Origin of the sequence: Shewanella sedimentimangrovi (genome assembly GCF_017354965.1) — a bacterium.
GTDB lineage: Bacteria > Pseudomonadota > Gammaproteobacteria > Enterobacterales > Shewanellaceae > Shewanella > Shewanella cyperi.
The window spans coordinates 4,135,169-4,242,357 of the sequence record NZ_CP071502.1 but is presented as its reverse complement, the minus strand read 5'-3'; the positions used below and the strand labels follow the sequence as shown (position 1 = coordinate 4,242,357).

General features: G+C 54.5%; 86 protein-coding genes, 1 tRNA gene, 3 rRNA genes and 4 pseudogenes (1 of these 94 cut by a window edge). 60 read left to right on the top strand and 34 right to left on the bottom strand.

The genetic code is table 11. From position 1 onward, the window contains the following. The first annotated feature begins 440 nt into the window (after window positions 1-440). From rpmH to mnmE, 5 genes are all read left to right on the top strand, one after another. Entirely contained in the window at window positions 441-578 is a 138-nt protein-coding gene (gene rpmH, locus JYB85_RS18930; protein WP_011758135.1) for a 50S ribosomal protein L34, read from the top strand. An 18-nt stretch (window positions 579-596) separates the two neighbouring features. Beyond that, a complete protein-coding gene (gene rnpA / locus JYB85_RS18925) occupies window positions 597-953 on the top strand; it encodes a ribonuclease P protein component (protein WP_207321445.1) in 357 nt (118 codons plus the stop codon). Beyond that, window positions 920-1,174, top strand: a complete 255-nt coding sequence (yidD, locus tag JYB85_RS18920) for a membrane protein insertion efficiency factor YidD (protein WP_207380528.1) — start codon at window positions 920-922, stop codon at window positions 1,172-1,174. Before rnpA ends, yidD begins: the two co-directional genes overlap by 34 nt. Before the next feature lie 3 nt (window positions 1,175-1,177). Beyond that, entirely contained in the window at window positions 1,178-2,803 is a 1,626-nt protein-coding gene (gene yidC, locus JYB85_RS18915) for a membrane protein insertase YidC (protein ID WP_207380527.1), read from the top strand. A 75-nt stretch (window positions 2,804-2,878) separates the two neighbouring features. Beyond that, entirely contained in the window at window positions 2,879-4,240 is a 1,362-nt protein-coding gene (gene mnmE, locus JYB85_RS18910; protein ID WP_207380526.1) for a tRNA uridine-5-carboxymethylaminomethyl(34) synthesis GTPase MnmE, read from the top strand. A 140-nt stretch (window positions 4,241-4,380) separates the two neighbouring features. Here mnmE and JYB85_RS18905 read toward each other — a convergent pair whose 3' ends face one another. The 3 genes from JYB85_RS18905 to JYB85_RS18895 all read right to left on the bottom strand — a co-directional run bounded on the left by JYB85_RS18905 (window position 4,381) and on the right by JYB85_RS18895 (window position 9,417). Next, window positions 4,381-5,352, bottom strand: coding sequence for an L-threonylcarbamoyladenylate synthase (locus JYB85_RS18905; RefSeq protein WP_207380525.1), 972 nt, complete (start codon window positions 5,350-5,352; stop codon window positions 4,381-4,383). An 88-nt stretch (window positions 5,353-5,440) separates the two neighbouring features. Continuing rightward, complete coding sequence (locus JYB85_RS18900; protein WP_207380524.1) at window positions 5,441-7,885, bottom strand: YbcC family protein; 2,445 nt, start codon at window positions 7,883-7,885, stop codon at window positions 5,441-5,443. After that, complete coding sequence (locus JYB85_RS18895) at window positions 7,882-9,417, bottom strand: NADH-quinone oxidoreductase subunit L (RefSeq protein ID WP_207380523.1); 1,536 nt, start codon at window positions 9,415-9,417, stop codon at window positions 7,882-7,884. The genes JYB85_RS18900 and JYB85_RS18895 overlap by 4 nt, the downstream gene beginning before the upstream one ends. 115 nt (window positions 9,418-9,532) lie before the next feature. On the opposite strand from JYB85_RS18895, the gene JYB85_RS18890 reads away from it, so the two are divergent. Then, window positions 9,533-10,435 (top strand): LysR family transcriptional regulator, encoded by a 903-nt coding sequence (locus tag JYB85_RS18890; RefSeq protein ID WP_207380522.1) that lies wholly within the window; start codon window positions 9,533-9,535, stop codon window positions 10,433-10,435. A gap of 108 nt (window positions 10,436-10,543) precedes the next feature. On the opposite strand, the gene JYB85_RS18885 is transcribed toward JYB85_RS18890, so the two are convergent. Beyond that, a complete protein-coding gene (locus JYB85_RS18885; protein ID WP_207380521.1) occupies window positions 10,544-11,389 on the bottom strand; it encodes an endonuclease/exonuclease/phosphatase family protein in 846 nt (281 codons plus the stop codon). Window positions 11,390-11,498: 109 nt separating this feature from the next. Here JYB85_RS18885 and mioC point away from each other — a divergent pair, with 109 nt between their 5' ends. The 18 genes from mioC (at window position 11,499) to JYB85_RS18795 (ending at window position 30,074) form a co-directional block, all read left to right on the top strand. Beyond that, window positions 11,499-11,939 carry an FMN-binding protein MioC gene (gene mioC, locus JYB85_RS18880; protein WP_207380520.1) on the top strand — a complete coding sequence of 147 codons (441 nt, stop codon included), beginning with the start codon at window positions 11,499-11,501 and terminating at the stop codon, window positions 11,937-11,939. Between the two features lie 441 nt (window positions 11,940-12,380). Further along, window positions 12,381-14,270 carry a tRNA uridine-5-carboxymethylaminomethyl(34) synthesis enzyme MnmG gene (mnmG, locus tag JYB85_RS18875; RefSeq protein ID WP_207325057.1) on the top strand — a complete coding sequence of 630 codons (1,890 nt, stop codon included), beginning with the start codon at window positions 12,381-12,383 and terminating at the stop codon, window positions 14,268-14,270. A gap of 100 nt (window positions 14,271-14,370) precedes the next feature. Further along, a complete protein-coding gene (gene rsmG, locus JYB85_RS18870) occupies window positions 14,371-14,991 on the top strand; it encodes a 16S rRNA (guanine(527)-N(7))-methyltransferase RsmG (protein WP_207325056.1) in 621 nt (206 codons plus the stop codon). Window positions 14,992-15,088: 97 nt separating this feature from the next. Continuing rightward, on the top strand, window positions 15,089-15,880 hold the full coding sequence (locus JYB85_RS18865; protein ID WP_207321434.1) for a ParA family protein: 792 nt from the start codon (window positions 15,089-15,091) through the stop codon (window positions 15,878-15,880). A 9-nt stretch (window positions 15,881-15,889) separates the two neighbouring features. After that, the gene (locus JYB85_RS18860) at window positions 15,890-16,765 is read left to right on the top strand and encodes a ParB/RepB/Spo0J family partition protein (RefSeq protein ID WP_207380519.1); all 876 of its coding nucleotides are present in this window, start codon (window positions 15,890-15,892) and stop codon (window positions 16,763-16,765) included. A gap of 224 nt (window positions 16,766-16,989) precedes the next feature. Then, a complete protein-coding gene (locus tag JYB85_RS18855) occupies window positions 16,990-17,373 on the top strand; it encodes an ATP synthase subunit I (protein ID WP_207321432.1) in 384 nt (127 codons plus the stop codon). A 12-nt stretch (window positions 17,374-17,385) separates the two neighbouring features. Beyond that, window positions 17,386-18,180 (top strand): F0F1 ATP synthase subunit A, encoded by a 795-nt coding sequence (atpB, locus tag JYB85_RS18850; RefSeq protein WP_207380518.1) that lies wholly within the window; start codon window positions 17,386-17,388, stop codon window positions 18,178-18,180. A 67-nt stretch (window positions 18,181-18,247) separates the two neighbouring features. Beyond that, entirely contained in the window at window positions 18,248-18,499 is a 252-nt protein-coding gene (gene atpE, locus JYB85_RS18845; RefSeq protein ID WP_011761755.1) for a F0F1 ATP synthase subunit C, read from the top strand. 38 nt (window positions 18,500-18,537) lie between these two features. Continuing rightward, window positions 18,538-19,008 carry a F0F1 ATP synthase subunit B gene (gene atpF, locus JYB85_RS18840; RefSeq protein ID WP_207380517.1) on the top strand — a complete coding sequence of 157 codons (471 nt, stop codon included), beginning with the start codon at window positions 18,538-18,540 and terminating at the stop codon, window positions 19,006-19,008. A 15-nt stretch (window positions 19,009-19,023) separates the two neighbouring features. Continuing rightward, window positions 19,024-19,557: a F0F1 ATP synthase subunit delta gene (atpH, locus tag JYB85_RS18835; protein ID WP_207380516.1), complete on the top strand. Its 534-nt coding sequence runs from the start codon at window positions 19,024-19,026 to the stop codon at window positions 19,555-19,557. Between the two features lie 14 nt (window positions 19,558-19,571). Next, on the top strand, window positions 19,572-21,113 hold the full coding sequence (atpA, locus tag JYB85_RS18830) for a F0F1 ATP synthase subunit alpha (protein ID WP_207380515.1): 1,542 nt from the start codon (window positions 19,572-19,574) through the stop codon (window positions 21,111-21,113). Window positions 21,114-21,163: 50 nt separating this feature from the next. After that, the gene (gene atpG / locus JYB85_RS18825) at window positions 21,164-22,024 is read left to right on the top strand and encodes a F0F1 ATP synthase subunit gamma (RefSeq protein ID WP_207380514.1); all 861 of its coding nucleotides are present in this window, start codon (window positions 21,164-21,166) and stop codon (window positions 22,022-22,024) included. A 37-nt stretch (window positions 22,025-22,061) separates the two neighbouring features. Next, window positions 22,062-23,450: a F0F1 ATP synthase subunit beta gene (gene atpD, locus JYB85_RS18820; protein ID WP_207380513.1), complete on the top strand. Its 1,389-nt coding sequence runs from the start codon at window positions 22,062-22,064 to the stop codon at window positions 23,448-23,450. Window positions 23,451-23,485: 35 nt separating this feature from the next. Then, complete coding sequence (locus JYB85_RS18815) at window positions 23,486-23,911, top strand: F0F1 ATP synthase subunit epsilon (protein ID WP_207321425.1); 426 nt, start codon at window positions 23,486-23,488, stop codon at window positions 23,909-23,911. 209 nt (window positions 23,912-24,120) lie between these two features. Further along, window positions 24,121-25,485: a bifunctional UDP-N-acetylglucosamine diphosphorylase/glucosamine-1-phosphate N-acetyltransferase GlmU gene (gene glmU / locus JYB85_RS18810; RefSeq protein WP_207380512.1), complete on the top strand. Its 1,365-nt coding sequence runs from the start codon at window positions 24,121-24,123 to the stop codon at window positions 25,483-25,485. A 153-nt stretch (window positions 25,486-25,638) separates the two neighbouring features. Then, window positions 25,639-26,403 carry a DeoR/GlpR family DNA-binding transcription regulator gene (locus JYB85_RS18805; RefSeq protein ID WP_207380511.1) on the top strand — a complete coding sequence of 255 codons (765 nt, stop codon included), beginning with the start codon at window positions 25,639-25,641 and terminating at the stop codon, window positions 26,401-26,403. 32 nt (window positions 26,404-26,435) lie between these two features. Further along, window positions 26,436-28,265, top strand: coding sequence for a glutamine--fructose-6-phosphate transaminase (isomerizing) (gene glmS, locus JYB85_RS18800; protein ID WP_207380510.1), 1,830 nt, complete (start codon window positions 26,436-26,438; stop codon window positions 28,263-28,265). A gap of 390 nt (window positions 28,266-28,655) precedes the next feature. After that, entirely contained in the window at window positions 28,656-30,074 is a 1,419-nt protein-coding gene (locus JYB85_RS18795; protein ID WP_228730166.1) for a DUF1996 domain-containing protein, read from the top strand. A 77-nt stretch (window positions 30,075-30,151) separates the two neighbouring features. On the opposite strand, the gene JYB85_RS18790 is transcribed toward JYB85_RS18795, so the two are convergent. The 3 genes from JYB85_RS18790 to JYB85_RS18780 form a co-directional block, all read right to left on the bottom strand. Then, window positions 30,152-30,349: a DUF2061 domain-containing protein gene (locus JYB85_RS18790; protein ID WP_207321419.1), complete on the bottom strand. Its 198-nt coding sequence runs from the start codon at window positions 30,347-30,349 to the stop codon at window positions 30,152-30,154. A gap of 157 nt (window positions 30,350-30,506) precedes the next feature. Further along, a complete protein-coding gene (locus tag JYB85_RS18785; RefSeq protein ID WP_207325051.1) occupies window positions 30,507-31,409 on the bottom strand; it encodes a 1,4-dihydroxy-2-naphthoyl-CoA synthase in 903 nt (300 codons plus the stop codon). 89 nt (window positions 31,410-31,498) lie between these two features. Then, on the bottom strand, window positions 31,499-31,849 hold the full coding sequence (locus JYB85_RS18780) for a hypothetical protein (protein ID WP_207380509.1): 351 nt from the start codon (window positions 31,847-31,849) through the stop codon (window positions 31,499-31,501). 89 nt (window positions 31,850-31,938) lie between these two features. Between JYB85_RS18780 and ccoG the strand changes: the two genes are divergently transcribed. From ccoG to JYB85_RS18750, 6 genes are all read left to right on the top strand, one after another. Beyond that, the gene (gene ccoG, locus JYB85_RS18775) at window positions 31,939-33,363 is read left to right on the top strand and encodes a cytochrome c oxidase accessory protein CcoG (protein WP_207380508.1); all 1,425 of its coding nucleotides are present in this window, start codon (window positions 31,939-31,941) and stop codon (window positions 33,361-33,363) included. Between the two features lie 489 nt (window positions 33,364-33,852). Next, a 16S ribosomal RNA gene (locus tag JYB85_RS18770) occupies window positions 33,853-35,395 on the top strand. Window positions 35,396-35,677: 282 nt separating this feature from the next. After that, a 23S ribosomal RNA gene (locus JYB85_RS18765) occupies window positions 35,678-38,570 on the top strand. A gap of 279 nt (window positions 38,571-38,849) precedes the next feature. Next, window positions 38,850-38,965 (top strand): 5S ribosomal RNA (gene rrf, locus JYB85_RS18760). The 16S, 23S and 5S rRNA genes sit together here with 1 tRNA gene alongside, the layout of an rRNA operon. Window positions 38,966-38,988: 23 nt before the next feature. Continuing rightward, window positions 38,989-39,065: transfer RNA gene (locus tag JYB85_RS18755), tRNA-Asp, on the top strand. A 234-nt stretch (window positions 39,066-39,299) separates the two neighbouring features. Beyond that, on the top strand, window positions 39,300-40,559 hold the full coding sequence (locus JYB85_RS18750; RefSeq protein ID WP_207380507.1) for a mechanosensitive ion channel family protein: 1,260 nt from the start codon (window positions 39,300-39,302) through the stop codon (window positions 40,557-40,559). 5 nt (window positions 40,560-40,564) lie between these two features. On the opposite strand, the gene JYB85_RS18745 is transcribed toward JYB85_RS18750, so the two are convergent. Further along, window positions 40,565-41,122, bottom strand: a complete 558-nt coding sequence (locus JYB85_RS18745; RefSeq protein WP_207380506.1) for a lysophospholipid acyltransferase family protein — start codon at window positions 41,120-41,122, stop codon at window positions 40,565-40,567. A gap of 78 nt (window positions 41,123-41,200) precedes the next feature. Between JYB85_RS18745 and JYB85_RS18740 the strand changes: the two genes are divergently transcribed. Then, window positions 41,201-41,623: a YybH family protein gene (locus JYB85_RS18740; RefSeq protein ID WP_207380505.1), complete on the top strand. Its 423-nt coding sequence runs from the start codon at window positions 41,201-41,203 to the stop codon at window positions 41,621-41,623. On the opposite strand, the gene JYB85_RS18735 is transcribed toward JYB85_RS18740, so the two are convergent. Both JYB85_RS18735 and JYB85_RS18730 read right to left on the bottom strand, forming a co-directional pair. Beyond that, the gene (locus JYB85_RS18735) at window positions 41,615-42,379 is read right to left on the bottom strand and encodes an NRDE family protein (protein WP_207380504.1); all 765 of its coding nucleotides are present in this window, start codon (window positions 42,377-42,379) and stop codon (window positions 41,615-41,617) included. The genes JYB85_RS18740 and JYB85_RS18735 overlap by 9 nt on opposite strands. 63 nt (window positions 42,380-42,442) lie before the next feature. Next, a complete protein-coding gene (locus JYB85_RS18730; RefSeq protein WP_207380503.1) occupies window positions 42,443-43,993 on the bottom strand; it encodes a metal transporter in 1,551 nt (516 codons plus the stop codon). Between the two features lie 213 nt (window positions 43,994-44,206). On the opposite strand from JYB85_RS18730, the gene JYB85_RS18725 reads away from it, so the two are divergent. Next, entirely contained in the window at window positions 44,207-44,803 is a 597-nt protein-coding gene (locus JYB85_RS18725; RefSeq protein WP_207380502.1) for a YhgN family NAAT transporter, read from the top strand. A 290-nt stretch (window positions 44,804-45,093) separates the two neighbouring features. Next, a complete protein-coding gene (locus JYB85_RS18720; RefSeq protein WP_228730164.1) occupies window positions 45,094-47,916 on the top strand; it encodes an immune inhibitor A domain-containing protein in 2,823 nt (940 codons plus the stop codon). 37 nt (window positions 47,917-47,953) lie between these two features. On the opposite strand, the gene JYB85_RS18715 is transcribed toward JYB85_RS18720, so the two are convergent. Then, a complete protein-coding gene (locus tag JYB85_RS18715; protein ID WP_207380501.1) occupies window positions 47,954-48,505 on the bottom strand; it encodes a chorismate--pyruvate lyase family protein in 552 nt (183 codons plus the stop codon). Window positions 48,506-48,644: 139 nt separating this feature from the next. Between JYB85_RS18715 and JYB85_RS18710 the strand changes: the two genes are divergently transcribed. Both JYB85_RS18710 and rlmF read left to right on the top strand, forming a co-directional pair. Further along, a complete protein-coding gene (locus JYB85_RS18710) occupies window positions 48,645-49,019 on the top strand; it encodes a flagellar basal body-associated protein FliL (RefSeq protein WP_267459523.1) in 375 nt (124 codons plus the stop codon). Window positions 49,020-49,042: 23 nt separating this feature from the next. After that, on the top strand, window positions 49,043-49,951 hold the full coding sequence (rlmF, locus tag JYB85_RS18705; RefSeq protein ID WP_207380499.1) for a 23S rRNA (adenine(1618)-N(6))-methyltransferase RlmF: 909 nt from the start codon (window positions 49,043-49,045) through the stop codon (window positions 49,949-49,951). Window positions 49,952-50,004: 53 nt separating this feature from the next. Here rlmF and JYB85_RS18700 read toward each other — a convergent pair whose 3' ends face one another. From JYB85_RS18700 to JYB85_RS18690, 3 genes are all read right to left on the bottom strand, one after another. After that, entirely contained in the window at window positions 50,005-50,898 is an 894-nt protein-coding gene (locus JYB85_RS18700; RefSeq protein ID WP_207380498.1) for a DUF2167 domain-containing protein, read from the bottom strand. Between the two features lie 147 nt (window positions 50,899-51,045). After that, window positions 51,046-52,203 carry an iron-containing alcohol dehydrogenase gene (locus JYB85_RS18695; protein ID WP_207380497.1) on the bottom strand — a complete coding sequence of 386 codons (1,158 nt, stop codon included), beginning with the start codon at window positions 52,201-52,203 and terminating at the stop codon, window positions 51,046-51,048. Between the two features lie 103 nt (window positions 52,204-52,306). After that, window positions 52,307-54,874, bottom strand: a complete 2,568-nt coding sequence (locus JYB85_RS18690) for a bifunctional diguanylate cyclase/phosphodiesterase (RefSeq protein ID WP_207380496.1) — start codon at window positions 54,872-54,874, stop codon at window positions 52,307-52,309. Between the two features lie 256 nt (window positions 54,875-55,130). On the opposite strand from JYB85_RS18690, the pseudogene JYB85_RS19090 reads away from it, so the two are divergent. From JYB85_RS19090 to JYB85_RS18650, 9 genes and pseudogenes are all read left to right on the top strand, one after another. Next, window positions 55,131-55,823: pseudogene (locus JYB85_RS19090) on the top strand (methyl-accepting chemotaxis protein); the annotation flags it as partial. Between the two features lie 33 nt (window positions 55,824-55,856). Next, the gene (locus JYB85_RS19085; protein ID WP_407695906.1) at window positions 55,857-56,222 is read left to right on the top strand and encodes a CZB domain-containing protein; all 366 of its coding nucleotides are present in this window, start codon (window positions 55,857-55,859) and stop codon (window positions 56,220-56,222) included. Between the two features lie 100 nt (window positions 56,223-56,322). Beyond that, a complete protein-coding gene (locus tag JYB85_RS18680) occupies window positions 56,323-57,063 on the top strand; it encodes a phosphatase PAP2 family protein (protein ID WP_207380494.1) in 741 nt (246 codons plus the stop codon). A 102-nt stretch (window positions 57,064-57,165) separates the two neighbouring features. Beyond that, window positions 57,166-57,807 carry a TetR/AcrR family transcriptional regulator gene (locus JYB85_RS18675; RefSeq protein WP_207380493.1) on the top strand — a complete coding sequence of 214 codons (642 nt, stop codon included), beginning with the start codon at window positions 57,166-57,168 and terminating at the stop codon, window positions 57,805-57,807. Further along, on the top strand, window positions 57,804-58,739 hold the full coding sequence (locus JYB85_RS18670; RefSeq protein WP_207380492.1) for an HlyD family secretion protein: 936 nt from the start codon (window positions 57,804-57,806) through the stop codon (window positions 58,737-58,739). The genes JYB85_RS18675 and JYB85_RS18670 overlap by 4 nt, the downstream gene beginning before the upstream one ends. After that, window positions 58,736-59,674: an ABC transporter ATP-binding protein gene (locus tag JYB85_RS18665; RefSeq protein WP_207380491.1), complete on the top strand. Its 939-nt coding sequence runs from the start codon at window positions 58,736-58,738 to the stop codon at window positions 59,672-59,674. Before JYB85_RS18670 ends, JYB85_RS18665 begins: the two co-directional genes overlap by 4 nt. Continuing rightward, window positions 59,667-60,788: an ABC transporter permease gene (locus JYB85_RS18660; protein WP_207380490.1), complete on the top strand. Its 1,122-nt coding sequence runs from the start codon at window positions 59,667-59,669 to the stop codon at window positions 60,786-60,788. Before JYB85_RS18665 ends, JYB85_RS18660 begins: the two co-directional genes overlap by 8 nt. 263 nt (window positions 60,789-61,051) lie before the next feature. Continuing rightward, window positions 61,052-61,348, top strand: a complete 297-nt coding sequence (locus JYB85_RS18655; RefSeq protein ID WP_207380489.1) for a hypothetical protein — start codon at window positions 61,052-61,054, stop codon at window positions 61,346-61,348. Between the two features lie 76 nt (window positions 61,349-61,424). Next, the gene (locus JYB85_RS18650) at window positions 61,425-61,868 is read left to right on the top strand and encodes a DUF6491 family protein (RefSeq protein WP_207380488.1); all 444 of its coding nucleotides are present in this window, start codon (window positions 61,425-61,427) and stop codon (window positions 61,866-61,868) included. 3 nt (window positions 61,869-61,871) lie between these two features. Here JYB85_RS18650 and JYB85_RS18645 read toward each other — a convergent pair whose 3' ends face one another. Genes JYB85_RS18645 through JYB85_RS18625 form a run of 5 tightly spaced genes read right to left on the bottom strand, consistent with a single transcriptional unit; the run spans window position 61,872 to window position 65,906 of the window. Further along, on the bottom strand, window positions 61,872-62,267 hold the full coding sequence (locus tag JYB85_RS18645; RefSeq protein ID WP_207380487.1) for a hypothetical protein: 396 nt from the start codon (window positions 62,265-62,267) through the stop codon (window positions 61,872-61,874). 22 nt (window positions 62,268-62,289) lie between these two features. Next, window positions 62,290-62,499, bottom strand: coding sequence for a hypothetical protein (locus JYB85_RS18640; protein WP_207380486.1), 210 nt, complete (start codon window positions 62,497-62,499; stop codon window positions 62,290-62,292). Between the two features lie 36 nt (window positions 62,500-62,535). Beyond that, complete coding sequence (locus JYB85_RS18635) at window positions 62,536-63,669, bottom strand: ABC transporter permease (RefSeq protein ID WP_207380485.1); 1,134 nt, start codon at window positions 63,667-63,669, stop codon at window positions 62,536-62,538. After that, window positions 63,666-64,400 (bottom strand): ABC transporter ATP-binding protein, encoded by a 735-nt coding sequence (locus JYB85_RS18630; RefSeq protein WP_207380484.1) that lies wholly within the window; start codon window positions 64,398-64,400, stop codon window positions 63,666-63,668. The genes JYB85_RS18635 and JYB85_RS18630 overlap by 4 nt, the downstream gene beginning before the upstream one ends. A 3-nt stretch (window positions 64,401-64,403) precedes the next feature. Further along, the gene (locus JYB85_RS18625; RefSeq protein WP_207380483.1) at window positions 64,404-65,906 is read right to left on the bottom strand and encodes an alpha/beta hydrolase; all 1,503 of its coding nucleotides are present in this window, start codon (window positions 65,904-65,906) and stop codon (window positions 64,404-64,406) included. Window positions 65,907-65,995: 89 nt separating this feature from the next. On the opposite strand from JYB85_RS18625, the gene JYB85_RS18620 reads away from it, so the two are divergent. The 5 genes from JYB85_RS18620 (at window position 65,996) to JYB85_RS18600 (ending at window position 70,847) form a co-directional block, all read left to right on the top strand. Next, complete coding sequence (locus tag JYB85_RS18620) at window positions 65,996-66,394, top strand: GntR family transcriptional regulator (protein ID WP_207380482.1); 399 nt, start codon at window positions 65,996-65,998, stop codon at window positions 66,392-66,394. Further along, window positions 66,381-67,226 (top strand): ABC transporter ATP-binding protein, encoded by an 846-nt coding sequence (locus tag JYB85_RS18615; RefSeq protein ID WP_407695905.1) that lies wholly within the window; start codon window positions 66,381-66,383, stop codon window positions 67,224-67,226. Before JYB85_RS18620 ends, JYB85_RS18615 begins: the two co-directional genes overlap by 14 nt. After that, window positions 67,223-68,485: a hypothetical protein gene (locus tag JYB85_RS18610; protein ID WP_207380480.1), complete on the top strand. Its 1,263-nt coding sequence runs from the start codon at window positions 67,223-67,225 to the stop codon at window positions 68,483-68,485. The genes JYB85_RS18615 and JYB85_RS18610 overlap by 4 nt, the downstream gene beginning before the upstream one ends. Window positions 68,486-68,576: 91 nt before the next feature. Next, window positions 68,577-70,370, top strand: a complete 1,794-nt coding sequence (locus tag JYB85_RS18605; protein WP_207380479.1) for an AMP-dependent synthetase/ligase — start codon at window positions 68,577-68,579, stop codon at window positions 70,368-70,370. 75 nt (window positions 70,371-70,445) lie between these two features. Next, entirely contained in the window at window positions 70,446-70,847 is a 402-nt protein-coding gene (locus tag JYB85_RS18600) for an acyl-CoA thioesterase (protein ID WP_207321386.1), read from the top strand. Between the two features lie 27 nt (window positions 70,848-70,874). Here the strand turns inward: JYB85_RS18600 and JYB85_RS18595 are convergent, their stop codons facing one another. Both JYB85_RS18595 and JYB85_RS18590 read right to left on the bottom strand, forming a co-directional pair. After that, window positions 70,875-71,630, bottom strand: a complete 756-nt coding sequence (locus tag JYB85_RS18595; protein ID WP_207325024.1) for a PilZ domain-containing protein — start codon at window positions 71,628-71,630, stop codon at window positions 70,875-70,877. A gap of 54 nt (window positions 71,631-71,684) precedes the next feature. Beyond that, entirely contained in the window at window positions 71,685-72,188 is a 504-nt protein-coding gene (locus JYB85_RS18590; protein ID WP_207380478.1) for a MarR family winged helix-turn-helix transcriptional regulator, read from the bottom strand. Window positions 72,189-72,296: 108 nt separating this feature from the next. Here JYB85_RS18590 and JYB85_RS18585 point away from each other — a divergent pair, with 108 nt between their 5' ends. The 3 genes from JYB85_RS18585 (at window position 72,297) to JYB85_RS18575 (ending at window position 86,387) form a co-directional block, all read left to right on the top strand. Next, window positions 72,297-73,223 (top strand): DMT family transporter, encoded by a 927-nt coding sequence (locus JYB85_RS18585; RefSeq protein WP_207380477.1) that lies wholly within the window; start codon window positions 72,297-72,299, stop codon window positions 73,221-73,223. Window positions 73,224-74,477: 1,254 nt separating this feature from the next. Next, window positions 74,478-84,878 carry a tandem-95 repeat protein gene (locus JYB85_RS18580; RefSeq protein WP_207380476.1) on the top strand — a complete coding sequence of 3,467 codons (10,401 nt, stop codon included), beginning with the start codon at window positions 74,478-74,480 and terminating at the stop codon, window positions 84,876-84,878. Between the two features lie 510 nt (window positions 84,879-85,388). Further along, window positions 85,389-86,387 (top strand): transposase, encoded by a 999-nt coding sequence (locus JYB85_RS18575; protein WP_207380475.1) that lies wholly within the window; start codon window positions 85,389-85,391, stop codon window positions 86,385-86,387. A 261-nt stretch (window positions 86,388-86,648) separates the two neighbouring features. On the opposite strand, the pseudogene JYB85_RS18570 reads toward JYB85_RS18575, so the two are convergent. Further along, window positions 86,649-86,747: pseudogene (locus JYB85_RS18570) on the bottom strand (class I SAM-dependent methyltransferase); the annotation flags it as partial. A 329-nt stretch (window positions 86,748-87,076) separates the two neighbouring features. On the opposite strand from JYB85_RS18570, the pseudogene JYB85_RS18565 reads away from it, so the two are divergent. Continuing rightward, window positions 87,077-87,238, top strand: a pseudogene (locus JYB85_RS18565) (alpha-amylase family glycosyl hydrolase); the annotation flags it as partial. Between the two features lie 35 nt (window positions 87,239-87,273). Here the strand turns inward: JYB85_RS18565 and JYB85_RS18560 are convergent. Further along, on the bottom strand, window positions 87,274-87,969 hold the full coding sequence (locus JYB85_RS18560) for a transposase (protein WP_207380474.1): 696 nt from the start codon (window positions 87,967-87,969) through the stop codon (window positions 87,274-87,276). A gap of 212 nt (window positions 87,970-88,181) precedes the next feature. Here JYB85_RS18560 and JYB85_RS18555 point away from each other — a divergent pair, with 212 nt between their 5' ends. After that, window positions 88,182-88,670, top strand: a complete 489-nt coding sequence (locus JYB85_RS18555; RefSeq protein ID WP_207380473.1) for a hypothetical protein — start codon at window positions 88,182-88,184, stop codon at window positions 88,668-88,670. Between the two features lie 202 nt (window positions 88,671-88,872). Here the strand turns inward: JYB85_RS18555 and JYB85_RS18550 are convergent. From JYB85_RS18550 to JYB85_RS18540, 3 genes and pseudogenes are all read right to left on the bottom strand, one after another. Continuing rightward, window positions 88,873-89,337, bottom strand: a pseudogene (locus JYB85_RS18550) (IS3 family transposase); the annotation flags it as partial. A 48-nt stretch (window positions 89,338-89,385) separates the two neighbouring features. Then, window positions 89,386-90,461, bottom strand: a protein-coding gene (locus tag JYB85_RS18545; protein ID WP_207379396.1) for an IS3 family transposase whose coding sequence is annotated in 2 segments (ribosomal slippage) — window positions 89,386-90,212 and window positions 90,212-90,461 — 1,077 coding nt in all. Because the reading frame shifts where the segments join, the coding sequence is not laid out codon by codon here. Window positions 90,462-90,638: 177 nt separating this feature from the next. After that, window positions 90,639-91,385 (bottom strand): class I SAM-dependent methyltransferase, encoded by a 747-nt coding sequence (locus JYB85_RS18540; protein ID WP_228730163.1) that lies wholly within the window; start codon window positions 91,383-91,385, stop codon window positions 90,639-90,641. A 134-nt stretch (window positions 91,386-91,519) separates the two neighbouring features. Here JYB85_RS18540 and JYB85_RS18535 point away from each other — a divergent pair, with 134 nt between their 5' ends. Next, complete coding sequence (locus JYB85_RS18535; RefSeq protein ID WP_207382141.1) at window positions 91,520-92,374, top strand: 23S rRNA (adenine(2030)-N(6))-methyltransferase RlmJ; 855 nt, start codon at window positions 91,520-91,522, stop codon at window positions 92,372-92,374. A 2-nt stretch (window positions 92,375-92,376) separates the two neighbouring features. Here the strand turns inward: JYB85_RS18535 and JYB85_RS18530 are convergent, their stop codons facing one another. The 6 genes from JYB85_RS18530 to JYB85_RS18505 all read right to left on the bottom strand — a co-directional run bounded on the left by JYB85_RS18530 (window position 92,377) and on the right by JYB85_RS18505 (window position 100,427). Continuing rightward, complete coding sequence (locus tag JYB85_RS18530) at window positions 92,377-93,024, bottom strand: lytic transglycosylase domain-containing protein (protein ID WP_228730276.1); 648 nt, start codon at window positions 93,022-93,024, stop codon at window positions 92,377-92,379. Between the two features lie 140 nt (window positions 93,025-93,164). Further along, window positions 93,165-93,734, bottom strand: coding sequence for a LemA family protein (locus tag JYB85_RS18525; RefSeq protein ID WP_207380471.1), 570 nt, complete (start codon window positions 93,732-93,734; stop codon window positions 93,165-93,167). Between the two features lie 540 nt (window positions 93,735-94,274). After that, window positions 94,275-97,436, bottom strand: coding sequence for an efflux RND transporter permease subunit (locus JYB85_RS18520; protein WP_207380470.1), 3,162 nt, complete (start codon window positions 97,434-97,436; stop codon window positions 94,275-94,277). A 15-nt stretch (window positions 97,437-97,451) separates the two neighbouring features. Next, window positions 97,452-98,600 (bottom strand): efflux RND transporter periplasmic adaptor subunit, encoded by a 1,149-nt coding sequence (locus JYB85_RS18515; RefSeq protein WP_207380469.1) that lies wholly within the window; start codon window positions 98,598-98,600, stop codon window positions 97,452-97,454. 221 nt (window positions 98,601-98,821) lie between these two features. Continuing rightward, complete coding sequence (locus JYB85_RS18510; protein WP_207380468.1) at window positions 98,822-99,511, bottom strand: DNA-3-methyladenine glycosylase I; 690 nt, start codon at window positions 99,509-99,511, stop codon at window positions 98,822-98,824. Between the two features lie 64 nt (window positions 99,512-99,575). Next, window positions 99,576-100,427 (bottom strand): NAD(P)H-binding protein, encoded by an 852-nt coding sequence (locus tag JYB85_RS18505; RefSeq protein WP_207380467.1) that lies wholly within the window; start codon window positions 100,425-100,427, stop codon window positions 99,576-99,578. Window positions 100,428-100,538: 111 nt separating this feature from the next. Here JYB85_RS18505 and JYB85_RS18500 point away from each other — a divergent pair, with 111 nt between their 5' ends. Beyond that, complete coding sequence (locus tag JYB85_RS18500; RefSeq protein WP_207321375.1) at window positions 100,539-101,456, top strand: LysR family transcriptional regulator; 918 nt, start codon at window positions 100,539-100,541, stop codon at window positions 101,454-101,456. Window positions 101,457-101,543: 87 nt separating this feature from the next. Beyond that, a complete protein-coding gene (locus tag JYB85_RS18495) occupies window positions 101,544-102,191 on the top strand; it encodes a glutathione S-transferase family protein (protein WP_207380466.1) in 648 nt (215 codons plus the stop codon). On the opposite strand, the gene JYB85_RS18490 is transcribed toward JYB85_RS18495, so the two are convergent. Both JYB85_RS18490 and prlC read right to left on the bottom strand, forming a co-directional pair. Beyond that, the gene (locus tag JYB85_RS18490; RefSeq protein ID WP_207380465.1) at window positions 102,192-102,722 is read right to left on the bottom strand and encodes a thioesterase family protein; all 531 of its coding nucleotides are present in this window, start codon (window positions 102,720-102,722) and stop codon (window positions 102,192-102,194) included. A 123-nt stretch (window positions 102,723-102,845) separates the two neighbouring features. After that, entirely contained in the window at window positions 102,846-104,882 is a 2,037-nt protein-coding gene (gene prlC, locus JYB85_RS18485) for an oligopeptidase A (RefSeq protein ID WP_207380464.1), read from the bottom strand. Window positions 104,883-105,122: 240 nt separating this feature from the next. Here prlC and JYB85_RS18480 point away from each other — a divergent pair, with 240 nt between their 5' ends. The 3 genes from JYB85_RS18480 to gorA all read left to right on the top strand — a co-directional run. Next, the gene (locus JYB85_RS18480; RefSeq protein ID WP_207380463.1) at window positions 105,123-105,809 is read left to right on the top strand and encodes a hypothetical protein; all 687 of its coding nucleotides are present in this window, start codon (window positions 105,123-105,125) and stop codon (window positions 105,807-105,809) included. 48 nt (window positions 105,810-105,857) lie between these two features. After that, window positions 105,858-106,322, top strand: coding sequence for a hypothetical protein (locus JYB85_RS18475; RefSeq protein ID WP_207380462.1), 465 nt, complete (start codon window positions 105,858-105,860; stop codon window positions 106,320-106,322). A 115-nt stretch (window positions 106,323-106,437) separates the two neighbouring features. After that, window positions 106,438-107,189, top strand: the 5' portion of a protein-coding gene (gene gorA / locus JYB85_RS18470; protein ID WP_207380461.1) for a glutathione-disulfide reductase. The gene runs 604 nt beyond the window's last position; the window shows 752 of its 1,356 coding nt (coding positions 1-752); the start codon lies at window positions 106,438-106,440; the stop codon falls past the right edge of the window.

Here is a 107,189-nt window from a genome sequence, read left to right as displayed (position 1 = left end):
TGTTATCCCCAAATAGATCGTCCAAAAGGACATGTATTCTATCGGGAGATCGCCCTGATCGCTATCCTTTAAATGGATTTATCCCCAGCGAGATCCCAAGACCTTAACCCAGGGGATCCGTCAAGATCGAAAAGGATCTTTTTTACGCCAATCCCGTGGAAATCTTGCTTTATAAAGCGATCCGGATTGATCTATAATGCGCGACCTTCGATCCGCTTGGCATTAACTGGATCCACCAGATATAGTGCCGATGCACAGACTTATCCACACTCTGTGGTGTTCTGAGCATAAGCAGTGGAAAGAAAACCGGGCTGAATTCCATTGTTGTAGGGCTTTGCTTCTTGACGGCAGACGCATCAGTGATTACAATTCGGCCTCTTTTTTGCCCTTGCCTCGATAACGAGACAAGGAATGTTCACTAACAAAGACGGATTGCCATCATGAGTAAACGTACTTTTCAACCTAGCAACCTGAAGCGCAAGCGTTCTCACGGCTTCCGCGCTCGTATGGCTACAGCAAACGGCCGTAAGGTACTGGCTCGTCGCCGTGCCAAAGGTCGCGCTCGTCTGTCTGCCTGATCCAGGGTCGACAACTAGGTGACTTGCTACACCTTTACGCGGGAGTTACGTTTGTTAACTCCCGCGCAATTTAAAGCTGTTTTTTCCAATCCCATCAAAGCGTCTTCAGCAGAAATTACCCTGCTTGCCATTCCCAATGGCACATCCCATCCCCGAATTGGACTGACCGTGGCCAAACGCTATGTAAAGCGCGCCCACGAACGCAATCGTATCAAACGTCTCATCAGAGAAAGCTTTCGTCTGAACCAGCATGAATTACCGCCGCTGGACATTGTCGTTTTGGTCAGAAATGGCGTGATGGAAATGGAAAATGCCGAACTCACGAGGCTGATAGAGAAGCTATGGCGCAAACTCAGTCGCCGTTACAATGGCTGACCATAGGCCTGGTCCGTGGTTATCAAATATTTATCAGCCCCTTGCTGGGCCCTAAGTGCCGCTTCCATCCCACCTGCTCCCACTATGCAATAGAAGCGATCCAGGTCCACGGAACGGTAAAAGGCTGTTGGTTTGCAGCCAAACGCATATTAAAATGTCACCCTTTACATCCCGGCGGGTCAGATCCCGTTCCCCCCAAAAAAGACAGGTGTAATAAATAGGCTATGGAATCTCAACGCAATATTTTGCTTGTAGGTCTGCTGTTTGTCAGCTTTTTGCTGTGGCAACAGTGGCAGGCTGACAAAGCCCCCAAACCGGTCACAACCGAAACAGTTGCGGCCTCAGTGCAGGAACAGTCAGTCAATACCGATGTTCCAACAGCCGACGCCGGTGTCCCCGCCGCAGTGGTCAACAACCAGACACTGATCAAGGTTAAGACCGATCAACTGGATGTGGCCATCAGCCCAATGGGTGGCGACATAGTGCATGCAGCCCTGATATCACACAAGTTGGAGCTGGATAAAGACGAGCCCTTTGTGTTGCTGGAGCAGCTGAAGGATTTCACCTATATCGCCCAGAGTGGTCTGATTGGTCGTGATGGTGTCGACAGTGCAGCCAAGGGCCGCGCCCAGTACAGCGCCTCTGCCAATGAATTTGTGCTGGCCGATGGTCAGGATACCCTGGAAGTGCCTCTGACCCTGACCAATGATCAGGGTGTAACGGTAACCAAGGTGTTTGTATTCCATCGTGGCAAGTTCGACATTGGTGTGGATTACCGCGTCAATAACCAATCTGCTGCGCCTTTGCAGTTACAGATGTACGGTCAGATTAAACAGACCATCAAGCCCACCGAAAGCAGCATGATGATGCCGACTTACCGTGGTGGCGCCTTCTCAACCGCCGATGTGCGTTATGAGAAGTACAATTTTGAAGACATGGCCAAGAAAGACCTGGACCAATCCACCCTGGGTGGTTGGGTTGCCATGCTGCAGCATTATTTCGTGTCTGCCTGGATCCCCAGCGCCAATGACAAGAACACCCTGTTCAGCTCCGTCAGCGCCGGTGGCCAGGCCAATATCGGCTTCAAGGGTGCGGTGCACGACATAGCACCGGGTGAATCCCAAACCATCAGCGCCCAGTTCTATGTGGGTCCGAAAGATCAGGCCGCCCTGTCTGAACTGTCAGAGAGCCTGAACCTGGTGGTGGATTATGGCTTCCTCTGGTGGCTGGCCGTGCCCATCTACAAGTTGCTGATGTTGTTCCAATCTTTGGTGAGCAATTGGGGTATTGCCATTATCCTGATCACCCTGACAGTACGTGGCCTGCTGTTCCCACTGACCAAGGCACAATACGTGTCCATGGCCAAGATGCGCAATCTGCAACCCAAGCTGGCAGATCTCAAGGAGCGCTTCGGAGATGACCGCCAGAAAATGGGTCAGGCCATGATGGAGCTGTACAAGAAGGAAAAGGTTAACCCCATGGGTGGCTGTCTGCCCATGCTGCTGCAAATGCCCATCTTCATCGCCCTGTACTGGGTACTGATGGAAAGCGTTGAGCTGCGTCATGCGCCCTTCATGCTGTGGATCCACGACCTGTCGGTGCAGGACCCTTACTATGTGCTGCCGCTGCTGATGGGTGTATCCATGTGGCTGATGCAGAAGATGCAACCAATGGCACCGACCATGGATCCCATGCAGCAAAAGATGATGCAATGGATGCCAGTGATATTCACCGTGTTCTTCCTCTGGTTCCCGGCCGGTCTGGTACTGTACTGGCTGGTGGGTAACCTGGTGGCCATCACCCAACAGAAGATTATTTATGCCGGTCTGGAGAAAAAGGGCTTAAAATAAGCGCATTTTCAGGCTAATGAATTCAAAGGCGGCCTGCGGGTCGCCTTTTTGTTTGAATTGCAAACGGAAACTGACGTGACAACTGACACTATTGTGGCCCAGGCCACAGCCCCGGGCCGAGGCGGCGTGGGCATCATCCGGATTTCGGGCAAACGGGCTGCCACTGTGGCCCAGGCTGTGCTGGGTCACCTGCCCATGACCCGTTACGCCGACTACTGCGATTTCAAGTCTGCCGACGGCACTGTGCTGGATCAGGGCATTGCCCTGTTCTTCAAGGGTCCCAACTCCTTCACCGGTGAAGACGTACTGGAATTGCAGGGCCACGGCGGCCAGGTGGTGCTGGATATGTTGATCCGCGCCGTACTTGCAGTGGAAGGCGTCCGCATCGCCCGTCCCGGTGAGTTCAGCGAACAGGCCTTTATGAATGACAAACTGGACCTGACCCAGGCCGAGGCTATTGCCGATCTTATCGACGCCACCAGCGAGCAGGCCGCCAAGAGCGCCCTGCAATCCCTGCAGGGCGAATTTTCCCGTGAGGTTCACGAGCTGGTGGACAAGGTCACCAACCTGCGTCTGTATGTGGAAGCCGCCATCGACTTTCCCGATGAAGAAGTGGACTTCCTTTCCGACGGCAAAATAGCGGCGGCCCTCTACGGCATCATAGCCAAGCTCGATGAAGTGCAAGCCAGCGCCAAGCAGGGTGCCATTATCCGCGAAGGCATGAAGGTGGTGATTGCCGGTCGTCCCAACGCCGGTAAATCCAGCCTGCTTAACGCTCTTGCCGGCAAGGAATCGGCCATAGTCACGGAAATCGCCGGCACCACCCGCGATGTGCTGCGCGAACATATACACCTCGATGGCATGCCGCTGCACATCATTGACACCGCCGGCCTTCGAGACACCACGGACACAGTGGAGCAGATAGGCATAGAGCGGGCCTGGAATGAAATAGCCAGCGCCGATCGGGTGCTGTTCATGGTCGATGGCACCACCACGGATGCCGTAGATCCCCACGATATCTGGCCTGACTTTATCGATCGTCTGCCAAAAGGACTCGGCGTCACTGTGGTGCGCAACAAGGCCGATCTCACCGGCGAAACGCTGGAAGTCACAGAGGAACAAGGCCATGCAGTGTATCGGATCTCGGCCAAAACCGGACTGGGGGTCGACAGTCTGAAGCAACACCTCAAGAGCCTGATGGGCTACCAGAGCAATCTCGAAGGTGGCTTTATCGCCCGCCGTCGCCACCTGGAAGCCCTGGCAATAGCCGCTGAACATCTGCAACAGGGCAAGGTACAACTGGAAGTCTTCCAGGCGGGAGAGCTGTTGGCCGAAGAACTGCGCATGACTCAGCAGGCGCTGTCTGAAATCACGGGTCAATTCACCTCTGACGACCTGCTGGGCAAGATTTTCAGCTCCTTCTGTATCGGCAAATGATTTGGGGCCGAGTAGCGCTTTGAATCAAACCTCTTTAAGTCCTCTCCCCGGATACCCCAACATTGGGCAAACCGGGTAGAGGACTTTATGGTTTTCAGGATTCGTTGCGGGCTTAGTTTGAGGGCTTAGGCTGCCGGCGCCTATTCGGCGGCGGCGCGACTCAACCTGTCCCAGATATCGGCCCATGAAGGCAATATTGGCGGCGCTTCAACCAAAAGCTTGTGAACTCCCTTGCCGTCCAGCGCATGGAGAGAGGCGTAAAGCGCCTGACGATAGCCTTGGTGATCGCAGGGCAGGATGAGGCGCTGCCGACAATTGATCCCCTGCAGAGAAGACGAATAAACCAGGGCGCCTGTCGTCTCTGGCTCAGCGGCCAGCGTCGCTGCAAACGTGGGGGTTGGGCATATAACCACTTTGGCATTTGGTTGATAATGCACTTTTTTATTACCGGATACCGCTTGGTGATGGCTTTGTGGCGTGATAACAGGTACCGGCAAATAGGGCTGTAAATCCTCGGCAGACAAGGGCCCGCTGCGCAAAATCTCCGCTTTATCCTCACCGACCCGCAAAATGGTTGACTCGGTACCGACGCCGCAGTTTCCGCCATCGAGTACCGCAGCTATCTTTCCATCAAGGCCACTCAGCACTTGCGCTGCGCTGGTAGGGCTGAGTTTTTGATATGGGTTTGCAGATGGCGCGGCAACGGCAATATCAAACTGCTGTAGCAATGACAACAACACCGGATGATCAGGCATTCTCACCCCTATGCTGGGCAGTCCGCCGGTTATCACATCGGAAACCGAAGGGTGACGTTCGAAGATCAGTGTCAGCGGCCCGGGCCAGAAAGCATCTGCTAGCGGCGAAACCCAATCAGGGATCTCCTTTACCCAAAGGGACAACTGGTCAATGCTGCCAATATGGGTAATCAGTGGATGATTTCTCGGCCTTTGTTTGGCAGCAAAAATCTTGGCGACGGCTTCTGGATTGCCGGCATCCGCGGCCAGCCCGTAAACGGTTTCTGTCGGTACAGCAACCAGTTCGCCGGCGGTTAACAGCTCTCCTGCACGTTGAAAATCTGCCGCAAGCAGCGCGTTAAGTATTTCGGTTTTCATGGATACACCAGGGGCAACAATAAGGGTCTAGTGCACCAGCCACTGTTGGCGCACGGCTTTGCTATTTAGACGGTGCTATGGGCTCTCTTTACGCGTCACTCCACAGCTTCCACGTGCCTCTTTCGAAAAAGGCGAGCTTTCCTTTGTCAAAACGTGCCAGATAAAGCCATTGGTTCTCGACCAAGCGTTGAACAATGGGGTGGGCGTTGATGACTGAGGTGATGGCCTGCTCTGGCGCATCGATAACCACGGTTAATCTGATGGGTTCATGACGCCAATTCCGGCCGTCATGCACAGATTGAAGCGCAAGACCTATCCGCAGATCGCCGCCATTGCCTTCAAAAACACCCAATCGGCCACCGACAACATTGTGCAGTGTTTTGTTACCTGCCCCGTAACGACGGTTATCCACAGTGGATGCGTAATACTGCATGTTAATCCAATTGGTCACGACCATAGGCGCAGTCATGATTTGCGCCAGCAGGCTTGCATCCGGATCGGCGTCACTCTGGTATTCGTGCAGGAAGGTGCGACCATCCAGCTTTATGCCACGGGTGCGTGCCCTTGGCGCTATGATAAAGGCGGCATTATTCGCCAGCCCCCACTCGGGACGAGTTTGTGCCCAATCATGAGTGCGGCGTTCCATACCTTTTTTAAGGGCATTCTGTCTGTTTACGGTTTGCAGCAGCCCCAGTTGCGGTGCACGTTCTGCCCGTGCCGCGCAGGAAGCAGCGTCCAGCGTGGCTTGCAGTGCCCTGAGTTGCTGTTGAAAGTCATCATCAAAAACCTCGGTATCGAACAGCGTCAAGGTATCCGAGGTGGTGTTATGAAGTGCTGCAACGAATTTCGTGTTATCAGGAACTTGAATGCCTCGCTGATGCAGACCTTGACGCACGGCGGGCTGATTCAGCAATTGTGCCAAAGCACGGGCATTCACCTCCCCTGTCTGGCCGCAACAGGCACCACAGTCCAACCCCGCACGCTGGGGGTTATTGGCATTCTCACTGCCGTGTCCAACCAGAAGTACCAGGGACGCGAGATCGCCTATCAGCCCCATGCCTTTCAGGACGCTTTCGGCAAGCATCACTTGTTGCTCGACGTCAGCCACAAGGGTCGGACGAAGCAGCTTGATGCCTGCACTGGATAATCCGGGTGCAGAGTCTGGTTTCCCGGCAACCGGCAGCGCGCGTTTGATCAGCTTGCCCACATACCCCAGCCCCAGCGCTTCCACCAGCGTAAAGGTCGAGGCCGGCATAGTGTTGAACAGCGACCAACCCGACTCCCGCTGCAATGCGTTTTGCCTTTTCCCGGCCAGCGAGTTGTCCAGTTCGCAGCAGCCTGCGCTGTCAGATACCGACAATACCGGCGCCAACAAGCCCGGGAGCTGAGGGCGTTTAATCTCGGTTCCAATTGGCGTGTAACTGACGGGGAGGCCAAAAAAACCCGCAAAACCGAGGGTTTTGATGTCGTCTGACTGGGCTTCAAGGTGGCGTCGGATAACTTCGGAGCGGACATCAATACAAAATACGGCCTGGACCTTGTATGACCCGTTGGCTGGCGTGACAGGCTGTGACAGTCTTTTGCTCAACTGACGCTGGTAACTGATTTCATGGGCACGCTGCCAGATAAGCCCGGCGTGTGTGAGCTCTGGATTGTATTGCTGTAAGTGTTGCTGCCATTGCTGCTGCCAACGTTGCCACACCGAGCCTGAATGACGGGCCTTGTCATCCACCAGACATTCCCAGCTCAAGCGGATAGCCAGCAAATCGATCAGGGTGTCATCCTCCTTATGTGACAGGGCCGCCTGCCATTTTTGATAAGCACACCACGCCGCCCAACCACTCACGCGATAGATCACCGCCTGCAGATAGTCTTGCCACTGCCCGGGCGCAATATTCAGCTGAGTAAGGGCCTGCCGGATTTGTGCTTTGGGCGTTGAAGCCATTTCAGCCGCCAAGGCAGGAATGTGGGGCGCTTTCATCAGCAAGGCTACGCTGTGATCATGGCGCAGGGTGTCACGCCAGCTTTGGTAAAGCCCTATATCACTACATGGGTGCCAATCGGCCTGATCCTGATCGAAATAAGCAGCACAAAATTGGGCAACCTGATGGGTGATGGTATCGCACCAGGCCGGCTCTTTGTGGAGGTTGCGTTGGCTGTCCAGGGTGTCGCACAACAAAGGTGGTGGCACCGGGGCCCCATCTTCGGCATTCAAGGCCGATATTGCAGCTTGTAGATCCCAATTCCCGAGGGGGAAATGGGATGCCAATGCCTGTGTCAAATCCTGATGGCAAATAGTGCCGTTTTCCCAATGCTTACGATAGTAGTCCAGTGGCATCGCCATGGGCGAACCGGCCAATCGCGCGAGGTGATGGGCGACCTCGTTGAAGGGTTTACCAACCCATGACCAGTAAGGGTTAACCGCAATCATTCGATCCAGCGGCCAATTGGGTGCAATGCTGTCGCAGGCGGCTTGGATGGCAGCCTCCAATAGGAGACTTGTATTGTTTTCGTCGCAAAGCAGGGCTGTCATGCGGATTCTCCAAAGGTTACTTTTTTCCGGTTAACCTGAGTTTGTGCCTGTTCGGTGCTCAGTCTCGCCGGCCAAACTTTGAATGTGAGGCGGGTGAAGGTCTCGTCCAGATAAAAACCGTTGTACGCCCATGGATAGAGGCGTTTAACCACCTTGGAGTGGGGATAGCGACGTATCACCACCTGGCCTATATAAAGCAAGGTAAAAGCCACGCAGACGAAGAAGAGCAACGCCGGATGTGTTGGCGCGGCTGCTGGCGCAATTTGCGCAAACGCGGCATGCCACACCAGATACAAGTGCAATAAGAAGCAAATCCGGATAGCGCCCAGTGCCAGCTGAGGCAGTGATGTGCCGTCATAACGCCAGAGCAAGGGCGACAATCCGAATATCAAAATGACGCCGGCAGATACAGGCAGCGAGAGTGCCGGTAACCACTGCTGCCAAAGCAGCAATATGACCGACACCAAAACAACCGAAAGCAGCAGGGCGACAAAAGTGCCTTTAATGCTGCCAATCTGCGGCAGATAATCTTTGCTTACCGTGTGTTCCACAGCATCGCCGGCGGACAGAAAGCAGTAGGCCTTATAAACTGAGTGCGCGACCAGATGAAGCAGCGCCAGTTCATACAAGCCAAGACCAATCTCCATCAACATAAAACCCATTTGCGCGCAGGTTGACCATGCCAAACGAACCTTGATACTGATCCGAGTCATCATGACCCAAGCAGCAAGCAAGGCCGTCATACTGCCAACAACGACCAGTGTGGTTTGTGCCAGCGGAGCCAGATTTATCAGGGCAGCGAGAGAAATCAGCACGAAACCGCCCATGTTTACTATGCCGGCATGGAGCAGCGCCGACACTGGGGTCGGGGCTTCCATCACCTGGATAAGCCAGCCATGCAGCGGTAATTGCGCGGTTTTGAGGATAGCAGCCAGTGCAAACAAGAAGGCCGCCAGGCTCAATGCGGGAGAGAGTGTTGTCATCTCAGTCAGCTGCTGGTTGATGCCCGGCAGGGAGAAGGTCCCTAGCGACCGGTAGATCAGGAACAGGGCGACAATCAGACACACATCCGCCATGCGGCTGACGATAAACTTCTTGTGTGCGACGATTTCAGCCGCTTTGCGATCTTGATAATGGGTGAGCAACACATGCAAACCCAAACTGCTTGCACTCCACGCCAGCGCCATCAGCAAAAGATTGTCGCTTTGCACCAGCAATGCGACAGAAAAAAGGGTGAATAACATGGCACGGACAAAACGGGGCTGACCAGAGTCACCCTCAAGATAACGGGAGGCAAAATCGACTATCACCCAGCCGAGCAATGCCACCAGTAACCCCATCACAATGGCCAGGGCCGATGGCAAGACAGGTGTTGTCATCCCTAATATTAACGGTGAGAGAACACTGACGAGCAAGGCCATGCGCGTGGCAGTGCGGGCAACCAGCCAATGATGATCTTTGGTCAACAGACTGACCAAAAAACCACCGCCGTAAACAGTGGCAAACAAATAGTCATGCAAGGTTAAAAACATCAAAGCATCCCTTTCTACAACGCGTGCTACTTCGGGAGCCTATTGTTGCTGCAGCATGAAACAGATGTAAAATATATATATACTTACAAAACGTTCTTTATATATGAACAATCACATGAGAAACCTTAATTTTCATCATCTCCACTATTTCTGGACCGTGGCCAAAGAAGGGCATTTGACCCGTGCCGCGCAAAAACTCAATGTGTCCCAATCGGCGTTATCGTCTCAGATAAAGCAGTTGGAAGGACGGCTCGGACACGATCTGTTCCACCGCCAGGGACGTGCGCTGTCGCTGACGGATGTAGGCCATTTGGTGCTTGAATACGCCGAAAGCATTTTCAACCTGAGCAATGAGTTACTTTCCATGATGGAAAGTGGCGAGCAAAGGGTGCAGCAATTACGGATTGGCGCAGTGGCAACACTTTCCCGCAACTTCCAGGAAAACTTTCTGCGGCCGGTGATAGGACTGGATAAAGTGAAGCTGGCGCTGAAATCGTCCAATTTTGATGACCTGCTGGAGCAGCTGCGGGTACACAAATTGGATCTGATCCTCTCCAACCGTCCCGTCGCATCGGATTCCACCACCCCCTGGCGCTGCAAGCTGATCGCGCAGCAAGGTGTATTTTTGGTCGGCCCCAACGACAGCGAATTTGCAACCCTGCGTTTTCCGCAGGATCTGACCCGGGTAAAGCTCCTGTTACCCGGCCCCGACAGCGATATTCGCACTCAATTTGATCTGTATTGCGAGCAGCATGGGCTGTCCGTAACTCCCTATGCGGAAGTGGATGATATGGCCATGCTGCGACTGCTTGCCCGAGACGCAGGCGCAGTGGCTGTGGTGCCTGAGGTGGTGGTTCAGGATGAGATTCAGGCCGGTATTCTGAAAAATTACGCCGCTCTGGATTCGGTCACCGAGAGCTTTTATGCCATTACCGCCAAAAGGCATGTGGACTTGCCGATCCTCAAAAGTTTGTTGAACTCTGATGCTATTGTTCCGGACAGCGCGGCAAGGGAATAAAAACACCATACGAACGGCCCTTCACAACCCTGTACCTGTAAACCCAAACCCTGAAGTTGGTCATGCAAGGCCATGAAGCAAAGACAGAAAAGCTTAGAAAGGTGGGCTTCAATCGGATTCAGTGATCAGGCTGAAGGTCGCCAATAAAGGCGCATGATCTGACCAGGTGCTTGGCGGGGCATAAGCTCTTTCCAGGTGCAGATCGCGGTAAAACAGATGATCCAGCGGGGTATTGAAACCCAATACCCTGTTATCCGGGTTGAAACTCAATTCCTTGAGCCCAAGAGCAGCCATGGTTTGCCTGAGCCAGGCACTGCGGCGATCGCCCCAGGAATTGAAATCTCCGGCGAAGATCAGCGGCCCCTGATGTTCGGCACTTGCGCTGATCAGTTCTTCAATCTGTGCCTGCCAGGCCGCTAACCCAAAATCAAAATTGATGCCGTGAAGATTGAGCGCCAGCAATTCCTGTCCATTGGATAAGGGATAAAGGCTCAACAGCGCCGACTTGGGTATCCTAATCCAGGGTTCGGTAGCCAGCCAGCCGCAAACCACAGATGTCTTGCTGCGAGCGGCACTCATTACCCCAAAACCCTGACCCCGCAACTTAAAAGCAACCATGTACTGCCAGGTATAATGTTGATCTTCAAGCGCCGACAACAGTACGGGTTCGGCCCGAACTTCCTGCAACAACAGCAGATCCGCCTTTGGCTCTGGGTCAAACCACAAGGCCCCGGGCCAGGCGCCATCCTGCTGTTTATGGATATTCCACACCAGCAGGGACAACTGCCCTCGCCTGTCGAGGCTGCCTTTTGCAGAACCGGCCCTGATGCAATTGCCCTGCTCTTCATCCCAGTTAAAGGATGTCCGCGGCAAGGATTCGCCGGCAATTTCGGGTCTCAGCAAGGCGAGCATGGTTACCATTGCCAACAGAATGATTGCAATCCAGCGTTTCACCCAGCCCTCCCGCTAATAGGCATTTACTTGATGCTAGCACAACAGTGACAACGGCGAATTCGCGGCCAAATTGGGCTAATATGGGGCACTTTCTATTGAGGAACTGATGATGGCGAAAATTGAAGTACTGGTAGGCACCACCCTGGGTGGCAGTGAATACGTGGCCGATGAATTGATGGCCAAACTGACGGAGGCCGGCCACCAATGCCAAACTTATCTGGATCCGGATCTGGCGTCACTGGATGAACAGGCCCTGTGGCTGATCGTTTCCAGCACTCACGGTGCCGGCGATCTGCCCGATAATTTGCAGCCTTTTGCCAAACAACTGCTGTTGGCCATGCCGGATCTGGGCAAGGTTCGCTTTGCCTTGTGTGCCATAGGTGACTCAAGTTACGACACCTTTTGTCAGGGACCTGAGCAGCTGATCGATCTATTAACCGATGCCGGTGCCAGACCCTTTGTGGATAAGATCCGCATTGATGTACAAAGCGATCCTGTGCCCGAAGAGCCTGCGCTGGCCTGGTTGGATGGCTGGCTGGCAAAACTTTGAGATCCATGGGTGGATCTTATTCCACCTTACTCACAGTTAGGATCCACAATATCCACATTTTAGATTTTTAAATGATAAGTTTGTGGATAAACTATTATTTTGATCTGATCATCTTTTGCATTACTCACAACTCGATCCGTACAAAGATCCCCCTTGTGGATAAAATGGCGATCTACCCACACCTTCACGGACGTTAGATCGCCAACAGATCACAGGATCGAGATCGTGCTAGTTATTGTTTTATCTATATAAAAACAGTTACACACAAGAGATCGCGATCCTAATAGTAAGAGATAATAAAGAGATCTATATAAAGATCTTAAGATCTATTTAGCGATCCCCTGCGGATCAGACAAGCCAAATAGATCGTTCACCTCTCCAGCTGCTAATGCTAAAATGTCCGGCTGGTAATCGATTCCATTTTCCCTGATAGGTAGCTCCATGCATTTTCATGAAAGGTTTGATGTCATTGTGGTCGGTGGCGGGCATGCCGGTACAGAAGCCGCATTAGCCGCAGCACGCATGGGCTGCAAGACGCTGTTACTCACCCATAACGTGGATACCTTGGGACAAATGTCCTGTAACCCGGCCATCGGCGGTATAGGTAAAGGGCATCTGGTGAAAGAGATTGATGCCCTGGGTGGCGCCATGGCAATTGCCACCGATTTCGCCGGGATCCAGTTCCGTACCCTCAACTCCAGCAAGGGCCCAGCTGTCAGGGCAACCCGAGCCCAAGCCGACAGGGCACTGTACCGGCAGAAGATCCAACAAATACTGCAAAACCAGCCTAATTTGCGTATTTTCCAGCAGGCCGTGGATGACATAGTGGTTGAAAATGACCGTGTGGTTGGGGCTGTAACCCAGATGGGACTGGCCTTTGAGGCACCGACAGTGGTGTTGACTGCCGGCACCTTTTTGAGCGGCAAGATCCACATTGGTTTGCAAAATTACAGCGGTGGTCGTGCCGGCGATCCGCCATCGATCGCCCTGGCGGATCGTTTGCGTGAATTGCCCATACGTATCGGCAGATTGAAAACCGGGACTCCCCCCAGAATTGATGCCAATACCATAGATTTTTCAAAGATGACCGAGCAGAAGGGCGATGATCCTCTGCCGGTAATGTCTTTCATCGGTGATGTGAGCCAGCACCCCAGGCAGATATCCTGCTTTATCACCCACACCAATGAGCAAACCCACGAGATTATTCGTGGCGGTTTGGACAGAAGCCCAATGTATTCCGGCGTTATCGAAGGTGTGGGTCCAAGGTATTGCCCTTCCATTGAAGACAAGATCCACAGGTTTGCCGACAAGAGCTCCCATCAGATCTTTATCGAGCCAGAGGGCCTGAACACCAACGAGATCTACCCCAACGGCATTTCCACCAGTTTGCCTTTCGATGTGCAGCTGAATCTGGTGCGTTCCATTCAAGGGATGGAACATGCGGAGATCATTCGCCCCGGCTACGCCATTGAGTATGATTATTTTGATCCGCGCGATCTTAAAAACTCATTGGAAACCAAGAATATTTCCGGCTTGTTCTTCGCGGGACAAATCAACGGCACCACGGGTTACGAAGAAGCCGGTGCCCAGGGGCTGCTCGCCGGTTTGAACGCCGCATTGCAGGTTCAAGGTAAAGACGCCTGGGCTCCCCGCCGTGATCAGGCTTATCTGGGGGTGCTGGTGGACGACCTGTCGACCCTGGGCACCAAGGAACCCTACCGCATGTTCACCAGCCGTGCCGAATACCGGCTGCTGCTGCGTGAGGACAATGCCGATCTGCGCTTGACCGAGAAGGGCCGTGAGCTGGGGCTGGTGGATGATTACCGCTGGGCCAGATTCAATGAAAAGCGTGAAGCCATTGAAACCGAGCTGCAACGGCTGCGCAGTCAGTGGATCCACGTGAATTCACCGCTGGTGAATGCCCTGAATCCGCATCTCAATACGCCTATATCCAGGGAGGCGTCCTTTGAAGATCTGCTGCGCCGTCCCGAAATGGATTACGACAAGCTGATGGCTATCGAAGGATTTGGTCCGGGATTGGCGGATCCGCTGGCGGCCGAACAGGTACAGATCCAGGTCAAATATGCCGGCTATATCCAGCGTCAGCAGGATGAAATTGCCAAGGCAGAACGCAATGAAAATACCGGATTGCCGCTGGAACTGGACTACAAGGAAGTTCCCGGCCTGTCCAACGAGGTGATCGCCAAGCTCAATGCCCACAAGCCGGAAACCATAGGTCAGGCATCGCGGATCTCCGGGGTGACACCGGCCGCCATATCGATCCTGCTGGTGCACCTGAAAAAACGCGGTTTGCTGCGTAAGAGCGCCTGAGCGCCGCACCATGGAACTGAGGGAAGCATTGAGGCTTCCCTTAGTCTTTAGCGGGCTTCATAATAGCCCCCATCCTGATTTTCCCTTGGAGTGACCGTCTGTGTTATCGGAAATATTGGCCTCGGGCCTGAAGCAGGCAGGCCTGCAGGCCAGTGCTGAACAACAACAAAAATTGTTGGATTTTGTTGGCATGCTGCACAAGTGGAACAAGGCCTATAACCTGACCTCGGTCAGGGATCCGCAACAGATGCTGGTGCGCCATGTGCTCGACAGTCTGGTGGTTTCGCCCCATTTGCAGGGTGAACGCTTTATCGATGTGGGAACCGGTCCAGGTTTACCCGGGATCCCGCTGGCGATACTGAATCCGGACAAGCAGTTTGTGCTGCTCGACAGTCTGGGCAAGCGCATTCGCTTCCAGAAGCAGGTGGCTTTTGAGCTCGGCATAAACAACATCAGCTCGGTGGAAAGCCGGGTGGAGCTGTATCAGCCGGAACAGGGTTTTGATGGCGTGCTCAGCCGGGCCTTTGCCGCTGTGGCTGACATGCTCAGCTGGTGTGCTCATCTGCCAAACGAGGGTGGCTGTTTTTATGCCCTCAAGGGGCAATTGGCAGAAGACGAAATGCAGGCCATACCCGAGGGGTTCAAGTTATTGGAATGCATTGAACTTCAGGTTCCGGGGTTGGATGAGCAGCGTCATCTGTTGAAATTGACCAAGGTCTGAACCCGGGTGTACCGAGTTGCAATTCGGTCTGACATCAAGCAACTTGTGACAGGCACTGGCCGCTGAAGCAGCAACATTACAACAACAGGACGAGATTGTGGGTAAAGTGATTGCAGTCGCCAACCAAAAAGGTGGCGTTGGAAAAACAACAACTTGTATCAATTTGGCGGCCTCTCTGGCAGCGACAAAACGCAAGGTATTGCTGATAGATCTCGATCCCCAGGGCAATGCCACCATGGGCAGCGGCATAGACAAGTACGATGCCGAGAGCACGGCCTATGAGCTGCTGGTGGAGGAAAAGCCCTTTGCCGAGGTGGTGATCCGTGACACCGCCGGCAAGTACGATCTGATCGCCGGTAACGGTGATGTGACCGCAGCCGAAATCAAGTTGATGGAGTTTTTCGCCCGTGAAGTTCGCCTGCGCAATGCCATAGCGCCGATCCGCGATCAGTACGATTACATCTTTATCGATTGCCCGCCGTCCCTGAACATGTTGACTGTGAATGCCATGTCGGCTGCGGATTCGGTGCTGGTGCCAATGCAGTGTGAATACTTTGCCCTTGAGGGACTGACCGCCCTGATAGATACCATAGGCAAGTTGGGCGCCATGGTGAATCCGGGACTTGGCATCGAGGGAATTTTGCGTACCATGTACGATCCTCGCAATCGATTGGCTAATGATGTGTCCGATCAGCTTAAGCAGCATTTTGGCGAGAAGGTGTATCGCACTGTGATCCCCCGTAATATTCGCCTGGCAGAAGCCCCCAGCTTTGGTGCCCCGGCCATGTATTACGATAAATCCAGTGCCGGCGCCAAAGCATATCTGGCGTTGGCGGGAGAAATCATCCGCCGCGCCGAGCAACACGTGAGTCAGGCAAAACAGGCGTAAGGATTAACAATGACAGTTAAAAAACGGGGTTTGGGCAAGGGACTGGAGGCGCTGCTCAGCACCAGCCATGCCGCGAGCAAGCGACTGGATCAGCTGGAAAGCCGCCCTGAACAGGAAGAGCTTATCCATCTGGATCTGGACCTGTTGCAGCCCGGCAAATATCAGCCCCGTAAAGACATGTCGCCCGAAGCCCTGGAAGAGTTGGCCGAATCCATCCGCGCCCAGGGCATCATTCAGCCCATAGTGGTGCGCAAGGTTTCCGACACCAAGTATGAGATCATTGCCGGTGAACGTCGCTGGCGCGCATCGCAGTTGGCGCGTCTCGACAAGGTCCCCTGTCTGGTAAAACAGGTACCGGACGAATCAGCGGTAGCCATAGCCCTGATTGAAAACATTCAGCGCGAAGACCTCAATGCCATGGAAGAGGCGATTGCCCTCAACCGTTTGATTGAAGAATTTGAACTGACTCACCAACAAATTGCCGATGCCGTGGGGAAATCCCGGGCGACGGTATCCAACCTCCTCCGGCTCAACAGTCTCAACGAGCCGGTCAAACGCTTGCTGGAGTATGGCGACATCGACATGGGCCACGCCCGTGCCCTGCTGGCTATCGAAGGCGAAGAGCAAACCAACCTGGCCCGTTATGTGGCCGCCAAGGAATTAACCGTTCGGGAAACTGAACGATTGATTAATAGGACCTTAAATCCCCCCAAAGAGCCTGAAAAGCAGGTAAAAGATCACGATGTTGAGCGTCTGGAGCGTGAGTTGATTGAAAGACTCGGCGCTAAAGTGGCCATAGCTCACGGTGCCAAAGGAAAGGGCAAGATTGTAATTAATTACCAAAATCTCGCTGAATTGGACGGTATTCTTAGTAGAATTCGCTGATTTAATCCGGTTAATGGATTTTCGTGTAAATTAGTAACAAATGTTAATCTTAACTTTTTAGTCTTTTGGTCGAAGATGCTGTTAAAAGTCACGATTTTCAGTATCCCAAAGTTGCAATGAAGGCCTGAACGGGTATACTTTCGCAAGCTTTTTGTACCTTGAGTTTGTTCGGGCATTTGTTGTCCGGTCATCGAAACAAAAAGTCCTTATGCGGAGAAGACGAATTGAGTAAGGTTTTAGCACGTCGTGGCCGGTGGTCTGCCTATAAATTGGTGATGATGCAGGCGGCGGTGGCTGGGGGTGCTTCAGTTCTCTTTTTCGCCGTGTGGGGAGCGCAGTATGGCTATTCTGCTTTGGCAGGGGCGGTCATTGCAGTGCTCCCTAATTTTGTATTCGCAACCCTCGCTTTTTCCCACTCGGGAGCAAGTTCAGCAGGAAAGGTTCTCAAGACCTTTTACTGGGGGGAAGCGGTAAAGTTGCTGTTAACCATTGCCTTGTTTTCTCTGGTGTTTATCAATCTTAAAGTCGTCTTTATGCCGCTTTTTGTTTGCTATGCACTGGGCCTGCTTGCGCATTGGACAGCGCCTTTATACTTCAAGCAAAGTTAAGTGGGATGAATCATGGCTGCACCTGGTGAAGCGTTAACACCGCAGGGCTATATCCAGCATCACCTTACCAACCTCACGGCTGGTGAAGGGTTCTGGACATGGCATATTGATTCGTTGCTCTTTTCGGTAGGTCTTGGTCTGTTGGTTCTGGGGATTTTCCGCAGCGTTGGCAAAAAGGCGACCACTGGCGTTCCCGGTAAGCTGCAATGCTTTATCGAGATGCTCGTCGAGTTCGTTGATACCAGCGTGAAAGAAACATTCCACGGTCGCAATGCCCTGATCGCTCCTCTTGCTCTGACCATTTTCGTTTGGGTATTCATGATGAACTTCATGGACATGGTGCCGGTTGACTGGCTGCCACACACCGCTGCTCTGCTGGGTGTGCCTTACCTGAAAGTGGTTCCGACAACTGACCTGAACATCACCTTCAGCCTCGCGCTGGGTGTGTTTGTGCTGATTATTTTCTACAGCATCAAGGTCAAGGGCGTGTCTGGTTTTGTGAAGGAACTGACGCTACAGCCGTTTAACCACTGGGCAATGATACCCGTCAACCTCCTGCTCGAGTCAGTTACCCTGATCGCCAAGCCAATTTCATTGGCTCTGCGTCTATTCGGTAACCTGTATGCGGGTGAGTTGATCTTCATCCTTATTGCGCTGATGTATGGTGCCAACTGGGCGATAGCCTCCCTGGGTGTGACCCTGCACTTGGGCTGGTTGATCTTCCATATTCTGGTAATCACACTGCAAGCGTTTATCTTCATGATGCTGACAATCGTATATCTCAGCATGGCCCATGAAGATCATTAAGGATTGCTGAAGAAATTTTTTTAAACTAAATCATCAACTAATTTAGATTTAGATACTGGAGATACAGATGGAAACTATTCTGGGCTTTACTGCAATCGCTGTTGCTCTGCTGATTGGTATGGGTGCACTGGGTACCGCTATCGGTTTCGGTCTTTTGGGTGGCAAGTTCCTGGAAGGCGCTGCGCGTCAACCAGAAATGGCTCCTATGCTGCAAGTTAAAATGTTCATCGTTGCCGGTCTGCTCGACGCCGTAACCATGATTGGTGTAGGTATTGCACTGTACATGCTGTTCACCAACCCACTGGGTGCAATGCTGTAATCAACCGCTTCTGTCTTAACTCTAAATAGGAGGCTGTTGTGAATATCAACGCTACCCTACTCGGTCAGACGGTCGCCTTTATTATCTTCGTGTGGTTCTGCATGAAGTATGTATGGCCGCCTTTGATGAATGCCATCGAAGAGCGCCAGAAAAGGATTGCTGACGGGCTTGCACATGCAGACCGCGCAGCAAAAGACCTGGAGTTGGCTCAGGCGAAAGCAACTGAACAACTGAAAGAAGCTAAGGCTACAGCTAACGAAATCATTGAGTCTGCCAACAAGCGCAAGTCTCAAATCGTTGAAGAAGCAAAAGCCGAAGCAGACGCTGAGCGTGCAAAAATCATCGCTCAGGGTAAAGCAGAAATTGAAGCTGAACGTAATCGCGTGAAAGAGGAACTGCGTAAGCAGGTCGCGGCTCTTGCCCTTGCCGGTGCCGAGAAGATCCTTGAGCGTTCGATTGATGAAGCCGCACACAGTGACATAGTTGCGAAGCTTGTCGCTGAAATTTGATAAGGGAGTGGAGTTATGGCTGAGTTAACCACCATTGCTCGTCCTTACGCAAAGGCAGCTTTTGACTTTGCCATTGAAAAACAAGCCGTGGACAGCTGGGCAGAAATGCTGAGCTTCGCCGCACTGGTCAGTGAAAACGACACCATGCGCCCACTGCTCGCTGGCTCTTTGGCCAGCACTAAACTCGCCAAACTCTTTATCGATGTTTGTGGTGAGCAAATCAATGAGCACGGTCAAAACCTTATCAAGGTAATGGCTGAAAACGGTCGCTTGGAGGTACTGCCTGCTGTATCTCAGCTTTTCGCTGAGTACCGCAATGAGTGGGCGAAGGAAGTTGAGGCCGACGTGGTTTCCGCATCCGAGCTGAGCTCTGAGCAACAACAGCAGATTAGTGTTTCTCTTGAGAAACGTCTCGCACGCAAAGTTAAGCTGAATTGCAGCATCGATGCCGGCCTGATCGCCGGTGTAATTATCAAGGCTGGTGATCTGGTCATCGACGGCTCTGTCCGCGGTAAACTAACCCGCCTGTCTGATAAGCTGCAGTCGTAATTGGGAGTTTGAGCATGCAACTGAATTCCACTGAAATCAGCGATCTGATTAAGCAGCGGATCGAGCAGTTCGACATCGTCAGTGAAGCCCGTAACGAAGGTACTATCGTTGCGGTAAGTGACGGCATCATCCGTATCCACGGCCTGGCCGATGTGATGCAAGGTGAAATGATCGAACTGCCTGGCAACCGTTTTGCAATCGCGTTGAACCTTGAACGTGATTCTGTCGGTGCTGTAGTAATGGGTCCTTATGCCGATCTGGCTGAGGGCGTAAAAGTTAAAACCACAGGCCGTATTCTGGAAGTGCCTGTTGGTCGTGGTCTGCTGGGTCGCGTTGTTAACACTCTGGGTGAGCCAATCGACGGCAAGGGCCCCATCGACAACGATGGTTTCGCTCCTGTTGAAGTGATTGCACCAGGCGTTATTGAGCGTAAGTCAGTATCGCAGCCAGTACAGACTGGTTATAAAGCGGTAGACTCTATGATCCCTATCGGCCGTGGCCAGCGTGAGCTGATCATCGGTGACCGTCAGACCGGTAAAACTGCGATGGCTATCGACGCCATCATCAACCAGAAAGATTCCGGCATCAAGTGTGTGTACGTGGCTGTGGGCCAGAAGGCTTCTACCATCGCCAACGTAGTGCGCAAGCTGGAAGAGCACGGTGCTCTGGCCAACACCATTGTTGTAGTTGCAACCGCTTCTGAAGCTGCTGCTCTGCAATACCTGGCGCCATACTCTGGTTGTACCATGGGTGAATACTTCCGCGACCGCGGTGAAGATGCTCTGATTGTATACGATGACCTGTCCAAGCAAGCAGTTGCTTACCGTCAGATCTCGTTGCTGCTGAAGCGTCCACCAGGACGTGAAGCTTACCCAGGTGACGTATTCTATTTGCACTCTCGTCTGCTGGAACGTGCTTCCCGCGTGAACGAAGAGTACGTTGAGAAGTTCACCAAGGGTGCCGTGACTGGCAAGACTGGTTCTTTGACCGCTCTGCCTATCATCGAAACCCAAGCCGGTGACGTATCTGCGTTCGTACCGACCAACGTAATTTCTATTACCGACGGTCAGATCTTCCTGGAAACCAACCTGTTCAACTCTGGCCTGCGTCCAGCGGTTAACCCAGGTATTTCGGTATCCCGTGTGGGTGGTGCAGCTCAGACCAAGATCATCAAGAAACTGTCCGGTGGTATCCGTACCGCACTGGCACAGTATCGTGAGCTTGCTGCGTTCTCTCAGTTTGCATCTGATCTGGATGATGCAACCCGTGCCCAGCTGGAGCACGGTGAGCGAGTAACCGAGCTGATGAAGCAAAAGCAATATGCTCCTATGAGCGTAGCTGCCCAGTCTGTGTCTATCTTCGCAGCTGAAAAAGGCTACCTGAAGGGCATTGAGCTGAAGAAGATCGGTGACTTCGAAGCCGCTCTGCTCTCGTTCATGAACTCCGAGCATGCCAACCTGATGAAGCTCATCAACGATACCGGTGACTACAATGCCGAGATCGAAGCTGAACTGAAGGCTGGCCTCGACAAGTTCGTGGCAACCCAAACCTGGTAAAAATCATCGAGGTGTCTTAAGGCACCTCAGGTCCAGATTGGAGAGTAGAGATGGCCGGCGCAAAAGAGATTAAAACCAAGATCGCGAGTGTGAAAAACACTCAGAAGATCACGTCCGCCATGGAAATGGTGGCCGCCAGCAAAATGCGCAGAGCGCAGGATCGCATGGCTGCCAGCCGTCCATACGCGGAAAGCATGCGTAAGGTGATCGGTCACGTTGCCCTGGGTTCTCTCGAATACAAACACCCCTATTTGGAGGTGAGAGAGGCCAAACGGGTGGGCTACATAGTAGTAGCCTCAGACCGTGGCCTTTGTGGTGGTCTGAACGTCAACCTGTTCAAGCGGGTTGTCGCAGACGTGAAAAACTGGAAACAGCAAGGTGTTGATGTGGAGTTTTGCCCCATCGGTGCCCGCTCTGTGCAGTTTTTCAAAGCCTTTGGCGGTCAGGTATCGGCCCACGCCTCAGGTCTTGGCGATGCTCCCAAGCTCGCTGACCTGATCGGGACCGTACGCGTGATGCTGCAGGCTTACAACGAAGGCAAGCTGGATCGTCTGTACGTGGTATTCAACAAGTTTGTGAACACCATGACCCAGACGCCCGTGATCGAGCAGCTGCTACCTTTGCCAAAATCCGAGGATGATGACGTCGCTCATCACTGGGACTACATCTATGAGCAGGATCCGAAGGACCTTTTGGAAACCTTGCTGGTACGTTATGTGGAATCCCAGGTGTACCAAGGTGTTGTGGAAAACATCGCGTCCGAACAAGCTGCCCGTATGGTGGCAATGAAGGCCGCGACCGACAACGCCGGTACGCTGATTGACGATCTGCAACTGGTGTACAACAAGGCCCGTCAGGCTGCGATTACGCAGGAACTGTCGGAAATTGTGTCAGGCGCCGCAGCGGTTTAAGGCTTAGGTAACGAATACAAGTTTTAGAGGATTAATCATGAGCACAGGTACTGTTGTCCAAGTAATTGGCGCGGTTGTGGACGTAGAGTTTCCACAAGATGCCGTACCTCAGGTATATGACGCTCTGAAGATCACAGGTGAAGGCACCTGTAACGGCCTGGTGCTGGAAGTTCAGCAACAGCTCGGTGGCGGTGTGGTTCGTACCATCGCCATGGGTTCTTCAGATGGTCTGCGTCGTGGTATCGAGGTTGTAAACTCAGGTGCACCTATTTCCGTTCCTGTTGGTAAGGCCACTCTGGGCCGTATCATGAACGTTCTGGGTGAGCCTGTGGATGAAGCGGGCCCAATCGGTGAAGATGAGCGTTACATCATTCACCGTGAAGCCCCTTCATACGAAGATCAATCGAACACTACAGAACTGCTGGAAACCGGTATCAAGGTTATCGACCTGGTATGTCCATTCGCCAAGGGTGGTAAAGTAGGTCTGTTCGGTGGTGCGGGCGTTGGTAAGACAGTTAACATGATGGAACTGATCAACAACATCGCCAAGGCCCACTCAGGTCTGTCTGTATTCGCCGGTGTAGGTGAGCGTACCCGTGAAGGTAACGACTTCTACTACGAGATGGAAGAATCAGGCGTTCTGGACAAGGTAGCCATGGTGTACGGTCAGATGAACGAGCCACCAGGAAACCGTCTGCGTGTGGCCCTGACCGGTCTGACCATGGCCGAGAAGTTCCGTGACGAGGGTAAAGACGTACTGTTGTTCGTAGACAACATCTACCGTTACACCCTGGCCGGTACCGAAGTATCAGCTCTGCTGGGTCGTATGCCTTCTGCCGTGGGTTACCAGCCTACTCTGGCTGAAGAGATGGGCGTTCTGCAAGAACGTATCACTTCAACCAAGACTGGTTCTATCACCTCGGTACAGGCCGTATACGTACCTGCGGACGACTTGACCGACCCAAGCCCAGCCACCACCTTCGCCCACTTGGATGCGACCGTGGTACTGTCACGTCAAATCGCTTCTCTGGGTATTTACCCAGCGGTTGACCCACTGGATTCCACCTCTCGTCAGTTGGATCCTCTGGTTGTTGGCCAGGAGCACTACGATGTGGCTAACGGCGTACAGAACGTTCTGCAGCGTTACAAAGAGCTGAAGGACATCATCGCCATCCTGGGTATGGACGAACTGTCTGACGACGACAAGATGACTGTGTCACGCGCCCGTAAGATCGAGCGTTTCCTGTCCCAGCCATTCCACGTTGCGGAAGTGTTCACCGGTTCACCTGGTAAGTACGTATCCCTGAAAGACACCATTCGTGGCTTCAAGGGTATTCTGGAAGGTGAGTTTGACCACATTCCAGAGCAGGCGTTCTACATGGTTGGTTCAATCGACGAAGCCGTTGAGAAAGCCAACAAAAAGTAATCGGGCCCCAGCCTGAGTCTTAAATGGAGAACGCTATGGCCATGACAGTACATCTTGATATCGTAAGCGCGGAAACACGCATTTTTTCCGGTCTGGTAGAACATCTGCAAGTGACCGGTGGTGAAGGTGAACTGGGTATCATGCCCGGTCACGCCCCGCTGCTGACCTTTATCAAACCTGGCATGGTGCGCATCGTTAAGCAGCATGGTAAAGAAGAGGTGTTTTACCTGTCCGGCGGTCTGCTGGAAGTACAACCCAATTCTGTGTCTGTGTTGGCTGATGTGGCTTTGCGTGCCGAAGACATTGATGAACAGGCGGCTCTGGAAGCCAAACGCCGTGCGGAAGCCCACATGGCTGACGCTGGTGCCGATTTCAACTATGCCGCAGCCGCCATTGAGCTGGCCAAGGCCATCGCGCAACTGCGCGTGGTTGAAACCATCAAGAAGAACATTGCCAGATAAGGTGAATGTGTCCAAAAAAGGCGCCCCGGGGGCGCCTTTTTTATTGCTTCTTTTAGCTGTATGCCGATGGCTGCATGCAACTCTATTTACTGCAATCAGTTCCATGGCTTGATGTAGACAACCTTCGAGACAGAGTGCTGCTTCTGAATGACTGATTTTTTTCCTTGTCTCAGGTACACTTGCGCCAGCTTAGTGAGAAGGAAACCTGCATGTCACTCAATGTTGTTATTCTCGCAGCCGGGAAAGGTACCCGGATGCGTTCCGATTTGCCCAAGGTACTGCACAGCGTTGCCCATAAGCCCATGGTGCAGCATGTGATAGACACGGCCCGTGAGCTCAACGCCGATAAGATTAATCTGGTCTACGGTTATGGTGGTGAACTCCTGAGAACCAAACTCGGTGCGCAGCCACTGAATTTCGTGCTCCAGGCCGAGCAGCTGGGTACGGGGCATGCCGTGGCCCAGGCCATTCCACACATTGATGATAATGACACTGTGCTGGTGCTCTACGGCGATGTGCCGCTCACCCGCAAAGAAACCCTCGAAGCCCTGTTGGCAGCACGTCAACCTGACGGGGTGGCAGTGCTGACCGTGCATCTGGACAATCCCACCGGCTATGGCCGCATGGTGCGTGAAGGTGGCAAGGTCGTCGGTATAGTTGAGCAGAAAGATGCCAGCCCAGAGCAGCTTATGATCACCGAGATCAACAGTGGCATCATGGCCGTGCCGGGCAAAAAGTTGAAATCCTGGTTGGGCAGACTTGAGAACAACAACGCCCAGGGCGAGTTTTACCTGACCGACATTATTGCCATGGCCCACGCCGATGGCATCGCCATTGATACCGCCCATCCCGCCAATCCCATAGAGACCGAAGGCGCCAACAACAGGGTGCAGCTGGCGGCATTGGAGCGCGCCTATCAGGCCCGCCGCGCAGAGGAGCTGATGCTTGCCGGCGCCAACCTTCGCGATCCCGCCCGCATCGATATCCGCGGTGATGTCAGCGTGGGTATGGACGTAATGATAGACGTCAATGTGATCTTTGAAGGCAAGGTCAAGCTTGGCAATAACGTCACTATTGGGGCCGGTGCCATTCTTATTGACTGTGACATTGCCGACAACGCCGAAATTAAACCCTACAGCATCATCGAAGGTGCCAAGCTCGGCGATGCCGCCAGCGCCGGCCCATTTGCACGACTGCGTCCCGGCGCCGAGCTGCATAAAGACGCTCACATAGGTAACTTTGTTGAGATGAAAAAGGCGGTATTGGGCGAAGGCTCCAAGGCAGGACACCTGGCCTATCTCGGCGATGCCGAAATAGGTAAAGGGGTAAACATAGGCGCTGGAACCATCACCTGTAACTACGATGGCGCCAACAAGCATCTGACCGTCATCGAAGATGATGTGTTTGTCGGCAGCGATACCCAGTTGGTGGCTCCTGTGGTGATCCGCAAGGGCGCGACCCTGGGTGCCGGTTCTACCATTACCCGGGAAGTGGGTGAGAATGAACTGGTGATCACCCGGGTGAAGCAACGCCATATAGAAGGTTGGCAGCGGCCGGTGAAGAAGCCTAAATAACCGATAGAAAAGCGACGCCAAGGCGTCGCTTTTCATTTGTGCCTTCCTTTCGGGGTGTCCATTTACCGGAACAGAATTTTATCTTGTTTGACTGGTATTCCTGTTTCGTTTGTATATAATTTCTTTCGTTTCGAAACTTATGCGAAAGAATGGATGACAAAACGCAACACTCAGCAGCGCCGCCGCAGCATTATCGAACTTCTGAATGCCCAGGGTGAGGTGAATGTCGACCAGCTGGCAAGCGAGTTTGCCACCTCCGAAGTGACTATTCGCAAGGACTTGGCCGAGCTGGAAAAAGCTGGGCTGCTGTTTCGTCGTTATGGTGGCGCCGTACCTTTGCCCCAGGAGCTGAACGCCCAGGCGGTCGCTATTTCGCCGGCTAAGCTCGCTATAGCCAAAGAGGCCGCCAAGCTTATCCGGGACCATAACCGCATCATCATCGACTATGGCAGCACCACACTGGGGCTTATCCCTGAGCTAGCCAATCGTCGCGGCTTGGTGGTGATGACCAATTCCTTACAGCTGGCTAATGCCATTCACGAATTGGAGCAGGAACCGACGCTGCTGATGACCGGCGGCACCTGGGATCCCCATTCCGAAAGCTTTCAAGGGCTGGTGGCCGAACAGGTGCTGCGCTCTTACGATTTCGATCAACTCTTTATCGGTGCCGATGGCATAGACCTGAGCCGCGGCACCACTACCTTCAACGAACTTGTTGGCCTGTCACGTGTGATGGCCGAGGTGTCGCGGGAGGTTATTGTCATGCTGGAGTCCGACAAGATAGGCCGACGCATTCCCAATCTCGAGTTGCCCTGGAGCCAGGTCAGCGCAGTGGTCACAGACAACCTATTGCCCAAAGAGGCAGTGGCCACCATAGAGACCTATGGAGTGAAGGTGTATCTGGCAGACGTCCAGTAACTGTTTTTTTAGACCTTACGGAAAATACAAGCATGTGTGGAATCGTTGGCGCCGTAGCGCAAAGGGACGTGGCCGAAATTTTGCTCGAGGGCCTGCGTCGTCTGGAATATCGTGGTTATGACTCTGCCGGTATGGCGGTAATCAATAATGCTGAATTGAACCGTACCCGCCGGGTAGGCAAGGTGCAGGAACTGGCAGACGCTCTGGCTGCCGCGCCCTTGAGCGGCGGCACGGGTATCGCACACACACGCTGGGCAACCCACGGTGAACCCAGTGAGCGTAATGCCCACCCACATCTGTCCGAAGGCGACATCGCCGTGGTGCACAATGGCATCATTGAAAACCATGGCAAACTGCGCGAGATGCTCAAGGGGCTGGGTTATAGCTTCAGCTCGGATACCGACACCGAAGTGATTTGCCATCTGGTTCATCATGAACTCAAGAGCCAAGACACCCTGTTGGCAGCGGTTCAGGCCACGGTGAAGCAGCTCGAAGGCGCCTACGGCACTGTGGTGATTGACCGTCGCGACCCTGAGCGCCTGGTCGTTGCCCGCAGCGGCAGCCCGCTGGTGATAGGTTTTGGGCTGGGCGAAAACTTTGTGGCCTCGGATCAGCTGGCACTCTTGCCCGTGACCCGCACCTTCGCCTTCCTCGAGGAAGGGGATGTGGCCGAAGTGACCCGCCGTTCGGTCAGTATTTTCGACAGCCTGGGTAATCCGGTCGAGCGTGAAGCCAAGGAATCGGAAATCACCCATGATGCCGGTGATAAGGGCGAATACCGCCACTATATGCTCAAGGAAATCTACGAGCAGCCGCTGGCATTGACCCGGACCCTCGAAGGGCGCATCGCCAATCGTCAGGTGCTGGACAGCGCCTTTGGCGAGAAGGCAGAAACCTTCCTGAAAGATATCAAACATGTACAGATCATCGCCTGCGGTACCAGTTACCATGCGGGCATGGCGGCCCGTTACTGGCTGGAACAGTGGGCCGGAGTATCCTGTAATGTGGAAATAGCCTCCGAGTTCCGTTATCGCAAGTCGCATCTGTTCCCCAACAGCCTGCTGGTGACCATTTCCCAGTCCGGTGAAACCGCCGATACCCTGGCGGCCATGCGTCTGGCCAAGGAAATGGGTTATAAGGCGACCCTGACCATTTGTAATGCGCCGGGTTCTTCCCTGGTACGTGAATCGGATATGGCCTACATGATGAAGGCCGGTGCCGAAATCGGTGTGGCTTCCACCAAGGCCTTTACCGTGCAGCTGGCCGGTTTACTGATGTTGACCGCCGTGCTCGGTCGTCACAATGGCATGAGCCCTGAACTGCAAGCGGCCATAGCTCAAAGTTTGCAATCCATGCCGGCCAAGGTCGAACAGGCTCTGGGGCTGGATGATGCCATTGCCCAATTGGCGGAAGACTTTGCCGACAAGCATCACGCTTTGTTCCTCGGTCGCGGAGATCAATATCCCATCGCCATGGAGGGAGCACTCAAGCTAAAAGAGATCTCTTACATCCATGCCGAAGCCTATGCCTCGGGCGAGCTGAAGCACGGCCCTCTGGCACTGATCGATGCCGATATGCCTGTAATAGTGGTGGCGCCCAATAACGAGCTGTTGGAAAAACTCAAATCCAACGTCGAGGAAGTGCGCGCCCGTGGTGGCTTGATGTATGTGTTCGCCGACAAGGATGCTGAGTTCCAATCCGACGACACCATGAAGGTGATTCCCGTGCCCCACTGCGATGAGTTTATGGCGCCGCTGATATACACCATCCCCTTGCAGTTGCTGTCCTACCATGTGGCGCTGATTAAAGGCACGGATGTGGACCAGCCACGTAACCTTGCCAAGTCAGTGACCGTCGAATAACACGGGCAAAAAATAAACCTCCCTTCGGGGAGGTTTTTGTTTTTGCCCACCTTAATCCGCAGCCTTTATTCGTAGCTTTGTGCACTTTTACTCAACCTTTGCACAGGGTTGACGGAACTTTACATCCCAGCCACTAAGATGCAGTTAACCTTTTGACACAGAATGGTGGATCCTATGGCTGGCAAGTATTTGGGGTTAATGGGCCTCTTGTCCCTTTTGTTGATGGGGTGTGCACAGCATTCCCATCCACAACCAAAGCGCTTTTATTCCGATGTTGACATAGTGGTAGAACACGATGCGCCCGATATCTTAATTATCCATTCGAGGCCTGCTGCTGGAAAACCTTGTCGGCAGCATGGCGGTCACTGGCATTGTAAGCGGGGATAGATCATGAATAAGTCACTGTTTGTCTTTATTAGTGTTCTTACCCTCACGCTGAGCGGTTGCGGGTCATCAGAGGATAATTCGCCTTCATTGGATTCAGCATCACCGGCGGCTCCAACCTTTAAACTTAAACCTGAGTCAGTCACCCAGGAGGCTTTCGCAAAGTTTGAGTTTGTTGCCGACGATGCCGTGAACTTTGAGTGTCAACTCGACGGGGGCCATGTTACCGATTGTTCCAGTCCGTTATTTCTGTATCCATTGAGCCCGCAGGAACATCAATTGTTTGTTTGGAGCTTGGATATCAATGGCAAGCGGAGCGAGGTTGCTATTGCACAATGGCGTGTCAGCAGCGTCTTCTCTGGTGGATCCGGTACCGGTGTGCACGCTGATTTGGTGGCGACCGAGGTACAGCCAACATTGGCTGCAGAAGACAGTTGGCGCGGTATTTTCAGGATCAATTGTGATTTTGCCCACGCCGGTTACCACGATCCGATAGTCTTTCCCGGACAAGCCAATGCAGGACACTTACATCGCTTCTATGGCAATACGCTGGTGGATGAAAACACCGATACAAGATTGCTGCTGACAAGCGGGGAATCCAGTTGTCAGGGCAACGAGCTCAATCGCTCCTCTTATTGGATCCCGGCGCTGCTGGCTCCAAGCTATGACTTGCAAACCGGAGAGCGAATGCTTGATGCGCAAGGGGAGCCTGCTTGGCACGTGGTTCCCGCTGTGGTTGGTAATGACGAAGAGGCACATGAGATATTTTATTATTCGGCAGGGGTTGATGATCTTGAGTCCATTCAAACTATTCCTCTGGGATTGAAGATGGTTGCCGGCAATCATATGGCGCAACCCGGCAATGAGCAGGACAGTGCGGTTGTTCGCTGGCATTGTCAGTCATGGGAGTCCACTGATGCCGGAAATCCCCGTTGGAGCACCGGGATCCCCGAATGCCGGGAACCGGATAGATTGAGGATGGATATCTTTTTCCCCAGTTGCTGGAATGGCGTGGATCTCGACTCCTATGATCACAAGAGTCACCTTGCATATCCTATCAATACCGGTGGCCCGCAGGGCAGTGTTTGCCCCGCAAGCCATCCGGTGCCGATTATTAGGGTCAGTTTTCATTATGCTTTTGGTGTCAAACCCGAAGTCTCCGACCCCGAGACCAACAGCAGCAGAGGCTGGCGTTTAGCTTCAGACAGATATGAGGTTACGCCGTTTACGCCGGGGGGAATGTCTTTACATGGTGATTGGTTTAATGCTTGGCATCCGGAAGTGTTGGAGACAGTGCTTAAGGAGTGCATACAACAAAGGCTGGACTGCCATGATGGGAACTTGGCCAACGGATTTCGCTTATCTGGTACTCGTCCCGGCACCCAATCGGAGGCAGCTGTTATTAATATGGGATTGGGATACTGACTCTGGAAACAGTTGAGATTTTTGCAGTGTGGTCGGTTAATAGGCTTCGCTAAAAGCTTGCCAAATTTATCGAACATTTAGCCAGGTTGTTTTAATACAGCCCTGTTGGATTCTATCCGCTTCCAGACTTTTTCATGGAAGTAAAACACCACGGTATTAATCGTCGGCTCAATCAGGGCAACGGCGCCACCGATAAGCAGGCTGCCGGTGAGCAAATACGTGATGCTGAAGGCCACACCAAAGTGCAGCATGGCAAAGGTCATGGTCTTTAACACAGTGGCATCCCCAATTGATGATTTGATATAGATGATAATCGTTATCATTTGCGTGTAAAGTAGAATTGTTCAATTGAGGTAAACGAGGCAGCCGATTAAGACAAAAGACGCAGCTTTAAGCTGCGTCTTTTGTGGCTCTGATTAAAGAGTTCGACAATCAATAGTGCCAGGGGAAGCGGGAATAATCCTGATCGCGCTTTTCCAAAAAGGCATCACGGCCTTCACGGGCCTCATCCGTACCATAGGCCAGGCGGGTGGCTTCACCGGCAAACAGCTGTTGACCCACCAAGCCATCGTCCGGCAGGTTAAAGCCGTACTTGAGCATGCGCATGGCGGTTGGGGATTTGGAGTTGATCTCTTTGGCCCAGCGCAGTGCTTCGGTCTCCAACTCGGCATGGGGGATGGCGCGATTCACCATGCCCATAGCAACAGCCTCCTCGGCACTGTAATTGAAGCCAAGGAAAAATATTTCCCGGGCCCGTTTTTGCCCCACCATTTTGGCGAGATAAGCACTGCCGTAGCCAGAGTCAAAGCTGGCCACGTCCGGATCGGTCTGCTTGAACACCGCGTGCTCTTTTGAGGCCAATGTCAGGTCACAGACTACATGCAGACTGTGGCCACCACCGACGGCCCAGCCGGGGACAACGGCTATCACTACCTTGGGCATAAAACGGATCAGTCGTTGTACTTCGAGGATATGTAAGCGCCCCATCCGTGCCACATCGGCACTGCCGGGTTCGGCACCTTCGTATTTATAACCGTCTTTGCCGCGAATACGCTGATCGCCGCCGGAGGAGAAGGAGTATTGTCCCTTGGCCGACGGACCGTTACCCGTCAGCAGTACGCAACCTACATCGGACCATTGCCTGGCGTGATCCAGGGCGGTATAGAGCTCGTCTACTGTCTTGGGGCGGAAGGCGTTAAGGCAATCCGGCCGGTTAAAGGCAATGCGAACGGTACCCTGATCTTTGGCCCTGTGATAGGTGATGTCTTCAAATTGAAAACCTTCGACGGGAGCCCAGAGTTCCGGGTCGAAAATATCAGAAATTTGTGTGGTCATAGGCTTACCTGATGATGGCCAAAAATAGAACTACGGCTTTGGTGTTGTAGCCCAAAGGAGCAATTATTTGCCAGAGAAAATTGTCTTTATTACAGGTGATCGCACAAATACAGCAAATTTTCGCTACTGAAAATCGGATGGGTGGCATTGGAAGAGCCACAGTATTCTTCCTTGAAGTCTTTAAGGGAATCTTCGTTAAATAGTACGGAGTTAAATTCACTCAGTTCAGAGGGGGTAAACCTATCTGCCAGCTCGCTTTTAAGCTTAGCAATATTCCTGTCGACACGAATGACTCTGGTACTGGTCATGGCATCCAGCTTGCGCTCGATTTTCTTTAATATCTCTTCGGTTTGGGCTATCGGCTCATCCAGCTTATCTGTCTCTGTGTACAGGTAATAAAGGCCTCCGGCGACCAGCGCCAGGATTATCCATCCTTTCATCTTGTGATCCATTCGAGTGAATAAGGCGGTACATTGAGGGTATAATATGCCAGTTTGTAAGCAATGATAAAGCAGTAAAGGCTGTAGATATGAATAAGGAATCCAAGCAAAAGGATTATTCCAAGGCCGAAAGAATCAAGATTCATCAGCCTGATGCTTCCAAAGCCGATCGTTTTAACCCCCGCAACCAGATTTATGTGCGGGCAGTGGATGGTTTGTGGACCAGACTCAGGCGCAGGCTGGGTTGGGTGGCCATGGCGTTTTTTCTGGTGCTGCCCTGGTTGCCCTGGGGGAACCGGCAAGCCGTCTGGTTTAATTTGGCTGAGCAAAAATTTCACGTATTCGGCCTGACCATCTGGCCACAGGATCTGACCTTATTGGCGGCGCTATTCATGATTGCCGCTTTTGCCTTGTTTTTTGTCACTACCTACCTGGGCAGGGTCTGGTGTGGTTTTACCTGTCCGCAAACCGTGTGGACTTTTATTTTCATTTGGTTTGAAGAAAAGCTTGAAGGCCCCCGTAACAAGCGCATCAAGATGGACCAGATGCCCTGGGACTTTGATAAGGTGTGGCGTAAAACAGCCAAGCACAGTGCTTGGCTGTTGATCTCTTTCATTACAGCCATGACCTTCGTGTCTTACTTTGTGCCTTCAAGGGAAGTTTATCCCGATGTCCTGATGCTTAATGCCAGTGGTGCCGTCTATTTCTGGGTTATCTTTTTTACCTTCGCTACCTATGGCAATGCCGGTTGGATGCGGGAAATCATGTGCATCCACATGTGTCCCTACGCCAGGTTCCAGGCTGCCATGTTCGACAAGAACACCTATATAGTGGGATACGACGTCAAACGTGGCGAAACCCGGGGACCTCGTTCACGTAAGGCCGATCCCAAGGAGCTTGGGTTGGGTGACTGTATCGACTGCGATCTCTGTGTGCAGGTCTGTCCTACCGGTATAGATATCAGGAACGGGTTGCAATACGAATGCATCAACTGTGGTGCCTGTATTGATGCGTGCGATCAGACCATGGACCGTATGGGGTATCCAAGAGGTCTTATCAATTACACCACCGAAAGCAAGCTCGAAGGCAAGCAAGAAAAGGTCATGAGACCCAAGCTGGTGGGTTATGGCGTCGTACTGAGCATAATGATCCTGGTGTTCATCTATGCTGCCGCAACCATTTCACCATTGCGAATCGATGTGATAAGAGATCGTAATGCCCTGTATCGCGAAAATAACCAGGGATTGATTGAAAACACCTTTACGTTAAAAATCCTCAATAAGACAGAGCAAAAGCATAACTATCTGTTGAGCGTGGAAGGTTTGAATGATTACCGTTGGTATGGTGAACAACAGGTTACCGTAGAGGCCGGTGAGGTGATGACCTTGCCCATCAGTGTTGCGGTTGACCCGGTCAATCTGTCCGGCACCATGACGGATATCAGTATCAGGATAGTCAGCCTGGATGACGCCAAGGTTGAGACCCGGCAGGAAACCCGGTTCTTTGGACCTTAACAGGGGTTGGAAGTTGTAAAAAGGGGCAAAATGCCCCTTTTTTGTGCTTTTCGTTCATGAATTGAACGTACGACTCGAAACGGACAGTTTTCTGTAAAAAAGCTCTTGCGTAAAAAGCGCGGCTGCCTATAATGCGCATCCACTGACACGGCAGGCAGCGCAAGGCGCGGCGGCAAGTGAAAGTGGTCGGAGTGAAGCTCCGGCAGCGTCGAAAAAAAGTTTGCAAAAACAGCTTGACGCGAAAACGGGGTTCTGTAGAATACGCAGCCCTGACCCGCTGAGAACTCGGTGGGATGCCCAAGCGGCACCGTTCTTTAACAAGTTATTAAGACAAGCAAATCTGTGTGGACACTCGCAGAGCTGATGACATCGACAACGATATTCATCAGTGAATGATGTCCATGCAAACATGCAGTTTGCGACTGTTTACAGTTGCAAAATCGACAGAATTCATTGAGCAGTTTGGCGTAAGCCAAACACCAAAACTTTTAATTGAAGAGTTTGATCATGGCTCAGATTGAACGCTGGCGGCAGGCCTAACACATGCAAGTCGAGCGGTAACACAAGGGAGCTTGCTCCTGAGGTGACGAGCGGCGGACGGGTGAGTAATGCCTGGGAACTTGCCCATTCGAGGGGGATAACAGTTGGAAACGACTGCTAATACCGCATACGCCCTACGGGGGAAAGCAGGGGAACTTCGGTCCTTGCGCGAATGGATAGGCCCAGGTGGGATTAGCTAGTTGGTGAGGTAAAGGCTCACCAAGGCGACGATCCCTAGCTGTTCTGAGAGGATGATCAGCCACACTGGGACTGAGACACGGCCCAGACTCCTACGGGAGGCAGCAGTGGGGAATATTGGACAATGGGCGCAAGCCTGATCCAGCCATGCCGCGTGTGTGAAGAAGGCCTTCGGGTTGTAAAGCACTTTCAGTGGGGAGGAAAGGTTGTAGGTTAATACCCTATAGCTGTGACGTTACCCACAGAAGAAGCACCGGCTAACTCCGTGCCAGCAGCCGCGGTAATACGGAGGGTGCAAGCGTTAATCGGAATTACTGGGCGTAAAGCGTGCGCAGGCGGTTTGTTAAGCGAGATGTGAAAGCCCCGGGCTCAACCTGGGAATTGCATTTCGAACTGGCAAACTAGAGTCTTGTAGAGGGGGGTAGAATTCCAGGTGTAGCGGTGAAATGCGTAGAGATCTGGAGGAATACCGGTGGCGAAGGCGGCCCCCTGGACAAAGACTGACGCTCAGGCACGAAAGCGTGGGGAGCAAACAGGATTAGATACCCTGGTAGTCCACGCCGTAAACGATGTCTACTCGGAGTTTGGTGTCTTGAACACTGGGCTCTCAAGCTAACGCATTAAGTAGACCGCCTGGGGAGTACGGCCGCAAGGTTAAAACTCAAATGAATTGACGGGGGCCCGCACAAGCGGTGGAGCATGTGGTTTAATTCGATGCAACGCGAAGAACCTTACCTACTCTTGACATCCAGAGAACTTGGCAGAGATGCCTTGGTGCCTTCGGGAACTCTGAGACAGGTGCTGCATGGCTGTCGTCAGCTCGTGTTGTGAAATGTTGGGTTAAGTCCCGCAACGAGCGCAACCCTTATCCTTACTTGCCAGCGGGTCATGCCGGGAACTTTAGGGAGACTGCCGGTGATAAACCGGAGGAAGGTGGGGACGACGTCAAGTCATCATGGCCCTTACGAGTAGGGCTACACACGTGCTACAATGGTCAGTACAGAGGGTTGCGAAGCCGCGAGGTGGAGCTAATCCCATAAAGCTGGTCGTAGTCCGGATTGGAGTCTGCAACTCGACTCCATGAAGTCGGAATCGCTAGTAATCGTGGATCAGAATGCCACGGTGAATACGTTCCCGGGCCTTGTACACACCGCCCGTCACACCATGGGAGTGGGCTGCAAAAGAAGTGGGTAGCTTAACCTTCGGGGGGGCGCTCACCACTTTGTGGTTCATGACTGGGGTGAAGTCGTAACAAGGTAGCCCTAGGGGAACCTGGGGCTGGATCACCTCCTTACCTAAGCGATGCGTCGCACTGTTGAGTGTTCACACAGATAGGTTTGTCTTAAAACCTGCATTATCGAAAGATGATGTTGCTCTTTAACAATTTGGAAAGCTGATAGTAGAAACTGGACCCTCTCTTAGAGATGGATTCAGTTAATACAAAAATTGAGTTCTCAAACACTTCAATCAAGTGTTTTGGGTATTCTTCAAGGCGGGTCCATTTCCTACCCTGGAAATGAGACCAAGTAAAACCAGCTGGTCGCAACAGCTCAAGTGAAACTCATTTGGGTTGTATGGTTAAGCGACTAAGCGTATACGGTGGATGCCTTGGCAGTCAGAGGCGATGAAGGACGTAGTAACTTGCGAAAAGCGTTGGTGAGGTAGTAACAACCGTTATAGCCAGCGATGTCCGAATGGGGGAACCCGGCAGCATAAGCTGTCATCACTACATGAATACATAGTGTAGTGAGGCGAACGAGGGGAACTGAAACATCTAAGTACCCTTAGGAAAAGAAATCAACCGAGATTCCCTAAGTAGCGGCGAGCGAACGGGGATTAGCCCTTAAGTCTTTGGGGTGTTAGTGGAATGTGTTGGAAAGCACAACGGTACAGGGTGATAGTCCCGTACACGACAACTAACCAGAGATGAAAACGAGTAAGGCGGCACACGTGATATGTTGTCTGAACATGGGGGGACCATCCTCCAAGGCTAAATACTCCTGACTGACCGATAGTGAACCAGTACCGTGAGGGAAAGGCGAAAAGAACCCCTGTGAGGGGAGTGAAATAGAACCTGAAACCGTATACGTACAAGCAGTGGGAGCGGTTCTTGAGACCGTGACTGCGTACCTTTTGTATAATGGGTCAGCGACTTACATTTAGTAGCGAGGTTAAGCGAATAGCGGAGCCGTAGGGAAACCGAGTGTTAACTGCGCGTTTAGTTGCTAGGTGTAGACCCGAAACCCGGTGATCTAGCCATGGGCAGGTTGAAGGTTGAGTAACATCAACTGGAGGACCGAACCGACTAATGTTGAAAAATTAGCGGATGACTTGTGGCTGGGGGTGAAAGGCCAATCAAACCGGGAGATATCTGGTTCTCCTCGAAAGCTATTTAGGTAGCGCCTCGGACGAACACCTTTGGGGGTAGAGCACTGTTAAGGCTAGGGGGTCATCCCGACTTACCAACCCTTTGCAAACTCCGAATACCAAAGAGTGCTATCCGGGAGACAGACGGCGGGTGCTAACGTCCGTCGTCAAAAGGGAAACAACCCAGACCGTCAGCTAAGGTCCCAAAGTAATTGCTAAGTGGGAAACGATGTGGGAAGGCTTAGACAGCTAGGATGTTGGCTTAGAAGCAGCCATCATTTAAAGAAAGCGTAATAGCTCACTAGTCGAGTCGGCCTGCGCGGAAGATGTAACGGGGCTAAGCAATTCACCGAAGCTACGGGTGTGCACGATAACGTGTACGCGGTAGAGGAGCGTTCTGTAAGCCGTTGAAGGTGAAGGGGTAACCCACACTGGAGGTATCAGAAGTGCGAATGCTGACATGAGTAACGATAAAGGGGGTGAAAAACCCCCTCGCCGAAAGACCAAGGGTTCCTGTCCAACGTTAATCGGGGCAGGGTGAGTCGACCCCTAAGGCGAGGCCGAAAGGCGTAGTCGATGGGAAACGGGTTAATATTCCCGTACTTCTGCTAACTGCGATGGAGAGACGGAGAAGGCTAGGCCAGCACGGCGTTGGTTGTCCGTGTTTAAGGTGGTAGGTGGTGTGCTTAGGCAAATCCGGGCACACATACACCGAGAGCTGATGACGAGGTGCTACGGCACTGAAGTGGTTGATGCCAGGCTTCCAGGAAAATCTTCTAAGCTTCAGGTTAGCAGGAATCGTACCCCAAACCGACACAGGTGGTCGGGTAGAGAATACCAAGGCGCTTGAGAGAACTCGGCTGAAGGAACTAGGCAAAATGGTACCGTAACTTCGGGAGAAGGTACGCTGCTGTTGGTGGAGGGACTTGCTCCCCGAGCTGACGGCAGTCGCAGATACCAGGTGGCTGCAACTGTTTATCAAAAACACAGCACTGTGCAAACTCGCAAGAGGAAGTATACGGTGTGACGCCTGCCCGGTGCCGGAAGGTTAATTGATTGGGTTATCGCAAGAGAAGCTCATGATCGAAGCCCCGGTAAACGGCGGCCGTAACTATAACGGTCCTAAGGTAGCGAAATTCCTTGTCGGGTAAGTTCCGACCTGCACGAATGGCGTAATGATGGCCACGCTGTCTCCAGCCGAGACTCAGTGAAGTTGAAATTGCGGTGAAGATGCCGTATACCCGCGGCTAGACGGAAAGACCCCGTGAACCTTTACTATAGCTTGGCACTGAACATTGACCCTACATGTGTAGGATAGGTGGGAGACTTTGAAGCGGGAACGCCAGTTCTCGTGGAGTCGTCCTTGAAATACCACCCTTGTAGTGTTGATGTTCTAACCTGGGCCCCTAATCGGGGTTAGGGACAGTGCCTGGTGGGTAGTTTGACTGGGGCGGTCTCCTCCCAAAGAGTAACGGAGGAGCACGAAGGTTGGCTAAGTACGGTCGGACATCGTACGGTTAGTGCAATGGCATAAGCCAGCTTAACTGCGAGACAGACACGTCGAGCAGGTACGAAAGTAGGTCATAGTGATCCGGTGGTTCTGAATGGAAGGGCCATCGCTCAACGGATAAAAGGTACTCCGGGGATAACAGGCTGATACCGCCCAAGAGTTCATATCGACGGCGGTGTTTGGCACCTCGATGTCGGCTCATCACATCCTGGGGCTGAAGTCGGTCCCAAGGGTATGGCTGTTCGCCATTTAAAGTGGTACGCGAGCTGGGTTCAGAACGTCGTGAGACAGTTCGGTCCCTATCTGCCGTGGGCGTTGGATGATTGAGGGGAGTTGCTCCTAGTACGAGAGGACCGGAGTGAACGAACCGCTGGTGTTCGGGTTGTCATGCCAATGGCATTGCCCGGTAGCTACGTTCGGAATCGATAACCGCTGAAAGCATCTAAGCGGGAAGCGAGCCCCAAGATGAGTCATCCCTTGGACCTAGAGTCCACATAAGAGCCGTTCGAGACCAGGACGTTGATAGGTCAGGTGTGTAAGCGTTGTGAGGCGTTGAGCTAACTGATACTAATGACTCGAGAGGCTTAACCATACAACCCAGATGGGTTTTACTGAAAATGTTCTACTTTAAAAATGCTCCAAGCATTTAAAGTATTTCCTACATCCTTGTAGGTCACCACATTTTCCAGCACTTCCTCCTTCCCTGGAGGTCGTACGTAAGAATATCCAAACTTGATTGAAGTCGAGACTCAAGGCTCGTAAGAGCAGCAGCTTTCCAAATTTAGGAACGAATTTATCAAATACATCCTTGTATTTGACCCTAACGGGCCGCGCTAAAGCGCGTTTAAAATTTGTTCCATACAATTTTATGTCTGGTGACAATAGCATTGTGGTCCCACCTGATCCCATTCCGAACTCAGAAGTGAAACGCAATCGCGCCGATGGTAGTGTGGGGTTTCCCCATGTGAGAGTAGGTCATCGCCAGACGCCTAATTTGGGCCTAGCCCAAAGGAGCGGTAGTTCAGTTGGTTAGAATACCGGCCTGTCACGCCGGGGGTCGCGGGTTCGAGTCCCGTCCGCTCCGCCAACATAAAGACGAAAGCCTCTGCAGCAATGCAGAGGCTTTTTTCGTAATGGTGTATTGCATAATCCCCCCCAACTACGTGCTTATAAGCATATCGCTAACGCGGTATTCGCCCGCCAACATCATACTTCCCTTTGCCTGCCAGAGCCTTGATAGCTGTCTGATACTCATATTGAAACAGCAACCGTGTCACAGTTGATGCTACACTGGCCTGCAGTTATCAACAGAGGTTTTATCGTGAACAGTGAGATTCAAGTTCAGCTTGCCAGCTGGCTGTCCGGGTTGGGAGTGGATGCCGATATGTCTGCAACGGCGTCGGTGTACGGCATGATGTTGCTGACACTCTTGGTTGCCTTATTGGCCTACGTTTTGGTGCGTCGAGGTGTAGTGCGCGCCATGAATTTGGTGATTAAGCGTTCCAGAGTCACCTGGGATGATGTCTTTATGCGGCATCGGGTGCTGGAGAAGTTGTCCTTACTGGTTCCCGTGTTGGTGTTGGATACTGCGGTCCCGGTAATTTTTTCCGGTCACCCCTTGTTGCTCAGTTTGGCGGGACGATTGCTGGAAGTGACCATGGTGGTGCTGTTGGTTCGTGGTGCCTATTCCGGTTTGGATGCGGTCAATGAAGTTGCCGATTTACGCGATATCAGCCGTCGGCTGCCGATAAAAAGTGTGGTGCAGCTCATCAAGTTGTTTCTGTTCTTTATCGCATTGATTGTGGCCATTTCTGTCTTGGCGGATCAATCACCCGTCTATTTCCTCAGTGGCTTGGGCGTAGCGACAGGTTTGGTGATGTTGGTGTTCAAGGACACCATTTTGGGCTTCGTTGCCGGTATCCAGTTGGCTGCCAATCGCATGGTCAGCAAGGGCGACTGGATCCAAATGGACAAATACGGTGCCGATGGCTCAGTTGAAGAGGTATCGCTGACCACGGTTAAAGTGCGTAATTGGGACAATACCATCACCATGATCCCCGCTTATGCCCTGGTTTCCGATGCTTTTCGTAATTGGCGCGGTATGTCTGAATCAGGTGGTCGCAGGATCAAACGCGCATTGCATTTGGACATCAGCAGTATACGTTTCCTCACCGAGGCTGACAGGTTAAGGCTCGGACGTATCAATCATTTGAAAGAGTATTTGTCCGGTAAGGAGCAGGAACTCGCCGAGGCCAATGCCAGCGTGGCGGATGCGGATATGCCGGTGAATGGCAGGCGGCTGACCAACGTTGGGACCCTGCGGGCCTATCTGACCGAGTACCTGCGTCGCCATGAGAAGATTCACAAGGACATGACGTTAATGGTACGCCAGTTGGCACCTACCACCGAAGGGCTGCCACTGGAGCTTTATATTTTTACCAACGATACCCGCTGGGTTTATTACGAGGGTATTCAGGCGGATATCTTTGATCATATCCTGGCCATATTGCCTGAATTTGATTTACGAGCCTTCCAGAATCCGACCGGTAACGATATCCGCAGTCTGAAGGCGGTGAGTTAGACAAATCAGCTGGGTTGTTCGAAATCGGGGATCTGTTTGGGATGACGTCCGCGGATCCCGCGATAGAAATCGAGAATTGTATTCATATCTTTTTGTATGTCACCGCTCGGCTCAAGTGGCCGGGCTATGACGATTTGCTTGCGGGAAAAGTCCAGCCCCACGGTCACTATGGGAACCTGTGCCTTACAGGCGATATGGTAGAAACCGGTTTTCCAGCGGCTCACCGGACTGCGCGTGCCTTCCGGCGCCAGAGCTAACTTAAAATTCTGATTTTCAACAAACAAGCTAGTGACTGCATCTACCAGGTTATTGTTTTTGCGCCTGTCCACCGGGCTACCGCCGATGGCGCGGAAAAACCATCCCCAAGGGGGCAGAAATAATTGATGCTTACCGAGGAAATGTATCCTTTGCCCCAAGGCGCCCCTGGCAATGACACCAATGATAAAGTCCCAGTTACTGGTGTGGGGTGCCACTGTGATGATGTACTTCTCAAGCAGCGGCAGTTCGCCGGCAACGCGCCAGCCAAGCAATTGCATCAGGCCTTGGCAAAATTTTTGAAACATGGGTTCTCTCTTGGTTCACCGGGCATCTCGCCACCGATGGGTTATAGTACAGTGTAATCAGTTCGGCGGAGAATTGTTATGTTGTTAAAGGGCTTGGCTGCATCCTTGCTGTTGGTTTGCTGTGCTGTTACGGCGGAACCCGGTGATGAGGTTATGGCCTTACTGCGACAACAGCAGGCGGCCTGGAACCAGGGAAGCATAGACGACTATATGGCGGGCTATTGGCACAGCGATAACTTGAGGGTGGTTTCCGGTGACCGTTTTCGCTATGGCTGGGAGTCTGTTCGTGCGGCTTATCGAAAACACTACCCGACCCGGGAGGCCATGGGGCAACTGACTTTCAGTCAGGTGGACATAAAAATCCTTGGCAACGATGCCGCCCTGATCGTTGGGCGTTGGTCGCTGATGCGGGAAAGGGATAACCCGTCAGGCGCATTCAGTTTGTTGTTGGAAAAGATAGATGAGCGTTGGGTGATTACCCACGATCACTCTTCAGATTGAGAGGGCATCACGAATAAATTGCTGTCGTCCCAGCTGCCTGCCCTTGCCATCAAACCTGAGTTCAATAAAACGGCTGCGTCCCTGATTATCCTGCAATATCAGGGTGGTGGAGCGGGTGCCGTATTCAGGATGGCAGATATAGATGGAAGATAAGCGCCGTTCCCACTCCAATCCCACTCCGGTATTTGGCAGCAGTGTATCGTCCGGAGTGGAGTCATCCTTCATCATTGCCAGCAAGGCTTCAATATCCGGTTCTTCCGGTCGATTGACCAGAGCCTCCAGGGCTTGTTCGCCCTTGGCCATTTTGGGCCAGCGCTCGTCGAGGGCGCCATTGCTGATGGCGTGGCAGCCGGGCGTCAGCGGTTGCAGCTGCCGTTGCAGACTGTTGTAGCAATGCAGCTGTTCCCTGTCGCCCCAAATCAGGTTGAAGGGATTGTAGTTGTCGCTATGGCCCTGCAGCCAGCTCTGGAAATTGCTCCCCTGTTGCAGTGCGGCCAAGGGTAATTCACCGCGACTGAGACGGTTGTCGCTGTGATTGGCCGGACTGCGGATATTGGTGAGGGCGGCGATTTGTCCCCTTTCATTGAGTCCCAACCAGGTTCCGCCTGCTTGCAGATCCTGTCCGGCCAGTATTTTTTCTTCCGGAGGCCAATAGTGCGCCGCTGCGGTGGCCCTGTGATGAAACTCGTCCCGGTTGGCGCAGAGGATCAGCGGATAATCCGGATGAACCCTGAAGGCAATAAAGAGAATGCACATGACTGACCCCAGCGGGCAAAGTGTCCAACCAGCCTAGCCAATTCATCTCGAATTGAACAGATCTCAGTGGTGATGGCCGTGGCTATGCTCGTGTTTATGCCCGTGTTTATGGGAATGGGCTTTGGGGCCCTGACCATGCCACAGGCGGCGCAGAAACTTCCTTGGCCCCAGGCGCAGCAAGCTGGCGGCAAACAACAGGGCGAGCAAGAGCAGCGCCAGCTCCTGGCTCCAGACTGGCCAGTTAATTGAGTCCTGGATTTGAATTTCCATCAGCGCCAGCGGCAGCAACAAGGCGCCCAGCATAGCGGTTAAAGCCAGTCGCAATCCCCAGGTCATGGCTTTGAGTTGTTGCAGGTTAAGCCAGGGCGCTGCCAGCAGGATAAAAATAACCGCCATGTTTGACCAACCGCTGAACGCCAGTGATATGGCCAGAACTGCCGCGCCCAGATTACAAAAGCGCATTGGCAGCAACAGCAGGGCCAAGATCAGCAGCTGGATAACAGGATTTTCCAGCGGTATGGATGGATGGCCTATCAGGTTGGCCAATATCAAACTGAGCAATACCCAGGGAGCACTGCGATCGACTATATGGGCGAATCCGAAGGTCAGGGCTGAATGGGGAACATTGAGATGAGGATCGACCGGCCGTTGTTTGCTCCAGGTCAGCAGCGCACCAAGCAAGAGTAAGCCAAAGATTTGCCACAGTGCAAAAGTAGTTCCAAGCAATAACAGACTGATGATCAAAGCCTCCGGCCCGGCCAGTCGTTGCAGCCACTGAACCTTGAGCCCGGCAGCCGAGGGTGTTACCCCCAGGGCGAAGCGTATGCTGGCCAGGGAATATGCCAGCAAGAGCACGGGAGCCAGCGTCAGCAACCACTGCATCAATTGTTCACTGCCGTGATCCTGATGTTGATGGGCTCCGGAGTCCATCAGCAGCAACAAAAACAACAGTGAGATACCTATCAGGCTGCCGATACCGGCTTGGTATTCAAAACGGCCATTGCTGTCGGCGTCGTGATGACCATGGGGCTGATGTATAACCACATGCAATATGGAGCCGGTGACAAAGGCCTGCAGATAAACGGTGTTGTCGAGGCTGAGCTGTTGCAACAGTTGTTCCCCGGCCATAAAGCCCGCGCCGGTCAGCAGCATCATGGCGCCGAGCACCAATATTGCCCAGCGACTGCCAACCTGGGGTTTCAGCAGCCACCAGATGGCCAGCCCAACGGGTAAACGATGCAGAATAATCCCCAGAGCCAACAGGCTCGAACCTGAATCATGCTGTGCCAGCACCATGGCGCCACCATCGGTAAGGGTGTGCAACAACAAGCCGCCTATACCCAAGCTCAGGGTCAGGTTGTGGGTGATTTCCGAATAGCGCTGGAACAGCTTCTCGCTGGCGGTGGGCCCCCAGAGTCCAAGCAAGACAAACAGGATAGACAGCAAACCGCCATGTTCCAGCAGTTCGGGCAGAATATGGATCAGCACCAAACCGCCAAGGGAGACGAAGATAAAGCCATCAAGGCCCTTTTGCAGGCCGCTACCGTTTGACAGGAAGCGGTAAAACAAGGGACCGAGCAGCAGGGCGATGCAACTGGCGATTAGATAGAGCATGGATCTCACGGCGATGCTGAAAAAACGCTGTAGTATACCAGTTGCCGGGCAAATGAGCAGTGCCACAGGCATATTTTAGGGCTGTGCCGGACAAGCCAGGGATCTGTTATCCGGATTGGGATTTTCAGCAATCTTCAACTAATTTTGCAACTATGTGTTTGTGAAAGCAGTTACAATAACGCTTCACGCCTGGTCACTTTTAAAGATGAGCCTATGGATATTTTGTCTGCAGCGGTAATGTTATTCCTGATTATGGACCCCTTGGGTAATTTGCCCATATTTGCGTCTATTTTGCGTCATATTGATCCGAAGAAGCGTCGCAGGGTGTTGATCCGGGAGCTTATCTTCGCTCTGATGATCATGTTGCTGTTTCTCTTTGCCGGAGAGTGGATCCTCAATTTCCTGAGCCTGAGGTCAGAGTCGGTCAGCATTGCCGGCGGTATTATCCTGTTCCTGATTGCGATTCGGATGATTTTCCCCCAACCGGGCGGTGTCATTGGTCTGGCGGCGGGGGAAGAACCCTTTATCGTGCCCATGGCCATCCCCTTGATGGCGGGACCTTCCATTCTCGCCGCGCTGATATTGCTGGCGCACACGGACAGCAGTCGCATGATGGACTGGACCATTGCCTTGGTGTCTGCATGGGCCGTGAGCGCGCTTATTCTGATGTTCTACAAGGTGTTTACCCGTATTTTGGGCGAGAAAGGCCTGACCGCGGTAGAACGGCTGATGGGGATGGTGTTGGTGATGATATCTGTGCAGATGTTCCTGGATGGTATAGCAAATTACCTGAATAAATCCGTCAGTTAATTCAGGGATATTTAGTTGATTGTGAACCAGGCCCGGCTTAATGCCGGGCTTTTGTTTTTGAGCCTGTTGCTGAATCCCGCCTGAACACCGGCCAAATAACATGATGGGCCCATTGAGGCACTGGTGTGACGCTGTTAAGGTGATGTTCCCAAGCTGTTGCAACCTTGGCCGTAAAATGGGGTCACACTTAAGGACTCTTTCGTATTCTGGTGAACGATAATAGATGCGAAGCGGTAAAAATGCGACGTAAGGCTGGGTTCGGCAGTCATTGGTTGAAGGAAAAAGTAGTTATGGCAAATCTCTCTATGCCGGCGGTTTCGGTCGCCTTGGCGCTTATGTTGGCCTTGGGCACGGCCGAGGCCCGGGTGGAGCCTGTTTCCGGTACACCGGCCGATGCCGGAATCGTCAACAAAGAACGGGTGCTTTACTGGTTAATCAAGCGGGGTGAATTGTCTGCCGATGCCAGTGCCGCACAGCAAGATGAGGCGGTTGCCGCATTTGTGGCCAGGGCCCAGGGCATTCCCAAGGATATGCGTGCCCAACTAGCCAGGGAGCGCGCCAGCAAAATCAGCGCACAGCGCAACAAGGCGCAATTCAGTGCAGTCGCTCCTCTCAATGCTTCTGCCATTGCCAAGACGGTGAAAGTGTTGGGTGTTTTGGTGGACTTTCCCGATCTCCCCCATGATGCCAATCGCCTCTCGCCGAGTGATACGGACATGTATTACAGCAGTTATCCGGTCAGTCATTACCGAAACCTGCTGTTTTCAACCACGGGCTTTGCCGGCCCCTCTAATCAAAACCTGATCTCCGCCAATCAGTATTACAGCCAGGTATCGGGCAGCACTTTCTCCTTTACCGGCGATGTGCTTGACTGGGTCCGCGCCGATAACAATGCCGCCTACTATGGTGGCAATGATCCCGCCAATGAAGACAATGACAAGGCCGTGCCCGAGTTGGTGCTCGAGGCCGTGACCAAGGCGGTTGCGGGTCTCAGTGCAGCCCAGTTGGCCAGCTATGATGTGGAAGACCCCTATGATTTGGATGGCGACGGTAACCTGAATGAAGCCGACGGAATTATTGATCACGTGATGCTGTTCCACTCCAGCATAGGTGAGGAGGCCGGTGGCGGTGTCTTGGGTGATGATGCCATCTGGTCCCATCGCTTTTTCGTCAATTCCGGGGGCAGTGAAACCGGTGTTGCCATTCCGGGCACCAGCAAAAGAGTGTTTGGTTATACTGTGCAGCCCATAGATGCCGCCGCGGGTGTTTGTACCCATGAATTTGGCCATGATCTGGGACTGCCGGATGAGTACGATACCAGCAATAGCGGTGATGGTTCACCCGTGGGCGCCTGGTCGTTGATGTCCGGCGGAAGCTGGACCGGGGTGCCTGCCGGCTCCAAACCATCGGGATTCAGTCCCTATGCCCGTTCTTTCCTGCAGCAGCAATATCAGGGCAACTGGCTTAATGAACAGGTCGTGACCCTCAGCAGCCTCAATTCGGCGGGCACGGACTACAACCTGGTGGAGGCTGTGAACTCGGTTGGGGTGAACCAGATATCTATTCCCTTACCTGCGGAAGATGTGCCCTTCAAGGCACCTTACTCAGGCAGCTTTCAGTACTATTCCGGCCAGGGCAATATGCTCAACCATGCCATGACATTCAGTTTGGCCTTGCCGGTTGCCGCCAGCATCACCCTGAAAATGAAAGCCAACTGGGACATAGAAACTGACTATGACTATATGCAGCTGCGTGTGGATAGCACGGCTATTGCGGGCAACCATACCAAGGCGAGCAATGGCGTAAATACCGCCAAGAATATCATTACAGGTAAATCGGCAAATATTGCCGGTGCCGAGGGGGCCGATGCCTGGGTAGAGTTGACCTATGATCTCAGCGCCTATGCCGGTATGACCAAGCAAATCAGCTTTGTTTACAAGACCGACGACTTTGTTGGTGGTTATGGCATTGCCATAGATGATATCGCCATAGTCACCGGCAGCAGTACAGTGTACAGCGATGATGCCGAAACCGACGGCAAGATGAACCTGTCCGGAGGATTCAGTCGCATCGGCAACACCCGCCCCGGCAAGGACAGACGTTATATCATTCAGCTGCGCAGCCACAATGGCGTGGACCAAGCGCTGGGCGATGCCGGTTACAGATATGATGCCGGTGTCCTGATGTGGCTGGAAGACTTCAACCAGGACGATAACAATGTCTCGGATCATCCCGGCAAGGTGCTGATTGGGGTTATCGACGCGGATCAAAACTTGATAGGCAGCTATGGTACCGAGGTGCAGATACGCGATGCCGCCTTCAGTAAATTCAATCAAACGACTTTTGCCGGAGACAGCAATCTGGCGGCCGTGACCCTGTTCGATGACAGCCTGGATTACAGCGCACCGCTGAAACCCATGGCCGGTTTGATATTGCCTCACCTGGGATTGACCATGGAGGTGATACAACAGGCTACCAACAGCAGTACCGCCACCATACGCCTGTCATTGAACGACGGTAACGTACCCGAGCCTACACCACTGACGGCGGATTTCACCAGTTCGGCATCTGGCGCAACGGTAAACTTCAGTGCCAATGTGAGCGGTGGTACAGGTAGCTACAGCTACGCCTGGGATTTCGGTGTCAGCGGGGCAACCAGCAATCTGAGGAATCCCAGCTACAGTTATGCGGCTTCCGGGACTTATACCGTGTCTCTGACCGTCAGCGACGGTGGTGGCAATAATGTCACGGTCACCCGTTCTGTGACCGTCAGCATTCCGGTTGTGGCCGCTTTCACCAGCAGCGTAAGCAGCCTGACCGCCAGCTTCAGCAATGGCAGCAGCGGCGGGAGTGGAAATCTGAGCTATGCCTGGAGTTTTGGCGATGGCCAGAGCAGTACAGCCATTAATCCAAGCCACACCTACAGCGCCGCCGGCAGCTATACAGTGACCCTGACCGTCACCGACAGCCAGGGCAGCAGCAACAGTGTCAGCCATACTGTGACAGTTACCGCCCCAACCAACCTGTCCAATGGTGGCTCGTCCGGTGGTGGCAGCTTGGGGTGGCTGAGTCTGGGCTTGCTGAGCCTGCTTGGCTGGCGCCGACGCCAATAAGGAAAACGCCCTTCGGGGCGTTTTTTTATGATTGGATTCAGTCGCTGAGGGCGGCTACAGCCGCCGGCAGGAACATTTCACACACAGTCAGCTCATCATGGCCAAAACCGAAATAACGTCGCCTGCCCCAAAGTGGACCTGTTACGGTTTGAGATAATGACGCCGCCAGCTGGGCGAGACGGCTGCAGCTGTTGAAACTGGCCACTTCGATACGTCCGGGAATAAACCTGGGATCGCTGAACAGCAGTTCCCCCAAGGGTTTGTCACCCAGTCCCATCAGCTCGGTTTGGCATTGGTTCAACAGGGAAGTTGGTACCAGAGTGCGGGCAAATACCCAGGGGATCCCACCCAGACACAACAAGACTTCCCTGACCCAGGGAGCGGACATTTGTTCGTCGCCGGCTGCGATAAAACCTTCACCCAATACCCTGACTTCAAATCCGAGTCCCAAGGCTTTGAGGCGGGCGGTGAGACTGCCCGGCGCCAATATCCAGTCTGCCATGGGGCCATCGGGCAAATATGTGACAGCATCTGGTGAAAACCACTGAATTGATTCACCATATGGAAAACTGAGACTGGTCACACTCATGGGTTGCTCGCTACAATAGAGGGGTAAAACCCAAGAAGTCTACCATGTTGCACCCTCTGTCGATAGCAGGAACGCCTGGCCTCAGGCGGAGCATTAAGGAGCCACCAAGTTGAAGAGATATTTACTGAGTATCCTGTTTATGCTGATGAGTGTCAGCAGCCTGAGCTGGGGGGCAGATGAAAAGGTCCTGGAAGACTACGCTTACTACGGCTTTGAACCCGAGATAGTCACCAACTACATCTCCAATCGAAAAAAGCTTGGTTTTGTGCGCATCAGTGTCGAACTGATGGTGAAGGATCCCAACGATTTGGTGGCCATAGAACACCATGATCCCTTGTTGCGCTCGGCCATAGTCGAAATTTTGGGTAACCAGCCGGAAGAGAAAATTAAATCCCTGACCGGCCGGGAAGAGATACGTCGTGAATGCTATGACACGGTCAATCGTCTGATAGAGCAGGAAACCGGCCGGGCTCTGGTGGTTAACCTGCTGTTTACCCGTTATTTGTACGACTGAGCCCTGCAAAGGGTTCGCAGGTTATGAGCATCAACAAAAGCCGTGCAGGTAAGCCTGGCGAGCCTAAAAGTAAGGGCCTGCATCCGCGCAACGCCCACAACAGTGGCTATGACTTTCCTGCACTGTGCTGCGCCGAGCCCGGTCTTCGGGCGTTTCTGCTTACCGCCAAGTCGGGCCAGAGCAGTATCGACTTTGCCGATCCCAGAGCCGTTAAGTGTCTCAACAAGGCCCTGCTAAAACAGCACTATGGCATTGTTGGCTGGGATATTCCCAAAGGCTATTTATGTCCACCCGTCCCCGGGCGGGTTGATTATGTGCATTATCTGGCGGACTTGTTGCCAAAAGGTGCGGCAATCCGGGTGCTGGATATAGGTACGGGTGCCAATGGCATCTATGCCCTGCTTGGTGCCAGTCTCTACCAATGGCAGCTGGTGGCCACGGACATAGAGCCCCGCTCCCTGGCCAATGTCAGAGACATACTGGCGCATAATCCCTTGCTCGCCGAGCGCATTGACCTGAGATTGCAATCCAATCCAACCCAAATCTTTGCCAATGTGGCTGCGGACGATGAGCATTTTGATGCCTGCATGTGTAACCCGCCATTCCATGGTTCACAGGCCGAGGCCAGTGCAGGCAGCAAGCGCAAATTGCAGAATCTGGCTGGCAGGCCGGTGGGACAGGTGAAACTCAATTTTGGTGGCCAGCACAATGAGCTGTGGTGCGATGGTGGCGAACGTCGTTTTCTGTTTGCCATGATTGATGAGAGTGCGGCCAGGCCACAGCTGTGTCGCTGGTTCACCTCTTTGGTTTCCAAAGGTGACAATCTGAGGCCCTGTAAACGCCGTCTGCAGGCATTGGGAGCAACTGAGGTGCGGGTGATAGAGATGACCCAGGGCAATAAGCAGACCCGGATACTTGCCTGGCGTTTTTAGCCGGTTCCGGAAATAAAAAGGGAAGCCATTTGGCTTCCCTTTTTGGTATCAGATCAGGCTTCCTTTCTGCCAAAAATCATTTTTTTAAGCCAAATCAATGGCATCAGTAATAGGAACCAAAACTTCTTCAACAGCAGCAGGGCTGCGGTCAACATGCCCGCCTTGGCCAATACCTTACCTGCGATAAGGCCACCAATGCCATAGGCCGCGACCTTGTCTATCTCTGGGTTGAATTCACTGTAAGTGTGGCCTTCGTTGAAGCTGGCCATGGCCAGCACTTCTTCGCGGCCCGCCTGGATTTCCTCCAGCTGTGACATGCCGGCCACGAAGTTCATCAACAGTACTCCCTGGCGTCCCAGAACCCGCACATTGAAGTTCAGCGTATGTTCGGTACTGTCACCGAACTGCAACTCCTTGGCCCAGTAAAGCTTGTGCTGGGCGGCATCGTAATAGGGCTGAGTCGCCCAACCAACCAGACGTATGGGCTCATAGCCCATCTCCACTCTGGCCTGGGAAGATTCGGCAATGTCTGACTGCATGGTCTTGAGCAGATCTGCATAGTCGATATCGGCTGCATCCTCGTCGGAAACATAACCCTCTTCTTCGTAATCCAGGGTCACGCCCCAGGCTGCGGCATCCACGGGGGAATACTCGGCCGGAAACAGCATGCCCAAATGCAGATCCTGGGCTGGATTGCCCCAGGCCTCTTCCAAGACCCTGCGGCTGTCTTCGGGATTCAGATAATAAAAGTTGTCCGGGACTTCCAGGGTGGCCTTGCCGCCCGGCAGGACTATGGTGCCTTTTTCCGGGGTCAGTGAGGCTACGAATTCTTCTGCCCAGGCCTGATAGGCAGCCTGCTGATCGGCTGGGGTATCTTCTGCCAGTGCAGATTGCGCAGAGAGTGACAGTAACAGAGTGGCCAGAAGGCCGCGGAGAGCTTGATGCATATAATTCATCCTTGATTGTCCAAGCCTATATGTCCGCTACGGCTTGGGATGGGGGGGTTAAGAACTCGTTATCTTAAGGTTGAATTAAGCAAAGATCATCTTATTTTATTTGGAGTTGCGCGGCGGCCCGTAAGAGCCGCCCTGGGCTTACCAGGCCAGCTCGAGGATCCTGCGGCTGATCTCCAGATTAATATCACCCCGCTCCGACAGGGTATGCATGCCGTGCTGATCCAGCGCTTGTATGACCCTGTCTATATCCGGGCGAGCGACACCGTAATCCCGTAAACGGGTTTTCAGTCCCAGGCGTTCGAAAAAGTCACGGGTGCGGGCTATGGCTTCCAGCACCTTGCTTTGTTCGTCTCCTTCATGGATGTCCCAGACCCGTTCAGCATATTGCAGCAGCTTGGCATGCTTTTGGGATTTGCGTTCGGTCCAAACGGCCGGTAGCAGTATTGCCAGGGTTTGGGCGTGATCTATGCCGAACAGGGCGGTCAATTCATGGCCTATCATATGGCTGGTCCAGTCCATGGGGACACCCACCCCCAGCATGCCATTGAGGGCACAGGTGGCGCTCCACATCAGATTGGCCCGGGCATCATAATTGTCCGGTTCTGCGACTGTTTGGGGCCCGATTTCAATCAGGGTGCGCAATATGCCCTCGGCAAACCTGTCCTGCACCCTGGCATTCACAGGGTAGGTGGCATATTGCTCCAGCACATGCACGAAGGCATCCACCACTCCGTTGGCGACCTGGATGGGTGGCAGGCTGAAGCTGAGGCTGGGATCGAGCAGCGAAAACTGGGGGAACAGCTCGGCGTGACTGAGGGAATGTTTGCCATTGTTGTGGCTGATCACGGCATAGGGGTTCATTTCGGACCCGGTGGCCGGCAGGGTGGCTATTATGCCCAGAGGCAGCACCTTGGTGGCGGGAGCCGGATTGAATCCATGGTACAGCAGAGAACTGGTATCCCCCTCAAATGGCGCAGCGACGGCAATGAATTTGGTTCCATCCATTACCGAGCCGCCCCCGACTGCCAGCAGAAAATCGATGGATTCGCGCCGTACCAGCTCCACCGCCTGCATCAGGGTGTGGTATTGGGGATTGGCCTCAATGCCACCAAACTCGAACACGGTTCTGTTACCCAGGGCATGGAGTACCCGCGCCAGGGTGCCGAAGCGTTTGACGCTGCCACCACCGTACAGCACCAGTACCCGGGCATTGGCGGGAACAAGCTTATCAAGCTCGCTCAGTCTGTCCCGGCCAAACACTATGTGGGTTGGGTTGCGATAGTTGAAATTAAACATGGGTCAGGGCTCCCAAAGTGTGGGTCTGAAAAGTGCACCAATGCTAACGACAAGCCGCCTTTTTACCTAACCGCAAGGTACCGTTTGCCGAATATTGCGCCTGCTAAAGGGTGGCGACCTTAAGTTGATTTACGGGATAGAACCAACCATGGGCGGCGATTTCCTCTATGGACACGGGGCGGCTGAACAGGTAACCCTGCAACAGATCGCATCCAAGCTCTTGCAGCAGCGCGCGCTGTTCTTCGGTTTCAATTCCTTCGGCTGTGGTCGTCATGCCAAGACTGTGGGCCATTTCTATCATGGCGTTCAGCAGGGTGCGGTCGCTGGCATTGTGGGTACAGTGGCTGATGAAGCTCTTGTCTATCTTGAGGTTGCTGACCTTGAACTCCCTTAAACTCGACAGCGATGAATAGCCGACGCCAAAGTCGTCAATGGCGAAGGCCAATTGCGGCGAGCACAGGGCATTGATGGAGTCGGCGGCCCGTTCGCTGTCGCGGATCAGTGCCGATTCGGTGATTTCGAAGGTCAATTGCTGATCTTTTGGAAACCGGGATAACAGATTGCGGCTGACATAATGGCTGAAGTTGCTGTCCACCAACTGCACCCGGGAGACGTTGATGGAGCAGCGCACTCCGGGGCCCAATGTTTGTCGTAACAGATGGCAATCCCTGGCAACGGTTTCAAAAATCCACTGCCCCAGACCGAGAATCAACCCGGATTCTTCGGCTATGGGAATGAACTTATCCGGCGACACCAGGCCCAATTTGGGGTGATGCCAGCGGATCAGGGCTTCCAGGCTTTCCAGCTTGCCGGTGGCGGCGTTGACTATCGGCTGATACAGCATGTGCATTTGATCCTGCAGCAGGGCAGCCCGCAATTCGGCTTCCAGATTGTCCCGCAGGCGCGCGGCTTCGGTCATCTCTGGGGCGTATTCCAGGCTCATGTTGCGCCCTTGCAGCTTGGCCTTGTGAGCGGCCAGGGTACAGGCCACCAGAATTTCCGCGATGCTCTGGCCATCTCTGGGCCACAGGGCCCAGCCAATGCTGGCGGTAATAAACCTGCTGCTGTCAAACAGCACAAAGGGTTGCACAGTAATCTGCTGTAATAATTTGATTAGGGCTTCCGGTTGACTCTGTTCAGTCAACTCGAAGCCCACCAGAAATTCATCGCCGGCAAGCCTGAACACAGTGCCCGCATGGCCGACCTTTTCCTTGAGCCTATGGGCCACCTGTAACAAGAGTTGGTCGCCATAGCGGATCCCCAGACTGTCGTTGATTCGATTAAGGTGATCTATATCGAATACCGCCACCAGAATATTGCTGACGTCGGCCTTCATCAGGTTGAGTTTTTCTTCGGAGAGATTGAGCAGGTAGTTCTTGTTCTTGAGGCCGGTCAGCTGGTCGACATTGGCCTGGCGCCAAATTTTGCGTTGCAGTTCCAGCTCGGCGGTAATGTCCTGCACTGTGCCTACCAGGCAGGCATCCGATTCACTCCATTGGGCGTATTCCCTCAGCCAGATGCTGCCCTGGTGCAGTTGCAGTTCGTACTCGACGCAGATGGTGTCCAAACCATGGTATTCCATAAACTTTTGGTAGTCGGCTCTGTGCGCCGGCGCAATTTGCTGCATGAGTTGGGCATGGGTCAGAGGCTGATGCAGTTGCAGGGTACGCAATCCCTGGGGTGAAAACTCCTTGTGGTCGGCATCAGGAAAATACTGCCAGCTGCCGATACTGGCGGCCTGCTGGGCCCGTTCCAGGCTTTGCTCCCGCTGACGGATTTGCACCGTTTGCTCATTGACCAATGCCAGCAGCGAGTGCTTGTGGGCCCTGAGCAGGTACAGGGCCCGACACAGTTCGGCAAACACCAGGCTGACCAAGAGTGCCAAAAACAGTTTGAGCACCAACGCCGGTGCCCACAGCGGATATTGCTGGCGGATCCCCAGCTCCCACTGCTGGTCTGCGACCGTCAATGGCAGACGTTCCGCAGCGCTAAAGTCTTCAATATTCTGGTAATTGAGCAGTGAGCGGTACTTTTGCTCCTGCTTGAGCCAGATATCGAAACTCAGCTCCCGGCCTTCTTTCGTCGTCAGGGCATCAAGTCCGAGAAACTCGGGAAACCTCAATATCACAATGGAAAAGCCCCAAAACTCATCCCCTTGATAAAGGGGCTGGCGGGCAATGATGGCCCGACCTCCCTGGTACAGTTCCCGGGGGCCATCGAGCACCACTTGGCCGGTTTTTATGGATTGCATCATGCCAGGCTGGTAATCGCGCTTGCCGTGGGTGTTGAACAGATCATGGCCTATCACGCTGTCATCCACCCCCGGCGGAAAGGCATATTGGATTATGCCCTTGGGGGCCAGCTGAACACTTTCAGAGCCATCGAAGTTTTCCAGCAGCTCCCTGGCCAGAGCGTTGAACAGGGGCTCGGATACTGTGTCGGTTGCCACTATGGCTCTGAAGATGGATGGCGTTGCCAGGGCATGGTTTATCTTTTGTTGCAACAGAGCGCCCTGGGAGCGCAACAAGAAGGTCAGCTCGGCCTGCTGGGCTTTATCCTGGCTGTGTTGCAGCTTCCAGGCAAAGGTCGTTGTGACCAGCAAAGACAGTAGCAGCACCAGCCAGCGTACCCATTGGGCCCGTATATTGAATTGTTGCTTTAACTTCTGCATTGGCCTTCGGCTGTCCGGCTCGGAGAGAAAATGTGGTCCAAAGTTTCTCAGATATAGCAGACTTTATCAGTATGATAAACGTTAAGTTGTGCAAAGTTGTAACCAGGATGTTATGGCCCGCCTGATTGTGATCCCTTTGTCCAAGGGTGACACGGATCACTTTTTGACAAAGGGATATCCGGTTTCTGCTTCAGGTTGAGATCCGGGTGCTGGGGCCCATCAGTGGATGCGGATATACTTATGCCCCGCGAAATAAATGGAGTGTTCCCTGATGTGGTTTGGCAGGCGACTGAAAGCAGAAAATCTTGCACTTAAGCAGCAATTGGCGCAACAGCAACAGCAACATGAGCAAACCTTGGCTGAACTCAGGGCTACCATAGGCGAATATGAGCAGGCACAGTTGGCGTCCAGAGAAACGGCCGACCAATTCAACCAGGTGATTGCCTGTCAAAACCAGGGCGGCGACATGCTGCAGACGGTGCGTGAGGGCCTGGCTGTCAGCGCCGAACATCTGATGCAGGAAAAGGCCGCACTGGGGGAGCTGGAACAGCTGTTTGGCCAGACCCGTACCGCAATCGAACGCCTGGGAGAGCGGGCCGAAAAGATCAACAGCGAGGCGTTGCGCAGTCGCAGTGCCGTGGAGCAATTGGATGGTACCACCTCTGCCATCAGCCGTTTTGTGGCGGCTATCCAGGGGATCTCCGAACAGACCAATCTGCTGGCACTGAACGCGGCCATTGAAGCGGCCCGCGCCGGCGAAGCCGGGCGGGGCTTTGCCGTGGTGGCGGACGAAGTCAGGCAACTGGCCAGCAAGGCACACGAAGCCAGCAGTCAGATTGAATCCCTGGTACGACAGATAGTGGAGCAGGCGGCGGGGATTAAACTGATCATCGATGAAAATCAGGCCAGCGCGGCCGAGGTGGCGACCTCTTCCACCCAGATCCATGCCGTGGTCAACGAAGTGCTGAGCAAGAGCCATCAGATGCAGGAAGTCATCCAGATGGCAGCCGACACAGCTTTTCTCAACACCACCAAGCTTGACCATGCGGTATGGAAAAACAATATCTATCGCCTGATTGAGCAACAAAAGTTCTCGGAATCCGTTAACGACCACACCAGTTGCCGCTTGGGCAAATGGTATTTTCAGGGCTTGGGGGCTGAGCAGTACCAAAACAAACCCGGTTTCCGTGAGCTGGATAGCCCGCACCGACAGGTGCACGATGCCGGACGCCAGGCGCTCAAGGCGAGAGAAAAAGGTCAACTTAAAGAAATGGTTAAGCAATTGGACAGCATGGAGCGCGCCAGTCTGCAAGTGGTGCGCTGTCTTGATCGGCTGCTTGAAAACTGAATCGCTGCACAACTTTCGTCTGAGCCGGGAACTTAGTTCCATGAAAGTTTACTAATGCAATGGTCTGCGCTTGAGGCAGGCGCTCAACAAGAGAAACCATATGCATGTCGTAAAAGCCCCGGAGGCGGCCCTTGTCGCGGTTACATCGCGCTGGTGGGTGAGCCATTTAGTCTTACCTGTATTTGCTGTGCTGTGCCTGCTGGGTGCCATTGAGCATTTTGGGGTGGATATCCAGCTGGCCCAATGGATGTTTCATCTAGAGGGCGGCGTAAATACCTGGGGACTGCGCCACTGGTGGTTTACCGACGGCGTGTTGCATACGGGAGGCCGAAATCTGGTGGGCCTGATGGGGCTGGGTTTGCTGCTGGCCCTGGGTGCCAGCCATTTCCGCGAAAGCCTGAAGCCCTATCGCCGTGGCTTTTACTACTTGTTTTTATGCGTGCTTTCCAGCGTGATGCTGGTGCGCCTGGGCAAGAATCTGACCAATGTCAGTTGTCCCTGGGATCTGCTGCAATTCGGCGGCAAGCTCCCCTATGTGCCCTTTCCCTGGAGTCTTGGTACCAGGGACGTTGGTGGTCAATGCTTTCCCGGTGGCCATTCCAGTGGCGCCTTTGCCTGGATTTGTACTTATTACTTTGCCGCTGTTTATGCTCCCCGTTATCGCAAGCTGGTATTGCAGGCCGTGTTGGGCATGGGACTGATATTTGCCCTGTGCCAGGAGTTCCGCGGTGCCCACTTCCTGTCCCACGATCTTTGGAGCCTGTTGCTCAGCTGGACCATCGCCTCTTTGTTATTTTCGGTATTTTTTCCTGCCCATATTCGCCGGCAACTGGCGGATTAATTCAGCAAAACAGCGGTAATTGAGGAATTTTACCGCTGCCGTTATGTGCGGATCTTCACTAGTATGTTCATCAAGAGATGAATTTATTGGAAGAGGTCCGCCATGTCCCAAACTCCCGGCCGCCCCAAGGGGGATTCAGACGCCCGTGTCCGGCTGATCCAGGCCGCCAGGCAGCTGTTCAGCCAGCGCAGTTTCCAGGGCGTCTCCACCCGGGAAATCGCCCGTGAGGCCGAAGTCGATGCGGCCATGATCCGCTATTACTTTGGTGGCAAATCTGGCCTGTTCGAGCAGATGGTGCGTGAAACCATGGCCCCCGTGCTGGCCCGGTTTCGGCAGTTGAGCGAGACCGATGCCCCGGGCGATCTGGCGACCCTGATGCGGGTGTACTATCAGGCCATCGGCGCCCATCCCGGCCTGCCACGTCTGGTGCTGCGGGTGCTGCGCGAAGACGAAGGCTCTGAGCCTTATCGTATACTGCTGTCCATTTTCCAGGAAGTCATTCAACTGTCCCGTCGCTGGGTAACCCAGGCGCTGGTGGATTCGGGCCAATTGCGCGAAGGCGTTGACCCCGATCTGGCGCGCCTGAGCCTGGTCAGTTTGATGGTGTTTCCCCTGCTGGCGCCGCCCGTGTTGGTGGGCCAACTGGGGGTCACCCTGAATCCCGAGGGGCTTATGGCCCTGATCCCACACCATATCAAAGTGTTACAACAGGGCATCTTGCAGCCCGTGGAGAAGTCAGAATGAGAGTCTTGTCGTTGGTTGCCTTGTTGTTGCTCAGCGCCTGCCAACAGGAAGCGCCCAGGGTATATGGCACAGTTGAGCGGGATCGCCTGACCCTGACGGCCCCGGTGGGGGAGCTGATCCGTGCCGTCCATGTGCATGAAGGAGATGAGGTCAAGGCCGGAACCTTGCTGCTGGAGCTGGATGACACTGCGGTGCAGGCCAGGCTGGCGCTGCGCCGGGCCGAACTGGCCAGGGCCGAGGCTCAATTGGCCGAGTTATTAAAGGGGGCCCGCATTGAGGCTCTGGCCCAGGCCCGCGCCAAGGTGAGTGGCGCCGAGGCCACGCTCACTGAAGCCGAGTCAAGATACGAGCGCACCGCCAGGCTCTTTAAGGATAAGGTGTTGACCCAGGCTGATCTCGACGGTGCCCGTGCCGCCAGGGACACGGCCATTGCTGCCCGCGACAGTGCCACCCAGGCACTACGTGAGCTGGAAAATGGCACCCGCAGCGAGCAGCTGGATCAAGCCAGGGCCGCTGTGGCTGCCGCCGAAGCCCAATTGGCACTGGAACAAAAAGCGCTGGCGGACCTGCATTTGGTGGCGGCCCAGGATGCCGTGGTCGACCTGCTCCCCTGGCGGGCGGGTGACAGGGTCGCCGTCGGCACCCAGCTTGTAGGCCTGCTGGCCAAGAACCGGCCCTTTGTACGGATTTATCTGCCCGCACCTTACCTCGACAAAATGCTTCCCGGCGCCGAGGTTCAGATCCGAGTGGATGGCAGGGCGGATGCCTTGACCGGCAAGGTGCGCAAGGTGCGCAGTCAGCCGGCCTACACCCCCTTCTATGCCCTTAACGAGCGCGACCGTGCCCAGTTGATGTACCTGACGGACATAGATTTGCCCCAAGGCGCTGAGTTGCCCAGCGGCCTGGCCATCGAAGTGGAGTTGCCCCAATGAACGCAGGCGAGTTTGCCGTGGAAACCCGCGGTATGAGCCGCAGCTTCGGCGCGCTCAAGGCGGTGGATGGGGTCGACCTGGCCATTCCCCGCGGCAGCATATACGGATTCCTGGGGCCCAACGGTTGCGGCAAGTCCACCTCGATCCGCATGTTGACCGGCCTGCTGCGACCCACTGAAGGCGAGATCCGGGTGCTGGGGGAAACCCTGCCCGGGGCCGAAGAAAGGCTCAGGCGTCGTATCGGCTACATGACCCAGAGGTTTTCCCTGTATGAAAACCTGACCGTGCTGGAAAACCTGCGGTTCGTGGCCCAGATCTATGGCCTGCCGCTGCGGCATGCCAGGGAGCGCATAGAGCAATTGCTGGCGCTGTACGATCTCCATGGCCGTGAAACCCAGATGGCCGGTTCCATGAGTGGCGGTCAAAAGCAGCGGTTGGCGCTGGCGGCGGCAACCATGCACGAACCCGAGCTCTTGTTCCTCGATGAACCCACCTCGGCGGTGGATCCGGAAAACCGCCGGGAATTCTGGGAACGTTTATTCGACCTTTGTGCCCTGGGCACCACCATTTTGGTGTCGACCCACTACATGGATGAGGCCGAGCGCTGCCATGGGTTGGCGATTTTGGAGCGCGGCATCAAGCGCGCCGATGGTTCTCCGCAGCAACTGATGCAGGACATGGGGGCCCGGGTGGTGGAAGTGGCCGGTGACGACTTGCGCAAGCTCAAGCAGCAGCTGCTGACGGACGATGCCGTGCTGTCGGCGGCCCAAATCGGCAGCCGTCTGCGGGTATTGGTGCGAAGTGATATCAGCGACCCCCTGAGCTGGCTGGCCCCCAAGGTCGGCGGGCGCCATATGGACGAGGTGCGGCCCAGTCTGGAAGATGTGTTTGTTACCTGTACCGGCAGCCGTGCCGCTGGAGGTCAGCATGTTTAGTCGTATCCTCGCAATCCTTATCAAGGAGTTGCGCCAGCTATCACGGGACCGCATGACCTTCGGCATGATAGTGATGATCCCCTTGGTGCAGCTAACCCTGTTCGGCTATGCCATCAACACCGATGCGCGCCATCTGCCCGCTGCCGTGGTGGATCTCAGCAATTCCAGTTACAGCCGCGCCGTGCTGCAGGCCGTGACCGCCACCCAGGTGGTGGACTTCAAAGATACCTACAACACTGTGGTGGCGGCCGAGGCGGCCATTACCGCCGGTAAGGTCAAGGCGGTGCTGGTGCTGCCAGCGGATCTCGGTGAGCGTCTGGTGCGCCATCCGGCGGCCGCTGGTGGTCATTACTTTGCCGAGCCCGTGGGCCAGTGGCTGGTGGATGGCTCGGATACAGTGGTGGCCTCGGCCATACGTTCGCTGCGGCAGATGCCGCTGGCTGAGGTCATGTTGAAGCCCCAGGCCACTACGGTACCCAGCTTTGAGGTGGTGCAGTACTTTAACCCGGAGCAGCGCACTGTGGTCAACATTGTCCCGGGCCTGCTGGGGGTGATCCTGACCATGACCATGGTGATGTTCACCTCCGCCGCCATAGTGCGGGAGCGGGAGCAGGGCAATATGGAATTTCTGATCACCACCCCGGTGAAACCGCTGGAGTTGATGCTGGGCAAGATCTTGCCCTATGTGCTGGTGGGCTTTATTCAGGTGTCCATCATTCTCAGTGCCGGTCATCTGGTGTTTGATGTGCCCATCCGCGGTGGCTTGGACTCCATAGCCCTGGCGGCCATGCTGTTTATTCTCGCCAGCCTGACTTTGGGACTGGTGATTTCCACCATAGCCAAGACCCAGTTGCAGTCGATGCAGTTGACCATCTTTATCTTGCTGCCGTCGATCCTGCTGTCCGGTTTCATGTTTCCCTATGAAGCCATGCCGGTGCCGGCCCAGTGGATTGCCGAGGCCCTGCCGGCCACCCACTTTATGCGCATGGCCCGCGCCATAGTGCTCAGGGATGCCCAAGTGATGGACCTGGGGTACGACGCGCTGTGGCTGATGGGCTTCACCCTGTTCGGTTTAACGGTCGCCAGCCTGAGGTTTAATAAACGATTGGATTAAGGGCTGTTTGCCTCTTAAAAGTCCCGCGGCTGCGGGACTTTTTTTGTCTGCGTAAAGATCCTGCATACGCCTGGGCTGGGCCGTTTTCCTGTCCGCTGCGGACAGTCGGACAGTCCGGCGGTCGCATTAACCCCTGTCCGCCGCGGACATATCTGTTGTCCAAGATAAGTAAATGCTAAATGTAATCAATCGCTTATGATTTTGGCACGGCTCTTGATATATCCAGGTAAAGCAAGACCTTAATCCCAATCAAGGAGTGACCCATGAACAAGTACAGTATCAAGAGCATCATCTTTACCGCCGGTCTGGTATTCACCAGCGTAAACGCCAACGCCAACGCCAACGCCAACGACAGCTTTGGTTTCGATCTGGCAGGCCATGGCAATGTCACCACCCATCTGGTTGCTGATGTGGGCCGTGAATTGTCCAACCAGCTGGAGGCTTCCCTGGCACGGATTGCGGCCGAAACCCGCTTGGCCATCAGCCTGGAACTGCAAAGCGCAGAGGTTGATGCACCCCGGGAACAGGCGAACAGCAGCCTGCTGAGCCAGAGGAACTAAGGGCGCAATCCTGACTATGCCATGGTAGATACTTGGTTCTACACTCAAGGTTGGCGTGAATAATCGGGAGTATCAAATGCGACAAAGCAACACTATGGGCGGTCTGGCCCTGACCGCCATGTTAAGTCTGATCATTATGTCGGTGACCGGATGCAGTACTCATCTCAGTCGGGAAGAGTGGAAAACCCAGGTAGAGGCCAAGATTGACGAGTGGCAGCTGCAGCCGGTAGATAATATCACTACCTTTCGCCTCGACAGTTGGGCCTCTCTCGGTGAATGGCACTTGATGGTGCGGACCTCACCATTCAAGGCCTATCTGCTCGCACTCGGCAGCCGCTGTCCGGATCTGACCTATTCCCAGAGCCTGTTGCTTAAGCAGCAACTTTCCACTTCCCTGATGGCCAAATTTGATTCCGTGGCCACGGTCGACACCCCTGTGCCCCAATGCCGTATCGAGCGCATTTATCCTTTGACCAGGGAACAGGACAAGGCGCTGAGGGCGCTGGACAGTGGCAGCTAAACCTTATGCAGTTCCCGGCCAGTGGCTGATATATAGCCAAACAGCGACAAACAATGGGGCAAATAACAAGGTACTGAATGCCGCCAGGACTCGCATGTGTTTAACCCCCAGCAAATCGGCGGCATACCTAAGCTTGGGGGACCAGAACAGGGATGCCAGGCTCCACAGCAAGGCCAGTACCAGCCAACCGGCCCAAATGCCGGGAGTCAGATATGGTGTTTGCTCTATAAAGCCGTGGAATGCCAATAACCCCAAGGCCATAAAACCCGCGTTGGCCAATTCCTCCAGCTTAACCCAGACCGGGCTGTCATCCTTGCCGCTGAAATAGCCAAGCAGCTTAAAAGGTAGAGGCAACACCAGTATTGCTGCCAGAATCCAGAAACTGATTTGCCATCCCATGCTTGTTCTCCCTGATTCGGCCTTAAAGGCGACTCAACTCGCGTTTCAGTTCGTAATCGGGCGCTGTGACTATGGCTTCCAGCGCCGCAATCCTTTGCTTAAGGGCCTGATTCTCTTCTCTCAGGCTGTTAATTTCGGCCGTGGCCGCCGGCCTGCGGCGCCAGTAGTTAGTCAGCACCTGGGCGCCAAAGGCCGTCATCATGATCATTGTGACTGCGGTGAGCTTATCCATAATCAATGTCCTCCAGAGTGAAAGTGCCGGGCCCGCTTAGAGCCCGAACACCACTTTTTCGCTCTTGAGCGAGCGTTCCATAAACAACAACAGCAGCAGCGACAGCAGCAGGGTACCGCCGGAGGTGACCAACAGCTGCAGCAGCGGCAGGTCCTTGCCCTTGACGAAGGCCATCAGCGCCTGTTGCTGGCCCGAAATCGGCAACCAGTAGAGCACATCCGGGGCTATGTCGTAGGCGGCTGTCATCGACAGCGCCAACGGCACTATCAGCACCATGGTCAGGTAGGACTGGGCTTCCTTGAAGGTTTTGGCCAAAAAGGACACCGCCAGTTGCAGGGTGGAGGCCAGCAGGGCTATGGGCAGACCCACCAGCAGGATCAGGGCGATGAAGGTCGGATCCAGGGTGATGGAAAAGCCCAGCTTGTGCCAGGGCACCAGGCTGTAGGCAAACTTGGACACCAGCAGGATCAGGGCCAGGCCCAGCATGGCAAAACAGGTGACCGCCATCGCCTTGGCCAGCACCAGTTGCCGGGTGCTCAGGGGGTGGCTCAGCAGCAGCGCCAGGGAGTTGCGTTCCCGCTCACCGGCGCTGGTGTCTATGGCCAGGTTCATTCCCGAGATAAACACCGAGTAGATCATGGTAAAGAGCGCCAGGCCCAGGATCATGCCGGCCTTGGAATCGGCGGTGGCTTCGTCGTGCAACTCCACCTTCAAAGGCATGACCACCCTGGGGTCTATGCCGCGGGCAATCAGTCGCAGGCTACCCATCTCGCTGCTGTAATTTTGCAGTTGGGTTTGCAGGCGGCGGATGGATTTTTGCAATTTCTCATCCGAGTTGTCGGCTTCTATGATGATTTCGGCCGGCATGCCCTTGGCCATCTGCGCCGCATATTCGTCACCTATGATCAGTCTGATAGGTTTGGCCTTGTCTTCATCCGAGTGGCTGATGCCCTGGTTTTCCAGGTAATGCACCAGGTCACGGGCGCCGTTGGCATTGTCTATATGGATAAAGAGATCGTCCGGGCTGGAGAGCTTGTTGATCAGCACCAGAAACAGGCCGCACATAATAAGCGGCGTACCTATGGCGTAATACAGGCCGGCCATCACGGAGCGCCTGTCGCGGGCAGCATCCAGTAATTCCTTGCGAAACAGGGTGATAATAGCGTTCATGCGGCAATCCCTTCGTCGGTTCCAATCAGTTTTATAAAGGCTTCTTCCAGTGAATCGTGGCCGGTGCGCTCACAGAGCTCGGCAGGGCTACCTACGGCAACCACTTCCCCGCGGGCCATAACTATGACCCGGTCACAGAGGGCGGCGACCTCGTGCATCACATGGCTGGAAAACAGCACGCAGTGGCCCTGGGCCCTGAGGGACTTGAGCATTTCCCTGAGCACCCGGGTGCTCATCACATCCAGGCCGCGGGTGGGCTCATCCAGAATAATGTTGCGCGGCTGGTGGACTATGGCCTGGGCAAGGGCGGTTTTCATTCTTTGCCCCTGGGAAAAGCCCTTGCAGCGGCGATCGGCTATCTCATCCATCTGCAATTGGCTCAGCACCCGGGCTGTAGCCTCTTTGGCGGACCGGGTATCCATGCCCGAGAGCTCGGCGAAAAAGCGCACATATTCCCTCGGGGTCAGGCGCTCATACAGGCCAAATGGGTCAGGAAACAAGCCCAGGCGCTGCTTGGCGGCCAAAGGATCCTGACTCACGTCTATGCCATCGATCTCTGCTGTACCACTGTCGGGCTTGAGCAGGCCAAAAACTGTCCGCAGGCAGGTGGTTTTACCGGCACCATTGGGGCCAAGCAGGCCGGTGATATGGCCATCTTCGGCCTGGAAGCTGAGGTTGTTCAGCGCCTGGACTGTGCCGATTTTTTTATATAAAGCGTCGACTCTGATCATGACTTATTCCTTGTTGGCGGTCAGGGGCTCGACCGTGCTGGCGTTGAGATAAAAACTGCGGCGCACATCCTTATTGAGGCAATCGCCCTGAATGTCCTTCAGGCTGCCGCTGTTGACCAATTGGGCCACCAACTTGTTACCGCAGGACTGTTGGGCCACGCCATGGGTGGCGTAGGGGGCGACCAGATGCTTGGCGTTGCCCATGTCAGCCATGGCCAGTTCGGCCCACTGGGGTGGGGTGGCGGGGTCAATTTCGCCGGACAGCAGCAACACGGGTAACTGGCTGCGTACGCCCTCAGCAAAGGCTGCATCGGCTGCGGGTACCGGCCATTGTGCACAGACTTCTTCCAGGCCCTTGATCATGTTGGCGCCATAGTAACTTTCGGACAGCTGCTTGCGCATGCCGGCATCCAGAAGCGGAATATCTTCACCACACACCACAGAGCTGTGCATACCCATGGCCAGATCCAGGCCGTCGAGCATCATGCCGTGCAGCCCAAGGATCCCCTGATAATTGCCGGCGGCGGCTTGATGAATCGCCAGCGGCAGCAGGGCGCGGACATTGGTGGCATACAGGGCGAGGCGCACCACTGAGGCAAACTTGTTACGGGTCAGCAGAAACTCGGTGGCCTCGCCGCTGCGGGGATGATTCACCATCAAGCGCACCGGAGCCTGGTCGAGCCTTTGATTGACCATGGCCAGCTCGTTACGCAGGCCTGGGAATTGGGTATGACATTGGCTGTTCTGTTCGCAGTCCGACAGCAGAAGTTCCACCGCCCTGTCTATGGCATCACCTATGGCCAGCACGCTTTGCTGCATGGGCACTACGCCGTCGAGGGTGACGGTCAGCAAAGACTCGGGATAATGCTTAAGGTACAGCTGTGCCATGCGGGTGCCGTAGGAAATTCCGTAGACATGCAACTTGTCGTAGCCCAAAGCCCGGCGCACCGCCTCGAAGTCTTCCAGCGCCGCCCGGCTGCCGTACTGAGCTATATCTGCGTCGAGATTGCTGCGACACTTGGCTGCCTCGGCGCCGCCATCGAGCTTTTCATCATCGAATGCCAGGCTCATGGCATCGGGGCCCAGGTCGCAGTTAAGCAGGTTTGATCTGCCGGTACCGCGCTGATCTATCAGCAGTATGTCGCGGCTTTGACGAATTTCGGCAAAGGTGCGCTCAAAGCCAACCGCATTGTCTATGGCCGATTGTCCCGGGCCGCCGGCGATGGCCAGAAACGCCTCATTGGGGAAGCTGGGTTTGATGGCCGGCAACACCGCATAGTGCACTTGTATTTTGCGACCTTCTGGCTTGGCGGCATTTTCCGGCACCTCCACATAGCCACACTTTGCCCTGTCGGATATGCCGGACAGATAGCAGCTTTGGGGGGCGCCCGTAGCCTGTTGCTGTACCTCGCTGGCCTGGCTTGGGTCGCAGGCCAATAACCATAGAGCGGTGGCACACGCCGCCAGGGGGGCAATCCTGGTCGGGGTCTTAATCCTTGCAATCATCTGAGCTTTCCTTTTTGCAATCCTGGCCAATTATGCTAGTTTAGTAGTGTATCGGTGTATCAATGTATTAATACAGTGTCTAAAGGCTAATGTTAGAACTCCTGCATGTCAACCCCTCCAGCGGCGAGCCCATATATCGTCAGCTGAATGATCAGATAGTCAGACTGATAGTCGGTGGTCAACTGGCCGTGGACGAGGTTCTGCCGTCTGTAAGGCAAATTGCCGAATATCTGGCGGTCAACCCCATGACGGTTTCCCGGGCCATTCAGCAGTTGGTGGATCAAGGTTGGCTGGAGCGGCGCCGTGGTCAGGCGACCCGGGTGGCTCCCCGTAAGCAGCAGGACTCGGGCACTGAACTGTTGGCGCCCCAATTGTTGGCGCTGGTGCAGCAGGCACGTCAGTTGGGGCTGGACAAAACATCGCTGCTGACACTCATTTCAGACACATGGAAGCAAGAGGCAAACGAGGATGGAAATGCAAACGGCTGAACAGCCTCTGCTCAGGGTGAGCGGACTGCGTAAGGGTTTTGACGGCAAGGTGGCGCTGGACGGCGTCGATCTGGTGCTGGAACCCGGCATGGTGGTGGGGCTGCTCGGCAAGAACGGCGCCGGCAAAACCACCCTGATGCGCTGTATTTTGGGCTTGTTAAGCCCGGACTGGGGAGAGATCAGCACCCTGGGGCAGGCACCGACGGCCATGAGTCCGGCCCTGAAGACGCGCATAGGCTATGTGCCCCAGCAACATTTCGGCTATGAAGGCTTTACCGTGGCGCGGGCATTGGCGTTGCATGCCAGTTTCTACCCCGAGTGGGACAAGCAATTGGAGCAGGCCTGGGTGCAGCGCTTTGGGCTGGATCTCAATGCGCAGGTGAACAAGCTGTCGGTGGGGCAGCGTCAATCGCTGGCCATCATCATGGCCATGGCCTATAGACCGCAATTGCTGATCCTCGACGAGCCCGTCGCCAGCCTGGATCCCTCGGCAAGGCGTCGTTTTATGGCGGATCTGTTTGAACTGGCGCTGGAATCCGGCTCTGCCGTGCTGTTCTCTTCCCATATCACCTCGGATTTGGAGCGGGTCGCCAGCCATGTGGCGCTGCTCAAGGACGGCAAGTTGCTGTTGATGCGCGACCTCGATGGCCTGCGGGAATCACTGCGGCTGCTGACCATAAAGGAAGACTGCCGCCTGCCACCGGGCCTGACTCAACTGGGCCGCAATGGTAACCGGGTGTTGGTGGAGGGATTCGATGGTGACGCCTTTGCCGGCCTGATCCACGCCGAGCCGGTGAATCTGGAACAGCTGTTTATGGAGCTGCATCCATGAGGGTTTTGAGGGGATTTGGGTCCCTGTGGTTCCGGGATCTGGGCAGTGCCAGCTTTTTGGGGATGCAGCTGCTGTTTGGATTGATATTCGTTCTGGCGGTCTTGCTGCTGGAGCGCCGCGAAGATGTCGGCATGATGTTGTCCTTTTCCCTGTCCGGCATGAGTATGGCCATCGCCTGGCAATGGAACCGGGTACACGCCAGCGAATGGGGCTTGCTGAGTCCGGGCTTTGTTGCGCTGGTGCGACGCCAGTCGCAGATCCTGATGTTGGGCTCGGTGCTGTTGTCATTGATGCTGGCGCTGCTGACCGGGATATCCGTTGGCTTTGTTGGGCTGCCGCTGCTGGCAGGTATGGCTTTCCTGTGGGCCTGCAGTCTGAAGCCGGGCAATTTTTACCTGTCACTGGTGCTATTTTTCTCCTTGTTGCTGATAAAGCCGCTGCTGGCCGCCGCTCCTGCGCTGGGATGGCTATCCGTGCTTTTGGCACTGCCCGCCATGTGGGCCATGGAACGCCGTCTGTGGGATACGTCCTGGCGCAGCGGCGCCCAGTACCTGTATCAAAACGGTATGAATACCGGCGGACTGGCCCTGCCCTCCTGGCGTCTGTTCAATAGCAGCGCCGGTTTGGTGCGTTTACTGTTTCCCCTGAGTTATTTTTCCGGCCCGGCACTTTTGGTGCTGATGCTATTGCTGCCCTTGGTGGCGGCCTTGGTGACCTCTGTGTTGTTGCTGATGCCAGTGGAGTCGACAAACAGCAAACTCTATGGTTGGCTACATCTTTGGGTACAACTTTGCGTCATGGGTTGCGCCATGGTCCATTGGATCCGGGTGATGCGCTGGCGCTCACTGGATGCCTTGCTGCTGTTACCGCTTTTTGCCGGTTTCAATGACTTCAAACGGCAATTCTTTCACGCCCAGTTGCGCTTGCTGGGGCTGATCAGCCTGATTATCTGTCTGCTGATGCTGCTGCAAACCCTGCTGCTTGGCTACCCTTGGGGTCTGTTGCCCATTACCGTGTTGGCCACTTTTTGGGGTTGTGCTCTGTCCCTGGGATTGGGGGTGCTGTGCCGTAACAGTTTGCACATCACCCTGCTGATGTTGGTGATGATACCGCCCCTGGTGATCACCGATGTGGCAGCGCGTCAGGCCCGGGAAGGTACTTTGGAGCCAACGCTGTGGCTGCTCGGCAATGGTCTCATGGCCCTGCTGGCACTGGCCGTGTTGTACCTGACTCGTAACCGCCTGCGGGGCCCCGAATAGAGATAGAGCAAAAACTCTTATCTTTGCTGTGTGATTGGGATAGAATTCCGCCAAAACGGAACAGCTGTACGCTGCAACCCAGGAAATCCCCATGTCACTTCAGCAATTTCATGTCGTGCGTCTGCTGCGTCAGCAGGCCCTGTCCCGGCCCCAGGCCATCGCCCTCGAAGGCTTTGAAATGGCGTCACCCTGGCAGCAACTCAGCTGGCAGGAATTTGAGCAACGCACCGATCGCTTGGCGATGCAGCTGATAGCCGACAAGCTGGCCATCCAGGACAAGGTGGCCATACTGTCGCACAATTGCCCCCAGTGGACTGTGGCCGACGTGGCGGCGCTCAAGGCCCGTGCCGTGGTAGTGCCGATTTATCCCACCAGTACCGCCGAGCAAGCCGCCTTTATCATCAATGATGCCGAAGCCAGCTGGTTGTTTGTCGACTGTGCCCGCAGCTACGCCCTGGCCTGTGAACTCAGGGCCCTGTGTCCCGGTTTGCAGCGAATAGTGGTATTCGATGGTGCGGTGGAACTGAGCCACAACTCGGATTGCTATTTTGACGAGCTGCTTGAACGGCCGGTTCAGGTCGAAGTGCAACAGGAGCTGGAGCAGAGAATCGATGGTGCCAACCTGGATGAACTGCTGACCCTGATTTACACCTCAGGCACCACGGGGGATCCCAAGGGGGTCATGTTGCCGCACCGGGCCTTTGCTTCCACGGTACGCCAGCACGATCAACGTCTGGCCGTCAGTTCCGGACACGTGTCCCTGGCTTTTTTGCCCCTGAGTCATGTGTTTGAGCGCGGCTGGAGTTTCTATGTCTTGTGCCGTGGCGGCCACAATGTTTACCTGTCGGATACCAACAGGGTCAAGGAGGCCATAGCCGCGGTACGGCCCCATACCCTGTGCGTGGTGCCACGTTTCCTGGAAAAGGTCTACAGCGCGGTGCAGGACAAGGTTGCCCGCGCGCCCAAGACCAGGCAAGCACTGTTTCACTGGGCCCTGGCCGTGGGACAAAACCAATTTGAGGTGGATCAGGGCCGTGCCCGGAGCTCATTGTGGCTCAAGCTTAAGGCTCGTATCGCCGATGCCCTGGTGGCCTCCAAGTTACGCCAGGTGCTGGGGGGCCGGCTGAGGTTTATGCCCTGTGGCGGTGCAGCCCTGGACCCCAAAGTGGGGGCCTTCTTCAACGCCGTGCATATTCCCGTGCTCTGTGGCTATGGCCTGACCGAAACCACGGCCACAGTCACCTGCAACACATTGGACAACAGGGTGCCCGGCTCCAATGGCCAGACACTGCCTGAGGTGGAAGTGCGCCTCGGGGCCGACGATGAGATCCTGGTGCGCGGCGATACCGTCATGAGCGGCTACTACAAGCGACCCGAGGACACTGCGGCCGCCTTTGAGGATGGCTGGCTCAGGACAGGTGATGCCGGGCGCCTGGATGCCGCAGGCAATCTCTTTATTACCGATCGCATCAAGGAACTGATGAAGACGTCCAACGGCAAATACATTGCGCCGCAGCGGGTGGAGGGGAAAGTGGGCTGTTGCCCCTTTATCGAACAGGTGGCCATCATAGCCGATGCCCGAAACTATGTGACGGCCCTGATAGTCCCCGCCTTCGAGACGTTGGAAGCCTGGGCCAGGGAGGTGGGGTTAAGTTACGAATCCAAGCTGGAACTGATACGTCACAGCCATGTGCTGGAACACTTCGAGGCGCGGCTCAAGCTGATGCAACAGGAGCTGGCGGGCTTTGAACAGATCAAGAAGTTCACCCTGTTGCCGGACGCCTTTACCATGGAGTCGGGACTGATTACCCCGACCCTCAAGCTGAAGCGCAAGATGATTTATCACAAATACGCCAGGGAAATCAGCGCCATGTACGGCGGCTAAGGCTGAATACTTGGTCACGGCGGCGCTTTGGCTTAAGATGCAAATCGCCGCCCACTATCACTAAGGAACCCAGCCATGCAGTTCGAGCTCAGCATCCAACCCAGATTCAATGAAACCGACGGACTGGGCCACATCAATAATACTGTGATCCCCGTGTGGTTCGAGGCGGCCCGTGAGCCAGTGTTCGCCATCTTCAACCCCGAGTTGGATCTCAAGCATTGGAACCTGATTGTGGCGGGCTTCAGTGTGGCCTTCAGTGCGCCCACCTATTACGGCAAGACAGTCGAAGTGGTTACCCAGATAAGCCGCATCGGCAGCTCCAGTTTTGAGGTGTTCCAGCGCGCCTTCCAGGCCGGCGTACAAACCGCCGAGGCCAAGACCACCCTGGTGCACTACGACTACGGGAATGAAAAAAGCCAGCCGATTCCGGCCGATATCCGCAGCCAGTTGGAAGCCTATCTGACCACTTCTGCCTGATTTTTCTCGCTATCTTGGCCGAGGGAGTTATTGGTCGGCTGCCGGCGCGCCCTTGTCTTCCCCGGCCTTTGTCTCTTCCGATAGGGGCTGCTTGCCAGGCAGCTCCTGGATCAGGTGCCTCAGGATCACCCTTTGCACCAGGGCTTCGGTTTCCTGCTGGGAGCAGTTGAGCACCAGACCGTAGTGGGTCAGGTTATTCTCTGCGTCTATAAATTGCTGATTCTTGATGGTGACCGGCAGCACTGTGCTGCGGCCATCCCTGTCGTCGGTGAATTTCAGGCTGTAGTGCTTGTCGACGCAGTCTTCACCCAGATCTTTGCCGATGAAGGCTCCACCGCCGATGGAGATATCGCAGATATGGCCATCGGATACCTTGTGGGTGCTGTCATTGGCCTGCAATTGCGCCGGCACATTGACTTGCAGGCGGCTGTGTTGGCGCAGCGCCAACTGTTCCAGATCCCTGGGGTACTCCAGCACTATCCATTGGTACATGGCCGACATGATGCGGCTGATGGTTGAGCGAAAGGCGAACACATGCCCGCTGGGGTCATCGCTGTTCAGCAGCCGCACTATCACGCCCCTGTCTTCCTTGATGTATGGTTTGGCCGCCAGCCAATGGCGATCGCTGCCAAACTCGAGCAATACCGCCCTGCGGGAATGTATTCCTATCAGGCGGGTGCGCAGGCGGATGGGTTGGGTGGGTGTCAGCAACTGCAGGTACACTTCGGTGTTGCAGGGAACAGAGTCAAATCGTTCAAAGTCATCGGGGGTGCTGTGTGTCATGGCGCCTGATCCCATCCGTATGGTTAAGCTGTCAGCTCAAGAATAGACCATAAATCAGTCGCCTGACGTAAGGGGTTGTTCAAATTGTGCCAACCACAGGGTCAGGAGCCCATTGAGCTGCTGTTGCTCTTTTCTGGGCAGGGAAGCCAACAGGACTTGCTGTTGGCGCACATGGGCGTCCAGTACATGTTCCACCAGGGTCAAGCCGGCATCGGTCAGCACCACTTCAACGCTGCGCCTGTCGCTTTGGCTATGTTCACGGGCAATCAGTCCTTTTTGTTCCAGACGGTCAAGGCGGTTGGTCATGGCACCCGAGGTCAGCATCATGGTCTGCAACAGGCCGGAAGGTGTGAGTCTGTGTGGGGCGCCTGCCCGGCGCAGGGTGGCGAGTACGTCAAATTCCCCCGGTTTGAGGTCGAACTCCTGATGGCAGGCGCTAAGTTGTTGTTCCAGATGCTTGGCCAAGCGACCAAGACGTCCAATGATGCCCATGGGCAAGGTGTCGAGTGCGGGTTTTTCTGCGGCCCACTGGGCCTGGATCCTGTCGATGGCGTCCATTTTTACTTCCGGCGCTGATAACTGAAATTTAATTTAACATGAAGATACTTTACCGTCAGTAATAATTCCGTTAGGCTGGTAATATGTCTTGATGTGAAGATACTTTATATGAATTTATTTTTTGCCTTGTTGACCGCCGCCTGTTGGGGCACTACCTATGCCATTACCCAGATGAGTGTGCCCGGATGGCCGCCTTTGCTCTTGGGGGCCATCCGCGCCCTGCCGGCGGGATTGCTGTTGTGGATGTTCAAACCCAGCCTACCGGCCCGGCAGCATTGGTTACCGCTGCTGGGGCTGGGGGCACTCAATATCGCCGCCTTCTTCAGCCTGATCTTTGTCATGGCCCACACTTTGCCGTCGGCCATCTCCGGGGTGGGCATGGTATCTGTGCCGCTGTTTGCCATGCTGTTCCAATTTGTGGTGCTCAGGCAGCGCCCCAGTCAGGTGCAATTGGTGGCCGGTGGTTTATTGCTGCTGCTTGGCTGGCAGCTGTTCAATCCGGCGTCGATGCAACTCAATCCCCTGGGATTGCTGGCCATGGTGGCAGCCATCGGCTGCATTATCTGCGGCAGTCGCCTGACCCAAACCCTCAGCGGTCGCCTGCATTGGTGGGATGTATTGGTGTGGCAGCTCATAGTTGGTGGCACTCTGTTGGCCCTGGCGAGCCTGGGGCATGCCTGGTTCGCGCCGCAAGCCTATCTCGACGCCTTTGCCAATCTGGACGGTCGTAACCTGGCGGGGCTGGCTTGGATAGTGCTCATCAACACTGCCCTGGCCTATGGCCTGTACGTGTGGTTGATGCAGCGCATGTCCGTGGTGGAATTTACCTTCGGCGGCATAGCCAATCCCGTGGCGGGCATCACCCTTGGCACCCTGCTGCTGAGGGAAAGTTACAGTCAGGGCCAATACCTGTTGATGGCGGGCATGATAGCCGCCTCGCTGCTGCCTGCACTGTGGCAGAGATGTCGCGAAAATCAATACTTGACATACGCATCGCAAAAAGAACAGCAAGTTACAGGCGATCCAAACCCATAAGTTGACATAAAATGAACCCATATCATGACAAATTAGAGATACATAAAGGCCCGTGAGTAGCGGGACTGAATGCAATGAATTTTTTAGTGATGTCTGTACTTTTAATGCCATTACAGCATCTTAAGGTAAGAGTGGCATTCAACCGCGATGGTAAGCCAGGTATCCAAGTATGCAAAACCTGGTAACAATGAATGCTGCGGCCAGAGTTAAAATTACACCTGTAGCCATAGTGATCTTCTACTCAGAGTCGCCTTCTAATCTATGTGGTGGCACTGGCGCAATTGATCGCTGATACTGCTTAGGAGTGATTAGCTCTACTGCTTTGAGCTGTGCACTTGGTTGGTGAAGTGATTTACCTTGACTTGGCAGTATTATTAAAATGGCCGTCATCGAATGCTGCTATAATTCAGTTGGTTAGGCTGTCACGCTGGCGAGCATGTAACCCACTTTTTTAATTGTCGGCTTGCGTTTTCAACGCGAACTTTTTACACCTTAAAATAAGTGTTGACGTTAGTGCTGTTGCCAAATTAAAGGCTGTGGATTGAAGCATAGAAAGTCTGCAAGGATTACTTAGCTGATATGTGGCATAAAAATCCGGAATTCTCACACTTGTAATGTTTGTTCAGCAACATCAAAAATAAGCCCCATCTTATATATTGTGCATGCCTAATATTTAGCAATAGATGCATTTTTCTGCATGGTCTTCAAATCTGCCATTGATCCAAGACTGCTCCCCAATAAGTTACTTTTCTGATGTTTAAACACCTAGTCACTGTTAAAACTGTGTTGCTTGATTGGTTTGGAAAAAGGTGGTTAAATCTGCGCCGGTTTCCCGTATCCAACTGGAAGCAACAAAAGAGTCATCGGATTTATTTTGCTTTGACTTGCTCTTTGGCCAAAGCTGAAATGGCGCGGCCTATAGTTAAGTGCTTGTTATTGTTTGTAAATCAAGGTGTTGTCAAGGCTTGATTTAAATGTATTGATGTTTCGCTCTCAATCTAGGGATTGCGAGTTACCGTGCTAGTAGGAGTAAAATTGGCAATGGATATGCGTAAAATGCGTAACATTATTCTTTTCTTATCAGCCTTATTTTTTTCGCTAAGTGTTTCAGCAGCTGTTACGGTAAATAACAGTGCCTCATTAACCATGGCCGAGGACGGCACACTCTCGATCTTTCCTCCTGACTACGGTGTAACTTATTCAGATACCGGGACGTCTGCTGGATCGGCAACCAATGGCACAACATCTGTTGACATGGCGGCCAACAGAGTTATTTATCGTCCTAACCAAGATTTCTGTGGCACAGATGCCTTTGTCATTACCACCTTTGTAAATTCAGATCCCGATAGTGGGCGAGGTTCAGGTGTTAATCTGGAGCAATTGAACGTCGCTGTCTCTGTAAACTGTGTTAATGACACGCCTTCAATAGCTTGGATTTCAAACCAAAGCACCAACGAAGACGTGACCAAGACGGTTAACTTCACTGTCAGCGACGTGGAAACGGCGGCAACCTCGCTGACCGTCACGCGCAGCAGCTCCAACACCAGCCTGTTGCCGCTGGCGAACGTGGTGCTTGGCGGCAGCGGCGGCAGCCGCAGTGTGACCCTGACCCCTGCAGCGAACCAGTCGGGCAGCAGCACTGTGACCCTGACGGTGTCGGATGGAAACACCAGCAGCAGCCGTAGCTTTGTGTTGACGGTGAACTCGGTCAACGATGCACCGGTGATGTCGGTCATTAGCGCCCAGAGCACCATCGAAGACGTGGCCAGGCAGGTCAACTTCACCATCAGTGACGTGGAAACGGCGACGACCTCGCTGATCCTGAGTGCCGGCAGCTCCAACACCAGCCTGTTGCCGGTGGCGAATATTGCCTTTGGCGGCAGCGGCGGCAGCCGCAGTGTGACCCTAACCCCGGCGGCCAACCAGTCGGGTAGCAGCATGGTGACCCTGACGGTGTCAGACGGTACCACTACCACCAGCCGCAACTTCCAACTCACGGTCAACGCGGTTAACGACGCGCCGGTTATCTCCAATATTACCGATCAGGTTACCAACGAAGACGTGGCCAGGCAGGTAAACTTCACCATCAGCGACGTGGAAACGGCGGCAACCTCGCTGACCGTCACGCGCAACAGCTCCAACACCAGCCTGTTGCCGCTGGCGAACGTGGTACTGGGCGGCAGCGGCGGCAGCCGCAGCGTAACCCTGACCCCGGCGGCCAACCAGTCGGGCAGCAGCACGGTGACCCTGACGGTATCCGATGGCTTGCTCACCAGCACTCAAACCTTTGTACTGACGGTCAACGCGGTCAACGATGCACCGGTGATGTCGGTCATTAGCGCCCAGAGCACCAACGAAGATGTGGCCAAGCTGGTTAACTTCACCATCAGCGACGTGGAAACGGCGGCAACCTCGCTGACCGTCACGCGCAACAGCTCCAACACCAGCCTGTTGCCGCTGGCGAACGTGGTACTGGGCGGCAGCGGCGGCAGCCGCAGCGTGACCCTGACCCCGGCGGCGAACCAGTCGGGCAGCAGCGCGGTGACCCTGACGGTATCCGATGGCTTGCTCACCAGCACTCAAACCTTTGTACTGACGGTCAATGCGGTCAACGATGCACCGGTGATATCGGTCATCACCGACCAGAACACCAATGAAGATGTGGCCAGGCTGGTTAACTTCACCATCAGCGACGTGGAAACGGCGGCAACCTCGCTGACCGTCACGCGCAACAGCTCCAACACCAGCCTGTTGCCGCTGGCGAACGTGGTACTGGGCGGCAGCGGCGGCAGCCGCAGCGTAACCCTGACCCCGGCGGCCAACCAGTCGGGCAGCAGCACGGTGACCCTGACGGTATCCGATGGCTTGCTCACCAGCACTCAAACCTTTGTACTGACGGTCAACGCGGTCAACGATGCACCGGTGATGTCGGTCATTAGCGCCCAGAGCACCAACGAAGATGTGGCCAAGCTGGTTAACTTCACCATCAGCGACGTGGAAACGGCGGCAACCTCGCTGACCGTCACGCGCAACAGCTCCAACACCAGCCTGTTGCCGCTGGCGAACGTGGTACTGGGCGGCAGCGGCGGCAGCCGCAGCGTGACCCTGACCCCGGCGGCGAACCAGTCGGGCAGCAGCGCGGTGACCCTGACGGTATCCGATGGCTTGCTCACCAGCACTCAAACCTTTGTACTGACGGTCAATGCGGTCAACGATGCACCGGTGATATCGGTCATCACCGACCAGAACACCAATGAAGATGTGGCCAAGCTGGTTAACTTCACCATCAGCGACGTGGAAACGGCGGCAACCTCGCTGACCGTCACGCGCAACAGCTCCAACACCAGCCTGTTGCCGCTGGCGAACGTGGTACTGGGCGGCAGCGGCGGCAGCCGCAGCGTAACCCTGACCCCGGCGGCCAACCAGTCGGGCAGCAGCACGGTGACCCTGACGGTATCCGATGGCTTGCTCACCAGCACTCAAACCTTTGTACTGACGGTCAACGCGGTCAACGATGCACCGGTGATGTCGGTCATTAGCGCCCAGAGCACCAACGAAGATGTGGCCAAGCTGGTTAACTTCACCATCAGCGACGTGGAAACGGCGGCAACCTCGCTGACCGTCACGCGCAACAGCTCCAACACCAGCCTGTTGCCGCTGGCGAACGTGGTACTGGGCGGCAGCGGCGGCAGCCGCAGCGTAACCCTGACCCCGGCGGCCAACCAGTCGGGCAGCAGCACGGTGACCCTGACGGTATCCGATGGCTTGCTCACCAGCACTCAAACCTTTGTACTGACGGTCAACGCGGTCAACGATGCACCGGTGATGTCGGTCATTAGCGCCCAGAGCACCAACGAAGATGTGGCCAAGCTGGTTAACTTCACCATCAGCGACGTGGAAACGGCGGCAACCTCGCTGACCGTCACGCGCAACAGCTCCAACACCAGCCTGTTGCCGCTGGCGAACGTGGTACTGGGCGGCAGCGGCGGCAGCCGCAGCGTGACCCTGACCCCGGCGGCGAACCAGTCGGGCAGCAGCGCGGTGACCCTGACGGTATCCGATGGCTTGCTCACCAGCACTCAAACCTTTGTACTGACGGTCAATGCGGTCAACGATGCACCGGTGATATCGGTCATCACCGACCAGAACACCAATGAAGATGTGGCCAGGCTGGTTAACTTCACCATCAGCGACGTGGAAACGGCGGCAACCTCGCTGACCGTCACGCGCAACAGCTCCAACACCAGCCTGTTGCCGCTGGCGAACGTGGTACTGGGCGGCAGCGGCGGCAGCCGCAGCGTAACCCTGACCCCGGCGGCCAACCAGTCGGGCAGCAGCACGGTGACCCTGACGGTATCCGATGGCTTGCTCACCAGCACTCAAACCTTTGTACTGACGGTCAACGCGGTCAACGATGCACCGGTGATGTCGGTCATTAGCGCCCAGAGCACCAACGAAGATGTGGCCAAGCTGGTTAACTTCACCATCAGCGACGTGGAAACGGCGGCAACCTCGCTGACCGTCACGCGCAACAGCTCCAACACCAGCCTGTTGCCGCTGGCGAACGTGGTACTGGGCGGCAGCGGCGGCAGCCGCAGCGTGACCCTGACCCCGGCGGCGAACCAGTCGGGCAGCAGCGCGGTGACCCTGACGGTATCCGATGGCTTGCTCACCAGCACTCAAACCTTTGTACTGACGGTCAATGCGGTCAACGATGCACCGGTGATATCGGTCATCACCGACCAGAACACCAATGAAGATGTGGCCAAGCTGGTCAACTTCACCATCAGCGACGTGGAAACGGCAGCGACCTCACTGTCCCTGAGTGCCGCCAGCGACAACACCAGCCTGTTACCGGTGGCGAATATTGCCTTTGGTGGCAGTGGCGGCAGCCGTAGCGTGACCCTGACCCCGGCGGCGAACCAGTCGGGCAGCAGTACGGTGGACCTAACTGTATCCGATGGCTTGCTCACCAGCACTCAAACTTTTGTATTGACGGTCAATGCAGTAGATGATGTTCCCAGCGTTAGTCTGAACCTGCCTGACGATATATACGAAGGCGATGCCATTTTGGTTGAAGCTGCTGCGTCAGACATAGATTCTGTAGTTTCAAAAGTAGAGTTCTCAATAGATGGTGGCAGCTGGGTCTCAGATACGACCTCTCCCTACAGCTACTCCTTTGTGGGCGTAGAGGCCGGGGATCATACCATCTCGGCGAGAGCCGAGAGCAACGGCCTTTATTCTCAAACTGCGTCTGTCTCTGTAGTGGTACAAAAAGTTGTTCAGCTCGATATTGATGACATCGCTGACGCCGGCAACAGCATACCCACAGCGGCAGCCACTGAGCTTGTCGGCGAAATTCAGGGGAATTTGATTGTAGACGGCGGCGCGGCCTCTTACGCTGTACCTATCACGCTGCCGCCAGGCAGAAGCGGTATGCAGCCGGCAATCAGTCTCAACTACTCTAGTCAGGCGGGTGAGGGCATTGCCGGTATGGGCTGGAGTTTGTCTGCTTACTCCTCAATAGCCCGATGCAGCGCTATTTACGATTTGAATCAATCTACCAAGGCACCTACCTTAAGCAGTGCAGATTTGCTGTGTTTGAATGGCAGCATGCTAGTTGCGGTTCCTGCGCCTGGCGGTACTACCCCTGGCAGTTACGGTTTTTCAGGTACCTACTATAAAACCGAGCGCAACAATGGCCAATATGTCATACAGTTGGGCGGTAATATCAATCAATCCTCAACCTATTTTGAGCTTTATGATCCCGACGGCAAGGTGCATACACTGGGCGACAGCGCCAATACCCAGTTGATTCCAAGTGGAGTCAGCGTCGCGACAGAATGGTTGCAATCCCGCTCCGAAGACCCATTTGGCAACCAGATCCACTACCTGTACAGTGAGTCCACTGTTGGCAATCGCTATCTAAGTGATATTTATTACACAGGTTTTCAGGGGACTTATGGCGACCGCCATGTAGTGTTCAACTACACCGACAAAGCGCCGGAATTCAGTTACCACTGGGGTGGTAAACGAATTTTCAACCAGCAGCTTAAGTCCATTGAGATAAAGATAGCGGACACTCTTAAGGCAGTGTGGAAACTGACCTATGAGACGCCAGATGCCAATGCGCTGAATGATGCGGCGACGTTGGAAAAGCTTGAGTACTGTGATGGCAGCGATGACAGCAATTGTTTAACCAGCAATTTTACCTGGAATCACAAGGTTTATGACCGCCATGAATTGACCAGTCATGCGGCAGATCACATTCATGACAATGACACTGTGGGTTACCAGCTGGTAAATAAGGGGGACTATGACGGTGACGGCGTTGCTGATCTCCATATTCCTTTGGAAGGCACCTATTTATCTTCCAATGGGGTCAAGGTCGGAGCATATCCACACGTCAGTTATGCTTTAAGTCACGTTGATGTAAATGGTGACGGCGTTATTTCATATAACGAACACAGCATGAATACGCTTAGCGGCACCATCGATTACGATGGCAATGGCAAAGACGATATCGCTTATATTAATGACTCGCTGAACATAGAAATTGGCTCTGTAGATACGGAAACAGGTGCCGTCTCGGTATTGGTTGATACGGGTATTAATGCGGCCTGTTTTGGCAGTACTTTGGACTTGTCCGTCGAAGTCTTCTGCCAGAGCCATTTGATAGATGTGAATGGTGACGGGAGTGCCGACCTGATAGTGGCCACCAATAAGTCGACCAGTTCCGGTATGCATACCATCACCTACAAGGTTTATCTGAATAATCCGCCATCTGGAGGATTCAGTACTACACCTAATGGCTCTTTTAATGCCTCTGCAGAAGACTCCTTACAACCCATGGATTTGGATGGTGATGGTGTTCTCGATCTGGTGCCGGGGAGTTTTGGCACCTCACTGAAATGGTACAAACTCGGCTATGACAACAGCACCGGTACAGTGACGGTTACCGAGAAGAACTATACCTTCAACGTCAATGTAAACAAAGTGGAAAGGACAAAGCCCAGTCGCTGGGTGGATCTCAATGGTGATGGCCTGCCAGATGTGCTGACTTTGAATAAGGTGAACAGCACTGACAATTTCTATACCCGCTATGTGGCGTTCAACAAAGGCAACGGGCTATTTGACACCCCGGTCGCACTGACAAATTTCAACACCGAACTTGCCTGGACCGTTGATGGTGGTTTCATCGCAACAGATCCTTCATATGATGGTCCGGAAGGTTACGTATACGAAAACTTCATACAATTTGTCGATTATAACGGTGATGGCCGTCAAGATATTCTTTACCCGGATCGCTATCGAAGAAAATACCGTTACGAATGTTGGGCGTGGAGCACCAATGAGGCCTGTGATGCTGTCGATGGCGCCTATGCCCCGAAGTTTTATAGTTATGATGTTTGGTATTGGAACGTATTGATCACCCGTCCCGACGGCAAGAGTTTTGATGAGGTGAAGCTGGATGTTTACGGTGCCCTTGCCACTATGTCACCTATGGATGTGAACGGCGATGGACGGATGGATTTAATTTCAGGCTTGGGCTATGAATTCGATGCGGTGAAGCGCAAGTGGTATTACGGCTCGAAATCGGGCACTCCGGCTGATTACCCCAGGGGTTTCGTGGTATTTGCCAATGACGAGACCCAGGATACCAGTATCAGTCAAATCGATACCGGCCTCGGCACCAAGGCCAAGCTGAATTACACCCAGTTAAAAAATGTCTATCAATGGAATAATGATGTTAAAGGCTACCCCTATGTGTATTTCAGTAACACCATGCGGGTGGTGGAGAGCTTAAGCACTCCCGATGCTGTCGGGGGCTTCAGTCAATCCTCCTTCTTCTACAAAGACGCCAAACTCCATGTGGCCGGTCGTGGATTCCAGGGCTTTGCCAGTATCACAGAAACCAACAAGGATGCCGACAATAAACACACTATAGTGACCACGACCGAGTTTGAGCAGGAGTTCCCCTGGTCGGGCATGGTGAAGAAGCGGGATGTGAAAAGTGCAGGAGAATTGATAAGCCATTATCAAGTTGATTCCAGGTACCCATCGCAGGAAGAGTACTCGGTTGGGCAGTCTTGGTGCTTTTACCCAGCAGCAACCTTGATGGAAAATTACCGCCTGCAAGCGACAGCGTTTAGTTCCGTCAGTACCATCGCGACCCAAAATGATCGCTGTCAGCCAACTCAGCAGCAGACTAAGACAAGTGATGCCACTGTCACTCACACTTCTACCGATAACCTTGTCTACACAGCGCCGTTGCCGGGCTGGAGTGTGCTTGAAAACAAAACCAGCACCCAAACTTTGGTTTACGGTGGCCATAGTCTGGTGGCCGACCCTCTGAGGGGGACAAGTTATACCACCAAGGTGGAGACCTCTCTGGTATACGACAGCCAAGGTCGGTTAGAGAGCAGTACTACCAAGGGCTTGGGAGCTACCCCCGGAACGCCAATCACCACTAGCTACAGTGATTATGATCTATATGGTCATGCCACCAAGACCACAGTGGAGGACTCCGAGGACTCTGCGAAAAATCGCTGGACCAAGGTGGCATATGACGCCGATGGCTATTTCCCGCAACAAAGCTTCAACGGGCAGTGGGGCCTTGGCGTAGTCGCATCACAGCAAAGCTTTGATGCTCTCACGGGCGCAGTGTTGACCAGCACCAATGTTCAGGGCGTGACCCAAACCAATGTCATTAACTTTATCGGCCAGATACTGGAAACCTCTGCGGCCAAGGGCAGTACCGTGGTGAGCCCCAGTGTCTATAGCAGCAGCCAATGGGTGACGGGCGAAGGCAATGCGGTATACAAGGTGATTACCCGCAGCGCCGGAGCGCCGGAGCAAGTCAACTACTATGACGGTTTGAAACGCCTTATCCGCAGTGAAACCCAGGGCTTTTCCGGTACCGTGGTAAGCGAGATGAGCTACGATGCCCGTGGTAACCTGGTCAGCGAAACCACACCAACCGGTGATTACGGCACCCAGATCAGCAAAAGCTTCACTGAGTTTGACGTCTTGGGGCGGGCGAAAACCAAAACCTTCAACGATGGCATGGTGAGTTACGTATCGACTTACCATTACGGCGTTGATGAGCTTGCAGATGATCCATTAACAACTGTGGTTGAGGTCAGCAGCCGCGATTACAACTTCAGCGTCAGTCGCAGTTATAACGCCCTGGGCCAATTGCTGCAGACCAAAGATGCCAAGGGCGGCGTCGGCTATTTTGGCTATAACGCTGCCGGCTTACCTATACTGGTGCGGGATGTACTGGGGAATGACATTACCGCCGTGTATGACGATTTGGGCCGCAAGGCCGGTTTCAGCGATCCCAATATGGGCGATTGGAGCTTTGCCTATAACCAATTTGGAGAGCTGAGCGAGCAAACCGATGCCCGGGGCATCAAAACCTCCCTGGTTTATGACAAGCTGGGGCGTCTTACCAGTAAGTCAAGTAGCCTCGCCAATCGCAGTTGGGTCTATGACACAATCGTCGGCAATGGGCTCCTGTACCAGGCCAATGTCAGCGGTCACGGCCGCACCTTTGCCTACGATACAGCCGGGCGGCCACGGCAGATGACGGTGACCACAGGCGGGCTAAACTTTGTCGAGCGCTATGCCTATGACAGCAAGTTCGGGCGCATGAAGGCGGTCCAATACGCCAGTGGCGAAACCCTGGCCTTCCGCTTCGACGATAACGGCTTTGTGTTGGATGACTTCCAGGCCTTTAACAATGGCAGTGAAAGGTTGCTGCGCCATGTGGAGGACTACAACGCCTTTGGCGCCATCAATCAGCAGCGGTTCGGCAATGGCATGGTGCAGCAGATCACCCGCAATAACGCCGGTTCGCCGCTGACCATCTGTACCGACAGCACAGGAAACTGTTCCAATATCGGCCTGCAATACCTGGATTATCAATATGACAGCATGGGCAATCTGAATTATGCCGACAATCGGGTGCGCCAATACCGCGAGGACTATGAATACGATGAGCTGATGCGGGTCAAAAGCTCACAGAAAACGGTTCAGGGCCAAAGTGTTCCCTTGGTGACCTACGACTACGATGCCGGCGGCAATATTATCCAGAAGGATGACTATGGCAGTAACTTCCTGTACGGCAACAAAGACAGGTCCCTGGGAGGTAATGCCGGTCCCAATGCGATTCGCCAGTTTATCCGTGACGGAGTGACTTACAATTTCAACTATGACGCCAACGGCAACCGCCTGAACGGTGACGGCACTGTGCTCAGCTATGACGATGAAAACAAACCGCTGCGGGTGGAGCGCAACGGAGTTGTCAGCGAGTTCAGTTACGATGCCGATGGGATGCGCTACAAGCAGGTGAAAACCCAGGGCGGCAACGTCACCACCACTTATTATGTGGGACCTGTGGAGCGGGAAATCAGCACCTCTGCCACCATAGACACCAGCTATCTGGGCGATCACAGTATTGTCAAAAAGGCTATCAGTGGCAGTTTGGGCAATCAGCAACCGCTGACCTATGTACTGCGGGACCGTCTCGGCAGTGTCGATACCCTGGTGGCGGGGGGCAGCCTGTCCGTGTTGCAATACCGTGGCTATGATGTCTTCGGTCGCCCCATGGATTTGGATGCCAGCACCTTGTTTAACCCCAATCCACTGCTGACGGATTGGCAAGGCGTTAAGCGCGGCTTTACCGACCATGAGCATTTGCAAGAGCAGCAGCTGATTCATATGAACGGGCGGATCTACGATTTCAATGTTGGCCGCTTCCTGAGTGTGGATCCTTTCTTGCAAATGCCGGAGAACAGTCAGAGTGCCAACCCTTATTCGTACATCTTGAACAATCCTATGTCTGGGACGGATCCGACGGGGTATAGATCTGTTCGAAGTGGAGGCGCAGATAGTTGGCGCACAAATGAATTGCTGGGTGATGTCAGGGGGACTGATTTTCCTTCCGAAGAAGAATTTCGAAGAATGAATGATTGGGTGAAGGGAGCCGCTCATGGTTTTGGGCTTGCTAATGGCGAAAAGAACGATGAAAAAGGTGAATCTGTTACGGGGAATAAATCGACTAAAGAGTCAGATTCTAGTACCAATCAAAGTGGCGCAGGGGGCACACCAAAACCAACAGACAGTGATGGCTGGGAATATGTAGGCCAAACTAAAGGTGTCGATACTTATCAGACTGTTTACACTCCAGACAATAGTGATAACGGCACATCAATAGGTGATGTCAACGATAATATCATCACCCCCACCGGACTCACCGCTGGTTACATTCAAAATAAAACCGAAAACACAAAGCGTAGATGGTCTGACAAATATAAAAACCACGGGAAAATTTGGGATAAGGCTAGGCTTATTGGAAATTATGCATTCCTAGTAGGAGGTGTAATTACGGCTGGCACCACTGTGTCCGACATAGTTGACATGAGGAATAGCGGGAAATCCAATGAAGATATGGTATTGAGAGGCATTGATGGTATCGCTGATATTGCGGCAGGGGCGGCCGCTTTCGCAGGGCCTGTTGGTTGGGGCGTGGCTGCAGCCTATTACGGAGCGGATTACCTCTCAGGCGGTAACTTAACGAAATTCATTTATAATAAAGTTGTAGGTCGTCGTGAGGATGAATATCACGCTACTGCTGGGGGCGCTCTATGATGAAGGGTTTGTTTTTTGGTTTATGTAAATTATTTGGAAAAAGGGATAGATTGATTTGGGCTGAACCTGCTGCGATGATGGTAACTCTCTTTCTGGCAGTGGTATTGCACACTATTTTTCTACTGTTTATTTTTGAATATGACATGACATTTTTAGTGGAAGACTATGGGGCTCCACTACTAGTAGTGAGTCTTATTACTTTCTCATGTTTATACTTTTTACTCTCAAGTAAATTCAAAAGGTACGCAAAAAGTTAGTTCGTGGTGGCGTCTTTTCTGCTTCACAGGGGTTTGACGCCCATCATCACAGTTCCAAACCTGCTTCAGCATTACTAGCAATCATCACCATCTCCAAAACATTCCCATTTTCGCAAAAAGACAGGACAGCCAAATCTTTTTGATGTTTCCCAGGACAAAAAGACCAAAAGACAGGACAGCCAAATCTTTTTGATGTTTCCCAGCCCCTCGACTAGGCTTCGAAGTACCTCTTTTGAACCAGTCGAGGCTTGCCATGACCACAGCCCGTCGCCAATTGATTGATGCTGAAAGTACGCCCTTCTACCACGTAATTAATCGTTGTGTCAGAAGGGCGTTTTTGTGTGGTGAAGATACCGTTTCTGGCCGCAGCTTTGAGCACAGACGTGGCTGGATAGTGGACAAAATCAGGCAGTTGTCGTCGATATTTTGCATTGATGTTTGTGCTTATGCAGTGATGTCGAATCACTATCATCTGGTGCTTAAAATTGACCTGACGGCTCAAAAGGCCCTGTCGCCGTTTGAAGTGATTGAGCGCTGGACAAGGCTCTTTTCTGGTAATCTGGTTGCGGCAAAATTCCTCAAGGGCGATAGCCTGTCAGACGGTGAGGCTATCATGCTGAATAGTCTGATTGCTGAGTGGCAGGAGCGGCTCGGCAGTATCAGTTGGTTTATGAGGTGCTTAAACGAAGAGATTGCCCGCAAGGCCAATCGGGAAGATGGCTGCAAGGGCGTGTTTTGGGAAGGGCGCTTTAAGTCTCAGGCGCTACTGGATGAACAGGCGTTGCTGGCATGTATGATGTATGTGGACTTAAATCCGATTCGAGCTGGTATTACGGACTCGCTGCAAGGGTCAGATTACACCTCAATTCAAGAACGTCTTGATGAGCTACACGGGAATGTTCCCAGTCTGCCCATTCAGGTATCACTCAAAACCCTATTACCTTTTGATGGGGCGGCGGTTGCTTCCGAGCAACACGGTATTCCCTTTCATTTAGCCGATTATTTGGAGCTGATTGATTGGACGGGCAGGGCTGTGCGTGAAGACAAGAGGGGGGTTATTGATTCGGCAAGACCTAAGTTGCTTACCGAGTTGGGTATTCGCGATGATGCCTGGATAACCTCTGCCAGAGAGTTCCGCCGTCAGTATGGTGGAATCAGCGGCCGCTGGGACTCCATGTGCGCCATGAAAGCCAAAAGCGGCGGGAAATGGTGCCGGGGAAAATATCAAAGCGAAGCCTTGCATCCCCGCTAATCAGGTTCTTACTGCTGTTTTCACAAAATAAAAGGGGTCAGACAGAGCCGTTTTAATTGGTCTGTGCATGCTTGGCTTGGCGTAAGTCATAACTCTTTTGTCAATCAGCCCCATTTCCCTGGGGCTTTTTCTTGCCTGAAATTGGGCAGGCTTTACCGGTAGAAGTGATCACTGTTTGCCAGCAGGGCGGGCAGTTGGTTGCAGTGCTGCCATTTGGCGACAGCAGGCAAGGCGCGAAGATGCCTGAGCTGAAAGAACACCTTAGGTTAAGGCTGCTATTACGTAGACGTCGAAACGGTTTTTCTTGGTGTCTATGACGGTGGAGGGTTTAACGCCATCGAGATCGTCTGTTGATAAAGGGGTCGGAGTGAATTAAAAAAACTGATTCATTTTTACCAGGCCAAGGTCGCCCGGGTTTGAGATGATCAAGTTTTTGATTGAGCGCGGCTTCAATGTCGGATTTAAAGCGTTCATTGCCCAAATCAAGAGGGCAGAGTTGTTGAAAGAAAAGACAGGACAGCCAAATCTTTTTCGGATTGGCTGGGGGTCAAGCGTGGCTTTACCGACCATGAGCATTTGCAAGAGCAGCAGCTGATCCACCAAAAGACAGGACAGCCAAATCTTTTTGATGTTTCCCAGCCCCTCGACTAGGCTTCGAAGTACCTCTTTTGAACCAGTCGAGGCTTGCCATGACCACAGCCCGTCGCCAATTGATTGATGCTGAAAGTACGCCCTTCTACCACGTAATTAATCGTTGTGTCAGAAGGGCGTTTTTGTGTGGTGAAGATACCGTTTCTGGCCGCAGCTTTGAGCACAGTGATAAAGGGGTCGGTGATAAGGATAAAGGGGTCGATAAGGATAAAGGGGTCGGAGTGAATTAAATAACTCATTCATTTTTACCAGACCAAGGTCGCCCGGGTTTGAGATGACCAAGTTTTCGATTGAGCGCGGCTTCAATGTCGGATTTAAAGCGTTCATTGCCCATTGGATAATTGTGGTTAAGGCAGTCGCGAAGGATGTGCAGTTGCTCGCTGGAAATGTCGCAGTTAAACAGCTCGCGGTAGGCATGTTGGCGTTCGGTATGGGTATTGCCTAGAGATAGGTAAGTTGGGTGGGGAGTCAGGCAGCGAATTGCTTTGCCTGCGCCATTAGATTGATAGCTAGACCAACGGTATTCGGATGGGTGATCCACCATCCCGGCCCGCACTGGATTGAGTTCGATATAGCGCTGACAAATCAGCAGGTACTCTTCACTGTTGATGGGACTGGACTTGTGCCGACCTTCCCAAAGTGTTCCGGTACGTCGGTAAAGGCCATTAATAGCGCGGACATAGGTGCGGCCAACGCTTTGCATAACCTTTGAAATGCCTTGTGAATCGCTGGGCGTCATCAATAGATGTACGTGATTGGTCATCAGTACAAAGGCGTGTAGCTGGACGTGAAATGTTTGCAGGGCATCGGTTAGTGCATTGATGTAGATGCCAAAGTCGCTTGATGAAAAGAAGCAGGCGGTGCGGTTATTACCGCGCTGGCAAATATGGTATGGGATATCGGGTAGGTAAAGGCGGGGTTTTCTAGGCATGGTCCCTCCTTGGGCATTGGCTAAGTTGAAGAAGTGTAGCACCTGATTGGCTGTAATTAACTCCGACCCCTTTATTCTTAGAAAGGGGCTGTCATTGGAACCTCTGATGGTTCAGGTCGTATAACTGGACCGCACTTGCATTTTGTTTTGCGGAGAAATGGTGTTAGATCAGATCCAATGGTGAATTTTTTAGACTTAGCTAAGAGGCCATAATGAAGAAGATTATAATTTTAACGATTATTTTAAGTATATCATTCTTTGTCCAATCATGTGCCAATGCAAAAAGTGCAGAGGAATTTGCGAAGCACCTCCAATCGGTTATTGCTAGTGGTGACAAAACATCTTTCCGAAAAATGTTGAGTCTTCAACGGCCGGGTGATGAAGGTCATATAGCTGAACAAGTTGACTATGTGTTTAATAGTAAATCTTCAAAAATTCGAACATTATTAATGAATAATAATACGAAAATTTTTGTGAGCCCGTTTATTAATGTTAATGGTGAGCCAACAAAAAAATTCATTATTATATATTACAATCCTAATATTATTGACTTTACAAAGCCTGTATCCATAGAACAGCTGGAGGAGCAATGGCTAAATGGTTACGTTGAAACCTCTGTTGAGTTTATAAATGATGGATGGTTTTTTGTTGACGCTGCATTTTATCAAGGCTCATCCCCTTCTTGGGGCGAAGACTATTAAACGAAAAGACAAGGATAAAGGGGTCGGAGTGAATTAAAAAACTCATTCATTTTTACCCGACCAACGAAAGACAGGGCAGTCATAACACTTTTCCAATCAGCCCCATTTCCCTGGGGCTTTTTCTTGCCTGAAATTGGGCAGGCTTTACCGGTAGAGACCTTTCCCCGAGATTAGTACCAATCCCTTGATGAGATTTTCCAGCTTATGCTGCCTGCTTGGCATACTCAACAGGCGGCGTGTAGTTCAATGAACTATGTGGGCGAACATGGTTATAGTGTTCACGCCATAGCTCGATTTCATATCTGGCTTCGTCCAAGGTTCTGAACCAGTGCTGGTTCAGACATTCGTTCCGGAATTTGCCATTCAGGCTTTCCACAAAGGCATTTTGCGTCGGCTTTCCTGGCTGGATAAAGGCCAGTGTGACGCCCGTTTCCTTACTCCAGAAGAACATTGCCTTGCTGGTAAATTCTGTCCCATTGTCGCAAGTAACCTTGTTTGGCGTGCCTCGCTCTTCCATCAACTGGTCCAAGAATCTGGCGACCTGCCTGCCACTGATGGCTACAGAGACTAATTGACCGACCATTTCCCGCGAATAATCATCCATGACATTCAGTACCCGAAAGCGCCGACCATTGCTGAGTTGGTCTGACACAAAGTCCATAGACCAAGACCTTTCCCCGAGATTAGTACCAATCCCTTGATGAGATTTTCCAGCTTATGCTGCCTGCTTGGCATACTCAACAGGCGGCGTGTAGTTCAATGAACTATGTGGGCGAACATGGTTATAGTGTTCACGCCATAGCTCGATTTCATATCTGGCTTCGTCCAAGGTTCTGAACCAGTGCTGGTTCAGACATTCGTTCCGGAATTTGCCATTCAGGCTTTCCACAAAGGCATTTTGCGTCGGCTTTCCTGGCTGGATAAAGGCCAGTGTGACGCCCGTTTCCTTACTCCAGAAGAACATTGCCTTGCTGGTAAATTCTGTCCCATTGTCGCAAGTAACCTTGTTTGGCGTGCCTCGCTCTTCCATCAACTGGTCCAAGAATCTGGCGACCTGCCTGCCACTGATGGCTACAGAGACTAATTGACCGACCATTTCCCGCGAATAATCATCCATGACATTCAGTACCCGAAAGCGCCGACCATTGCTGAGTTGGTCTGACACAAAGTCCATAGACCAACGTTGATTCGGTGCTGTCGGCACCTCCATCGGCTGCCTTGGCCGGGTTAGCTTCTTGCGCTTCTTCGTTCTGACCTGCAAGCCTTCCTCCGTGTAGAGCCGATAGGTTCGTTTGCGGTTTTTGACCCAGCCTTCGCCTCTGAGCAAACCATGCAGCATTAAATACCCATAGCGAGGATATTGCGTCGCCAGCGCCTTCAGCCGCTGTCTGAGCCCATTGTCAGCCTTTGTCCTGGGCTGATAGCGAAACGCGGTCCGGCTCAACCCAGCCAGCTTGCAGGCCACACGCTCACTGAGACTGAAACCTTCAATCAAGTGCTGGGCAACAGGCTTTTTTGCCGCTGGCGTTACCACTTTTTTGACAGCACATCCTTCATGGCTTCGACTTCCAGCATCTTGTCGGCCAGCATCTTTTTGAGCTTGTTGTTCTCGGCCTCCAACTCCCTCAGCCGCTTCGCTTCATTCACTTCGAGCCCGGCATACTTGCTGCGCCAGTTATAGAAAGTGCCCGTAGAAATGCCCATTTCACGGCAAATGTCATCGACCTTTGCCCCTGCCTCATGCTGTTTGATGGCCTTAATGATTTGTTCTTCGGTGTAGCGTTTCTTCATGTTGAGATCTCCATTGGCTCCAGTGTATTGGAAATCTCATCAATGTCATGGTCTTAAAGTTGGGGGAGAGGTCAGTAGAAGTGATCACTGTTTGCCAGCAGGGCGGGCAGTTGGTTGCAGCGCTGCCATTTGGCGACAGCAGGCAAGGCGCGAAGGTGCCTGAGCTGAAAGAACACCTCAGGTTAAGGCTGCTATTACGTAGACGTCGAAGCGGTTTTTCTTGGTGTCTATGACGGTGGAGGGTTTAACGCCATCGAGATCGTCAGCGTAGTCGGGACGTTTGACCACCACCCGCTTGCTCGCCAGCGCCAATGCCGGTGCCAGCAAGCCATCGGCATCGGTATCGGCGCCCACCAGGGACTGGAATACCCGCATTTCCTTTTTCACCAGCGCCGATTTATCCCGGTGTGGATACATGGGATCCAAATACACCACCTCGGGACGGGGTTCTATCCTGGCCAATTCTTCCAGGCTGGAACCGTGCAACAAGGTCATGCGCTCCCGCATCCAGGGGCCGATTTCGGGGTCCTGGTAGGCCCGGCGCAGGCCATCTTCCAGCAAGGCCGCCACCACTGGGTGACGCTCTATCAGGGTCATACGGCACCCCAGGCTGGCGAGCACAAAGGCGTCCCGACCAAGACCGGCGGTACCATCCACCACTGTGGGGGTGGCCCCCTGTTTCAGGCCCACCGCCTTGGCGATGGACTGGCCACGGCCGCCACCGAACTTGCGTCTGTGGGCGGCGGCGCCGCTGACAAAGTCGACGCAGATGCCACCCAGCTTGGGCTCGTCCCGCTTGAACAGGGTCAGCCTGTCTTCCACCATTTCCAACGCAAACGGGGCCCCATCGTCGGGCTTGAGCGCCCAGCGTTCGCACAGGGTATGCAGTTCGGGATTGGCAAGGTGGATGGCGATGGGATTCAAGACCGGGCTTCCGTTAATCAGGTTGGCGGCAGTATAGCCTGCCTCGCGGCGGGGCACAAAAGCATACAGGGCAAAGGATTGCAGATATAATGCCCCCATTCAGGGCCGACGGCCCGTTTGTTTCGGAAATCATTATGCTGAGTTACCGCCACGGCTTCCATGCCGGCAATTACGCCGATGTGCTCAAGCACGCGATCCTGCTTCAAACCATTGAGTTGATGCAGAAAAAAGATAAGCCATTTGTCTACATAGACACCCATGCCGGTGCCGGTGGCTATTGTCTTGATGATGAGTTTGCCCAGAAGACCGCCGAGTTCAAAGACGGCATCGGGCGCCTGTGGGGCCGTCAGGATCTGCCGGCGTCACTGGTCCATTATCTGGAGTGTGTGGCCCACTTCAACGAGGGCAATGGTGGCGCGGCCGAGGCGCTGGTCTGGTATCCGGGCTCGCCGGCGCTGGTGGATATGCAGTTGCGGGACAAGGATCGCATGGTATTGCATGAGTTGCATGGCACGGATCATCAGCTGCTGGCGGAATACTTTGATGCGGATCGCCAGACCAAGGTGGTGCGCGGTGATGGCCTCAAGGGGCTGCTCGCAGCCGTGCCTCCGCTGGAGCGTCGGGGTTTGGTGCTGATAGACCCCAGCTATGAGATCAAGAGCGATTATCGGGATGTGGCCGAAGCCATCATCAAGGCTCAGCGCAAGTTTGCCACCGGGGTGTATTTGCTCTGGTATCCCGTGGTGAACCGCGCCCAGACAGAATCCATGTTGAGTCTGCTGAAAGAAAGCGGCATACGTCGGCAGCTGCGGATCGAGCAGGCCATCAAGCCCGATTCGGACGAGTTTGGCATGACGGCCGCCGGGCTTTGGGTGATCAATCCCCCATGGCAACTGGATGAGATAGCGACCGAGATGCTGCAAAGCCTGTCAGCCCTGCTGGGGCAGCCCGGTGGGCAGGTCACTGTAAAATGGGAAGTGGGCGAGTAGGTTTAGACGCGCAAATTACGATAGCGTTTAAGCAATATGTTGACCCTTTCTATATAGGCGTGGGTTTCGGGGTAGGGCGGCACGCCACGGTAGTCCTGGACCGTGGTGGCGCCGGCGTTGTAGGCCGCCAGCGCCTGATCCAGCTTGCCATCGAAACGTTTGAGCATCTTTGCCAGGTAACGGCTGCCACCGAGTATGTTCTGCTCCGGGGCGAAGGCGTTACGCACCCCCAACTCCCTGGCCGTTTCCGGCATCAATTGCATCAGGCCCATGGCGCCGGTGCGTGACACCGCCTTGGGATTGAAACCGGATTCGGCATGGATCACAGCGCGGATCAGCGCCGGCTCAAGGGCATAGGTATTGGCCGCTTCGCGGATCTGCTTATCAAAACTGCGGTGTAACTTGATGGTGCGCCAGTCCACCTTGGAGGCGGGATCGCAGGCGAAACAGTCGTAGAGCAGGACACTGAAGCGCTGATCTGCGGGTGGTTTGTCGCTGAAGGCCATGGTGCCGTTATCCTGGCGATACTGGTACACCTTGACCTTGGGCCCCTGGGTACCCTGATCCGAATATTTGGCGCTCAGGCGCGGTTTATTGCCCTGGCTTGGCTCAGCCGGCGTGGTCACCCCGGCGGCAGAATAATCGGCCAGCCGTTTGGGCTCCTCTGCCCTGGCCTGGAGAGTCAGCAGGGGCAAGAGCAGTATGGAAAGGTACAGCCTGGCTGTCACTGGCAGAGGTTCCTGTTTTGACAATATGCCAAGAATAGCAAAGCCTTGGCACCGATATGCCGCTATTTCTGCAGATCGCAGGTGTTGACCGGAGCCTGGTCGGCCTCGCCGGCTTCATAAAAAGGCATGGGCCCTATATTGGCGAGCCTGGCGATGATGGAGCCTGGGAAGATGGCCACTGCGGTATTGAGCTCGGTGACGGCGGCATTGTAAAAGCGTCTGGCGCTGCAGAGCTGGGTTTCCAGTTCGCTGTAGGCCTGCATGGATTGCAACAGCACGCTGTCGGTGAGCAATGTGGGAGTGTTTTCCAATTGCACAAATAGCAGGCTCATTTTGCCGTGCAACTGATCCGCCGCTTGCAGATGCTGCAGCAATGCCCTGGCATCCTGTGGCTGATAGGGCCCGTCGGTTTGCTCCTGCAACTTGATGATGTCGGCCGGCAAAGGCTGCTCGTGCGCCATTTCGGTTTGCGCCCGCGCCAAAAGGGTGGTGATAAGCTGGCTGCGCTTGCTGAGCTGATGATCCACGCTCTGCAAGGCCTCACGGGCCGTGGCGCGCTTTTTCAGCAGGCTGACGTACCAGAGATAGGTCAGGATCAGCAGCAATCCCAATCCCAGCAGCAAACCTTCCATCTTGATTCCTTTTTTTATTGATTTTATTGGAACCGAACTCAAGCTCGGCCAGAAATTGGCTCACAGCTAACCATAAATCGCAGCAAATTGCACCAGCGCTCCCGCAATTTCAACCCCGCCAAAAGTGGTTGTTACTTAACCGGTAAGGTAAAAAACCTTGCCCAAGGGGACAGGTATATCGAGAGTTAATTGTCAAAAACAGCGGCTATTTGGTTCTCCCCGGCTACAGCCAAAATAACCATAGAGTTATTGGTGAAAAAGTCAGCGCATACTGAGCCGCTTACCAGTTATCAAGTTTAAGCAATTGATATATATTGGTTAAACCGACTGCTGGTTAAGTGCGTTATGGTGAATTACTGACCCCTGATCCCATCTTTATCCCGCATTTCGGCCCATGGCTTAAAATCTGAGTTGTCAAAACAGCCGATGCCGGGCGTGATTGGCGTGGAGCGCCGTTAACATCAATTTTACCTTGTTGCAGAGTGCGCGTCGGGGGCCATAAAAAAGCCCCGCAAGGCGGGGCTTTTTGGCTTTAAAAGCTCAGTCTGCTTCCGGTTCCAATTCCGGACCAGGGCCGGGCTCGGCTTCCTGTGCCTTGCGCTCGCTGCGGTTGAACAGCCGCTCCACCAACACGAAGAACAGCGGAATAAAGAAGATACCGAGGAAGGTGGAACTCATCATGCCGCCGAGCACCCCCGTGCCTATGGCGTTCTGGGCGCCTGAGCCCACGCCGCTGGAGATGGCCAGAGGCACAACGCCGAGGCCAAAGGCCAGCGAAGTCATCAGGATGGGCCGCAGCCGCACCCGCACCGCGTGCAGGGTGGCCTCCACTAGGCCGGCGCCATGCTCGTAGTATTCCTTGGCGAACTCAACTATCAGGATCGCGTTTTTGGTGGCCAGCCCCACGGTGGTCAGCAGGCCCACCTGGAAGAACACGTCATTGTCCAAGCCCCTTCCCGTCATGGCCACCAGGGCACCTATGATCCCAAGGGGCACCACCAGCACCACGGCGAAGGGCACGGACCAGCTTTCGTACAGGGCCGCGAGCACCAGGAACACCACCAGAATCGACAGGGCATAGAGGCCGGGAGCCTGATTGCCCGACAGCCGTTCCTCATAGGACAGACCGTTCCATTCGATGCCGAATCCCGGCGGCAGCTGCTTGACCATCTCCTCGAAGTCACGCATGGCGTCACCTGTGCTGTAACCCGGTGCTGTGCTGCCCTGGATGTTCATCGCCGGCAGACCGTTGAAACGCTCCAGCCTGGGGGAGCCGAATTCCCAGCTGCCGCTGGCAAAGGCCGAGAAGGGCACCATCTCGCCCTGGTTGTTGCGCACATACCAGCTGTTGACGTCCTGCGGTTGCATCCTGAATTGGGCATCACCCTGGACATAGACCTTCTTCACCCGGCCACGGTCGATAAAGTCGTTCACATAGCTGCCACCCCAGGCGGTAGCCAGTACGCTGTTGACCTGATTGATGTCCACGCCCAGGGCACGCAGCTTACTGTGATCTATGTGCAGCTGGTACATGGGAGCATCTTCCTGGCCGTTGGGGCGCACCCCCACCAGATTGGGATTTTGGGCCGCCAGTCCCAGCAGCTGGTTACGGGCCGCCACCAATTGCTCATGGCCCATGCCGTTTTTGTCCTGCAGGAACAGATCGAAGCCGTTGGCTGTGCCAAGCTCGATCACCGCCGGCGGCGCGAAGGCGAAGGCGAAAGCTTCTTTAATCTGCCACAGCACGCCCATGGCGCGGCCGGAGATGGATTCAACATCCTGGCCCGGCCCGGTGCGCTGACTCCAGTCCTTGAGGCTGACGAAGGCGACGCCCATGTTCTGACCCATACCGGCAAAGCTGAAACCGGCCACGGTAAACACCGAATTCACATTGTCTTTCTCGCCCTCAAGGAAGTGATCCGACACCTTGTCCAGCACCTTGACCGTGGATTCCTGGGTGGCATTGGTGGGCAGAATTACCTGGGAAAACAAAATGCCCTGGTCTTCATCGGGCAGGAAGGCGGTGGGCATGCGGCTGAACAGCCAACCGGTGGCCACCACCAGCATCAGATAGATGGCAGCAAAGCGCAGGCCGCGTTTGAGTATCCCGGCCACACTGCCGCAATAGCGTTGGGTGAGATTGTCAAAGGTGCGGTTGAAGGCACCGAAGAAGCCGGTCTTTTCGTGCACATGTCCCGGCTTGATGGGTTTGAGGAAAGTGGCGCACAGGGCCGGGGTCAGGATCAGGGCCACCATCACCGACAGGGCCATGGCCGAGACTATGGTGATGGAGAACTGGCGGTAGATCACCCCGGTGGAGCCCGTCATAAAGGCCATGGGTACGAATACCGCCGACAGGGTCAGGCCTATGCCCACCAGGGCGCCGGTGATCTGATCCATGGACTTGCGGGTGGCCTCAACCGCCCCCAAGCCTTCCTCCTGCATCACCCGCTCGACGTTTTCCACCACCACAATGGCATCGTCCACCAACAGGCCTATGGCCAGCACCATGGCGAACATGGTCAGGGTGTTGATGGAGAACCCCATGGCCGAGAGTATGGCGAAGGTGCCCAACAAGACCACGGGCACGGCTATGGTGGGGATCAGGGTGGCGCGGAAATTCTGCAGGAACAAGTACATGATGAGGAACACCAGCACTATGGCTTCCAGCAGGGTATGGATCACGCCCTCGATGGACTTGTCGACAAAGGGCGTGGTGTCATAGGGATAAACCACCTTCAACCCCTGGGGAAAGAAGGGGCTCATCTCATCAATCTTGGCCCGTACCGCATCGGCGGTTGCCAGGGCGTTGGCCCCAGTCGCCAGTTGGATCGCCAAACCCGCGGCCGGGCGGCCGTTGTAGAAGGATTGCACCACATAGCTCTCGGCGCCGAGCTCCACCCGGGCCACATCGCCCAGATACACCTTGGCGCCCGAGGTGTCGGACTTGAGGATGATATTGCGGAATTCTTCCTCTGTGGCCAGGCGGCTTTGGGCCGATACCGTGGCGTTGAGCTGTTGACCGGGCAAGGACGGCGCACCCCCCAGTTGACCCGCGGACACCTGGGCATTCTGCTCGCGGATGGAGCCAATCACGTCCTGGGAGGTCAGGTTGTATTGGGTCAGCTTGAGTGGGTCGAGCCAAATGCGCATGGCATAGGGCGAGCCGAACAGGGTCAGCTCACCCACGCCCGGCACCCGGCTCATGGGGTCCTGGATATTGGAGCCCACGTAATCGGCGATATCGCTCCTGTCCATGGAACCGTCTTCGGAAACGAAACCCAGCACCATCAGGAAGCCCGAGGATGCCTTGTTAACCCGGACACCCTGATTCTGCACTTCCTGGGGCAGCAGCGGCATGGCCGATTGCAGCTTGTTCTGCACCTGCACCTGGGCTATGTCGGGATCAGCATCGGCGTTGAAGGTCAGGGTAATGGTCGCATTGCCAAAGCCGTCGCTGGTGGAGTTGATGTAGCGCAGATGGTCGAGGCCCGTCATCCGCTGTTCGATCACCTGGGTGACCGAATCTTCCAGGGTCTTGGCTGAGGCGCCGGGATAAAAGGCGCTGATCACCACGTTTGGCGGCGCTATCTTGGGATACTGGGACACGGGCAGGTCACGAATGGCCAATACCCCCGCCAGCATCACTATGATGGCGATCACCCAGGCAAAGATGGGGCGATCGATAAAGAAACGTGCCATAAGCTCTGTCCCCGATTAATGTGCTGGGTCTGTGGTGGCCGCCGTGGCGCTGACAGGCGCGCCGGGTCTTATCTTCTGCAGGCCCTCGATGATCAGCTGATCACCATCCTGCAGCCCGGACGTAATGCGCCACTGGTTGTTTATCACCTCAGCTGTGGTGACCACCCTGGCCTCAACCTGGTTGTCCTGGTTGACCACCATGGCCACGGCCTGGCCCTTGGTGTTGCGGGAAATGGCCTTTTGCGGCACCAGAATGGCCGCAGGGTCCGTGCCCATATTCACCCGGGCACGCACATACATGCCGGGCAGCAACAGTTGATCCGGGTTGGGGAATTCCGCCCTCAGGATCACCGAGCCCGTGGTCTCTTCGACGTTGACTTCGGCAAATTTCAGCTGTCCCTTGTGCTCGTACAGACTGCCGTCTTCCAGCAGCAGTTCGACCTCGGCATCGTCGCTGGCCTGCAACTGGCCCTGGCGCAGCTTGGCTTTCAGTGCCAGCAGCTGGGCACTGGATTGGCTGATGTCAACGTTAATGGGATCCAGCTGTTGTATGGTGGCCAGGGTCATGGACTGATTGGCGGTGACCAGAGCGCCGGCGGTGACACTGGACTTGCCAATGCGACCGGCAATGGGGGCGCGCACCTGGGTGTAGTCCAGGTTGATTTTGGCATTGTTGACCGCGGCTTCCGCCTGAGCCACCCGTGCCTTGGCTTCCTTGAAGGAGGCATCGGCCTCATCGAAGTCCTGTTTGCTGATGGCTTTGCTGCTGAGCAGCGCCTGATAACGGGCCGCCCTGGCCTTGGCGCTGGCGAGCCCGGCGTGGGCGCTGGCCAGATCCGCTTCGGCACTTTTCAGTGCCGCAAGGAAGCTGGCATCGTCAATTTTGTACAGGGACTGGCCCTGGCTGACCAGGCCGCCCTCGGTGAAGTTGCGTTCGGTAATGATGCCCGATACCTGGGGGCGAACCTCGGCTTCCAGATAGGCGCGGCTGCGGCCCGGCAGCTCGGTCGTTATGGTTTGGGGCCCACTTTGCACCTGCACCACGCCTACGGCTGTCGGTGGGGGTGTCTGTCCCTGGGGTGTGCCTTGTTCGGCCTTGTTGTCACAGGCGCTGATCAACAAGGCCATGCTGATGGCCGAGGCAATTCCAAACAGTTGCCGCATCTGACTCTCCTTAATTTTCGGACATACACCATTACCCAAGACGGGGTAATTTGGCCCAGCCCCCAGTTATCGCACAGCCCCCACAGCAGGACAAGCGGCCTTGGGATTGAAAGTGTAAAACATTGAAAATTTCTCTGCCTATGCAAAGGTTTAGTTAAGGTTTTTCGCTGCCTTTCACCCGGGTGTTGCTCAATGTTGCAGCCCCGTTGCTGCCTGGCGCCTTAGAGGCGATTGTCGCCGACAGAGCAGGACAGAATGCGGCTCAAATGGGCCAGGGGCTTACCCGTTTGCTGCTGCCAATCGTTGAAGGTGGCCTGCACCTGGGCCAGTGTCTTTTGGGAACTGAAGCTGCCATCCACCAGCTTGTGGGCCTTGAAGTAACCCTGCACGTCTGTGCTCAGTAAAAAGGTGTCCTTGCCGGTGCCGCGCAGAAAATAGGGGCCGGTATTGCCGCCGAGCCTAGCGCCGCGGCGTTTGAGCTGTTGCCACAGTCCCGTGATATCCGCCGTGGGCCAGTCGGCGATAAAAGCCGCCAGGCTGCCGTGCTCGCGGGCGATATCGGTCACCATAATGGCATTGTCATAGATGGCCTGGGTCTTTTTAGCGTGACGGATAAGGTCCGGGTCTGCTGCCCGCGCCGCCAACTGTTCCGGCGACAGCAGCAACACCTTTAGGGGTTCGAAGCCGAAAAAGGCCTGCTCATAGGCCGGCCACTTGGCTTGCACCACCTTCCAAACGAAACCGCTCTGGAACACCTGGCGGCTGATGGCCGACAACAGCTCTGCATCTGAGTGGTTGCGGTATTCTGCTGCCGTCAGCACCTGGGGCAGCAGCTGCGCCAGTCCGGATTCACCGCCCTTGCGTTCGCAGGCGCGTTCATAGATGTGCTTGAAAGGTTCGGCTTTTTGCATGGGGACTCTCCGGCAACAAGGAGCTGACAGTGTAACCCCAAGTCGCCTTCACGTCCTCCCCGGATCAGTGGGACAGTGCCTGGCGCAGCAAAGTCTCGAGCCTGCCGGGTGTCCTGCCGAGCAGGGCCGGCAGGTGATTTTCGGCCGTCAGGTATTCGCCATTGGCAATGGCGCGGCTGTTACCTGCCAGGGCGCGGGCGAGAAATTCCGGCAATCCCATGGCGAGCAGCGTCTGCTGTTGTGCCTCAGGGCTGATGTCCACTGTCCGCAGCGCCTTGCCGCTGATGTCGGCAATGAGAGCGCTGATCCCGGCCTGGCTGAACAACTCGGGTCCCTGCAGTGTGTATGTCTGGCCCACATGACCCTGTTCGGTCAGCACCCTGGCCAAAGCCTCGGCCAGGTCATCCTTGAGTACCGGGGCAAAGCGGCCGGAACCACTGGCATTGAAGCGCTCGCCCTTCTGCAGCGCCTGTTCCAGCCCCATCAGGGTTAGCTCGGCATAAAGACCGTTACGCACCAGGGTGAAAGGCACCCCGGACAGGCATATGGCGGCCTCGGTGGCGCCGTGGCTGCGGGCAAAGTCGAAGGCCGAGTCCAGGTTAGCCAACTGGAAGCTGGTATACACCAGTTGTTCGACCCCGGCGGCCTTGGCGGCCTGTATGACCGCCAAATGTTGCCCCAGGCGCACATCGTTGGGGGCATCGCCGGAAATCAGCAGCACCTTGCTGACACCCTGCATCGCGGCTGCAAGTGACTCAGGCTCGCCAAAATCGGCATAGACGGTGTCGGCGCCGCTATGGTCCAGGCGCTCCGGCTGACGGCTCGCCAGGCGCAATTGGTTGGCGGGGACGTGTTGCAACAGGGCTTGGGTGACGCGGCGGCCCAGATCGCCGGCCGCTCCGAAAATCAGGATCATCTTGTTTTCCTCGGGTTGAATTGACGCCGTCAGTGTACGCCCGTGGCTAAAATTGATAATGAGTGGTTTACTTATAGCTTTGGTAAGTGAAATTAAACAAAAGGGACGGCTATGGACGCGGCACAACTTTATCGAATGCTGGTGTTCGCCACTGTGGTGGAGCAGGGCTCCCTGACCTCGGCTGCCGAGGTGCTGGGGATCAGCCGCTCGATGGTCAGTCAGCACCTGAAAAAATTGGAGCAGCGCACCAGCTGCCAGCTGCTGCACCGCACCACCCGCCGTATCAGCCTCACCGAAGATGGTCAGGGCTTTTATCACTACTGCGCCGAATTGCTGTTGCTGGCCAAGCAGGCCGAGGCCGTCACCCGTCCCAGCGATGAGCAGCTGTACGGCAGTCTGAGGGTCACTGCACCCGTGGGGTTGGGGGAGCGCAATCTGCTGCCGCTGATCGGTGAATTCCATCAGCGCTTTCCCCACCTGCGCCTGACCCTGTTGCTGGAAGACAACAAGCTGAACCTGTTGGAGCAGCAAATCGATGTGGCCATTCAGGCCGGGTGGCCAGCCGATTCTGAGTTCAAGGCCATCAAGCTCGGCAGTTTCGATGAGCTGCTGGTGGCGAGCCCCGAGTACATAGCCCGCCATGGCAAGCCCTTGCATCCGGACAATCTGCACAGCCATCGCTGGCTGATGCACGCCTCAAGCCATTTGCCCCGCAGCTGTGTGCTGCACAACAGCCAGGGCGAGGAATACCGGATCCGGGTAACGCCCTTTATCAGCTGCAACAGCACCAATGCCCTGTTGGCGCTGGCTTGCCAGGGGTTGGGGGTGGCGGTATTGCCGGATAATCTGCTGACGGAGCAACTGGCTCGCGGTGAGCTGGTGCGGCTGTTACCTGACTATCATCTGCGCGAGGGCGGGATCTTCGCCCTGCACCCCTACCGTGATACAACCCCGCCAAGGGTGCGGGTGCTGCTGGATTTCCTGCGGGAGCGATTGTTTCCCGGTCGGGCTGAGGCTAATCCCGGATAACCGGCAAACAATACAGCAGAAAACTGCACCCTCTGTGGCGTCTGCGGCTAAAGTTAACTTGTAGGTGGTTGCTGCAAGGCAGGTGTCATGGAGCTTTTTTATCATCCGCTGTCACGCTATTCCCAAAAGGTCCTGCTCGGTCTGTATGAGAAGCAGGCCAATTTTTTCCCCCGGGTGGTGGAGCTCCGCGATCCTGTGCAGCGGGCCGAATTTGCCCAGATTTATCCACCCTGCAAGTTGCCACTGTTGAAGACCAGCGATGGCCTGTTGTTACCCGAATCCAGCATCATCATCGAATACCTGGACCGGCAGGTGCGCGGTGGCACCCGCTTGTTGCCGGATATGCCCTCGGTGAATTTGCGGGTGCGTCTGTGGGACAGGCTGATAGACAATGATCTCAATAATCAGCTATTTGTGCTGGAGCAGCTGCTCAATGAGTCGCAGCAGGATGAGTTGAAAATCCGGCAGCTGCGCAACAGGCTTTGGCTGACCTTGCAGGAGTTGGATAACCAGCTGGCCGATAACCACTGGCTGGTGGGCGATGGCTTTACCCTGGCCGACTGCGCCCTGGTGCCTTGCCTGGATACCCTGTTCGATCTCCTGACGCCGTTCGAATTGGACAACCTGTGCCGTTACCGGCAACAGGCCAATATCCGTGGCGCCTGGGAGTTGGTGACCGACGAAATTACCCTGGCCCAGGCCGAGGAAACCGCAGGCGTGCGCAACATTCCTTGATCAGCTGTTGCGTTCCTTCTTGAGTTGCAAAAAGGCCTTCCACTGTTGTACCTCGGGCGTCAGCTCCGGGGCCTCACCCTCGAAACCCGCCTCGCGGATCAGTTCGCTGATTGGCACCTGCTTACGGTTACAAACGAATACCCCGCGCACATGCACTATGCAGTGCAGACCGCGATCGCTGACAAACCGTTGATCAATGTAGAAATATTTATCGTCCCAACCCACGACCCGGCTTTCAATGGTGAATTTTTGCAGCGGCTTGATATCGCGGATATAGGTGAATTCAGCGGCATTGACTATCGGCATCCACTTGAGTTTGAGGAAGCGCTTCAGCAGGCCCATTTCCGCCAACATAAAGGTGCGGGCGAGATCCATGAAGGCCGGATAGCGGCTGTTGGTCAGGTGCATATTGATGTCGCAGTCCGACGGCAGCGCCCGGTACTGGATCAGGCTGGTGTCGAGAAAACCTATGCTGCGGCAGTGGCGTACGCGCCAGAGGAACAACCAGATTAAGCGGAAATACAGATTCATGGGTCGGTTCTTGAGTTTTTGCTTTAAAAGCACAGGCTAACAGAGGTCATACCAGCAGGCAAGGCGCCGGGGACCGGCAGCAAAAAGGGGCGCAGTGCGCCCCTTGTCATTAAGCCAAGGCCTTTACGCTTCGATACCACTGTGCCTGAGCAGCGCCTCTATGCTGGGCTCGCGGCCCATAAAGCGCTTGAACAGGGTCATGGGCTCTTCGCTGCCACCCATCTCCAAAATATTGGTCAGGAAGTCATGACCGGTTTTGGGGTTGAAAATGCCTTCCTGCTCGAAGCGGGAGAAGGCATCGGCCGACAACACTTCGGCCCACTTGTAGCTGTAGTAGCCCGCCGCGTAACCGCCGGCAAAAATGTGCGAGAAGCTGTGCTGGAAGCGGTTGAAGGCCGGCGGGATAAGTACGGCCACCTGCTCACGCACCTCATCCAGGGTCTGCTGGATACGGGCGCCCCTGGCCGGGTCATATTCCAGGTGCAGGCGGAAGTCGAACAGCGAAAACTCCAGTTGGCGCAGCATCATCATGCCGGATTGGAAGTTTTTCGCCGCCAGCATCTTGTCGAGCATGGCCTTGGGCAGGGGCTCGCCGGTCTCGAAATGGCCGGAGATCTCCTGCAGTGCTTCCTGCTCCCAGCACCAGTTTTCCATGAACTGGCTCGGCAGCTCCACCGCATCCCAGGGCACACCATTGATACCCGACACCCCGGCCACCTCTATCCTGGTCAGCATATGGTGGATGCCGTGACCGAATTCGTGGAACAGGGTGGTGACTTCGTCATGGGTGAACAGTGCCGGTTTGCCGCCGACCGGGCCGTTGAAGTTGCAGGTCAGGTAGGCCACCGGCAGTTGCAGGCCATTGGGGCCGCGACGCCGTACCCGGCACTCGTCCATCCAGGCGCCACCGCGTTTGCCGCTGCGGGCATAGAGGTCGAGGAAGAAGCTGCCGCGCTGCTCGCCGCTGGCATCGAAGATATGGAACAGGCGCACGTCTTTGTGCCAGCGATCGAATTCTTTCTGCTCTTCAATGCGCAGGCCAAACAGACGCTCCACCGTGTGGAACAGGCCGCCAAGCACCCTGTCCTCGGGGAAATAGGGGCGCAGTTCTTCCTGGGAAATCTCGTATTTGTGCTGCTTGAGTTTTTCGGCATAGAAGCTCAAGTCCCAGGCTTCCAGCGTCGCGTCGCCATGGTGCTCGGCGGCGAAGGCCTTGAGCTCTGCCAGTTCGGTCTTGGCCTGGGCCTTGGAATGCAGTGCCAGCTCGTTGAGGAAGCTCACCACCTGGCTCGGGCTCTCGGCCATCTTGGTGGCCAGGGACTTGTGGGCGAAGCTTTCGAAGCCCAGCAACTGGGCCAGCTCGTGGCGCAGGGCGAGGATTTCTTCCATCAGCGGACCGTTGTCGAATTCGCCGGCGTTGGGACCCTGGTCCGAGGCGCGGGTGACAAAGGCGCGATAACACTCTTCCCGCAGCGCCCGGTTGTCGCAATACATCATTACCGGCAGGTAGGATGGGAAATCCAGGGTGAACAGCCAGCCATCCTGTTGCTTGTCTTCGGCCATGGCGCGGGCGGCGGCCAGGGCGGACTCGGGCAGACCCTTGAGTTCGGCCTCATCTGTCACCAGTTTGCTCCAGGCATGGGTGGCGTCGAGTACATTGTTGGAAAAACTGCTGGTCAGCTCCGACATACGCTTGACGATTTCGCCGTAGCGCGCTTTTTTAGCGGCGTCCAGACCTATGCCGGACAACTCGAAATCCCGCAGGCTGTGTTCGATAAGGGTCTGTTTCGCCCTTGGCAGGCCGGCAAATTCTGCCGAGTCATGCAATGTCTTGTAGGCCTGGTACAGACCCTCATGCTGGCCGACAAAGGTGCCGTACTCGGACAGCAGCGGCAGACAGGCATCGTGAGCCGCGCGCCAGCTGTCGGTGCTCAGTACCGAGTTCATGTGGGACACGGGGGACCAGAGCTGACCCAGCTCGTCATCGGCCTGCTCCAGCGGCGCCACCAGACCCTCGTAGCTGAAGTCGCCGGCGGCCAATACCCGATCGATTTCGGCGCGGCAATGGCTCAGTGCCTGGCTGACGGCGGGTTCTATGTGTTCGGGGCGAATGCTGGAAAAGGGCGGCAGTGTCGATGGGGACAACAGCGGGTTGCTCATAGGGGATCCTCGGAATCGGGTCTGTGTATAGGCCATAGATAAGGCCTGTGGCGGCAATTATCAAGGCGTGATCGCATTTAGCAGCTTATGTGCCCCTTAACAGTGCTGGCGATCAAATAACCGCGTACCGTATAAAGTTCAGCAGGAAAATGCTGTGCGGATCTCAAATGATATCTGTTCTCATTTAAGCCGGCGCTGAATAGGCTATGCTATGCCTGTGTTTAATGTCGGACCCCTGTAATGAAAAGTCCCTTGCCTTTATTACCGCTAATCCTGTTCACCTGTGCCAGCCAAGCCGACACCGGCTACTGGCTGGATCTGGGCTGGGACAGCCAATATGTGTCCGAGGGCCGCGACAACATAGGCCGGGGCGGTGTTTGGTGGGGCGGGGCTGCCGTTTCGGTCGACAGCTTGACGGCCTATGCCACCCTGGCCCGTGCTGACAGCGAGTTTTTCAGTGAGTGGAACATAGGGCTGGAATATGAGCTGCCGCTGGGGGATGACTGGCGTGGCAGTGTGGGTTATCAGCGGGTGGAGATAGTGGCCGACGAGCCTTTCTCCGACAATGAGTGGTTTGCCAGCCTGGCCTGGTGGCTGGAGCCGCGTTTGGTGCCTGTGGTGGCCTATACCTACAGCAGTGATTCCGCCGGTTATTTTGTCGAACTCAGTCTCTACAGCCATTGGCAGTTGACCGAGTCGCTGGAGTTAACGCCTTTCGTTACCCAGGGCCTGGACTATCAGTACATGACGGAACTCCACAGCGGCCGCAACCATTTACAGTGGGGAGTTAAGGCAATCTGGACCCTGGATGACGGTTGGTCCACAACCCTGCAACTGGCACACAGCGAGGCCCAGGGAGATGTGATCCTGGATGATGAGGAAGGCGATCTTAATTTTATTAGCCTGCACCTGAGTCGGGACTTCTGAATATCCGCTATGCTTGCCTGAATCAGGGATTGGATCCGGGACAAGGAAATGTCTGCCATAAATCGCTACCGGCTTTGGGCCGGTCTCTTGCTGTTCAGTGTTGGCGCCTTGGGTGCCGATGTGCTCAATAATCAGTATTTACCCCCCAAGGACGCAGTTCTGGACGATAAGGGCCAGCCTTTGGCCGTGCCCGAAAGCCGCCCGGCACTGGAAATTCATCTGCCGCAGGCCACACAAGCCCCCAAACGCCAATCCGGCAAAGTGAAACAGAGCAAAAAGATCAGCAAAAAGACGACCAGCAAAACCAAGGATGAGCGCCAGCTGGTGGCCAACGACCCTGCCTGTCGTTGGTTGGATGCCAGATTGGATCACCTGGAAGCTGCCGTCCGCAGCCAGGGTGCCAGCTATCAGCAGGAAGAGCTGATGGTCAGGCGCAAGGAGTGGAGTTGTCTTGATTGCAGCGGCGATGGTCCCGAGCCGGACGACTATGGTCGCTGCCAATATCGGCGCTGATTTCATTGCCGCAATATCTGTTGATTCTCCCCGGTCTCTTGCAAGCGCCGTCGCTATGGGGGCAAACTAGCACCCCTCGATAGAGACCCGCCGACCGAACATTACGGAGAATTTCATGGCCCAACATTACGACTACATCTGTCTCGGCGCCGGCAGCGGCGGCATAGCCTCTGCCAACCGCGCCGCCATTCGCGGTGCCAAAGTGCTGTTGATTGAAGCCCAGCAAGTGGGCGGCACCTGTGTCAACGTTGGTTGCGTGCCCAAAAAAGTCATGTGGTACGGCGCCCAAATAGCCGAGGCCATTCACCTGTATGCCAAGGATTACGGCTTTGATGTGGATGTGAAAAAATTCGACTGGGCGACCCTGGTCGCCAGTCGCGAGGCCTACATTGAACGGGTTCACGCCGCCTATGGTCGCGGCTTTGCCAGCAATGGTGTCACCCTGGTGCAGGGCTATGGTCGCTTTGTCGATAATCGCACCATAGAAGTCAATGGTGAGCATTACAGCGCCGACCATGTCCTGATCGCCACCGGCGGTGCGCCCACCATTCCCGATATTCCCGGCGCCGAACATGGCATAGACTCCAACGGCTTTTTCGCCCTCAACGAGCAGCCCAAGAGAGTGGCCGTAGTCGGTGCCGGTTATATTGCCGTGGAAATCGCCGGGGTACTGCACGCCCTCGGCAGTGACACCAGTTTATTTGTCCGCCGCCATGCGCCGCTGAGGGGTTTTGACCCCATGCTCAGCCAGGCGCTGGTGGATGCCATGGCGGCACAGGGTCCCACACTGCACACGGATGCCGTACCCAAGGCGGTTCACAAGCAACAGGACGGCACCCTGGTGCTGGAGCTGGAAAACGGTGAGCG

What these genes read in the sequence shown, in the direction of transcription:
- JYB85_RS18495 (WP_207380466.1), top strand. Translation starts at nt 101,544, where the DNA reads ATGGAGCTTTTTTATCATCCGCTGTCACGCTATTCCCAAAAGGTCCTG.
- JYB85_RS18715 (WP_207380501.1), bottom strand. Translation starts at nt 48,505, where the DNA reads ATGAGTGTGACCAGTCTCAGTTTTCCATATGGTGAATCAATTCAGTGG.
- JYB85_RS18675 (WP_207380493.1), top strand. Translation starts at nt 57,166, where the DNA reads ATGTCCCAAACTCCCGGCCGCCCCAAGGGGGATTCAGACGCCCGTGTC.
- JYB85_RS18795 (WP_228730166.1), top strand. Translation starts at nt 28,656, where the DNA reads ATGAATAAGTCACTGTTTGTCTTTATTAGTGTTCTTACCCTCACGCTG.
- JYB85_RS19085 (WP_407695906.1), top strand. Translation starts at nt 55,857, where the DNA reads ATGCAGGAAGTCATCCAGATGGCAGCCGACACAGCTTTTCTCAACACC.
- JYB85_RS18625 (WP_207380483.1), bottom strand. Translation starts at nt 65,906, where the DNA reads ATGATTGCAAGGATTAAGACCCCGACCAGGATTGCCCCCCTGGCGGCG.
- JYB85_RS18730 (WP_207380503.1), bottom strand. Translation starts at nt 43,993, where the DNA reads ATGCTCTATCTAATCGCCAGTTGCATCGCCCTGCTGCTCGGTCCCTTG.
- JYB85_RS18720 (WP_228730164.1), top strand. Translation starts at nt 45,094, where the DNA reads ATGGCAAATCTCTCTATGCCGGCGGTTTCGGTCGCCTTGGCGCTTATG.
- JYB85_RS18635 (WP_207380485.1), bottom strand. Translation starts at nt 63,669, where the DNA reads ATGAACGCTATTATCACCCTGTTTCGCAAGGAATTACTGGATGCTGCC.
- JYB85_RS18510 (WP_207380468.1), bottom strand. Translation starts at nt 99,511, where the DNA reads ATGCAAAAAGCCGAACCTTTCAAGCACATCTATGAACGCGCCTGCGAA.
- JYB85_RS18680 (WP_207380494.1), top strand. Translation starts at nt 56,323, where the DNA reads ATGCATGTCGTAAAAGCCCCGGAGGCGGCCCTTGTCGCGGTTACATCG.
- yidD (WP_207380528.1), top strand. Translation starts at nt 920, where the DNA reads ATGGCGCAAACTCAGTCGCCGTTACAATGGCTGACCATAGGCCTGGTC.
- JYB85_RS18895 (WP_207380523.1), bottom strand. Translation starts at nt 9,417, where the DNA reads ATGTTTTTAACCTTGCATGACTATTTGTTTGCCACTGTTTACGGCGGT.
- JYB85_RS18780 (WP_207380509.1), bottom strand. Translation starts at nt 31,849, where the DNA reads ATGAAAGGATGGATAATCCTGGCGCTGGTCGCCGGAGGCCTTTATTAC.
- JYB85_RS18890 (WP_207380522.1), top strand. Translation starts at nt 9,533, where the DNA reads ATGAGAAACCTTAATTTTCATCATCTCCACTATTTCTGGACCGTGGCC.
- JYB85_RS18710 (WP_267459523.1), top strand. Translation starts at nt 48,645, where the DNA reads ATGCTGATGAGTGTCAGCAGCCTGAGCTGGGGGGCAGATGAAAAGGTC.
- mnmG (WP_207325057.1), top strand. Translation starts at nt 12,381, where the DNA reads ATGCATTTTCATGAAAGGTTTGATGTCATTGTGGTCGGTGGCGGGCAT.
- JYB85_RS18670 (WP_207380492.1), top strand. Translation starts at nt 57,804, where the DNA reads ATGAGAGTCTTGTCGTTGGTTGCCTTGTTGTTGCTCAGCGCCTGCCAA.
- JYB85_RS18860 (WP_207380519.1), top strand. Translation starts at nt 15,890, where the DNA reads ATGACAGTTAAAAAACGGGGTTTGGGCAAGGGACTGGAGGCGCTGCTC.
- JYB85_RS18605 (WP_207380479.1), top strand. Translation starts at nt 68,577, where the DNA reads ATGTCACTTCAGCAATTTCATGTCGTGCGTCTGCTGCGTCAGCAGGCC.
- atpH (WP_207380516.1), top strand. Translation starts at nt 19,024, where the DNA reads ATGGCTGAGTTAACCACCATTGCTCGTCCTTACGCAAAGGCAGCTTTT.
- yidC (WP_207380527.1), top strand. Translation starts at nt 1,178, where the DNA reads ATGGAATCTCAACGCAATATTTTGCTTGTAGGTCTGCTGTTTGTCAGC.
- atpE (WP_011761755.1), top strand. Translation starts at nt 18,248, where the DNA reads ATGGAAACTATTCTGGGCTTTACTGCAATCGCTGTTGCTCTGCTGATT.
- JYB85_RS18660 (WP_207380490.1), top strand. Translation starts at nt 59,667, where the DNA reads ATGTTTAGTCGTATCCTCGCAATCCTTATCAAGGAGTTGCGCCAGCTA.
- JYB85_RS18535 (WP_207382141.1), top strand. Translation starts at nt 91,520, where the DNA reads ATGCTGAGTTACCGCCACGGCTTCCATGCCGGCAATTACGCCGATGTG.
- atpG (WP_207380514.1), top strand. Translation starts at nt 21,164, where the DNA reads ATGGCCGGCGCAAAAGAGATTAAAACCAAGATCGCGAGTGTGAAAAAC.
- JYB85_RS18490 (WP_207380465.1), bottom strand. Translation starts at nt 102,722, where the DNA reads ATGAATCTGTATTTCCGCTTAATCTGGTTGTTCCTCTGGCGCGTACGC.
- JYB85_RS18590 (WP_207380478.1), bottom strand. Translation starts at nt 72,188, where the DNA reads ATGGACGCCATCGACAGGATCCAGGCCCAGTGGGCCGCAGAAAAACCC.
- JYB85_RS18785 (WP_207325051.1), bottom strand. Translation starts at nt 31,409, where the DNA reads ATGACCACACAAATTTCTGATATTTTCGACCCGGAACTCTGGGCTCCC.
- JYB85_RS18655 (WP_207380489.1), top strand. Translation starts at nt 61,052, where the DNA reads ATGAACAAGTACAGTATCAAGAGCATCATCTTTACCGCCGGTCTGGTA.
- JYB85_RS18630 (WP_207380484.1), bottom strand. Translation starts at nt 64,400, where the DNA reads ATGATCAGAGTCGACGCTTTATATAAAAAAATCGGCACAGTCCAGGCG.
- JYB85_RS18805 (WP_207380511.1), top strand. Translation starts at nt 25,639, where the DNA reads ATGACAAAACGCAACACTCAGCAGCGCCGCCGCAGCATTATCGAACTT.
- JYB85_RS18620 (WP_207380482.1), top strand. Translation starts at nt 65,996, where the DNA reads ATGTTAGAACTCCTGCATGTCAACCCCTCCAGCGGCGAGCCCATATAT.
- JYB85_RS18580 (WP_207380476.1), top strand. Translation starts at nt 74,478, where the DNA reads ATGGCGGCCAACAGAGTTATTTATCGTCCTAACCAAGATTTCTGTGGC.
- atpB (WP_207380518.1), top strand. Translation starts at nt 17,386, where the DNA reads ATGGCTGCACCTGGTGAAGCGTTAACACCGCAGGGCTATATCCAGCAT.
- JYB85_RS18585 (WP_207380477.1), top strand. Translation starts at nt 72,297, where the DNA reads ATGAATTTATTTTTTGCCTTGTTGACCGCCGCCTGTTGGGGCACTACC.
- rlmF (WP_207380499.1), top strand. Translation starts at nt 49,043, where the DNA reads ATGAGCATCAACAAAAGCCGTGCAGGTAAGCCTGGCGAGCCTAAAAGT.
- JYB85_RS18650 (WP_207380488.1), top strand. Translation starts at nt 61,425, where the DNA reads ATGCGACAAAGCAACACTATGGGCGGTCTGGCCCTGACCGCCATGTTA.
- JYB85_RS18900 (WP_207380524.1), bottom strand. Translation starts at nt 7,885, where the DNA reads ATGACAGCCCTGCTTTGCGACGAAAACAATACAAGTCTCCTATTGGAG.
- JYB85_RS18505 (WP_207380467.1), bottom strand. Translation starts at nt 100,427, where the DNA reads ATGATCCTGATTTTCGGAGCGGCCGGCGATCTGGGCCGCCGCGTCACC.
- JYB85_RS18480 (WP_207380463.1), top strand. Translation starts at nt 105,123, where the DNA reads ATGAAAAGTCCCTTGCCTTTATTACCGCTAATCCTGTTCACCTGTGCC.
- JYB85_RS18475 (WP_207380462.1), top strand. Translation starts at nt 105,858, where the DNA reads ATGTCTGCCATAAATCGCTACCGGCTTTGGGCCGGTCTCTTGCTGTTC.
- JYB85_RS18520 (WP_207380470.1), bottom strand. Translation starts at nt 97,436, where the DNA reads ATGGCACGTTTCTTTATCGATCGCCCCATCTTTGCCTGGGTGATCGCC.
- JYB85_RS18695 (WP_207380497.1), bottom strand. Translation starts at nt 52,203, where the DNA reads ATGTTTAATTTCAACTATCGCAACCCAACCCACATAGTGTTTGGCCGG.
- JYB85_RS18690 (WP_207380496.1), bottom strand. Translation starts at nt 54,874, where the DNA reads ATGCAGAAGTTAAAGCAACAATTCAATATACGGGCCCAATGGGTACGC.
- JYB85_RS18645 (WP_207380487.1), bottom strand. Translation starts at nt 62,267, where the DNA reads ATGGGATGGCAAATCAGTTTCTGGATTCTGGCAGCAATACTGGTGTTG.
- glmU (WP_207380512.1), top strand. Translation starts at nt 24,121, where the DNA reads ATGTCACTCAATGTTGTTATTCTCGCAGCCGGGAAAGGTACCCGGATG.
- JYB85_RS18745 (WP_207380506.1), bottom strand. Translation starts at nt 41,122, where the DNA reads ATGTTTCAAAAATTTTGCCAAGGCCTGATGCAATTGCTTGGCTGGCGC.
- JYB85_RS18700 (WP_207380498.1), bottom strand. Translation starts at nt 50,898, where the DNA reads ATGCATCAAGCTCTCCGCGGCCTTCTGGCCACTCTGTTACTGTCACTC.
- ccoG (WP_207380508.1), top strand. Translation starts at nt 31,939, where the DNA reads ATGAATAAGGAATCCAAGCAAAAGGATTATTCCAAGGCCGAAAGAATC.
- JYB85_RS18735 (WP_207380504.1), bottom strand. Translation starts at nt 42,379, where the DNA reads ATGTGCATTCTCTTTATTGCCTTCAGGGTTCATCCGGATTATCCGCTG.
- JYB85_RS18560 (WP_207380474.1), bottom strand. Translation starts at nt 87,969, where the DNA reads ATGCCTAGAAAACCCCGCCTTTACCTACCCGATATCCCATACCATATT.
- JYB85_RS18575 (WP_207380475.1), top strand. Translation starts at nt 85,389, where the DNA reads ATGACCACAGCCCGTCGCCAATTGATTGATGCTGAAAGTACGCCCTTC.
- JYB85_RS18525 (WP_207380471.1), bottom strand. Translation starts at nt 93,734, where the DNA reads ATGGAAGGTTTGCTGCTGGGATTGGGATTGCTGCTGATCCTGACCTAT.
- JYB85_RS18610 (WP_207380480.1), top strand. Translation starts at nt 67,223, where the DNA reads ATGAGGGTTTTGAGGGGATTTGGGTCCCTGTGGTTCCGGGATCTGGGC.
- JYB85_RS18500 (WP_207321375.1), top strand. Translation starts at nt 100,539, where the DNA reads ATGGACGCGGCACAACTTTATCGAATGCTGGTGTTCGCCACTGTGGTG.
- prlC (WP_207380464.1), bottom strand. Translation starts at nt 104,882, where the DNA reads ATGAGCAACCCGCTGTTGTCCCCATCGACACTGCCGCCCTTTTCCAGC.
- JYB85_RS18740 (WP_207380505.1), top strand. Translation starts at nt 41,201, where the DNA reads ATGTTGTTAAAGGGCTTGGCTGCATCCTTGCTGTTGGTTTGCTGTGCT.
- JYB85_RS18815 (WP_207321425.1), top strand. Translation starts at nt 23,486, where the DNA reads ATGGCCATGACAGTACATCTTGATATCGTAAGCGCGGAAACACGCATT.
- rpmH (WP_011758135.1), top strand. Translation starts at nt 441, where the DNA reads ATGAGTAAACGTACTTTTCAACCTAGCAACCTGAAGCGCAAGCGTTCT.
- JYB85_RS18640 (WP_207380486.1), bottom strand. Translation starts at nt 62,499, where the DNA reads ATGGATAAGCTCACCGCAGTCACAATGATCATGATGACGGCCTTTGGC.
- mioC (WP_207380520.1), top strand. Translation starts at nt 11,499, where the DNA reads ATGGCGAAAATTGAAGTACTGGTAGGCACCACCCTGGGTGGCAGTGAA.
- JYB85_RS18665 (WP_207380491.1), top strand. Translation starts at nt 58,736, where the DNA reads ATGAACGCAGGCGAGTTTGCCGTGGAAACCCGCGGTATGAGCCGCAGC.
- JYB85_RS18555 (WP_207380473.1), top strand. Translation starts at nt 88,182, where the DNA reads ATGAAGAAGATTATAATTTTAACGATTATTTTAAGTATATCATTCTTT.
- JYB85_RS18615 (WP_407695905.1), top strand. Translation starts at nt 66,381, where the DNA reads ATGCAAACGGCTGAACAGCCTCTGCTCAGGGTGAGCGGACTGCGTAAG.
- JYB85_RS18600 (WP_207321386.1), top strand. Translation starts at nt 70,446, where the DNA reads ATGCAGTTCGAGCTCAGCATCCAACCCAGATTCAATGAAACCGACGGA.
- atpD (WP_207380513.1), top strand. Translation starts at nt 22,062, where the DNA reads ATGAGCACAGGTACTGTTGTCCAAGTAATTGGCGCGGTTGTGGACGTA.
- JYB85_RS18725 (WP_207380502.1), top strand. Translation starts at nt 44,207, where the DNA reads ATGGATATTTTGTCTGCAGCGGTAATGTTATTCCTGATTATGGACCCC.
- JYB85_RS18905 (WP_207380525.1), bottom strand. Translation starts at nt 5,352, where the DNA reads ATGAAAACCGAAATACTTAACGCGCTGCTTGCGGCAGATTTTCAACGT.
- glmS (WP_207380510.1), top strand. Translation starts at nt 26,436, where the DNA reads ATGTGTGGAATCGTTGGCGCCGTAGCGCAAAGGGACGTGGCCGAAATT.
- JYB85_RS18515 (WP_207380469.1), bottom strand. Translation starts at nt 98,600, where the DNA reads ATGCGGCAACTGTTTGGAATTGCCTCGGCCATCAGCATGGCCTTGTTG.
- JYB85_RS18595 (WP_207325024.1), bottom strand. Translation starts at nt 71,630, where the DNA reads ATGACACACAGCACCCCCGATGACTTTGAACGATTTGACTCTGTTCCC.
- atpA (WP_207380515.1), top strand. Translation starts at nt 19,572, where the DNA reads ATGCAACTGAATTCCACTGAAATCAGCGATCTGATTAAGCAGCGGATC.